We start from the raw sequence: 112,753 nt of genomic DNA on the forward strand, positions 1-112,753 counted from the left end.
CTCAACAGAACCGTGGTCGAGGCGCTGCACGATGCCGGAGTCGATGCCCTGCCAGTTCATCCCCTGAGCTGTGTGGTTCTGAGGGATGGCAGGATTCATCTCATGAGCACAGAAGTGATCACAGAGATGCTCACGCGCAGCGTGGTCCCTGTGCTTCACGGCGATGTCGCGATGGATGTCTCCAGGGGTGCTGGCATAGTCTCCGGAGACCAGCTCGTCGCATATCTTGCGAGAACTCTGGGAGCCGGGATGGTTGCGATGGGCACTGATGTGGATGGCGTCATGATCAACGGCAGGGTTCTCAGCTGCATAACACCTGAGAGCATGCAATTCATTGAATCTCATCTTCTGCCTGCCAAAGGAATTGATGTGACAGGAGGCATGCACGGGAAGCTCAGTGAGCTTGTGGAGCTTGCTGCGATCGGTATAGACTCCAGGATCTTCAACGCCGGCGTGTCCGGAAATGTCAGACGCGCTCTGTCCGGAGAGAAGCTCGGCACGCTGATCACAGGTAGAGAGCATGGAGACGGTCCGCAGGAAGCTTGAGCATATAGACATATGTCTGAAAAAGCAGGTGGTATCGAGATACAGACCATTTGATGATCTGATCCTGCTGCACAGGGCCCTGCCTGAGATCGATGAGTCTGATGTGAGCACAGAATGCACATTTCTCAACAGGAGGCTCTCTGCGCCGCTGATGATAAGCGCTATGACCGGTGGCCATCCGGATGCGAGGGAGATCAACGCGAACCTCGCCATCGCGGCTCAGGAGACCGGCATCGCGATCGGGGTGGGATCGCAGCGCGCTGCGCTTGAGCACCCCGATCTTGAGGAGACATTCTCGATCGTCAGAGAGCTTGCTCCCGATGTGCCTGTGGTGGGGAACATAGGGGCTGTTCAGCTGCACAGATACGGGCCTGAGGTCCTGGACAGGGTAGCGGAGATGGTGGATGCGGATGCAGTCGCCGTTCATCTGAACTTCCTCCAGGAGTCGGTCCAGCCTGAAGGTGAGATGCATGCAGCGGGAGTTCTCGATTCCCTGAGAGAGGCGAGATTCAGGCTGCCGATAATCGTCAAGGAGACCGGTTGCGGGATCTCCTTTGAGGACGCGAGGATCCTCGTAGATTCCGGTATCCGGATCATAGATGTTGCCGGCGCCGGAGGGACATCCTGGTCGATGGTCGAATCATACAGGGCGGAGCTGCGCGGTGATGCAGAGTCCAGCGAGATCGGCATGCTCTTCGCAGAATGGGGAATACCAACTCCAGTCTCGGTGATAGAGTGCTCACGCGCAGGCGCCCAGGTGATATCATCAGGAGGCGTGAGAAGCGGCATTGATGTGGCAAGGAGCATCGCACTTGGCGCGTTCATGGCCGGCGCAGCGCTTCCCCTGCTCGCTCCCGCGACGAGGGGCAGCTTGGATGTCGTCAGGGTTCTTCAGAGATTCGTGAGAGAGCTCAGGATATCGATGTTCCTCACCGGCTCGAGGAGTATCCAGGAGCTGGGCAGGATCCCTGTGATAATAACTGGAAGAACCCGGGAGATCCTGGAGCAGCGGGGCATCGATACAAAGATTTTTTCTTCAAAAAGGTAAAAGAGAGTGTTAGGATGAGCAGCATAGGAATAATGGCAGTCGGCGGATACGACGAGATCGGAAGAAACATGACTGCCATCAGAGTCGACAACGACATAATAATAATGGATATGGGAATCCGCCTGGACAGGGTCCAGATACACGAGGACACAGATGTGGAGTCTCTTCATTCCTCAGATCTCATAAGTATGGGCGCCATACCTGATGACAGCGTTCTGAACGGGGTTGCATCAAAGGTCAAGGCGATCGTTTGCACGCATGGACACCTGGATCACATAGGCGCGGTATCGAAGCTGGCACACAAATACCGGGCACCCATCATAGCCACGCCGTTCACAGCTGATCTCGTGAACCAGGAGATAAAAGCGGAGAGGATATTCAGAGTCAACAACGAGGTCATCAGCCTGAAGGCAGGGGAGAGGCATCAGGTTACTCCGGATATAGAGCTTGAGTTCATCAGGGTACAGCACAGCATAGTGGACTGTGTCTTCGCCGCGCTGCATACAAAACACGGAGCAATACTTTACGCAAACGACTTCAAGATCGACAGGAGCCCGACTCTTGGCGAGCCCCCGGATTTTCCCAGGCTCAGACAGCTCGGGCGCGAGGGTGTTCTGGCGCTGATAACGGAGACCACAAACGCAGGGGTCTCTGGGAAGACACCCTCAGAGCAGATCGCCAAGGACCTCGTCTGGGATGTTCTCATGGGAACAGAGGAGACGGAGTCGGGGATACTGGTGACAACCTTCTCATCGCATATAGCCAGGATAAAGGCCATAATAGAGGCAGCCCGCAAAATGGGCCGCAAGCCAATTCTTCTCGGAAGAAGCATGGAGAAGTACTGGGGAACTGCTGTGAGAACAGGGTATGCGGAGCGAGGGAACGGGCTGGCAGTGTGTGGCAGGCGGAAGGCTGTCGATAAAGCGCTGAAGAGGATGATGGTCGAGGGCAAGGACAAGTACCTGCCCATAATGACAGGCCATCAGGGTGAGCCAGGGGCCATACTGAGCAGGATTGCAAATGGGGAGACTGAGTTCAGGGTGGAATCGGGAGACAGGGTCATATTCAGTGCTGGTATAATACCACAGCCTCTCAACATGTCAAATCGCCACACGGTTGAGACGAAGCTGAAGATGAAGGGCGCGAGGATATACGATAATGTGCACGTCTCAGGGCATGCATGCAGAGAGGACCACTGGGAGCTGCTGCGCATGATTAACCCGGAGCATGTGATACCCAGCCACGGCAACCTCAACAGCCACGGCCAGTACCTCATGCTGGCTGAGGATACGGGCTACAAGCTGGGATACTCGATACATCTCCTGAGGAACGGGCAGGAGCTGCTCCTCGGGTGAGCTTAAAGAGGTCGAAGATCATGAAAACCTTGGAGGGAGGAGATCTGGAGGCTGAGCTGAGAAAGCGCGCTGATCTGATATCCAGAGCTATAGACGAGCTCCTGCCTGTCTCCAGACCTGAAGGGCTGTACGATGCAGCCAGGCACCTGCTGGGAGCTGGCGGAAAGCGGCTCAGACCATCGCTGCTTCTCGTGGCTGGAGAGTCTGTGGGGTGCGACGCTGCACGCCTGGTTCCGGCTGCTGTTGCAATAGAGCTGGTCCACAACTTCACGCTGATACATGATGACATAATGGATAACGCCTCTCTGAGGCGCGGCAAACCCGCGGTCCATGTGATATGGGGAACATCCGGGGCGATACTCGCAGGCGATACTCTCTACTCGAAGGCGTTCGAGATGCTCTCAAGGGTGGACGCGCCGCCTGAGAGGGTGCTTGCTGCCATGGATATGCTCGCGAGAACATGCACTTCGATATGCGAGGGACAGTGGCAGGACCTGGAGTTCGAGCGCGCGGAGATTGTGACTGAGAGCGAGTACCTGGAGATGATCGAGAAGAAGACGGGGGTGCTGTACGGCGCCTCTGCATGGATCGGTGCGACCCTGGCCGGAGCCCCGCCTGAGGTGGCAGCAGGCCTCGAGGAGTTCGGCAGGCTGACAGGCATGGGATTTCAGATACACGACGACATACTCGACCTGACCGTGCCAGAGGACGTCCTGGGCAAGAGGCTCGGTGGGGACATCCTCGAGGGAAAGAAGACTATGATAATAATAGATGCTCTCTCCAAGGGAGTCAGGCTCGAGATATTCGGGAAGGGCCAGGCCAGCCAGGATCAGCTCAAGGAGGCGATCTCGTCTCTGAGGAGATGCGGATCGATAGATTATGCCAGGAGAAGGGCAGAGGAGTTCGTCGAGAGGGGGAAGCGTGCGCTTGATGTTCTGGATGATTCTCCCGCGAAAAGGCTGCTTCTGGAGCTCGCGGATTACATGATATACAGGGGTTATTGAACTGGTTCAGGGGATTCCCTGGATTCCTCAGGCTGGAGCAGCCGCATGCACACTCATGCACTGGTGTGCGGACATGTGAAGACGGTGGGTGAGCCCTGAAACATTCGACTCTTCGTCTTCTCCACATGATCAAGGCAGCCTTGAGCGCAGGAAGTCCCCGACGCAGGAGGTGGACACGAGATGAACGTTCGCGAAATGAGTATGGATGAATGTGAGGATTTGCTCAGGAGATGCAGGTATGGCAGGCTGGCGCTCTCCTACGAGGACCGACCGTATGTGGTACCGATGTCATATGTCTATGTGGATGGCACTGTCATACTCCACTCCAGGCCATCCGGAAAGAAGATCGAGATCGCGAGGAGAAACAGCAACGTCTGCTTCGAGGTGGATGAGCTCGAGGGCCAGCGGTGGAGGAGCGTCATACTTTATGGGAAAGCTCAGCTCTCAGGATCACATGAGGCCAAGCGCAGGATGTTCGACGCCTTCATGAAGAGCGGGATCGGCGGGCATGGCGGGAAGATGTTCACCTGGGAGATGCTCGAGCGCATGGATATGTGCGTCTGGGAGATAAAGGCGTTTGAGATAACTGGAAGGGAAGGGATCTGGTAGGGGTATGGTGGGCTGGGCCGAGAAGTACAGGCCCAGAAGCCTTGATGGCATACTGGGCAATGCAAAGGCGGTGGCCGAGCTAAGGGCATGGGCCAGGGCCTGGGAGAAGGGCAGGCCTGAGGTAAAGTGCCTTATCCTGTATGGTCCTCCGGGAGTTGGGAAGACATCAGCGGCCCTCGCGCTGGCATCGGAGATGGACTGGGACTACATAGAGCTCAACGCCAGCGATCAGCGGACTGCGGAGATTATAAAGAGCGTTGCTGGACCCGCATCGCAGGTGAGCACATTCTCCGGCAGAAGGAGGCTTGTGATACTGGATGAGGCTGACAACCTGCACGGGACGTATGACCGGGGCGGGGCGGCAGCGATTCTGAAGGTGATAAGGGATGCGACGCAGCCTGTGGTTCTCATAGCAAACGAGTACTACGATATGGAGAAGCCACTCAGGGATGCGTGCAGGGGGGTTCAGTTCAGATCGATAAGAGCTCAGACCATAGCATCCCTTCTCAGAGAGATCTGCAGGAGCGAGGGGATCGAATGCGAGCCGGACGCGATAATGCATATAGCTGAGATGTCAGGTGGAGACCTGCGCAGCGCGATAAACGACCTCGAGGCGGCTGCAAGTGGTCTGAGGCACCTGCGATTGGAGGACGTCGCGACCTCCGAGAGGGACGTCAAGGCCTCGATATTCAAGGTTCTCGACTCGATATTCAGGGGAGAGAGCGCAAGGAGCGCGCTTGAGGCCACATACCAGCTGGATGAGAGCCCGGAGGATCTCATACACTGGATCGACGAGAATCTGCCTGTGGTGTACAGGGATCGCGATCTCGCAAGGGGATTCGAATGTTTATCCAGAGCGGACATCTTCCTGGGAAGGGTCAGGAAGCGGCAGAACTACACACTCTGGAGATACGCCACATTCCTGATGACAGGAGGGGTAAGAGCTGTCAGCTTGAATGTGCGGAGGGGATACACGCAGTTCAGGCCGCCAGGCCTCTGGAAACGGCTGGGTCAAACAAGAAAGGCGAGATCCGTGAGGGATTCAGCTGCCAGAAAGATAGCTGCGCACTGTCATGTCAGCACATCATACGCCAGATCTGAGCTCATGCACTTTGTTGGGGCTCTGCTGAACAGCAGGAAGACCGGAGTGGCTGTTGCAGCATCCCTCGGTCTGAACATAGAGGAGATCGCGCTCCTGACCGGAAGCTCTCCAGCTACAAAGAAGGTGCAGAGGCTCTTCGAGGAGGCGCAGAAGATGATCGAGGCAGAGCAGATCGCCATGATAGATCGCGGCCTGAAAGTCGAGAAGATCGAAAGGGAAGAGCAGGCTGCGAAGGACGTCTCCGGGAGCAAAGAGATCTCTCAGGAGAAGAGGCAGAGATCGCTCTTCGACTTCTAGGCGCACGGGATCCAGTCGACCCTGCTGGGCCTTCCGGATCTGTTGCTGAGGTCCACGTATTTCTTCACGGAGAACGCGCCAGTGAGATCCTCAACAGATCTGCTCAGCTCCACAGCGCGCTTGTCGTTTCTCTGACGGGTCGTCCAGGCAATTCGCCCGCTGCCTATGAACGTGGCGTCCATCCCTGCCTGAAGGCTCTCGTTACCGGCAGCTCCTGTGGTCCTGATCTCGGTGCTCCTGTGTATCAGCTCAGAGGCCGTGTACACCTCTGTGAGAGCCGATCCGGCATCGTAGTTTATGACGCATATCCTGTTGGACCATTTTCTGTTATAGGCGTCGCTGCCAAATGACACAGGGAAGTACTCGAACTCCGCGTCCTGTGTGAAGTTTATGGTGTTTCTTATGACATCGAGCTCGAACGCGCTCCTCTCATGGAACCTTCCGCTGCCTATGATCTTCTCTGCAAACTTCTGGCCCTGGGCACCGGCCGCAGTCTGCCCCAGCAGCTCGGTGTCGCGGTAGCCTGTGCCCAGGTTGAGGGCACCGTTGAACACGTAGTCTGCAGCACATGCAGTCCCGATCAGCATCACACACAGGGCAGCAGACCAGGCTATCCATCTGAAATCCAAATCTCTCCCTGCCCGTGGCTTTATTCGAGACCATAAAAAGGTGTCGAACCCGATCAGGGCTGCGGGCTGTGAGCGCGAGCTGATGATCGATCCGCGACCACTCAGCAGCGCAACAGACTGGAGGAGATGATGCTGCCTGTCAGGTTAAGGATACGCGACAGAGGAAGAGATGCTGTACAGATCAGGTGCGCTAAACGGTGTGCAGGATCGCCCTTGGATGTCAATATGTGATGAGAAAAGCGGGCGTGGAGGGATTCGAACCCCCGGCTTACAGCTTAGGAGGCTGCCGCCATATCCTTGCTAGCTGAACAGCTTCTAGGGAACAGGGCCACCGGCCAGTGCTCCTGGCTAGGCCACACGCCCGTACCGGTTACCCTACTGCCCATCTCGTATATCAAATTTTTCCCGCATCAGCAGGTCTATGGATTCCCGAAAGCTCTGACACTATACGCTCGGCATTGTACCGGATTTCCGATCGTGAGCCTGAATCACTGAATGCTGCTGTAATCGACTTCGGTGAGCTGATGCTCCATGAGTCTGGACGGATTGATCGCTGCGGATTTCAATGATATGCTCTTCCGGGTGGTTCGGCGAACCAGTAGAGTATTCCTATTAACCTCCTTTTCTGCGATCTGCCCATGTCGCTAAGTAATTTTATATATACTATTTTATATCAAAACAGGTTTTTAGGGATTCTCAGTAATCTCGCAGAAAGGTGTAGTGCCAGTCGACGTTGGTTCGAATGACTGAGTTTGCCTTTCCGATGATTCGAACACATGAGCCAAATGATGCGCGCACACGGCCCATGCCCGAGGCAAGTTTTATAACACATATTCATGCGAATATCTCACATGGTTTCCATTGCTGATCTTCTGCAGAAGGCTGAGGAGAAGTACCTCGCTGGGTCTTACGATGAGGCCATAGAGTACTATGACAGGGCGCTGGATATTGATCCTGGGAACACTGCGGCATGGTGTGGAAAGGGAATGGCCTGCTTCTGCCTTTCCCGCTATGAGGATGCTCTGGAGTGCTACACCAGAGCGATAGAGGTGGATCCGGAGTGCGTGCCGGCCTGGGAGAGCCGTGCAGAGGTGTTATTCATTCTGGGAAGATGCGATGAGGCCATCTGCTCCTACCAGGAGGCCATAGACAGGGATCCTGCATATGCGCTTGCATGGATCGAGAGGTGCATCGATTCCAGGCCTGATGATGCGGAGAGCTGGAGGCAGAAGGGCCTAGCGCTTCTCTCCATGGGGCGGTATGGGGAGGCGATAGAGGCCTACCGCATGGCTCTGGATATAGACCCCTCTGAGGCCAGGGACTGGTGCATTCTCGGGGAAACGCTCCAGACAATCGGGAGACACAGCGAGGCCCTGGAATGCTTTGAGAGGGCTCTTGAGCTCAGGCCATCTGATTCAGCATGCTGGACCAGGATGGGCGAGTCGCTGCACAGCACTGGCAGGTACGATGAAGCTCTGGACTGCTACGAAAAGGCGCTCAGGCTCGACCCTGGATCCGTCCAGGCCTGGCATGGAAGGGGTCTCGCTTACAGAGCCATGGGAATGGCATCAAAGGCGATAGAGGCATTCGACTCAGCCATATCACTTGATTCAGAGCATGCTCAATCCTGGTACGCGAAAGGCATCACCTTCAGGGCCATCGGTCTCTATGAGGATGCACTTGATTGCTTTAATCGCGTTCTCAGCATCGACCCTGATAATGCATCTGCACTGAAGAGCCGTGCATGGTCCCTCTACAACCTCGGCCGGTACGATGAGGCGCTCAGCGCATGCGAGGATGCGATATCTGTTAACCCATGGGACGAGGACGCCTGGTACAACAGAGGGATCGTGCTCAGGGCTCTGGGGCGGTACACTGAGAGCGACATCTCGTTCATAAGAGCCCGCGAGATCAGGGTCATGAATCTCTCAAAGAACCAAATGCGTGAATGAGATGATGGCAGTGAAATGCTTTTGGCCACGAACAGCTGAAATCAAAAACGCTCCCATTGGTCATCGGTTAAGGATTTATGTAAATATAGTGATCATGAAATTTGACAAATTGAGATCTCCCCATAGTGGAGAGTTTGATTCAAATCGACCGCCTGTGGACTTGAGTCCTGATAGCAGTACTGAGGCAAGATAAGACTATTATAGTATTACGCATAAGTTGATATAATATCACATGTCACATAAAATCATCTATGAAGTATGACATATCCAGTAGATTTTAAATGGATTTACATGAAGTGGCGCAAAGAACTATAAGTCCAATTCTACAGATGTCGATCTTAACCGATGACGCATGAAAACGCTCCGAGTTCAGGCCCTGAACTTGAGCGTCATATAGTATATCCCACCGTCGTTGACCTTCTCCACCTCGAACCCCATCTTCTCGAAAAGCCTGAAAACGCGATTGTTCTCTGCCAGAACCTCTGCTGTGAACCCGAGAAGGCCGCTCTTCCTCGCAAGCTGTGTCAGGTACGATAAAAGCTCGCCACCCACACCCTGGTTCTGGTAATCATCTCTGACAGCGAGCGCGATATCTGCGGTGTATTTATCTCTGTTGACCTCATACTGGCCTATGCCGATCACCACGTCCCTCTCCTTTCCGGCGAGCGTGGCGAGTATCACCATTTTGTTTGTGTAGTCGATCATGGTGAGCTTCTGTAGCAGATCTCTTGGGATCTCCCTTCTCATCGATATGAACCTCTGGTACCTGCTCTCCTCTGAGAGTGAATAGAAGAAGTCCTTCAGCAGTGGCTCATCGCTGATCCTCACAGGGCGCATCAGAATCTCCAGACCGGTTTTGGTGGTTCTGTGAACCTCGAGGTGCTCCGGATAGATTCCCTGCCAGTCCGGAAGAACGATCTGGTCCCTGTAGAGCATGTTCATCCGTTTCGCCTCTTCTATCAGCCACGCCCTGAACTTCGGATGCGCCACAGCTATCAGGGCCATCGCCCTCTCCCGCAGGTTTCTGCCATGAAGGTAAGCTATGCCGTGCTCTGTCACCACGTATCTGATATCACCTCTTGTCAGCGTCACACCAGCGCAGCTCCTCAGACATGGCACAATTCTGGACACGCTCCCGTCCTTTGCTGTGGATGGGAGGGCGAGAATGGTTTTGCCGCCCGGAGCCATGGCCGCACCCCTCATGAAGTCTGCCTGGCCGCCTATTCCGCTGTACAGTGTTCCTCCAAGAGACTCAGCTGTGGCCTGGCCTGTCAGGTCGATCTCGAGCGCGCTGTTTATCGCGACCATGTTTCTCTGTTTTGCTATGATCAGGGGATTGTTTGTGTAATCGATCTGCCTGAACTCTATATCCGGGTTCCCGTCGAGATACCTGTACGTCTCTCTTCTGGCCATGCAGAAAGTGGCTACGGTCTTCCCGGTATCGAGGGTTTTCATGCTGTTGTCGACAGCGCCGCTCTTCATGAGCTCAACGATGCCATCTGTGAGGAGCTCTGTGTGAACCCCTAGATGCTTTTTGTCGCGGAGGTTCGAAAGAACAGCATTTGGTATGCTTCCGTAGCCGACCTGTATCGTGGACCCGTCCTCCACGATTCTCGCAACATACTTTCCTATCTGCTGCGCAAGCTCAGTCGGCACGCTCTCCACATACTCCAGGAGCGGCTCCTCATGGTATACAACGTAATCAACATCCTCTATGTTGATGATGGTGTCCCCGTGTACATACGGCATCTGAGGATTGACCTGGACAGCAACGCTGGATGCGTTCTCGATCACAGCCTTTATTATGTCAACACTTATACCGAGGCTCATATCTCCGTTCTCGTCCGGCGGTGTGGTCTGTATGAGAGCCATATCGACATTTATCGTTCCATTTCTGAACAGCTCTGGAAGCGCTGATAAAAATATAGGGGTGTAGTCCGCGTCAGCGCGGTTGATCGGCTCGCGCGTGCTCTCCCCTATGAAGAATGAATCGAGGCGGAAGTTCAGCTTGAACTTCTCATCTGTGTATGGCGCGACACCCAGAGTCGAGACGTGGATGACCTCCGCGTCGAAGAACGCCGTGGGATACCTGCTTACGTAATCGATCAGAGAGCGCACAAGATGCTGCGGCTCTGCGCAGCCGGTGCCGATGAATATCCTGTCGCCGGGATGTATATTTCTGAATATGTTCCTCTCTGGAGCAAACCTATCCGGCCACCTGCTCCGCATCTCATCCAGCCCCATCATCGGAATGCCCCACTCTGCAAAGCCCAACAGCACAACCTGTCCTTTTAAAGTATATAATTCTGTCGTTGCTTGCAGAAAATGCACTGCAAAAAGAGAAAATGTAATGAAATATAATGATATTATGATTACGCTCCAGCTTCTGCGATCTGGCAGATCTGTTATGGTTTCAGAGAAGATCTCAAGCCAGTCCGATTGAGCTCAAAAGAGACCATCTTGGCTCTGCACAGTCCCTCTAAAAGTCATGGCTGATGACCTGTAGACCATCTCAAAAACAAACCGATTTGAGAGCCGATTTTGAGCTCGCTTCAGCCAACCGCGATCCTGCGGCGCACCATCTTGTACGCCTCCATTGTGATCAGTATTGTAAGAGCAAGCGCCAGAAGCCTGGCCCAGTGCTCTGGTGAGACGGGCCCGATATTCAGCACTCTGCTGAGCCAGGGACTGTACATGGCGATTATGTGGATCATCTGTGCTCCAAGAGTGCCAAAAAACAGAATGGGATTTCTCAACGGGCTCATGCTGAATGCGGAGCGCAGCTCAGATCTGCTGTTGAAGACCTGTATGTTTTCGAACAGCACCATGAGCAGCATGGTGCTGTTTCTCGCCTCATCCAGACTCGAGCCGGTGCTCAGCAGGTATCTGTAGAGCATGAATGCAATTCCACCCATGACAATGGATGAGAGCAGTATCCGCTCGATCATTATCCTGTTGAATATTCCCTCTCTCTGAGGCCTTGGCGGTCTCCTCATCTCATCCCCCTCAGCCGGCTCCAAGGCGAGGCCTATGTGCTGTATGCCGTTTGTCACAAGGTTTAGCCAGAGGAGCTGAACGGCCAGCAGTGGGAGGGGCACTGCTGCGAAGAGGGCGAGAAAGAAGAGCACAATCTCCGCAGCCCCTGTGGATACCAGGAGGAATATGACCTTGCGCACGTTGCTGTATGCGACCCTGCCCTCCTCCACGCCTGCGACGATCGATGCGAAGTTGTCGTCTGTTATGACAAGCTCTGCGCTCTCCTTTGCGATATCGGTCCCGCTCTTTCCCATGGCTACGCCAACGTGGGCGGCACGCATGGCAGGCGCATCGTTTGCGCCATCGCCTGTTACAGCAACAGTATGCCCCAGGCGCATGAGAGACTGGATTATGTCCAGCTTCTGTCTGGGCTCAACCCTTGCAAAGACCCTCGCCCTCCGAACAAGCTCGTCAAAGGCATCATTTCCGATAAGTTCCGCCTTTTTGAGCTCAGGACCGGTTATCACCTCCTCCATGCTCCGGGCCATCCCGAGCTCACGGGCGATGGCCAGCGCGGTGATCGGGTGGTCCCCGGTGACCATCGCAACCTGTATGCCAGCCTTTCTGCATCTGGCCACCGCTGGCTTTGCTTCTGGCCTCAGGGGATCGATCATCCCGATAAGTCCAAGGAATGTGAGACCTCTGAGCCGCTTATCTGAGAATTCATCATCGCTTTCAAGCGGACCATCTGCCACCGCAAGAACCCTGTAGCCGTTGTTCGCCATCTCAGATGCGCATCTCTCGATCGCATCTCTGTCCAGCGGAGCCTCGCCATCGATTGTGACCACCCTGTCGCACATATCCAGCAACGTCTCGGGAGCGCCCTTGACGAATGCAATAAGCCTCCCGTCCATCCTGTTCAGAGTGGCTGCGAACTTCCTCTCAGATGCAAATGGTATCTGTGCGACGAGGGGGTACTTCGGGGCGATGTCCGCCTGCCTGACACCCGCCTTGTGCGCCATGACGAGAAGTGCGACGTCGACGGTATCTCCGTGGTGGACCCAGCGACCATCGCGCATCCCGAAGAACGCCTCGTTGCAGAGAGCCGCTGCAGTAACAATTCTATTTATGAGAAACTCCTCATCCTCGGTGGGCTTTCCATGGGCTGTTCTGATCTCCCCCTCAGGAGATATGCCCTCCCCTGTCACCTCCATGTACCCATGGCCCGGTACCGCTATGAGCCGTGCCGTCAGCTCGTTCATCGTGAGTGTGCCGGTTTTGTCAGAGGCTATGAAGTCACAGGAGCCGAGGGTCTCCACGGCAATCATACGGCGCACGATGACGTTACGCCTAGCCATGCGATTGACTGCTACCGCAAGCACCACTGTTAGCGCCACAGGCAGACCCTCGGGAATCGCGGAGACCGCAAGGGCCACAGATTGAACGAAGACCTGCGCTGCATCCACACCCCTTCTGACCTCGATGGCGATTATCAGCATAACAGCGATCAGAACCGCCTTCGCTATATTGCCAGAGAACACCTCCATTCTTCTTGTCAAAGGCGGCTTCGCAGACTCCACATCTGTCAGGGATCCGGCCAGCCTTCCCAGCTCGGTATCTCTGCCGGTCGCCACCACCACGCCTCTGCCACGCCCGCGGGTCACTATGGTTCCGGCGAAGGCCATGTTGATGCGATCGCCCAGGGATGCGTTCCATTTCAGCACGGCAGAGGCATCTTTTGATACAGGGGTTGATTCTCCTGTTAGAAGGGACTCGTCCACCTCGAGCGCGTGCGTTTCAAGCAGTCTGAGATCTGCGGGCACCTTCATGCCCTCCTCGATGAGGACGATGTCTCCAGGCACGCAATCCTCTGCATCCACCTCGAAGCTCTCGCCCTCTCTGACAACACGTGCATACGTCCTGACCAGATCTCTGAGAGACTCGATGTTCCGCTCGGCTGAATACTCCTGGGCTGTTCCGATGATCGCGTTGATCAGCAGCACGGCGAGGATGAATATGGCATCTGTCATTTTCTCGAGTATGAACGAGACCGCAGCGGCTGCCAGCAGCACATAGATCAGGGGGCTCAGAAACTGACGCAGAAAAAGCATCTGTATGCTCGGAGGCTTCGCTCTCGGGAGCGTGTTCCTGCCGAAGCGCACGAGTCGCTCAGTTGCCTCCTCCCGGCTGAGACCGGTTACAGAGGTGTTCAGCTCATGAAGTACCTCATCTACATTTCTGGAATGCGGCTGCAGCTCTGCTATCTGAATAACCCCCACGATGCATCATGCAGGAGATCAAATTGGCAAGGGAAAGACGCCGAAAATTAATCGGCGATCCTGTGTGACAAAAGTGCCCGCAGGATATCAATATTTTGATGATCTGCTGATATTTAACGATTGTTCGCGTTTGCTCAATATGTTGAGCGTGCTTGAGTTACCGATCAAGTGAAGCTGCTATGGCAGAGTCGTTCATCCAGAGATCCGTCAAGAGGGCAATTTAGCTCAACGTATTGAGCATGTTCTCGGTTAAGGCTGTTTGATTCAAGAATAGATCAACAATTTTTATACAGGTGTCATCTTGAAATTATTCGCTGTTGCTATTGATGTTGATCTCATCAAGCAGCACAAATATGATAGCATCAAATTGTTAAATATTCATCGTATCATCTTGCACAGGAAACCTCCCGATGACCGGTGAGTCTCATGGAGTACGCAACCATTCAGCTGTTCGAGTTCGTTACTCAAATACCTCCTGAGGTTTACTTGCGACCCGGGCCCCATTCACGGCAGATGCTACCAAAAGATTAATACGTTAAAGATATCTGATGCTTGAGCAGTAGTCGACCGGCATGGTCCGCAACAGGGATGTCTTTTGGTGGAGAACGCATGCGGCACAATGGCGTTATCGCATTTGCGATCGCACTTGTTTGTTGATATCTGACGTGTAGGACCCTGCTGATTTGCTGTCGAGGGAACCCCATAATGTACAGAGGAGGAGATACGCCCACGGGCGTGCTGGGCAGCGAGCCCAGGCAGAACCCCAGCCATGTGCTGGAAAAGGAGGAAAAAAGGGGGATGCTTGCAGAACTGGAAGAGAAGAAGGCCAAGCTCAAACAGGAGTCGCTTATCTTCAAGGAGAAGCGCAGCCAGCTGAATGCAGAGGCCAGCAGGTGGGCTGCGAAAAGGAACGAGCTGAACAAGGAGACCAAGGAGCTCATAGAGAAGGCACAGGAGCTCAAGAAGCTTCGCGACGAGTACAACACCAAGGTCGCGGAGTCGAAAAAGCTTCGCGATGAGCTCAACGAGAAGACGAACCAGATCTACGCGAAGATCGACGAGATCCGGAAGAAGTACAACCTCTCTGGGGACAGATCGATCCGCGAGCTTCGCAGGGAGATAGACCATCTGGAGTTCAGACAGCAGACCGAGGTGCTCAGCCCGGATAAGGAGAAGCAGCTCGTCGAGAGGATCGCGATGCTCCACAACGAGTTCAAGCTCCGCAAGGAGCAGCTCGAGAAGAACGAGGAGCTGAAGAAGCTGCTTGAGGAGGCGCAGGCGCTGCGCGAGCAGGCCTCAAAGCATCACGAGGACGTCACCAGGTATGCTGAGCTGGCCCAGGAGTATCACGACAAGATGATTGCCACGTTCAAAGAGGCGGATCAGAAGAGGGCCGAGGCCGATGCTGCGCACCGCGAGTTCATAAAGGCTCAGGAGGCGGCGGATGAGCAGCACAGGGAGTTCATAAGGACACAGAGGGAGATCCGCGATTTTGATAAGATCATCATGGGCCTCAAGAAGAAGAGCCGCGATGCCAGAGAGGATCGCGCGAAGGAAGCCGCAAAGCGCGAGGCCGAGGAGATCCTGAATCAGTTCAAGAAAGGAGAGAAGCTGGATACGACAGCACTGCTGAGGCTCCAGCGCGCTGGCCTGGTATGAGCCGCGAGGCGGGATCTGCCCGCCCCTCCATGTTAATATTGCGCATCTCAGCGAATATCTCGTGGCACATGTGGTTGAATCGTTGGATAGGCAGGCTGTGGCACTCGAACCAGCGTCAACCGACACCACATCTTTCTGTGAGACTGCTGGTCCGCCCGGATTACCGGGATGAGCCAATCTCCTTATTGTTCCGGGTTTTCGGTGGTCTGTGAAGGACTTTTTCCGTTATTCCCCTGCCGATGCGCCAAATCAACTGGCTGAGCCCATCGCGCACATCTCTCTTATGTATTCAGCAACTTGAAGTGCATGCAGGCCCGTTGCTGAATGCACTCATTCGCGCGCCAGGCCTTCGACGCAGTCGAAGATAAGTCGAAACGAGCGCATGACTGATGCCTCTTCAAGTCATCAGATGGATAAGAGCGATCTCCCCACAAAATCTCTCTGCATGCTGTTCTATATCGATGTGACCCTTTCCGCCATTTTCTTGTGGTGCATGAAGAGCCTTATCCCCCATTCTCTGGCCCCCGGCCCCGTGCATATCAGGTCTTGGCCGATATCATAGCCACCATTGAGCCGGAAGAGGCCGAGGGAGAGCGATGAGTCGATGACTGTAAATGCAGCTCTGACATCAGCATCCAGCCTGTACAGCTCGAAGTTCTCTTTTTTGAGAAGATTCTCAAGTATATCCCTGTAATCTCTCGCGACGATCTCCACGATAGGAGCTGTGAGAACAAGCTCCACGTGCGCCCCGTTCTTCACGGCAGTGTCTATCGCCGTCGGATACTCCGGGATTATGATGGGCGATACGCCATATATGCTCCTCGAAGAGATGAGCTGTGAGACAAATATCTGCTGCGTCCTGAGTATCGCAGCCGGATCTCCGCTGACTATTTCACCATCCCTCAGAAGGCCTATGTCCACAAGAAGATCATCGGGAATTGCGCTGATGTCATGTGTCATCCAGAAATCCTTGTAGTTCTCGAGCACGACCATCGCGCTCAGAAGCCTGCTCAGCATCAAAGCCTGAATGCGACCCAGGTTTGTGAGCCTGTATCCCCGGTGGGTCCTTACAACTATACCGCCCTCGATCATCTCCTTGATCGCATGCAGTATCGTCGATGCCCTGGATCCCAGCGATCTCTCGAGATCCCCCGCGGTCAGCTCACCATCCCTGAGCGAGAGGAGGACCTTGGTTCGTATCGCAGATCTGGTAAAGCTCTTGAGCAGATCCTCTGCAAGATCGAAGTCGTCGCATACTGTCATGCCTAACCCCTTAGAATATCTAGACAGGGTTTGGAATCAATGTATTAATATGTAGCCCGCATTTCAAAAGTCCGCGGGCTTCTCGCACACATGTATGTATCTCGTCAGGCTCCGGTGGACCCTGTCGCTGTGGCGCTCAACTATTCGAAACCCACTGGATCTCAGCAGATCCTCCGCAGGGCTGTCTGTGACGACCACGGCACGCCTTCCAGCTTTGAGAACCCTGTGCATCTCCTCGAAGCTCCTCGAGAGCATCTCATCTTTTGATCTCGCTTTTATCACCGCGGATCTTCCATATGGCGTATCGGTGACCACGGCATCAACTGAGGAATTTTTAAATGGTAGAGACCTCGCATCTCCGAGTATCAGATCCGCCTCCAGCCCATCCAGGTTTGCCCTGGCACCCCTGTTCAGTTTCTCCTGCACATCCACGCCCGCGCCCCTGATGCCCACGAGGCAGGCCTCGACCAGAATCCCGGCGGTTCCGGAGAACGGATCCAGCAGCAGCTCTCCAGGTCTGACCATTGCTATGTTGACAAGAGCCCTCGCCATTCTCGGCATCAGAACTCCAGGATAGAAGAACGGCTTAAGATGGGGTCTGCGCCTCTCAAATCCACCCCTGTCAGGCCTTGCGATCTCGTATCCGAACACAACCTTGTTGCGGGATACGATCGCGCGAATATCCATCTCCGGATTCTCGAGATCTGCTCTGTAGCCCATTGCGTGGAGCACCCTTCCAGCCATGCGCTCGAGATCGTGGCTCTTGACCCCCTCTCCGAGACGGCTGGCCCTGACTCTGTAGCTCAGCCTTGGGAGATCAAGCGAGCGGAGCGCATGCTCGATGCCCTCAGGACTCGCATCGCATACCTTGAGGACCTCAAGGATCCTGTGGGTCATCGCAAGCCTGCGCTCCAGGATTCTGTGATCGAGACCATCAGCATCCACAAGCAGACAGCGCTCTGTTCCGGCCACCTCTCTGAAGGATGCAGCATGGATTCTGAGGAGCGAAAGCGCCTCGCTCCTCGGCACCGTCGGATGCTCTCCGGAGAGCTCGAATGCGTAGAGCTTTGACATCTATGTCAGATATTTGTTCACATTCCTGTAATCGAACGATTCGTCATCCAGAACGTTCTCCAGGAAGTTGAAGAGAGCTCTTCTGACATTATAGGAGAGCAGCGGGTACCAGGTGGGGCTGGCCACGACAACAGCTCTGAACGCGAAGAACGGCGCTATGACATCGAGAACCTCCTCATCTCCGGTTCTCTCCAGGTACCTCTCGAAGAAGATCTCGAACAGATCCATGAGACCACCTGCCAGACGCATCTCCTTCTGAACCGAGTAAAATATGTAGTTCATCGACATCGCGCTCAGGTCGTCCGCGGCCTCGCCCCACTCACCCCTGCTCCTGTCAAGCACAGAGAAATCGCTGCCCTCCCTGAACATCACATTCCACGGATGGAAATCGCCGTGGACCTGGCAGAGCCTGTGGGTCATTGACCTCAGCTTCCATCGCCACTCCACACACCGCTTCTCGATCTCGCAGAGCTCGCCGCGCTCGAGGAACTCAGGCGCATCCGGATAATCATCAAGAATGCCCATGATACCCTCTCCATGGCCGATCGTGTCCCTGATCCTGCGCCTGTAGAGCGGCGGGCAGCTGTGCTTCACGCTGTGTATCTCAGCAAGATACTCCGCGAGCGCAGCAGCTCTCGCTCTGTCAAGCTCTGTAGCCCCGCTCTCCTTGACCCGCTCGAGATCGAAGAAGTACTCCCTCCCCTCGATCCTCTCCATCACAAGGAAGAACTCCTGTGCATCGCCGCAGGATCTTATATCCCCGGAGGGTGTGAAGTACCCGACATCTATCGATCTCACATGCTTTGGTAGCTTGTTGAATGCAGAATGCTGCCAGAGCATTACCTGTGCCCTGTCTGAGAAATGATCGTGCCCAAAGCCGTGCTGCACCCGCATGGTCGAGAGAACAAGATACTCCTTCCTGCCATCGAGAAAATACTCGATCAGCAGCGGGCTGCCGTAACCAAAGCCCTTCACGTCCCCTGTGGTCGGGATGGTCTCACCCATCTTTCTTATGGATGTGAGCCTGGCACCATCCCCGAATATGCTCTTCAGGTATCTCTCAATGCTATCCCTGCTTATGTCCATGTTCACGTCCCCATCTGCCAGCTGTGCAGGTACCTGTCCTGCTCTGGAGTCAGCCTCTCGATCTCTATCCCCATCGCCTTCAGCTTGAGCTCTGCCACCCTCCTGTCTATATCGACCGGGACGGGATAGACCTTTCTATCAAGCCTCCTGCCGTTCTCGACGATGTATCTCACCGAGAGTGCCTGATTTGCGAACGACATGTCCATGACCTCCGGAGGATGCCCATATGCAGCGGCCAGGTTGATCAGCCTGCCCTCGGCCAGCAGGTATATCCTGCGCCCATCGCTCATCACATACTCCTTTACATTGTGCTGGATCTCCTCAGTGGAGACTGCCATGCTCTCCAGTCCAGGGATATCTATCTCAACATTGAAGTGCCCGCTGTTTGCCAGTATTGCCTGATCTTTCATGAGCTCGAAGTGCTCCCTTCTTATCACATTTATGTCGCCTGTGAGCGTCACGAAGAGATCCCCCAGCGGCGCGGCGGATCGCATCGACATCACCCTGTATCCGTCCATTGCAGCCTCGAGCGCTTTTCTCGGCTCGGTCTCCACAACGATCACGTTCGCTCCCATGCCCTTAGCACGCATCGCAAACCCCCTTCCGCACCAGCCGTAGCCTGCGACGACCACAGTCTTTCCAGCGAAGAGAAAGTTCGTCGCGTTCATTATCCCGTGCACCGTTGACTGCCCCGTGCCGTATCTGTTGTCGAACATCATCTTCGTCTCTGCGTCGTTCACAGCTATCACAGGATAGGCCAGAGCACCGTCATCGGCCATTGCTCTGAGCCTCATCACCCCTGTTGTGGTCTCCTCACACCCTCCAAGGATATCGGGAAGAAGCTCGCGGTGGCTTTTGTGCACCACCGCTATGGTGTCTGCACCATCATCAAGCGTCACATTGGGGCGGAGCTCAAGGGCGCGCTCTATGCACTCATAGTACTCACTCTCGTTCTCGCCGCGGAATGCGTAAACGTGTATGCCGCGGGCTGCGAGAGCAGCTGCAACATCATCCTGGGTGCTCAGCGGGTTCGATCCTGTGAGAGCGATCTCGGCGCCACCTGAGCGCAGCGTCTCTATCAGGTTGGCGGTCTCCACTGTCACATGTAGACATGCGACTATCCTTATGCCCTCAAGGGGCCTCTCCCGCTCGAACTCCTCCTTTATGAGCTGGAGCACCGGCATGTGCCTTCTCGCCCACTCGATCCTTCTCTCACCGGCATCCGCAAGCCCTGGATCCTTTACAATGCTCTTCTCCAATCTTTCACCCATCTCCTGAAGGTGATCTGGCCTAAATGTTTTATCTATCGACTCCGGCCAATGCGCAGTATCTGCTTTCTCAGCTGGTTGGGTGGTGGAGTTCTGTAGCTGCAGTATCAGGAACCGGCGTCTCCAGATATCACATGCGCTGCTATCAGGCAGTGCGCACGCAGCATCTGCTGCGCTGCACGACTCTCATGCCAAGTGTTATATCACTGCAGCTTTCATCCGGGTATTATCATGACGTTTGACATATTTCCCGCGGTGGACCTGCGCGGCGGAAGATGTGTCCAGCTCGTCCAGGGCGTGCCTGGCAGCGAGGTCGTCTCGCTGGACGATCCTCTGGGTCAGGCGGTCAGATGGGTGGAGATGGGCGCGGATCACCTGCACATCATAGATCTTGACGGCGCGATAGAGGGCGTCAGGCAGAACGCGCCTGTACTCAAAAGAATTGTAAAAGAGCTCGATGTTTTTGTGCAGGTCGGCGGTGGGATACGAAGCCGCTCAGATGTTGCAGAGGTCCTGGACACAGGTGTGGATCGCGTCATACTGGGCACGATGGCGCTCAGGGATCCTCCAGTCGTTATGCGTCTCTCGGATGAGTACGGCCCGGATCGAATCATGGTGGCGCTGGATGTGAGGAATGGTCATGTCACATCAGAGGGCTGGCAGAAAACACTTGAGTTCAGTGCGGTTGAGCTCGGCACAGTCTTCGAGAGATTCGGGGCGGGCTCGATACTCTTCACGAACATAGATACAGAGGGTCAGCAGCGCGGTGTGGATCCTGAACCTACAAGGGAGATGGTCGAGGCCGTGAGCATACCGGTCATAGCAGCAGGGGGTGTCAGCTCTATCCAGGACCTGAAACTTCTGCGAGGTGCGGGCGCGGCGGGCGCTGTTATAGGAACCGCAATATACACCGGCATGCTCGATCTGAGAGAAGCACTTGATTTTGCAAAAACGCTCTGAGGTGCGTCCATGGAGCTGGGAGACAGAGTGGCTGTGATAAAGGGAGATATGAGATACGAGGGGATACTGATGCCCTCGCGCAGCGATCATGTCGTCATAAAGCTCAGCAACGGCTACAACATCGGGCTCATTCCTGACAGGATGGAGGTTCTCGAAAAGGCGCAGAAGCAGGAGAAGCTGCCTGAGCAGATACGGATGCGCGGGGATCTGCCCCTGGTCTCGATTATTTCAACGGGCGGCACAATAGCCAGCAAGGTCGATTACAGGACCGGAGCTGTGACGAGCCAGTTCTCTGCTGAGGAGATAATCTCCGCAATACCGGAGCTTGGGGAGATCGCACGGTACCGTGCAAGGGTTCTCTACACGATACTCAGCGAGAACATGCGCGCGGAGTACTGGATCGCGCTCGCAAGGGCCGTCGCCGAGGAGATAAGGAACGGCGCGGCTGGAGTTGTGATAACACATGGCACGGATACCATGACGTACACCGCAGCTGCACTATCATTCATGCTCAGAACGCCTGTGCCTGTGGTGCTTGTCGGCTCGCAGAGGAGCTCGGACAGGCCAAGCAGCGATGCGGCGATGAACGCGATCTGCGCCTCAACTGTCGCGGTGAGCGATATCGCAGAGGTCTGCGTCGTCATGCACGGGAGCACCAGCGATGATTACTGTTTAATCCACAGGGGCACCAGGGTCCGGAAGATGCACACCTCCAGGAGGGATGCATTCCAGTCAGTCAACCACCCGCCGATCGGCAGGGTCGATTACTCAACAAGAAGGATAGAGACATTCTCAGATTACAGAAAGCGTGGTGAGTGTGAACTCCAGGTGCTCGACAGGCTCGAGCCCAGATGCGCCCTGATAAAGTACTTCCCAGGCGCTGATCCGGGGATGTTTGATCACCTCATAGAGTCAGGATATAGGGGTATCGTCATCGAGGGCACAGGGCTGGGGCATGTCGCATCGGACTGGATACCCTCAATCAAAAAAGCCACAGAAAATGGCATACCCGTGGTTGTTGCGTCCCAGTGCCTCAGGGGGAGGATATGCGACAGGGTCTACGACACAGGCAGGGACATGCTGGCTGCAGGCGCAATTGAGGCGGAGGACATGCTCCCTGAGGTGGCGCTGGTCAAGCTCATGTGGGTCCTCGCGAACACCTCTGGCATTGATGAGGCTGGGGAGATGATGTCAAGGCCCCTGGCAGGGGAGATATCCGGATCCACGCCGATGGGCGTGTGATCACAATCGGATTGCAGGCAACAGACAGAAGCGACACAGGTATCCAGCTCTCCTCTCGCGTTGCTCTGACCCCATGCTTCAAATGGGCAGCACGGGCGTGCTGCCCCTTGATTCTCATCCTCTCTCATCTTCTCCTGTAAGCCTTGCAGCTCTCCATGAACCTCTCCACAGGGAATGAGGCGAAGTGCGCGTGAAGGTATCCGCCGAGGGTCATGTTCTCTACCAGGCCGTCCATGCCGTTTGCAATTCCCTGGCCGCGCCTGAGCCTGTATGCGAGCTTTGCATCCCTGTCGCACTCCATTCTCGAATAATGGAACTCGTGCCCCCTTATCACGCTGCCCTCTGGAGCCACCGGATTATATCTGACGACGTCCGCCTCAACATAGCCCAGGGCTTGGAGGCGTCCGGTCATCACCGTCGAGGCTGGCAGGACCCCGGCCATTCTGTAGCTCCTCTCATCAAGAACGAGATGCTCTCCGAGATACATGAGCCCTCCACACTCTCCGTAGATCGGCATGCCATCAGATGCAGCCGCTCTGATCTGCTGGATGCACCTCCCGGACTCGAGCGACGCCGCATGGAGCTCGGGATACCCTCCGCCTATGTAGATGCCATCAGCATCAGGAAGTGCGTCCCGAATGGGGCTGAACGGTATTATTTCTGCCCCGGCGTACCTCAGCCGGTCGATGTTGTCCTGGTAGTAGAAGCAGAAGGCCTCATCGAGGGCGATCGCGATGCGCACACCGCTTTCTTCTCTCTCTCCGATCTCCGGCTCCGGCACAGCGATCGGGAGCGTGCATGCATCGAGCAGCTCATCCAGTAGGACGTTCTCCTCAACGAGATCTGCAAGCGCATTCACATCATGATCGATCTCGAAACCCATTGCCAGACCGAGGTGCCTGCTAGGAAGCGATATGCTCTTCCTCCTTGGAAGCGCTCCGAATATCCTGAAATTTATGGATTCTCTGAGCGCTTTCAGATGGCGCTCGCTGCCGACCTGGTTCAGTATGACCCCGGCGATATTCACAGCAGGATCAAAGGAACGGAAGCCGTGTATCAGGGCAGCTGCAGATCTGGACATGCCATGGACGTTCACCACAAGCACTGCTGGTATGCCGAGAACCTTTGCCACATGTGCAGTGCTGGCTTCGTCGGTACCACCGATCCCATCGTGGAGCCCCATGACCCCCTCGACCACCGCCACATCCGCACCTCGTATCGCAGAGAGGAACGATCGCCTCACGCCATCTGTGCCCATCATGAAGGTATCCAGGTTGCGGGAGTGCCGGCCGCATATCGCCGTGTGATGCGTCGGGTCTATGAAATCAGGCCCGACCTTGAAGGGCTGCACGATCAGTCCTCTTCTCCTCAGAGCGGCCATCAGGCCCAGCGTGACAGTTGTTTTACCAACCCCGCTGTGTGTCCCTGCGATTATAAATGCCGGCATCATGATCACATCTCTGGATTCATCGGATGAAAAAACCTCCTGCCATGGGGTTTTGAGCATGAACAGCCGAAGGAGGTGCTCAGTCGACATCCTCCAGGGAGCATGAGTCAGCAGATGTGAATATACGATCCAGCACTGAATTGTGGACGGAAGGGCAGGGTTTGTGCATCACCTGAAGTTTGCGTCACTGCGCCAGAGTGACACTTACTGAAAAAAGCTTAAATCAAAAATAGTAAGATTTTACTCCAATAGCTTTATTACTATATCTGACCGAAATAAATGGTGGTGGTTTAATGGAACAGGAACTCATGAGAATTGGTGTCTCTCTTCCGGAGAAGCTGCTGAGCCGCTTCGATGAGATAATCACCCAGAGGGGATACTCCTCGAGGTCAGAGGGGATCAGGGACGCGATAAGGAACTACATTATTCACTATGAGTGGATGAGCGATGTCGAGGGCGAGAGGGTGGGCGTGATAACCATAGTCTACTCCCACCATCAGCGCGGCCTGGTGGACAACCTGACGGATATACAGCATGAGTTTGGAAACATCATAAACTCAACACTCCACGTCCACCTGGACAAGGACAACTGCCTTGAGGTGGTGATCCTCCGTGGCGAGGGGAAGGATGTGAGAAGGGCGGCGGAGAGGATGATGGCGCTGAAGGGCGTCAAGCATGTGAAGCTCACCACAACCTCTGTGGGCGCGGAGCTATGAGGGAGATACTCCCCGGCCTTTACATTCTCAGGAAGGATCGACTGGCAACCCGCTCGCCATCTCCGGAGTCCCTCTACGGCGAGCATATCGTTGACGGCCTTAGAGTCTGGGATCCGCGGAGATCGAAGCTGGCCTCCCTTCTTTTGAGGCATCCATGCCTGGAGGGGGTGGTGCCATCCGGAAAGGTGCTGTATCTCGGCGCTGCGAACGGCGCCACAGTCAGCTACCTCAGCGATATTCTCACAGATGGACTGATCTACGCGGTCGAGATATCTCCGAGGGCGATGAGGGATCTGCTGCTTCTGGCGGAGAGGCGGGGGAACATAATACCTGTACTCGGTGATGCAGCGCGCCCTGAGACTTACCGCAGGATGGTCGAGCCCGTGGATCTCATATACCAGGATGTGGCGCAGCGGAACCAGGCAGAGATCGCATCGAGAAACGCAGCGATATACCTGAAGCCAGACGGGCTCATGGTGGTCATGATAAAGGCGATGTCCATCGACTCAACTGCGAGGGCCGCTGATATATTCGATGAGGAGGTAAAGCGCCTCAGGGGTGTGGAGGTCCTGAGAAGGGTGGACCTGCGACACCACAGGGATCACATCGCAGTCATCGCGAGAAAGCTCAGATGACGCCTCGGATCCAGTCCACGATCATCTCAGGTATTAGTCTGATATAGCCCACATACGGTATCCTGTATCTCGCGACGCCTATAACCCACTCCTTCCGCACAGGTGTCAGATAGCTTATCCCATCTGTCACATACGATGTGTTGCCCTGGCTGTAAATGACGAGGCCAGTCTCCCTGTCCACGAGGATTCCATCAGCCGTCTCCCTGAACCGCTCTGGGTGCTCTCTGATGTATGAGTAGTTCGGCACCCCCAGTATCCTTCCTGCCATCTGGTCGATGACCTCGTTGTGATCGCCCTTCGTTATGTACCCCGCGAATGGCGCTGGTGGACCGCCCTCCCACATGGGCTCGCCCTTCTCCACCCACCTCATCGCCCTGTGTATTATGGGCGTGGCCTTATCGCCACCGCTCCCGATACCCAGGATGCCAGGAATGATATCCAGCACCCCCAGCTTCTTCTTGCCATACGGGCGATAGAGTATGACATCCCCCGGATTGTTGAACGATCTGTACCCCTTCGCCTCACCCTCCTCCCATGTGATCACATCAGTTCTGGATATGCCCTGCACGATGATGATATCCCCGATGTTCATGTTCGGAACCATGCTTCCGGACTCCACTGCGACCATCGGGGTCCAGAGGCCGAGGAGCGCCTGGGAGACCAGGGAGACGCCGCCGACCACGACGACAACAAATATGATGTCCCGGACAAAGGACGGAAGACCTGCCAGCGTATTCGATAGCTTCATCGGGAGATTTATCTGGTGGAGGGTGTTATACGGCTTTCGATGCTTGAGATCGTCCAGATGTTCGCTGAGAGGGGATACCAGCTCACACCTGAGGCCCTCGAGATACTCTTGAAAAAAGACACAGGATCTATCGACCATCTGATAGGCAGTCTAGACGCCAGCACCGTAGTGGTCAGCGCTGAGCATGTGCTCTCACTCCTGGATGAGGCGAGCGGCAAGGCAGCTGGGAATGCAAAATCAGAAAAGGTTGAGGAATCTTCAGCGTCGAGCTGTGCGCCCGCGCAGAGGGGCCCCGGCGTCGAGGTCGAGGTGCTGAGGGAGATCACAGGAAGATCGACCTGTCTGGGGAACTACTCCGACTTTGTGAAGTACTTCCGGGATAGATACGCGAAGATCCACGATCTTCTGAGCAAGCGTATGAGTTCCCGCCCCATCGAAAGCCTGGGCACGCAGACCGCGGGGCGCGAGGTCTCTGTTATCGGCATGATAATGGACATAAGAAGCACCTCTCGAGCCAGAGTCGTGGAGCTCGAGGATCCCACAGGCATGGTGACAGTGCTCTTCGCCAGGGAATCACCTGCATACGAGGACTCAATGCTTCTCGTCACGGACGAGGTCGTGGGCATCACCGGAACATCAGATGGAAAAGGAAGGATATTCGCGAAGTCGATCGTCTGGCCTGATCTCCAGGCTCAGCCCCAGCCACTGTCAGCAGCATCCGGCGGAGCTCTCTTTCTATCAGACCTCCATGTGGGGAGCAGGAAGTTTCTGAGGGAGACCTGGAATCGCTTCGTCTCCTGGATATCCGGGGAGGATCCGACCGGGCTGAGCTCGAATGTTGGCTGTATCGTGATCGCCGGAGACATCGTCGATGGGATTGGGGTATACCCGGGGCAGGAGGATGAGCTCGAGATAAAGGACATCTACGAGCAGTACCAGCTGGCCGCGGATCTGATCTCAGAGATCCCCTCCGGGATAAAGATCGTGATATCCCCCGGGAACCACGATATCGTGAGGCAGGCCGAGCCGCAGCCAGCGCTGCCGAAGGAGATACAGTCGCTTTTTTCCGGCAACGTGATGTTCGTCGGGAACCCATCCTGGATAACGATCTCCTCCCGGACGGTGCTGATCTACCATGGGAGATCGATTGACGACTTCGTGCTCAAGGTTCCGGGTCTCTCATACAGAGAGCCCGAGCTCGCGATGGTTGAGATGCTCCGGCGGAGGCATCTCTGCCCGATATACGGAAACAGGGTCTCTGTCGCTCCAGAGGTCGAGGACCATTACGTGATAGACAGGCCGCCTGCGATACTCCACTGCGGGCACGTGCATGTTGTGGGAATAACGAGGTACAAGGGTGTGACGGTGATCAACAGTGGCACGTGGCAGGGACAGACAGAGTTCCAGAAGAAGATGAACATACAGCCCACTCCAGGGATAGTGCCGCACGTCGACCTATCGACGATGAAGGTCAGGAAGCTGAGGTTCACATGAGGAGCCTCTGCCCGTTTTGGCAGGGCAGGAAAGGATGCGCTGGTAGACGGATCTGTGCGGCAGAAGGCACTCATGACCAAGGCTCGCCCATGTGGATGCTCCTGTCATATTTTTGAGAATTCCTGTTAACCTCCTGTTCGGGATCTCTGAATGCTGCTGCATGCGTTTATCAGAGAAGCTTTATACCAAAAGGCCGGATTTTAGGAATCATCTTTTGTACCGCTCTTTATTCAGCAATCTGGAGGTCATAAGGGAGGTTGCTGAATGCACTCATCACCTTGCCATCGACTGCGTCGAAGATAAGTCGAAACGAGCGCACAGCATGACTTCTGCCTCTTCGGGCAATTATCAGATGATAAGAGCGTTTTGTACAAACCACCTGCAAACAACCAGCTCGCAGGTGGGAGGAAGGATGGGCCGGCAGAGGAGGCGGGTGGGAGGAGCATCGTGTTCCAGCCGTACCGTGGAGATCACCGGCGCATCATCTCGATGGGTATCGCCCCGGAGTGCACAGCGGTCGCAACGAGCACCCCCTGAACGCCGATCTCTTCGAGAGCATGAATATCGCTCAGGTCCCGGATACCTCCGCCAGCCAGAACAGGATGATCGCTCGAGGATACGGCGCGGCTCAGGAACTCGATGTCTGTACCCGCTGAGGTCCCGACCCTGTCCAGCTCAAGAATTATGATGCCAAGAACGTCGAGATCGTTGATCTCCTTTATGAGCTCCAGTGGATCCAGATCACCGCTCTGCGATATGACCCTTCTGTGCTTCATGTCCACACTCACAACTATCTCGCGGAGATCTGATGCATCTGAGATCAGATCCAGCGATGCGGTCTCAGTCCCCAGTACAGGTGCTGCAGATTCTGGAAGCAGATCAAGTTCGGAGATGCTGGAGATGCCGATGTCTGCCATGGTGGCGGATCTCGAAGATATGCTCTCGATTATATTGAGATTATCTCCGCTGCCGGAGAGCCTGTTCAGATCCGCGATGTAAACCTCCTTCGGGGCGATGGCGTCCAAGATCTCAACTGGATCCGATGTCGATACCACCCTGCTGAATGTATTTATGGGCTGATATAGAGACCTCTCCCCGCGTACCGCATGGACCACCTCACCGTTAAATATGTCCATCACGAAGATCCAACGCATCCTTATCCTCTCGGGAACTGATGAATATGAGGCTGTTGGTAAGTCCAATCAATCTGGAAGAGGCGATGGCTGCCCTGGAAGGCGGCGCAGACATAATCGATGTCAAGAATCCAAGGGAGGGCTCACTCGGGGCGAACTTTCCTTGGGCGATCAGGTCTGTGGTGGAGCTGGTCGCAGGGAGGGCGCCTGTCAGCGCCACAATAGGGGATCTCCCGTTCAAGCCGGGAACCGCGAGCCTAGCCGCTCTGGGCGCGGCAGTATCAGGCGCCGATTACATCAAGGCAGGCCTGCTGGGCGTGAGGGAGCCTGAGGAGGCGATCGAGCTTCTGAGGCCGATCGTGAGGTCCGTAAGGGATTTCGATTCGCGAAGGAAGATCGTCGCAGCAGCGTACTCAGATTTCAGGAGGGCGGGCTCGCTGCCTCCGCTGGCTCTTCCGGAGGTGGCTGCTGAATGCGGAGCTGATGTTGTCATGGTTGATACCGCCGTAAAGGATGGGAGATCCACGCTGGAGTTCATGACTGTGGATGAGCTGAAGCGGTTTGTCGAATCAGCCCACGATCTGGGGCTCGAGGCTGCTCTGGCCGGAAGCCTCGGGATGAAAGAGCTCGGGGCGATCAGATCCATATCCCCTGACATACTCGGGGTGAGGGGGGCTGTCTGCGGCGGCGACAGGAACAGCAGGATACGCGCGGAGCTCGTGGTAGCGCTGAAGAGTTCTATAGAGCGCATCTGAGGGTATGCATGCGAGAATTACAGAAGCTATATGGTGTCCCCGGCGCATGGGATTGCACATGAAAAGAAGGCCCATGTGGCGGAATCATCGGAGAAGCGAGCCCTGGCAACCTCATCCAGATGCAATCGACTTTGCCTTTCGCTCCTTTGTATTCAGCAACTTGAAAGATATGCGGACCAGTTGCTGAATGCTCTCATTCGCTTGCCATGCCATCGACTGCGTCGAAGATAAGTCGAAACGAGGCATAGCATAACTGGCGCCTCTTGGGCAAGTTATCAGATGGATAAGAGCGTTGCCTCTTTTCTGTGAGGTTATCGATCCGCCGAATCAGGGGGTTAGCAGAAAAGAAAAAGAAACGTCAGGGGATCAGCTCAGCGTCCTGGGCACGTCCTTCTTGCCCTGTATCTTCCCCGACGGCATGGATCCTGCGGGCGAGTAAGCGTCGAAGTATCCTGCAGCAGACCTGCCTCCGCCTCCGATCTGGTTAAACCTTGCGCTGTAGAACTCCACGTTTGGATACGTCACGATGTTCAGAGTGAGCATGTTATCAACAATCGCGCCATTTGCAGTGGCGATCGCATTCGAGCCCCTGACAGTGCCAGCACCGAAGACCACAGTGCCGATCTGGGCAAGGTTCAGGTTGACAGTGCCGACCATCTTCTCATCCAGAGTCCTGAGCTCGAACGACCAGTTCCCCCTGAGATCGATGCTTGTGTACGCTGTTGCGCTGCCGGTGGCGCCGCCAGTCTTCGCCAGGTACTCAGCCGTATGCTCTGGGCTCACTATGTTCATCCATCCGAGCCCCTCGCCCAGTGAATCATTATACTGCGTTGGTGTCGATTCGTACCTCTGCGCACCAGCATCCATCGCCATGAGGGCGATGATCAGAATAACAGCATAACAAAACCTCATTTCAGATCCTCCTTTTCAAAGTGAAAACTTCTGAAAGTACCATCCTTCATCTGGCATGAGCAGCGATGTCTGAACCAGCTGTATCTGCTCATCCTACTCCAGATCTTCTTAAGAGAGCTATCTATGACATTGCCGAAGCTGATCGGCATGTATGCGCATGGCATGACATCGCCGGATGGATCAACATGCATCCATCGCCTTCCCGCGAAGCATCCGAACATCTCCGGGGATAAAAGGTACGGCAGGGCTGTCACCCTCGGCCCCTCTGGACTCATGTTCTTCCTCATGTGAAACTCGGCCAGACGGTCGATATCGCTGGAGGAGAGGACCTCGTCAGCGTGATCCCTCCACCGCCCCACTGCCACTATCTCGTACAGCGAGAGTTCGTTTGCTCCGAGATCACATGCCAGGGAGTATGCGTCCTCGAGCTGGTCTATATTGTATGGTGAGACCACCATGAAGAGATCCACCAGAAGTCCGGCGCTCAGAGCGTTCTGGACTCCGGAGATGGCATCTCTGAACGCCCCTTTTCTTCCCCGGAAACGATCGTGCTGCTCCTCCACGGGGCTGTCTATGCTCACCCTGACAGCGTAAAGGCCGCTTCTCTTGAGCTCCATCGCAAGACCCTCACTCAGAGCATATCCGCTGGTGAAGCAGGTTGCAATCGCCCTGTCGTCGACGCCTGCGACCAGCTCCGGCAGATCCTGCCTCAGCATCGGCTCTCCGCCGTCGAAGGTGACGAGATACGTTCCGAGATCCAGGGACTCGGAGATGACCCTTTTAACAACATCCCCCTCCAGAACATCCCCGCTTCGCGAGGGGGCTGAGCAGTGGATGCAGCTGTTAGGGCAGCCACGGAAGACCGAGATTGAGAGCTGATCCGGGACCCTTCTGTGCATGAGATGTATCAGCTGAGCGGATATCATCCTGTCGAATGCTCTGCTGGGCACTGGCGGGATCCATGTGGAGAAGATCAGCCTGTCACCGGAGCTGATCGGCTTCTCGTTCTCGAATATCCTGTTGATCTTTTTAACGACCGGCTTCGCAACTGGGGCGAGAGCACCAGTCGCATTGAGCCTGATGCCATCATCCAGATCTACGGTTAATTTCAGAAGAGGGGATTCGGTAAGCTGCATCTCTTCACCATGCTCTCTGTCATGCTCTCCAGTATCGTGAGAAGCCGCTCCTTCATCTCCGGATCGCCACCTGCGCTGCGCAGTGATGCTCTGGCATTGCCTGTATGCTCTCTCACCGCATCAACACACATCCTCAGGGTCTCCTCTGGTCCGGAGCGCAGGCCGTGGATCCTGGGCAGGGTCATCGACTTCTTCGTGGACCTCTTTCCCTGATCGATACCGATGAGTTCCTCGAGATCATCCACTATCTGGTAGGCAAGCCCGAGCTCGAGGCCGTACCTCTCGTACAGGATCTGGTCCTCACGATCCGCGCCTGCAATCATGCAACCGAGCCTGGCAGATGCCGCGAAAAGGGATGCTGTTTTCTTTGTTATGCACTGGTAGTACTCATGCGGAGATGCTATCCTCGATAGATCTATGATCTCTCCCTCTGCCATATCCATGCACGCCTTTGAGAAGAGCCTGATTGCGGGCTCGCCGTACGAGGAGATCAGTCCTATCGACATCGATATCAGATAGTCACCACAGAGCAGCGAGGCCTCCATGCCGAATTTCCTGAGCGCGCTTGGGGCTCCACGCCTCTCCACCCCGCAGTCGAGGATGTCGTCATGTATCAGGGATGCCGCGTGTGCGAGCTCCACCGCCAGCGCAGCATCGAGCGCATCTCGTGGATCGCATCCGAATGCCTCTGATGAGAAAAGAAGTATCAGGGGGCGAACCCTCTTGCCAGGAGACATGAGCACGTACTCGATCACCTCGCCAACGTGCAGCCCGCGGGACTCATGCACCAGCGACCTCAGGCCGTCCTCGATGAGCCCGTGCTCTTCCCAGTTCGCAAACATCCAGGCACTCTCTGCGGGGAGGATATTTAGCTTTTGCGTGAATCGTCCTCTGACCAATCAAGCCGCCGCATCTATATAAAAATCAGAGAAATGTTTGTTGCTGAAATGCATGTAGTTCTCGTTCACATGCCATGATGCCGGAGTGTTTGTGATCTGGATGCTCCAGAGGCCGCTAGAAACAGCGTGCCCATTAGTATTCCGCATAAGTTGATATGATATCGCATGTCACATAAAATCATCTATGAAGTACGACATATCCAGTAGCTTTTAAACAGATTTACATGAAGTGATGCAAAGGACTATAATCCGGTATGGCTGGCAGTCTGTCCATCAGGAGTATGTGAGGATCCACAAATGGTCGCTCTCATGTGTTTGCAACATATGGATCGCGCAATTTGGTTGCTGAACGCACTTCATTGGTCATCGGTTAAGGATTTTCTGTAAATATATTGACCATGAAATTTGACAAATTGTGATCACGCCAGATTGGAGAGTCTGATTCAAATCGACCACCTGTGGACTTGAGTCCTGATAGCAGTACTGATGCGGGATAAGACTATTAAGTCCAATTCTACACATGTCGATCTTAACCGATGACGCATGGAACGCACTTATTCATTCACCAAGAATGCACAGGAGGACCGGTGCTTCTACGGGAAAGTTATCATATGGATAAAGCGCGCAAATGGTTACTATATGCTCAGTTCAACCTCCAGATTGTGTAGTTGAGGAATGCTGCAAAGCTCACCCACAGGATATAGGGTACAAGAAGAACGCCAGCCTTTCGTGATATCTCGAAGAATGCTCTCATCGTTACTATTATCGATAGCCAGAGTGCAGCTATGACCACAAGCGCATATAATGGTGACCGCAGGCCGAAGAATGCTCCGGACCACATGATGTTCAGAAGAAGCTGAAGGCAGAAGGGTATAAGGGCGCCTTTCAGTCTTTCTGCTGCTGGCTTCGAGTCCAGTATCAGGAACAGCGATATGCCCATAAGCGTGTAGAGCACCACCCAGACCACGCCTATGAACCATCCGGGCGGGGTGTAGGACGGCTTGACAAGTGTCGGATACCATGTGGTGACTGATATATCCGTGAAGTACGATCCGACGACACCCGCTAGCTGGCAGATTGTTATGCACAGAACGAGCAAGACGATTCTATCTCTCATGAAGCCACCAATTTATCTTAAATCATTTGGCTTGGATTGGCCGACGTATATCGCCGTTGCTGGAGTGTGCACGTCATGCACGTACACGATCTGAATGGCGCACAATATACACGTCAGCAACACCCGCACCAGATCTGACGAATGGTCTGGATTCAATCCTCCTCAAGCCTGCACAGCTGGCAGCTGTGATGCCACTTGGGCTCAACCTGTACCTTAACGGGGTTGCTCATGCTGTGCACACCGGCTTTCACATCCTGAATGATCCTGCGCACCTCGTCCTTGTTGCGTGATGCGATCCTTCCTACCTCTGTGCCCACAATGCCATGATGCCCCTCTGTCCTCTCGATCCTCACCACAGAATACTCCTGAGCCTCCTCACTGTCACCATCTCCGAGATACAGGAGATCGTCGTGGTAGAATCCGTAGCAAAGGGGCCATGTGTGCTCTGTCATCGCCTTCACAAGCTCATCCTCGCTCTCCAGCTCCATGTAGGAGAATATGCGGTCTGGGTGTTTCATCTTATGAACCTCCACCTTGATCTGACCATCGATGCGAGCTTTGGGTTCTTGAAACCCATGTATATCTCAGGATCTGTCGTGAACCCTATGAATGGATCGACAGAGCCCTCCTCCATATTGGCCACCCATATCTGCACTCCCTTCTCATCGAGAAGGCCCGCATGCTCCTGGTAGAACGCCATGAACGGCTCTAGGCTCTCCTCATGAGGCACAATTGCGGCCATGCTGTCGTAAAGCTCGGAGGCGAGGATGCACTCCTCCACATCGAGCATGCCGATTCTTGGATAAATGAGAACCTCCAGCCGATCCTCCCCCTTCATGAAAGACAGCCTGCCTGAACCTCTGCGGGATAGCGAGTACCCGGCCCGACCGAGGAAGTCTGCTGTCAGGTCCTCCAGGTTGGAGCGAACGAGCTCCAGCAGCTCATCCCTTGATCTTTTAAATGTCTCGTATGCCCTCTCGAAGTCCGGCCGGTCGTACTTCCCGGATAGCGGGAAGTGAAATATCCTTCCGTGGATCACTATGAAGCTGTCCAGCTTCGGTGTGTCTTGAAATACCGGATGCCCGCTCATTATGCTGGAGAATATCCCAGGCGCCGGTCTTTCCCCAACCATTCTCCTCAGAATATCCATCTCAGCATCGCTCAGGCGCGCCTCGCGAACCGCCTGGTAGATCCGGTGAAGGAGCTCGCATCTCGCGATGATTCCCCTCTCTTTCAGGAGGCTGTTTATCCTCTCCCCTATAAGCCCTATCTTGTCTGTCATGATCTCATGAAGGCTCCTTTATCGATTTCTTCCCTTTTGCGCATGTGACCTGCTGGATACCCTGCAGGAGGGCGGATTATGCTGTATCCGAGATGCCACCGCCGGTCTGGATTTCCTGCATCGCAGCGAGCTCCGCCCTCAGCTCTCCCATCTTCGCCACTCTCTCTGCGAATGCATTGTGCCTGTGTATGCTCTCCTCGTTTATCTGCTTCAGCGTGACGACCGCATCATCTGGAAGTTCTACGAAGGTTGCGACGACCCTCTGTGCCATCTCCCTGACGCAGTCCTCCACAAACATCGGGTTCATGTGCGCTCTTGATACGACAAGAGCCTCATCAGGGCGCTTCAGCAGGCCGTAGACCTTCGAGGACATCGACTCCTCTATGATTCTTATTATGCGATCTATGGAGACACATTTTCTGTCGCTGACCTCTATCGATATGCTCCCGCGGCCCCGCTGGTTATGCGTGGCCACCGGCACCCTCTCAAGAAAGCCCTCGATCGCATCCACATTCAGCCCCAGGTTGAGGAGATCCCGGCGCATCTGCTCCCTCACTATCTCCTGGGCGCAGGGGCATGCTGTTGTTCCGATGACCTCAGCGCCGACGAGCTTTTTGATGTGTGGATTGGGGCTGGTCGTGGCCCTCGCCTCCGCGAAGATGTCAACCACCTCCTGGCAGTTCACCTTCGTGGCAGGGGTCTGTCTCTTCACTATGTACTCGCTCTTCATCTTCACCTCAGCCCTCGTCGCATACTCATGCCGCTCGAGGAGACGGAGAGCGATCTTGCCGCAGAGCTCCTCTATCTCATAAACCGGCCTCGAGATCTCCTCCTCGAGAACCTCGTCGATGGCCTCGGTGTTCCTCGATAGGTTCGCACCCTTCCTGCTTGATGGCAGATCCACAAATACCTCGAAGTTCGATATGAGAACAATCGGCCTCTCGCCGCTCCTTTCGACCTTCACGAGCTTCTTCACTCCAGTCACCCCAACCCTTGTGAGGGTGATCGGGTACGCGGGGTGACAGGCCTGGACATCCGGCAATCTCTCCAACTCACTCCACCCTACTCATCATCCAGGCCGAGCTCATCCATCAGCAGCAGTAGCCTGTCGACCTCCTCAAGAAGCTCATCGAGCATCTCCGAGATCCGGCAGTCCCTTTCGTTTATGCCATCAAGAATGGACTCAAGCTCGGCCCGAACACTCTCATCATAGCCTGTGAGCATCAGCTCACGAAGCTGCCTCTCGATATAGTCTGGATCATGCATGTGGCTGTCCTCACAGTAAAACCTGTGCCAAAGATATTTGAGCCTTTTCTGATGGGTTAAATGAGAATTCCTAAGAACCAGCTTTTTTGATATAAAACAGCATCTATACAATTACTTATCGACATGGGCGAATCGTGAAAAGGGGGTTAATAGGAATACTCAAATGAATGCCCCAAGATCGCAGGCTCTGCATTCGATCAATCAAATCCAGAAACGAAGCTCCTGATGCAGTATCTCAGATCCTGATGGTAACCTCCCTCGAGGAGAGCGAACCTGCGCCCATCGCACCTCTCCTCAGATGCGTCTCTTATGAGGGAACCGATCTTCCTGTAGTCATCCATATCGAGCATGCCGCCCCAGTCAAGGCGGTACGTGTCGAATCCAGCTGATACGCATATGATGTCGTACTCATGGGATTCGAGCGCATTCTCCACCTGCTCGATGTATCCGATGCTATCGAGCTTCAGGTAATCGAAGTTAACGTCCATGGCGCCGATGTTGACGACGCTCACATCCGGATCCCATCGAAATACGCTCACAGTGCCGTCGCCGAAATGCAGGTCGATGTCCAGTATCAGAACCTTATGGACATGCTGCCTGATGGCCCTCACAGCTATGGCCATGTTGTTGAAGAAGCACATGCCCCATGAATGGTCAGAGGATGCATGATGCCCTGGCGGGCGGATCAGCCCGAAGGCCGGCTCTCTCAGGGAAATCCTCGCGGTTGCAACAGCACCACCTGCTGCAAGAGCCGCGGCCTCGTAGAGGCCTCTCATCGCGACTCGCTCGATATGCCCCGCGGTATGTACCGCAGCGATCTCCTCGCGGCTCGCCGGAGCTGGCTCGAAAAACTCGTACCCTGAGAGTTCCTGAGCTGCGAGCCTGACCCTGTCAGGATTCTCAACCGGATTTGTGGGGTACCGTTCCTCAAAGCCCCTGCTGTATACAACGATCATCTAATCTTCCGTCTCTGTCAGCCGGGTGCTCACACCACTGGGATCAACAGCATACTCCACATAGGAACGCCGGTGAATGCCGGTTGCTGAAAGTCCGCGATGCTGATCCAGGACACAGGCTGTATGCTCTTGAAAACATCTGGATTCTCGCTCAGGCGCAGGGGAGCGTCAGCGGTGGATTCTCACCGACCTCTATCTCCTCACGTATATTGACCTCGCCTATGTAGAGGCCGCCCATGAGCATGTTTGTTGTCCTGTCTGTTTTGTTGACGAACCTCGCCCCTATCCTGGCAGTGCCGTGGAGATATGAGTTGATCTGGTAGAGCGAGACATTCTCGCTCTGATATATGGTGGTGTCCTTGACGAGATCCCTTATGGAGGAGTAGCTCTCTGAGACCACGCTGCCGATATCGTAGTTCTTTGCGCAGAGCGCGTTCTTCAGATCGCTCTCAGATGGTCCCTCTGAGTACGGATGGTACTCGAAGTAACCCCATTCGTTGAAGTACATCTCGCTCTCGTCAGATGTGTTGCTGCTCCAGAAGTCGATCGTCTGCCTTCTTGAGACAGTACCGCTCCCCCGAGTCCCAACAACCAGCTTCTGCCCCTTGAACCCGTAGTCAGTCTCGTATATCTTTGTCTCGTCCATATAGCCGTTGACAAACAGATACGAGTGCTGGGTCAGGGTGCGGTTGCCTCCACCGGATGCGGGGCCCACACTGAGGCATATCAGGACCAGCATGAGCACTGAAACCACGGCAGTGAGACGCTTCATGACAGAAACCTCTTTCAGATCTCGTTGGAGTGACATGCGATCCACAGCATCTCCTCGATCTGAAGGAATAGATACTTTGCGGTCCGCTTCATATCCATATATGTTGAACCGAAATTGATTTATGTGGACTCGCCAAAGCAGTGCTGGTGCGGAGAGGCCGCACTGGGGGTCATATGTTGAAGCCATACAGCTTGATGGCGGTTCTGCTGATGCTCTCGCTCTCAGCGATGGGGGCAGAGCATTCTGTCGGCACTGGAAAGGACGACTGGTGGATATCGTATCCTGATGATAATACAAATGCAGGCGGCTCCGTGAATCATCCAGCGTGGGTTCTGAATGCGCTGAAAGAGGGGCCGGTTCTGATCTTCGTCCATCTGAACTGTGATTACTGTGCACCACAGAAGGAGGCGGTTGATAAGGTGATGCAGGATTACTCCGGAGATGTGACGCTCTTTGATCTGGCCGGAGATTCTGATGTGCGGGCTGCTGATGCCATTGTCTACGATCCGGATGGCGGAAAGGCCCTTGTGCCGCTCACAGTGGTGGTCACCCTCGTGAATGATGATGGCGATGTGAGGGTTGGATGGCACAGCTCTGAGGATATCACCGGGGAGGACTGGATCAGATCTTACCTGGACGACGCTATCGCTCTGTACGATGAGAACAGAGACGGCTGGGCTGGAGCTTGATGCGTTCGATCCTTCATTTTTTGGCGGTCCTGCTGATCTGCTCTCCATCTGTTGCGTGGGCTGCATCGGGGAGCACAGAGGGGCCATCTATTCTCTACATCACAAACATAGAGAGCCCGATATGCAGGGAGTGCGAGGAGGTCCTCTCCGCACAGACCGCTGAGATCGCAAGGCTCGCGGCAGAGCACCCTGATGCTGATATCAAAACGATAAACATACGGAAGAATCCATACTCAGCGAACGGCAGCTCTCTCGCCCTCTCATGGTGGGGGGTGAATGTGACATGGCCCTGGACAGAGGACTTCCAGCCGTATCCTGCCGCGGGACGGTACAGGGACTACTGGTCCTCTGGCACGGGCTTCTCGAACCCGACGATAATAATATTGAATTCCGATGGTGATGTGGTCAGGGTCTATCGCGTGTACCAGATAGGGAGGGGGCTGATCGACGGCATCCAGAGCTCCGAGAAGCTCTACGCTGATCTGATGAACGCTGATGAAAACAGCCCGGGCTGGCTTTCTGCCTCAAGCGCGGGGACCTCTGCCCTCGGCATGTTCGCGCTCGGGATAATGACATCGCTCTCTCCATGCTCTGTGGCTCTTCTTGCAGCTCTCTTCTCCTACATAGTATCGAGAAGGAGGCGTGATGAGGGTGCAGATGATTACAGAGAGGGCCTCGCAATAGGGCTGTCGTTCACAATCGGCATGGCAGCGGTGTTTTTTGTGATCGGTCTCTTCGTATCCCAGCTCGGCATCTTCATGCGCAGCTCCAGGTTCTTCGATCTCGCTGCTGGCATGCTGCTGATCATTCTTGGGGTGAACAGCATCACCCCTCTGGGCGAGTTTGTGGGCTCGATCTTCAGATTCAGGAGATCTGGAAAGAGCTACCTCGAGCGCGTGATCAACGTGTCCTTAAAGATATTCGAGCGGTCTTCGACCCTTGGCGCGTTCTTCCTCGGAGCATTCTTCTCTCTTGGCTGGGCTCCATGCGCGATATCGCTTGTGTTTCCAGTGATAATCTGGCTCGTCTCACAGGACGTCTCGCCACTGGGTGGGGGTGTAATGCTCTTTGTATTCGGACTCGGACACGGGGTGCCTGTGATACCGATGGCAGCGCTCTCGCGGTCTGCTGCGGCCAGGATAGCAGACAGATACATATCAGCAGGCAGCTACATCACAAAGATCTTCGGGATTCTTGTTGTGCTCCTCGGAGTGCTGTTCGCAGCAAGATACTTCGGCTATGCGCTGTGGTGATATTGCTGCATCCTGGAAAGAAACCCATGTGTTAAAATTGCGCCCGCATGGCAGGGAAACGTGAATGCACCCTCCCATTTTGCCTCAAATCTCCGGATCGTTATCCGTGGCATCCCTGCGGGCGATCATGTAACGCGCTCAGTGCAGACATCCCGGATTACCGCAGCGAGCTTCTCGACTGATGCTCCGAGACCGCCCTGGCGATCCGGATGAACTCATCGACACCCAGATCCTCAGGTCTCGCATCGAGGATCGCGGGATCGAGATCAAGCATCACATCCTCTGCGATACCTATTGACGCCAGCGCGTTCTTGACCTTCTTTCTTCTCTTGGTGAAGAGATCCCTGCTTATCGAGGAGAACATGGATTCGTCAACCGGCTCCCTGTCGGCCCGCGGCCGGAGCCTCACAACAGATGAGCTGACATGCGGCATGGGCCGGAATGCTGATCTGGGCACGGTCTCAAGGATCTCGACATTAGCGTAGTATGAGACATTCACGCTCAGCCTGCCGTAGTCCCTGGAGCCGGGAGAGGCGAGCATCCTGTCCACAAACTCCCTCTGGTACATCAGCACCATGAGATCGAAGGGGCTTCTGAGCAGCCTCAGCGTTATCTTTGTCGAGATCTGATAAGGAAGGTTCGATACGACCTTGTTGTACTCAGGCAGATCCACGCGGAGCGCATCGCCCTGGATCACCTCAACGTTTGGGAACCTCTCCTCCACATAGCGGGCAAGATCAGGATCAGCCTCTATTGCGTAAACCCTGCCCGCCCTGGCGGCCAGGAACTCTGTCAGGCTTCCCCTGCCGGGGCCTATCTCCAGCACCCTGTCGGATGGTGAGATCTCAGCGTAACCGGCTATCCTCTCCGCGATCCCTCTGTCCACCAGAAAATGCTGTCCTGCCTTCATCCCGCCTCCCGTGTGAGCAGTCTATGCCTCGCCTGTATTTCACGGCCTTCTGCGGGCCTCGACAGGCTTTTGTTCCTTCGGCTCAGCTGTGAACACCCTGTACTTGATCCGGTCGTCCATGAGCTCCTCCTCAATGCGCTTCGCGATGAGCTTCTCAGGGTTGTGCAGACCCTTCACCCTCTCAGAAAGGTCCTTGAAGCTCCTGAAAGGGCCTTTCTTACGCTCGTTTAGTATTGCCCACATCAGCTTCTTCCCTATGCCCGGGAGCAGCTCGAGACCGTGCATTCTTGTTGTGATCGGTCCAGCCTCGTTGAAGTACCTGATGAACCTCTCCTCGTTATCTAGCACTATCTTCTGTATCTCATACCCCAGCTCGAGCTTGGCGCTGTTTGTGAGATCGCTGTAGCTGATCCTCCTGTTCACACGCTCGATGACGTCGCGTGCTGTCAGGTTCACGCGCTGCCCGACCGTCGGGACGACCCCCTCCTTTGGGGTCATCTCCATCAGAACGAAATTTCCCTCGCCCACTGCCTGAACAAGCGGACGCTTCTGGTAGCTTGTTATGGCCTCCGATACGTGCCCGTAGGGGAGGTAGTCGAGTATCCGGGCTACTGTTTCCCTCTTTGGAGGCCTGACATCGGGCAAGAGAGACTTACCCCCTGCGCACCATATCGAGAATCGCGTCCAGCTCTTCCTCTGTCAGCGAGAACTTCTCCTTAGCGTAGATCGCCCTGAGCTCGTCCCTGGTCACAGGCCTGAGGTCCGCTATCTTCACAGCTATCTCGGGGGTAACCTTCTCAAGAGCCAGGAGAGCTTCCACGAGCCGCCTGCTCTCCTCAGGCGTGCCGTGGGAGAACAGCTCTGCATGGCGCATGGCCCGCCTGAGCTCGTATCCGAGCTCCTCGGGCTCGCCCGCCCTTCTCTCCCTTATCTCATTGAGAAGCGCATTCACCTCTGCTATCGTGAGCAGTTCCTCTTTCAGAACGTTCTTTACTATCATCTTCTACTTCTGAGCAGCAAGGTGCTCGGGTAAGGCTATAACGATCTTCTTTGCGTTCTGATCCGGGACCTCCAGCACGTAAGCTCTCCCTCTCCTGCCCACCACAGTTCCGGTCCTGCCATGAAACTTCGGGTGCGGCACTCCTTTGTGTATGCTGGGATCTATTATTATGTGAACCTTCTCACCAACGGCGAAATCCTGTATCGCCCTGACCACAGGAGAGATCCCCCTCTCCCTGACGCTCTTCTTGAGCTTGTCCCTGGTGTTCTTACGAAATCCGTGTGACTTGGGCATCGGACACTCCACCTACATCTATTACATCCAGCTCCACGACCCTGGCGTCTGACCCTAGAAGCTCCGCAAGGCTGGGCCTCGTCCTGCCACCGTCCCCTGATATCAGCTCCTTAACGTAGAGGCCGCTGTCGCAGCGGACGGTTATTTTTGCCATCTGGCCGTTCAGCTCTTCCAGCCCGGCGCTGTACACCGCCCTCCTGCGGACCTTATCCGCCCTTCTGTGAGAGACGCGAGTTGGCGTACGCTGTTCTACAAAACCTACCAATTTGGACAGGGCGGATTTAAGCTTTTCTTCATCCACATGCGCGGAGATCTCCACAACGGCCTCATAGGTCTTCTCGAACCTCTCGTTCTTGACGGTCTCGACCATGGACTTATCGACGAAAATGAGATCGCTGACCTCGACCTTGCCGCTGCACCGTCTGTTTATCTCGTCTCTGAGCGCGTTCAGATCCAGGTCTCTTTTGCGTGGGCGCACGACCTCGACCACAAATGGCCTGCCGCTGCCGAGCATCCTGGCATCAATATCCTCTCTTCCAGCTCCATGAAACACAGTGTCCTCAGCATCTGCGGCCTCCACAACCGGCCCTCTTATGAGCTCATCCACAGACTCCTGGTACATTCGCCCTGTGTTGCCGCACCTCTCACAGCCCTTCCCGCCGCAGACCCTGCAGGGCCATCTCGTCTGCGGAAATCCGCGCTGTAGTTTCCTGTAACGTCCGTATATGTAAAGCGGCTGGATCTGGATCTCTATGTGCCCGTCTGAGAGGTGAATATGGACGACAACCTCAGGATTGCTGAGATCGGGCTGCTTCCCGCTCTTCAATGCTATGAGCTTCCCAACCTCGCGGTTGATCTCCGACTTCATGGGCTCTGCGTGTTTTGAACAGCCATCAGCGAGCAGAAGCTCCTCATTCTCAGCAAGAATGCCGCTCATGAACGTGCCGACCAGAAACCGGCTGCACTCTATTCCGCTGAGAGCCTCCACAGCTCTGTCTGCGAGCTCCTCCAGGCGCTCTGGATGCATCTGCCCCAGGCAGACCCAGCATGTCTCATCCACACCCTCGACCCCGAGCCTGAGCCTTGCCTGCCTGCAGGACGGGGCGAGCGCGCGCAGCACCTCCGCCTCCTCAGAATCGCAGAGGTCTGCGCTCATCGCCATGACAGTTTTTATCGAGCGCCCGCGCTCGCTGTTTGTCATGCCTGTACCCAGCATGGCGAACTGCCTGCCGAAGCAGCTGTCGCATATCGGTCCGAGCCGGAGGATCCTCATGGCGGTCGAGATGATCTCAGATGCAATGCAGATATCATTTTGATTTTCAGAGGGCATAACACCATCTTTTGATTGGAGAAGTTCTGTAAACGCTGAGGGTGAGATTCGAACTCACGCGGTGCGATGCACCACTGGTTAGCCTGTTCCTTACGGAACCTCAAGACCAGCGCCGTAGGCCACTTGGCTACCTCAGCCCATCACATTTTCCGGGCAAGAGGGTATTAATATCTACCGCTTATACATCCGTCCATGCTAATCCGCAGTGCATCCCTCATTCGAAACGGGTCTCTGCTGAAGAACATCGACATTCTCATCGATGGGAACCGCATCTCCGAGGTTGGAAGGGATTTGAGGCCGAATGATGATGAAGTCATAGATGCGAGAAACATGCTCGCAGTTCCGGGCCTGGTGAACAGCCACACGCATCTGGCCATGACGCTTCTAAGGGGCTATGCCGATGACATGGAGCTCATCCCCTGGCTCCGTGATAAGATCTGGCCGCTGGAGGCGAGGCTCAGGCCATCTGATATCCGCGCAGGGGTCAGGCTGGGCTGTCTGGAGCTGATAAGGTTCGGTGTGACGTGCTACAATGACATGTACTACTTCATGGATGAGACGGCTGCTGTCACCAGGGAGATGGGGATCAGGGGTGTGCTCTCAGGTGTGCTCTTCGATATGCGGCCGGAGCTCATCAATGATGTCGAGCCATTCATAAAAAAATGGAGAGATGACGATCTCATAAAGCCGGCTGTGGGCCCGCATGCTGTCTACACATGTTCAGAGGAGACGCTTCTCAGGGCAAAGGATATCGCGGAGAGGTATGATGTCAAGATCCACATCCACCTCTCAGAGACCAGGGATGAGGTCGATACATTTGTGAACCAGCGGCACATGAGCCCTGTGGAGTATCTTGAAAACCTTGGGTTTCTCAGCGAGAGAGTGGTGGCAGCGCACTGCGTGTGGCTGACGCCGAGGGACATCAGGATCCTTGCGGAGAGGCATGTGAACGTCGCCCACTGCCCGATAAGCAATCTCAAGCTCGCATCAGGCATCGCTCCGGTCGCGACCCTCATGGAGCAGGGGGTGAACGTCTGCCTGGGAACGGATGGAGCTTCGAGCAACAACAACCTGGACATCTTCGAGGAGATGAAGGTTGCAGCCGTGGTCCAGAAGTGCTCTGTCGGGCGTTCAGCGATACTTCCGGCTGATGCTGTCTGGCGGATGGCCACAGAGAATGCATACAAGGCATTCTCCCTTGATATGGGTATAAGGAGAGGGGCCCTCGCGGATCTCGCCCTAATCAACATGAGAAGACCATGGTTCACACCCGAGACATCGATGATCTCACATCTGGTCTACAGCATGCCTGGCGAGGCGAGCTACACGATATGCAACGGAAGGGTGCTCATGAGGGATGGCGTGATCGAGGGAGAGGATAAGATACTGGAGGAGGCGCAGCGCTGCTACGAGAGGCTGATCTCAGAGGAATAGGTGCGTTTTCACAACCTTGGGTAGCGGAACTCCGGTCTTCAGGCCGGAGTGGTTGAGACCAGCAATGCAGCCGCCAGGCAGGCAGATCAGTGGTTTGAGATCACGGCCAGGATTGCAATGCCAGGCCGCAACGCAGAGCACCATTAGCTGTCATCGCTCTCATCCATCTGATGACTTGAAGAGGCACCGGTCATGCTATGCGTTCTGGCGCGCGAATGAGTGCATTCAGCAACCGGCCTCCATGTCCTTCAAGTTGTTGAATACATAAGAGCGACTGTTTTTGTGGGAATACCATCAGTGTGCCCATCGATGCTCCCTGGAAATGCGTGCTTCCTGCAATGGAGGTGTCCGAATAACGAAGTGTGCTCATAATAGAGAATTCCTAAGAACCAGTTTTTTTTTTTGATATAAAACAGCATCTATACAATTACTTAGCGACATGGGCAAATCGTGAAAAGGGGGTTAATAGGAATACTCAATAATAGCATCCACAAGCCTCGAATATCTGGCTCAGAACTCTTATTCGGACAGGTCACTGCAATAAAGTTAAAATAAACGAATGCTCAGACCATCCACTGCCGGATATCCGGCCTGTGGTGGGATCGGATGATATGATGCAAGGACCACAGCGGACGTGACATAAAATAAAAGGATGCTTCACGCGTTCGCGCCATGACCTTGCTGATCGATCCCTGCCCAGCGGGGACGTCCCTATGACACGCCCAGTCTTGATATCTTCATCTTGAAATCTTCTTGTGGCAGAACCACCAGTCGTAGCAGTCGTACATCTTGAGCCGCTCCTTTGCGCTCTTCTCATCTGTTGGCGGCGGTATTATGACCTCATCGCCTATGAGCTCGTTGTTCGGCCAGTTCGCCGGCGTTGCCACCTTGTTCTTATCCACAACCTGCAGAGCCTCCACGACCCTGAGGATCTCGTCTATGTTCCTGCCGACCTCCTGGGGATAGTAGAGTATCAGTCTTATTGTTCCGCTCGGGTCAACTATGAACACAGCCCTCACAGTGTTTGATCCCTTCTCCGGATGGATCATGCCGAGCAGATCCGCAACCTCTCCTGTGTCCGCTATGATCGGGAACTTTATCTCAACCCCCATCTTCTCCCGGATCCACTCGGTCCACTTCATGTGGGCGAAGACCTGATCGACTGAGAGGCCTATGAGCTCGCAGTTGAGCTTCTTGAACTCCTCCCTCCGCTTCTGGAACGCTATGAACTCAGTGGTGCATACGGGCGTAAAGTCTGCAGGATGGCTGAAGAGAACAAACCACCTGCCTGCGAGATCATCCGGCAGAGTCATCTGACCATGCGTGGTCCTCACCACCATTCTTGGAAGCCTGTCCCCCAGGAGAGGCATCCCCAAATCAACCTCAGTTGTGCACATACAAGATCCCCCATCCCAAACTTCTGGACTGCTGCTCACGCCGCCACAGTTGCAGCCTCGTGGCGCATGATGTGTGCTGCTTCTGCCACCATCGACAGTTACGCTGTGCAGAACACTGTTTTCGATTCAAAACAGCCAGCGACCCTGAGGTCCTGGCAGCCAGAGGCACTGCAATATTGCGATTGCTTGTGCAGTTTTGAGTCACCTTCACCCATGAGCACGCCGGTAATTCCCACGGCTGTGTGAATGGCCACAGGTTGCAGCTGCAATCTGATCTTTTATTCAGTAATCTGCTATAAACCTTGTGAGCCGTTTCAGCATGTTCCAGCTGTGGTCAGGCGTTCTGATGCCCGGTCAGAAAATGTGAGATCATGATCTCGCAAATACGGCTCTATTTAGGTTTCAGCTTTCCCTCCTCTTCGAGCTGCCTCTTCACCTTCGCCCAGATGTGCTCCCGCTTGTAGATCTCCCTGACACCCTTTATATCCGGGAACCGCCTCTCCCATGCAGAGATTGGCGCAGGTATTGCAGCCAACAATGCATCGATTTGGCCTTGCAACCACAGGCCCATCCTCTGTCCAGTCGTAGACGTTCATGCCGCAGTTCATGCATATCCCGCACTTCACGCACTTTTCGCGATCTATTGTGGGATGCCATGTTATCTTCTCCCTCGGATAGCCAACCAGCCATGCCATGCTTTCACCAAATTCGCATCAATATTTTTAGATTTAAAGATTTCGAGAAGCAAAGAGCATTAATTTTTACAAATAAAATTTTTCATTTGCAAAGACATGCTCTTTTAAAAAACAGCTTGTCCAATAACCGATCACATGGGGCTTGGATAACATTGTTAATGATAACAGTGTGAATTTATACGTTATATAATTTCAGAATTGCAAAGATTTAAATCGAAAAAGATTGATTCATAAAATTGTGGCTGCAAGCCACACATGGCAGCAATTCTGGTGCTGTCTGGAGGGATGTGATATGAATGGAAGATTCTGGCAGGTATACAGGCCAGTGATCGTACTTCTGATTGTCATAATGGCTCTTGCGATATGGTCATACCTTTCCGGAGGGGACCGGCTGAGCGGCGTGCCGCTGCTGACTCCTCTGAGAGGCTTATTGCTGATCGTGGTCGGCCTGGCAGCCGGTTTCCTCGGCGGATTGATCGGAACAGGCGGATGCAGCATCATGCTCCCGGTGATACACTTCTGGATGGGCTATCCAGCACCCATCGCGATCGGCACGACGATCTTTGCGGTTATCTTCACTGCCACCTCCGGAGGGTACGGACACCTCATCCGGAAAAATCTGGATAAAAGAGCAACTCTATGGCTTGCCGGCGGCGGCATTCTTGGCGTGATCTTCGGCTCATGGCTCTTCACCATTCTTGTCGAGCACATAGATCTCCTGCAGCTGATTCTGGGTCTGGCGTTTCTGCTGCCCGCGATCAGGATGATCTACGAGGGCATCGGTCGCTCAAAGCCGAAGCAGGAGGGCAATACAATCCCAGGCGGAAGCGGCGGCTTCGCGGTCTTCGGATTTGCGATTGGCGTTCTGACCGGAATAGTGGGACTTGGCGGTGGATATGCACTCGTTCCGGGGCTGATCTACCTCTTCGGCGCACCTGTCTACATCACCATGGGAACATCTCTGGCAGTCATGATACCGATGGCAGTTGTTGCAGGCGGCATAAAGCTCGCCCAAGGGTTTGTCGCGCTGACCACGGCACTCATCCTCGCAGCCGGAACAATCGTGGGCGCACAGATCGGAGCCGCTGTGATAAAGAGGTTCAGGCCCAATACGCTCAAGCTGATATTCGGCATATACTTCCTGTACGTATCGCTGAAGTTCATAGCAGCGTACTTCGGAATAGCGATATGGTAAGAGACGTTGAAAAACTGAAAAAGAGCAGTCCGCCCTGTGCGGGCGGATTCCGGATTAACCGAAGAGCGCGCCGAGACCCTCGATGCCGCTCTCCTCGGCCTCTTCCTTCTTCTCCTCTTCCTCTGCCTTGGCTGCAGGCTTCTTGGCCTCGGTCTCTGCGGCAGCTGCAGCCGGGGCCGCAGCCGCTACCGGCATGGCGGTCGCCTGGGAGAGTATCTTGTCGATATCAACGCCCTCAAGCGCTGAGACCAGAGCCTTGATCCTGACCTCATCAGGCGCCACACCAGCTGCCTCTAGGACCTTCTTTATGCCATCATCGCTTACTTCCTTACCTGAACTATGTAGTAACAGTGCTGCATATATGTATTCCATTAAACTCACCTTTCTCTAACCAAACAGAGAACCCAGCCCCGCGGCTGCGTCCTCCTCTTCCTTCTTCTCCTCTACCTCTTCAACAACCTCTTCGACCTGCTTCTGCTCCGGCGCGCTCTTGCCTGCGGACATCAGACCTGCAATCGCCTGAGCATTGGCATGTGCCTTCATTATGACAAGATCCATCATGCCGGGTACGGGAATACCGCGCTCGGCCACCAGATACCTCGCCCTGGATGCTGCACGCTGAACGATCGGAGCCACGGTCTGGGGCGTCACATAGGCCACCTCGACTGCGAAGGCAAGCGCCTTTCCAGCAGCCTCAGATATATCCCTCAGAACTGCCTCCGTATCCACCGCCAGATCCTCTGCGGCGAAAACCAGCCTGTCGCTGTAAGCAGCCCGGAGCTCCAGTCCCACGAGCTTCGGATAGATCTCCATGAGCTGGAGGACTTCTGCCACCTTGGGAGTTATCACATCGCCCTTCCTCGCGAGCACAACCCTCTGGTTTATCACGACCTTGCCACCTTTTATGGCGGCCGGTATTCCAGCGCTCTGGAGCTTTCCGACCATCGGTCCCGGTGAGAATGATGTCTCGCCGCTCTCGACCACTATATCCATGGGCGCGACAGCACCGGCCTTTATGGGCATCGGTCGCTTCTCTGCGTCCAGCATCTTCTTGAGCGCAAACGGATTCGCATCGGAGAATATCAGGGCGGTCTGGTCCTCGATGTAATCCGCAAGCGGCCTGATGGACTCATCAGAATTCAGTATGGCCCTCCGGGCAATGTTGTTGTTGACAACCCTCACCTCAGAGAGAGGCCTCAGGATACTTCGAATCCTCTGAAACTCACTTGCCGGAAGCTCGCGTATACCCGCAACGCCTACAACGCGACTGCTCCTTATGCGCTCTACCAGCTCGTCAACCTCTTTCACCTTCCATTCAGGCACGCGAGCGACATGGCGAACATCTGCTGACATCTAGATCACCCTCACCGCCGGACCCATCGTGGTCTTTACATATACTGACTTCAGGTTGTGACGACCATCCTTCAGGGTCTGCTCCAGCTTTGTGATTACAGACTCTATGTTCTCTGCAAGCTGCCTGGCGTCCATGTCTCTCCTGCCCACGGCTATGTGGAATGTCGGCCTGTCTCTGGATCTTATCCTGACGATGTTCTTGAGCCTCGTGACCATCTGGGCGACATCTGCATTGGGCGGAAGTGGCGTGGGCATCTTTCCTCTCTTGCCGAGAATGGGTCCGAGGGTCTTGCCGATGACCGGCATGAACTGCGTCTCGGCTATGAAGAAATCGTATTCATCTGCCAGCTTTCTCGCGTTCTTCCTGTTCTCCCCCAGCAGCTTCAGCTCCTCCGGAGGTATCACGTAGTCGGCGCCAGCGCCCTTCGCCTTGAGCGCAGTATCGCCAGCTGCGAAAACCGCGATTCTGTTTGGCCTTCCACGCCCGTGCGGTAGTATAACTTCAGTATCGATCCTGTTGCCGGGCTGTGTCAGATCTATGTTATGGAGATTTATGGCAAGATCGACGCTCTCCTTGAATCCCCTGGGCGGGGCCTCAGAGATCGCCTTTTTGACTGCCTCTTCAATATTCTCTTTCATTCAGATCATCCGTAGTCCACGACTTTTGGTCTTCTACGGCTCCAAAGATCGCAATCTAGGACTTCGCCTCAAAGAGGTGGTCGTAACTGCCAGACGCGAGCGCCTGCTGCACTTCTTTTGAGGTCATGCCATCTATCTTTACCCCCAAAGAGCCACAGGTTCCCACGATCTCTCTGACCGCGCTCTTCAGGTTCTTCGAGAGAAGGTTCCTTCTCTTTATCTCTGCGATCTTTATCACCTGATCCATCGATATGTTACCAGCAAAGCTCTTCTTGTCACCGCTGCCCTTCTCGATCCCGGCCTCCTTCAGTATGAGCGCCGAGGTTGGAGGCGTGCCGACCTCTATCTCGAACTCGGTCCTGCTCTTCACCTTTATCTTCACAGGAACCTGCATGCCGTTCAGATCTTTGGTCAGCTCGTTTATCTTGGCGACAACAGCTGCTACATTGACACCGAGAGGTCCAAGCGCCGGGCCAAGGGGTGGTCCAGCAGTTGCCTTGCCACCTGATACCAGCGCCTCGACGACATTAGCCAATATTGTTCACCTCTGAGCCTCTTCTTTGCTAAGGACTCTCACGTGATCTCCTCTGACCGTTATGGGTATGGGCACCATGGCCTCGAAGAGCTCCACGGTTATCTCCTCTTTGGCCGAGTCGACCCGCTTCACCCTGGCCATCTCGCCCTTGAACGGCCCGGAGATCAGCTCCACAATGGCGCCCTCGCTTATGCCAACGACCGCAGGCTTTGGCGTCAGGAAGTGCTCTATCTCTGCGAAGCTGGATGCGCCTTTTATAACAGAGCGCGCATGTGGAACCCCCTGGATAGCCTGCTCCACTATCTCTGGGGCCGAAGCCTCCACCAATACGTAGCCCTTCAGCACATCAGGAACGAGTATTGCCCGTATGTCCAGCTTATCCTTCCTCGCTATCTGGGCGACCAGATTCGCAACGGCTCGCTCCTGATTTGCTGTTGTCTTGACTACGTATATGCTGGTCTCGGACATCCTCAGTCTAGAGGATAAACCATATATAAAAAGGTTTGTGACTGCTTGCTGGGTCGAATAATTGAGACCTATAAGGCCAATCACTATCGATTTCTACTACAATTGGAATTTGTATGAATTGTGTCTCTGCTATCAGATTCTCAAACATTACAGTCCTTTGCGTCACTTCATGTAAAAGCATTTAAAATCTACTGGATATGTCATACTTCACAGATGATTTTATGTAACATGTAATATTATATCAATTTATGCAAAATATTATAATCAACACTGCATGACTGCTTTGAGCACTCCCGAGGGTCCAGATTCAGCAGATCCGGGGCTTCATGAGCCCAGATCGTATCTCCAGTATGCGCATAGCTTATATCCCATAGGATCTTCGCATACCTCAAAATCTGTTTGGATCCCAGGCGTAAGGAGGTCGCAGAGTTGGAGGAAGACCAGAGCGTGCTCGACCAGTTCGTCCCGTTCTGCCCAAAATGCGGGAACGAGTGCCTGCCCAAGGAGCTGAGAAGGGCTCTCGATGCCCATAGCTGGAAGAAGATAATCGTTGAAACTATATACTACTGCCCCAGATGTGATAACTACTGGAGTGAAGGTCTGGTGGAAAAGGGCTATAAATGATCTATCTATACTATACAGATATGTTCATGGGCTACAGCTTCGGCCCTGAACACCCGCTGCAGCCAGCGCGGATCATGCTCACCTACAGGATGATCGAGGAGTATGGGTTCTTTCTCGGATACGATACAGAAGTTCAGGAGCCATACTACGCGAGCGAGAGCGACCTCCTCATGGTCCACGATCCAGGGTACATCCAGGCGGTGAAGGATGAGCGACCGGATCCAGCGCTTGGCCTGGATGAGCCAGATACCCCGATTTTCCCGGGCATCTACGATGCCAGCGCGCTGATCGCCGGAGCCAGCATCGAGGCCGCGAAGCGTGTTGCATCAGAGCCCTGTGTGGCGTTCAACCTCGCCGGCGGTCTCCATCACGCGTTTCCGGCCAGAGCAGCAGGATTCTGCGTTTTCAACGATTGCGCTCTCGGAATTCGCACACTGAGGAAGCGCTTTGACAGGGTTCTCTACATAGATATCGATGCTCATCACGGCGATGGTGTGCAGTACATCTTCTATGAGGATCCATCAGTACTGACTATATCCATCCACGAGTCTGGAAAGTACCTCTTTCCCGGAACTGGATTCGTGGACGAGATCGGCAGCGGCGATGGGTATGGGTACTCCGCGAACATACCGATGCCGCTGAATGCGGATGATGAATGCTACAGGTACGCCTTCGAGTCTGTCATCCCCGCGCTGTTCAGATGGTTCAAACCTGATGCTGTCGTCGCGCAGCTCGGCGTCGATACGCATTATGCAGATCCCCTTGCGAGCCTCGATCTGACGCTTGAAGGCTACGGCTATCTCGTTCGGAGGATAAAGGAGCTCACAGATGAGTATGCGGCCGGCAGGATGCTCGCCCTGGGCGGAGGCGGCTACAACCTGGAGGTCGTGCCGCTTGCATGGACGCTGGCATTCCAGATCCTGAGGGGAAAGGAGATGCCGGAGGAGCTCCCGAAGTGGTGGGTTGATGCGATAATGAGAATGATCGGGCGGCCCCCCCTCTCTCTTCCAGATCGGCCCAGGGAGAAGAGAGATGTCCCAAGGGAGCTGATCGAGACAGTGGCGAACCTGAAGAGAAGGCTGACGATCATACACGGCGATATATTCTGAGCGTGAGGCCTGTTGATGATTGCAGTGGAGGGCCCGGTCAGGGTGAACACAGACGGGGTCTTCTACAATCCCAGAATGAGGACGAACCGGGATATCTGCGTCGCGATGGCCTCAGAACTTGGAATAAAGGAGTACCTGGATGCGTTCTCTGCCAGCGGCATACGTGGCATCAGGGTGAGAAAGGAGGCCGGCGTCGGGCGTGTCGTGATGAACGATATCAGCCCTTCAGCATGCCAGCGTGTCAGGGAGAACCTTGCCCTGAATGATATCTCAGACTGTGAGGTGACCTGCGAGAGCGCCAGTGCTCTCATGAGCAGGAGACGGTTCGAGGCGATCGATCTCGATCCGTTCGGCTCCCCAGCGCAGTTCCTAGCCCCTGCTGCATCCTCCGCAAGATCGTATCTCTTCATAACGGCCACGGATACCGCTCCACTCTGCGGGGCGCATCTCCGGAGCGGCATTAGAAAATATCTTGCTGTCCCTCTGAATACCGAGTACCACAGGGAGATGGGCGTGCGGATCCTGATGGGAGCTGTGATACGGGAGATGGCGAGGGCTGACAGGCGGGGAATACCCCTGCTCTCGTATGCCACGGAGCACTATGTTCGCCTGCATCTGCGAATAAAAAAAGGTGCACTTGAGGCCGATGAGGCCCTCGAGTCCATGGGATATGTCGAGCACTGCTTCAGCTGTGGAGGCTGGAGTTTGAGGATGGGCATGGGCTGCAGATCCTCAGGCACGTGCAGCTTCTGTGGGGGAAGGACCTGCACTGCAGGTCCTCTCTGGCTCGGCCCGCTTCACGATAAAGATCTCCTCAGAGCAGCTCTCAAAAGACTTGATCCTGAGAGCAGGGCCCACAGATTAGTATTACTATGCTCTGAGGAGGTTGACGTACCGTTCTACTATGATCATCATAAGATATGCAGGAGGCTGAGAATCACACCATCGAAGGTCGAGTCCGTCATATCCGATCTGCGGGAGCATGGCTACAGGGCTTCCAGGACGCACTTCACGGGAGTCGGTATAAAGACCGATGCTCCTTTGAGGGATCTGGTTTCTCTGCTGGCATGATGGGATGTTTGAGAATACAGCATCAGATCTTTCCTGGCAATCGACCAGATCCAATCCGTAAACCACGAAATCTGGCAGGAAGATCTTCAGCCCATAATTGAGAACCTAAAAGTTAATAAGGAAGAAGGTATATGATAATGATAACTGTAATGCTTCGAGAGCATTGCAGGCAGATGTACATGTGGCACGAGGTCGCGTTTAATTACCCCCTTCATTGCTACTCCCTTTCGCATCTCGTGCCATCCCTTCTTCTTACAGAGGTTATATGCGTCTGCTGATCTACTTCGTGCTTGGTGGGGTCATAACAGCGCTCGTTGTTCATCTTGGCAGCTCAGGTCGCGGGACGCTTTCAGCGTTTATCGCCACGTTTCCCGTGCTCACGGCCCTCACATTCATACTGATATCCATGGAGGGAAGCAGTGCTGATCTCTGTGAGTATGCGAGAGGCCTTCTGCTTTTCACGCCCGCGTGGATCGCCTATGTGCTGACGGTGATGATCGCCTTTGAACGCATCGGCGTCTGGCTATCAATAGCCCTGGGCATGGTGGTATACGCGGTTGCGTCGTGGATTCTGAGAGCCATCGTTCTGCGCTAATATTTATACTATTATTATATTTTGTTACTATTATCTTTTCGTCACCCTACTATCATCATTAATACCAACTTTCTTTCTCAGAAAAGAATAAATATCATGTATATGCAGCCTCTAGCCCATGAGGGTTGCTCTTGTCGGTGGTACCGGGGATATCGGTAATGGTTTTGCCGTTCGCTGGGCCCCCCATTATGAGGTGATCATCGGGTCCAGAAAGGTGGAGCGTGCCCAGGAGAGCGCAGCTGAGCTCAGAAGGTACATGATATCACTGGGTATCGATACGGTGATGCATGGAACTGATAACGCAAACGCCATCAGGGACTCGGACGTCGTCGTTCTCTGTGTTCCTCCAGAGAGCCTGAGCATGGTGACATCTGACCTGAGAGACTGCTACTCAGACCAGATCGTGATATCGCCTGTCGTCCCCATGGCCCGCACGAACCACTTCGAGTACAGGCCGCCTCCAGAGGGATGTGCAGCGTTTCTTGTAAAGAGATCCCTGCCGGAGAGCGTGAGGGTGGTCTCTGCGTTTCACACGATACCTGCGAGTTCTCTCATGGATGCGGAGAAGATCCTCAGGTTCGATGTGCCGATATGCGGTGACGATAAGGATGCAAAGGATGTTGTGGCCGAGATGTGCAGAAAGATTCGCGATCTAAGGCCGCTTGATGCCGGCCCCCTGAGCGTATCGCATCAGGTCGAGGGGCTGACGCCGCTTCTGCTGAACATCGCGCGCCTGAACAAAATGCGCCGCGTCGGCGTACAGTTCGTCCAGGAGTAGTAAAAGCAGCAGGCGCATCCGCGGGTTTCAGCTCGGCCACAGGATTCTTGGCGATCTCCATCCATCTACGCAAGGTGGCGGCGCCTCCTGTGATCTCTTCAGGCTGGTTTTCTTGCGGATATCCTCAAGCTGCACACAGAGCTGGAGAGATCGGCTTTGTCGATGCTCGCGGGCAGGCACTCAGCCGGGAATGGCGACTCTCCGAGGATCGATACGTCCTCAAATCCAGCGGATCGTATCGCATCGATGTACTCCTCCACACTCACCGCGCCTGCCAGGCATCCTATGTAGGCTTCCCTGGATCTTCTCACCGACTCTGGAATCTCTCCTTTCAGGAGGACATCTGATACGATCATTCTTCCTCCCGGCTTCAGTACCCTGAAGGCCTCCCTGAAGGCCCTGCGCTTATCCGGAACAAGGTTTATGACGCAGTTGGATATGACGACATCGACGTAGCTGTCAGCAACCGGCAGGTTCTCCAGCTCTCCCTGCCTGAAGTCCACGTTTTTGTATCCTCCCTGTCGCGCGTTTTCCCTTGCCCGTTCCACCATCTCGCTGGTCATGTCCACCCCTATGACCATCCCCTCGGGACCAACGGCTCTCGCCGCCAGGAAGCAGTCGAAGCCAGCGCCGGATCCCATATCGAGCACGTATTCGCCCCTCTTCAGGGACGCTATGGCCAGAGGGTTCCCGCAGCCGAGGCCCAGGTTCGATTCCGGCGGCGCAGAGAGCATATCCTCATCTGTATATCCGATTCTCCTGCTTATCTCGGCTGCAGATCCTGTTCCGCAGCATGAGCCAGAGCAGCATGATGCCTGCTTCGCGATACGGGAGTATTCATCCCTCACAGCCCTCTTGATCTCTATTTCTCCGAGCATGTCAACCATCTTCAGCACCACTTTTGGAGCGTGCACATAACCACGGAAAGTGGCAATACATTCCGTTGAAGGTATTGGGATATAAGCACACTGTGTCTCAGAATGGCATGCATCTGTCGAGCCCTTTGAGACCGGCTCTACATGCATCATCCTCAGGTATCATGGGATGTCATCTCCCCGGATGGAAATCCTGGCCAGCAAGGCTTTTATCTCCAGTTATCCGCTTCTAACAGCCATGAGAGATTATGCCATGATCGTCCCATGCCTCGATGTCAAGGTCGTGGATGGGGTTCCCTCGGTTGTCAAGGGCGTGAAGTTCGTGGACCTGAAGCGCCAGGGCGACCCGGTTGATTTCGCACGCCGCTACCAGGAGCAGGGCGCTGATGAGCTTGTTTTTCTGGACATCACCGCATCCCATGAGGGGAGAAGGACAATGGTGGATGTCGCCAGGAGGGTTGCGGATGCTGTTGACATCCCCTTCACTGTGGGAGGCGGGATCAGCAGCATTCAGGGCATAAAGGAGATACTCGATGCTGGCGCGGATAGGGTTGGGATCAACACAGCCGCGGTCAGGGATCCGGATCTGGTCAGGAGCGCAGCCCGGGCATTCGGTCAGGAGAGGATCACGGTCGCAGTTGACGCCAGGCGGAACACTGAGATCCCACCAGGAGTGAACGTCTACGAGCTGGAGGACGGCAGCCGCGCATGGTTCGAGGTTGTGATCTACGGAGGGAGGGAGCCAACCGGCATTGATGCCATAGAGTGGTGCAGGAGGGTGGAGAGGCTTGGAGCCGGCGAGATACTCCCCACCAGCATGGACCGGGACGGCACGAACATCGGCTACGATCTGCCGCTCACGAAGGCGATATGTGATGCGGTTGACATTCCGGTCACAGCCAGTGGTGGAGCCTCCACGCCCCAGCACATACTTGAGGCATTCACTGTAGGAGGCGCAGACAAGGCTCTCGCAGCAGGCATGTTCCACCGCGGAGAGTACACAGTCGGGCAGGTCAAGGAGTATCTGAGAGCGAATGGACTACGTGTAAGGTTATGAATGCAAATCTGTCGTCCATTTGATGACCGGCACGAAAATGCACCCCTCCCATGCGCTCCTGGAGATCGAATCGCTGCTTCTCCATATCCCCCACGTTGCCAGCCACATAAGAGCGCATCGAAATATGCTGGTCGTGGGATCGAGCATCTGACTAAGGCGCCAGAAATAACAGGAGTTATTGAGGAGAGGTCGTGGCGCATACTCCTGCCTTCAGGCCGGAGTATGCCACAAAAACGTATTTGCTCGATATCGTTCGTGAGCGCACTTGAGATACTGATCAAGCGAAGCCGCTATAATCAGGCATAGTTGTTCATCCAGAAATCTGCCAAGAGGGCAATTTACCTCAACTATTGAGCATCTTCGCAAAAACTCCATCATCATCTTGAAAATCGTCCCCGAAAAATATTCAAAAGTATATGACCATCAGCAAAAAAACAGAGGCTGCGTGGTTCACAGAACCAGCAAACTCCTTGTACAAAAGCTGAAGGTTTTCAGACCTTGTGGCCAATCGCGAAGCGGCGCATCACACGGTCGATCTGTATCCTTACCTGATCCCCAACCTGGGTATCCGGGACAAAGATAACGAAGCCTTCAACCCTTGCGATACCGTCCCCTTCACGGGCGATATCCTCGATCTTCACGCTGTACTCGCTGCCAACAGCCACCGGGGCAGAAGGAGCAGAGCCACGAGAAAATCCTTCCTCACTTCTAAACAATTCTTCACCGTCCTTAGCGAAAAACTACACAGAGTTTTTGCGCATTCATAACTCTGAAATACTGGTATTAAAACCTTTTGCCCGCATGCTGCGATCTGGATGTCATAATCTCTTAAGAATAAGTGCCGGGGGCGGGATTCGAGCCCGCGACTTCCAGATGACCCAGGCGCCTGTGGCTTACCCTATGAGTCTGGCGCCCTAACCAGCTAGGCCACCCCGGCCCGGAGAGAGCCCTCGTCGAGATCTTACATAAGGTTTGTGCTCAAAGATTGACGTAAAAGGATCTCAGCACACGATCTCAGGTATCTGACAGCCTGCGGGATGGCTGGGAGACTCTGCAGATATCAGTGGCACCGCATGGCTGGTCGCCGGGTTCTCAGCGGTTCGGGCAGATCTCCTGGGATAATTATTTCTCGATCGACTCAGAGCATCACTTGATGGAGCTTAGCATCTCTGGATCTGTCAGCGATACCCTCTCAGGAAGGACAGTGGCTCTGGGCGTCACAGGGAGCATCGCGGCCGTGAGGGCTGTCGATCTGGTGCGCGACCTGATCAGACGCGGCGCGGATGTGCACTGTGTGATGTCAGAGGCGGCGCAGAGGATACTGCATCCGCAGGCGCTTGAATACGCCAGTGGCAACCCGGTCATCACGGAGATAACCGGCCGCGTCGAGCATGTGGAGCTTTGCGGGATTGAGGGGCGCGCGGATATGCTTCTGATAGCCCCTGCCACAGCGAACACGATAGGAAAGATCGCATGCGGCATAGACGATACGCCGGTCACGACCTTCGCGACCACCGCGATAGGAAGCGGAAAGCCGGTAGCTGTTGTGCCTGCGATGCACGAGGCCATGTACCGTCACCCTGCAGTTGTCGAAAATCTGAACAGGCTGAGATCAATGGGAGTCGTGTGCATAGATCCCAGGATCGAGGAGTCGAAGGCGAAGATCGCGGAAAATGCGAGGATCGTCGCCGAGGTCGAGCGGATTCTGGGGCCGGGAGATCTCAGATCTAGGCGCATTCTCGTGACTAGCGGTGCAACTGCTGAGAGCATCGATCCGATCAGGATAATAACAAACCGCGCCTCAGGAAGGACCGGCGTGGAGATAGCGCGTGAGGCATACAGGCGCGGCGCGGAGGTGACTGTGGTTCACAGGGCCAGGCTGGGGCTGCCCTTTAAGGAGGTACACGTCGAGAGCGCTCAGGATATGCTCGACGCTGTTATGAAAGAGCTCTCCACAGGGTACGACGCCCTTATAGGCGCAGCAGCCGTCGGGGACTTCACCGTGGATGCGGAGCAGAGAAAGATCAAATCAAATGATGAGATCGTCCTGAGGCTCAGGCCTGCCCCGAAGATACTGAGATCTGTACGCTCAGCGCATCCGGATCTCACGATCATAGGGTTCAAGGCCGAGACGTTCGTGAGCGATGAGGATCTGATCAGAAGCGCCCGCGAATCCATGGATGCATCGCGCCTGAATCTCGTGATCGCAAACGATGTGGGTGCAGGCGGGATGGGAACCGACGATAACAGGGTTCTGATTGTAAGAGAGGATGGCTCTCATGCAGAGGTCTCAGGGAAGAAGAGCATAATAGCGAGAAGTGTGATCGATGAGCTTGTGAGGATCATGAATGAGAGAGATCGTGGATGGAGGGAAGCGCGAAAACCGCAGTGAGCGAGATCACCAGGAGAATGTCGCTGACTCGGCGAGGGCCACGGTCCCAGGGCATGTGACCGGATTCTTCGCAGCAAGGCGCGAGGATGATCCTCTTGCGTCCGGCTCCATAGGCTGCGGGTTCACCCTCGGGCTCCTCGCAAGGACCACTGTCAGCGCAGCAGATTCAACCCAGATAATCATCAACGGGCATCCATCTGATGCGCCAGTGAGCAGACACGTTGTTGAATCGCTGGCCCCGTCGCCTGTCAGGGTCGAGACAGAGCTGGATATGATCATGGGCGCTGGATTCGGGGCGAGCGGCGCGGGAGCACTGGGCTGTGCATACGCGCTGAACCAGCTCTTCGAGCTGGGGCTGACGTCAAACCAGGTCGCCTCGGTCGCGCATCGCGCTGAGGTCCTGAGCGGCACAGGCCTCGGGGATGTCATAGCGCAGAACACCGGGGGTCTCGTCATCCGCATAGCGCATGGCGCTCCGGGCCGGGGCGTGGTCGACAGGATTCCGGTTCCGGGAACAAAGGTCTACGCGGTTGTGAGGGGGCCGATCCCAACCAGGGAGGTGCTCATGGATGCGAGCGTGATGAAACGGATCAACGATGCTGGTGAGAGGGCTGTGAAAGAGATCCTCCGCAGGCCGACTCTTGGGGAGTTCATGCGTCTTTCGAGGGGATTCACATGTGAGATAGAGCTGGCGAGCTCATGGGCGCTGGATGCCATGGAGGCAGTTGAATCTGCAGGTGGAATGGCGAGCATGATAATGCTTGGCGACTCTGTTTTCGCAGTGGGGGGAGAGGAGTGCAGGGAGGCGCTTCAGCATTTCGGAGATGTGATCGAGACAGAGATCGTTCATAGGGGGCCTCTGCTTGACTGAGATACCGAAATCGCATCCCAGATACACATCACTCATGACGCGCGAGAGGATAGCTGAGGGCGTGAGGAATGGGATAACAAGCGTCCAGGGTCTGATTGCACAGGGCAGGGGCGAGGCGTTCGATTACATCCTCGGCGAGAGGACGATGATCTCCGCGGATCGGGCAACACTCGCAGCAGCGGCAGCTCTTCTGATCGCGAAGAGGCCGGCGATCAGCGTGAATGGGAATGTCGCAGCTCTTGTCCCGGGAGAGATGGTGGAGCTTGCATCTCTCCTGAATGCACCCCTCGAGGTGAACCTCTTTCACAGGAGTGAGGAGAGGGTGAGGAGGATCGCAGATCTCCTCAGATCGCACGGCGCGCGCCTGGTGCTCGGAGAGAATCCCGACTGCAGGATACCGGGACTGGAGCACAGCCGCGCGCTGGCAACGAGAGGCGGCATATACGATGCGGATGCTGTGCTGATACCCCTTGAGGACGGTGACAGGTGCGAGGCGCTTGTGGGGATGGGGAAGACTGTGATAGCTGTGGACCTCAACCCCCTCTCGAGGACATCGATGAGGGCCAGCATCACGATCGTGGATAACATAACAAGAGCTGTGCCGAATCTTACAAGAAAGATAAGCTCGCTCTCGGGCTCCACCACAGAGTATCTCCAGGCTGTGCTGATGGATTACAGCAACAGGGACACATTGAGGGATGCTCTGCTCGAGATGCGGGAGTATATCACTGCAAGAATGAATGAGCTGGATGGTGCACAGGGATCAGCCGGCAAGCGGATCTGAGAGAGTCCACGAGCAGGTCACGCTCTCGATGAGTGAATATGCTGTCAGAAATCTGCGTGCACCGGCACAAGGATGATCTCGCAGGGTCGCATGCCTCTGAACTCAGTGATGCGATTACGCGGCCCCAAAAGGTCGCTGCTGTATCCCTGGACGCCCGCAAACAATATCTCTGAGATCATCTTGAGATCACATCATGGATAGAAAGCAGCTGGAGATAATAACAAGCACCGGCATGGTTCTGGCGCTGATAGCCATGTTGCTTGCGATACAGCTTGTGCTCCCTGAGAATCTCAGGCCAACCGGTTTCGTCGGGGCCATGGCTCTTTACATAATTCTGATGTCGCTCATCGGACTCCGGCTTGCCGGTGCATGCCAGCAGATCTAAATATAATAATAATCATCACATCCTTGAGGGTTTGAGATGGTGAAGTTCCTTGAAAGACTGATGGGCAGGCCTGCCACAGATGAGTATGTGGAGGTGGACCTGGGCCAGTTCGAGGATGAGCCTGAGAGGCCCAGGGCGTATCTCAGAGTGGCCGAGCTCACGTCTCTCGATGTGCTGCCGGAGATAAAGCAGGAGATACGATCCCGCAATATACTGCTGGTTGATATAGCGCCCATGAAGAGGGACAAGGCATCTCTGGACAGGGCGATAGGCGAGCTGAGGAAGATCGTCGAGGATATGGCTGGAGATATAGCCGGAGTTGGCGACGACCTGGTCGTCGTAGTTCCGAGTGGCATAAGGATCGACAGGGAGAAGGTTGTGGGAGGAAGAGATTGAAGCTCAAGACGAAGGCTAGCTGCCCTATGTGCGGGGCGACGATGGAGTTCAACTGGGAGACGACAGAGCTGCCATACTTCGGGGATGCTCTGATCATCGCAGGTGTATGCGAGTGCGGCTTCAGGCACAGCGATACGATGCTCCTGAGCCAGCGCGAGCCGTACAGGCACACTCTTGTTGTTCGGGAGCTCGATGACCTGAACGCCAGGGTTCTCAGATCCTCCAGCGGCACGATCCACATACCTGAGATCGGCGTGGACATCGAGCCAGGATATGCATCTGAGGCTTACATAACAAATATCGAGGGGGTTCTCGTCAGGGTGAAGGGCATAGTCGAGTTCGCAACGAACGCGGCAAGACAGGCCAGGGATATGGAGAGGACCGCAAAGGGCGAGGAGATCCTCTCGAAGATAGAGATGGCGCTAAGGGGCGAGTTCAGCCTCACGGTGATCCTTGAGGATCCGTTCGGAAACAGCGCAATAATATCGGATCACGTTGTGGCAACACCTCTGTCCATAGAGGAGGCCAGCACTCTGAAGACGGGCATGATAGTTCTCGATCTCTCCGAGTGAGCATGCTGATACTCAGTGGCGGTACCGGCACACCAAAGCTGCTTCGCGGCCTTGCAAGGGTCCTGGATCCTGAGGAGATCACGGTCGTTGTCAACACAGCCGAGGACCTCTGGGTCTCCGGAAACCTGGTCTCCCCCGACCTGGATACTGTCATCTACACGCTCGCGGGTTTGATCGATGAAGAGAGATGGTGGGGCATCAGGGGGGACAGCTTCATCACGCATACCCGTCTGAGAGAACTGGGTGTGAGGGAGAGGCTCGCAATAGGCGATGCCGACAGGGCATTTCATATCCTCAGATCCGATGTCATTCGCAGAGGGGGCACGCTCAGCGATGCCACTGAGGTGATGAGAGAAGCGTTGGGGATCAGGTCAGGGGTATTCCCGATGAGTGATGACAGTGTATCCACAATCATAAAAACACCACTGGGCGAGATGCACTTTCAGGAGTTCTGGGTAGAGAGGCGGGGGGAGCCTGAGGTCCTGGGCGTTCGCTTTGATGGCATCGATGGTGCGAGACCAAGCAGTGGATTCCTCGAGGCCCTCAGAAAAGAGGAGACTGTCATAATCGGACCCAGCAACCCGGTGACAAGCATCGGCCCGATCCTCTCGCTGAAGGGCGTGAGGGATGCGGTCAGGGAGAAGACGACAGTGGCGGTGAGCCCCCTCAATGGCGACAGGCCTTTCAGCGGGCCTGCGGCCAGGTTCATGAGGGCTGTGGGGGTTGAGCCAGACGATGAGGGTGTCATCTCGATTCTGGGAGAGGTGGATCACTTCATGGTATCGAGGAGCAGCAGCTATCCAGGAAGATGCATACGCACTGACATACGCATCGATAGCATGGAGGACAGCATAAGGCTCGCGAAGGAGATAGTGAGGCTCGCAGGATGAGTGCGTCATTCCATCTCAGAGGTTCATGTCGGTCTCAGCACATGTCCGTGCGCGAAACAAATCTTTCGGGAGCAACCGCAGGTCTGCGAATGGTGAGGACCTGCAGGGATCCCTCGCATGAGAAGGAGAGCACATGTTCATAGGCGTCGACCACGGGACGAGAGCGATAAGGTTTGCGAACCATCATGGTGAAGGCATCGCAATACCCAGATCCGAGGCCGGATCCCTCAGGCCGGAGGAGATACTGAAAAGGATTGAGGATCATTTTCGCGGATCTTTCGATCTCGTGGCTCTCTGCTACTCGATGGGCGACGGCATAACGCGCATAACCAGAATACAGGATGCTGAGAACAGGGGGCTCGCAAGGCTCAGCGGCGCTGGGATCGAGGTGGGTGGCGGGAGCAGGGTGTACGAGGCGATGGCGATCTCCGGCTGGCCGGTGGTCCTGCTCCCGGGCATACACAGGGGCTCCAAAATAGACGCCAGGATGAAGGTCTTTTCACATGGAGCAAGCCCTGAGAAGGTCGGTCTCGGGTACTATGTGGTGCGCAGGGGTGTGGAGAATGCTGTGATAGCGGACGCGAGCTCCAACACCGTCACGATCGGCATAAACGATGGGAGGATCGCCGGCGCGATAGATGCACCGATATTCGCCCCAGGGCTGCTTCAGGGGCCGCTGGATGTCGATGCGATAAGAGCTGTTGATGATGGGATGATGACAGCGAATGAGGCATTCTCGCATGGCGGCATCCTAAGAAAAATGAATCTACCGGAGTGTAACGATCTCGCGCTGGAGACCCTGGCGCTCTTCGCAGCTATGGAGATGAGCGCGATGTCTGTTCTTCTCAGAGACCTCGGCGCTGTATCCCCGGATATGTTTCTTGCAGGAGACCCTGCCGCGCGCATCGCCGGGCGTGTCTCTGAGCTTCTGGGCATCGATGTCATCCCTCTGCCATCACTTGCTTCGGCCACTGGCTGCGCCTGGATCGCAGAGGATATATCCTCAGGGATGAGATCCATAATGGGGATAGATGTCGATGAACGTGTTTTCAGACACCATGAGATACGATGAGTGGCATGAGGTCCTTAAAGAGCTCGAGGATATGGCAAGGTCCTCTGAGAGCAGCGTGACGGCGCACTCCCTGCTGCACAGGGTGGAAGCGCTTGCAGAACGTGAGGACGTGCCGCCTGAGCTTGAGGGCAGGCTGGACATGCTTCTGATGGAGCTGACCGAGGCCGCAAGGGATGCATGCACAAACACGAAGTGCCCGCATTACGGAAAAAGATGCAGGATGCGGTAACCGGGCCGTACGGCGTTCATCCCCACCGCTGAAGATGGCGGGCCCAAGGTTTGCTTTTCCATGTATCCTGTAAATACAGACGCGGGCTGAAAATCCCGCGGGATTTGAGTTACAGGGTCTACCTGACACCTGACCGGCTGTCGGACCACTTGTTCGATATCCATGGCAGCGCAACGACCAGGACTCCGAATATCACCACAACAAGCACATGATCCATGATGCTCATCGATGTCACCTCCCGAGAGACAGAGCTGTACACCCTGCGATCCACTAGAACTTAAACCTTTTGACATGATTGACAACTTCTTCAGAGATTGTTTAGCATAGCAAAGACGATCTATCATTATTAATAATGATTTTGATAACCATCCGCTGGACAGCCTGCTGGCTCACATCCTCTGGCGGGATGTTCTGCGGGCTCTGCACAAGGGGGATTTCAGCGATCAGACAGCCCTCAATCGACCCTTGCCACATCCGATATCTCGTCCCCTGGCTTTACGTCCATGATCTTCACGCCCTGTGTTGCCCTTCCCTGCACCCTCACATCAGATGCGGCTATTCTGATCATAACACCCTCCTTTGTGGTCACCAGGAGACCGTCGTCGTCGGACACAGTTATCGCGGCCACCACATCCCCTCTTCGCGCATCTATGTTCTTGACCCCCTTGCCGCCGCGCCTCTGGAGCGGATACTCTCTCAGGTCCGTCCTCTTTCCGTATCCCTGAGTGGTTATGGTGAAGAGCGTCTCTCCCTCTTTTACCACATCCATGGAGATCAGCTCATCCCCCTCGGAGAGGTTAATCGCCTTCACCCCCATCGATCCCCTCCCGCTCGCTCGCACATCTCTCTCGTGGAACCTTATCGCCTTTCCCTTCTTTGTGGCGACGATCAGCTCCCTCGAGCCGTCTGTGAGCCTGGCGGCCACAAGAGAGTCGCCGCGGAGGTTGACTGCCTTGATCCCGCCCCTTCTTGGATTGCTGAACGCCCTTATTGGGGTCTTCACGATGCTGCCCATGCGCGTAGCGAGCACGATGTAACCCTCGGTGCTGAAGCTCTCAACGGGTATCGCCTCGGTGATCCTCTCGTTCTCCTCCAGCTGCAGCAGGCTCGCTATCGATCTGCCTCTGGATACCTTGGATGCCATGGGTATCTCATAGACCCTGAGCCAGTGCGCCTTACCCCTGTCTGTGAAGATCAGAAGGTAATCCAGCGTCGATGCTGTGAATATGTCTGTGACGAAATCCTCGCTCTTAGTCTCGGCCCCGATGCTGCCCTTTCCCCCTCTCCTCTGCATTCTGTACACAGATAGAGGCTGGCGTTTGATGTAGCCGTTGTTTGTTATTATCACCGCTACCTCTTCCTCCTGGATGAGATCCTCGGGCCTCACGGACTCCACAGACTCCACTATCTCGGTCCTTCTGTCATCGCCGTAGCTCTCAGCGAGCTCTCTCAGTTCATTCTTGATGATATCGAGTACCTCAGCCCTGCTTGCGAGTATTCCCTTCAATTTTGCGATTGTTGCCTCCAGCTCTCTGGCCTCTGATGCGATCTTCTCCTGCTCAAGGCCTGTGAGCCTCTGCAGCCTCATATCCAGAATTGCCCTTGCCTGCTCCTCGCTGAGCCCGAACCGCTCCATGAGCAGATCCCTGGCCTCTGAAGGGGAGGGCGAGCCCCTGATCAGTGCTATGACATCATCTATGTTCCTGAGGGCTATCAGAATTCCCGCGAGTATGTGCGCTCTTTTCTCCGCCTGGTCGAGCTCGAAGCGGGTCCTTCTCTCGATCACCTCAGCCCTGTAGTTGATGTAGTGCTCCAGGGTCTCCTTCAGCGTCAGGGTCCTGGGCTGGCCGTCGACGAGGACGAGGTTGATTATGCCGTATGTTGTCTCGAGCTGTGTGTGCTTGTGAAGCTGATTGAGCACGACCTGGGGATTCGCGCCATGCTTCAGCTCCACGACCAGCCTTATCCCCTCCCGATCAGACTCATCCCTGATCTCCGAGATCCCATCCACCCTTCCCGTCTTGACGAGCTCCGCAATGTCCTCCACGACCTTGGCCTTGTTGACCTGATATGGGAGCTCTGTGAATACTATCCTGGAGCCCCTTCGCCCCTCCTCTATCTCGGATCTGGCTCTGATCGTTATCGTGCCTCTTCCTGTGGCATAAGCGCTCTCTATGCCGCTTTTTCCCACTATGTATCCTCCGGTGGGAAAATCCGGGCCCCGGATGAAGTTCATAAGATCTGCCACAGAGGCATCGGGGTTCTCGATCAGATGGATCAGCGCATATACAACCTCCCGGAGGTTGTGGGGCGGTATGTTCGTCGCCATTCCAACAGCGATTCCTGTGGATCCGTTGACGAGCAGGTTGGGAAGCCGGGATGGCAGCACCGTCGGCTCCTTCATAGAGCCATCGTAGTTGGGCACGAAATCCACGGTGTCCTTCTCGATATCCGCGAGCATCTCGCCCGCGATTCTCGAGAGCCGGACCTCTGTGTATCTCATCGCAGCAGGCGGATCTCCGTCGACTGAGCCGAAGTTTCCCTGGCCATCGATCAGGGTGTAGCGCATCGAGAAGTCCTGGGCCATCCTGACCATGGTGTCGTAGATCGCTGCGTCTCCATGCGGGTGGTACTTACCCATGACATCGCCGACGATGCGGGCGGACTTCTTGTAGGGCTGGTCGAATGTCACGCCCTGCTCGTACATGGCGTAGAGGATGCGTCTGTGTACAGGCTTCAGGCCATCCCTGACATCGGGAAGCGCCCGCCCGACGATCACGCTCATCGCGTAATCTATGTAGGAGGATTTCATCTCCTCTGTTACATCGACGTCTATCTCTGCCATTCGATCACACGTCCAGGTTTCGCACTTCTCTCGCGTGCGTCTCTATGAAGATCCTTCTCGGTTCAACCTGCTCTCCCATCAGTATGGAGAAGATCTCATCAGCCTCGACAGCATCCTTCAGCGTCACCCTGAGAAGAGTTCTCTTCTCCGGATCCATTGTGGTCTCCCAGAGCTGCTCCGGGTTCATCTCGCCCAGACCCTTGTACCTCTGGACCACAGCCTTTCCATCTTCCAGGAGCTTCGCAAGCTCCTCATCCGAGTATGCATACCTTACGCTCTTCCCCCTTCTGACCTGATACAGCGGCGGCTGGGCGATGTACACATAACCTGCCTCTATCAGGGGCTGCATGTATCTGTAAAAGAATGTGAGCAGGAGGGTGCGTATGTGTGAGCCATCCACATCAGCATCCGTCATGATGATTATCTTGTGGTATCTTGCCTTTTTTATATCGAAATCATCGCCTATTCCGGTGCCGAGAGCTGTTATGAGGTTCCTGATCTCCTCGTTCTTGAGCATCTTGTCGAGCCTTGCGCGCTCAACGTTCAGTATCTTGCCCCGGAGGGGCAGAACTGCCTGGAAGTGTCTGTTCCTGCCCTGCTTCGCAGAACCGCCTGCTGACTCTCCCTCGACGATGTAAAGCTCGCTCTTGGCGGGATCGCTCTCCACGCAGTCTGCGAGCTTTCCTGGGAGTCCTGATGATGTCAGCGCGGTCTTACGCCGCGTCAGCTCTTTTGCCTTCCTGGCTGCCTCGCGGGCGCGCATCGCCTCTGTCGCCTTCTCGACTATCGCCTCTGCAATCTGCGGATTCAGCTCGAAGTACTCCATCAGGCCCTCAGAGACGAGGGATTCGACGAGGCCGCGAACCGTGCTGTTCCCCAGCCTGGTCTTTGTCTGGCCCTCGAACTGCGGATCGGGAAGCCGGACGCTGACCACAGCGACCAGCCCCTCCCTCAGGTCGTCCCCTGTGAGCTTTGCCTCCCCCTTCAGAAGCTTCTTCTCCCTGGCGAAATCGTTTACAGTCTTTGTCAGCGCTGCCCTGAATCCGGAGAGATGCGTTCCTCCTTCCCGGGTGTTGATGTTGTTCGCGAAGGTGAACACAGACTCGTTGTAGCTCGTGTTGTACTGCATCGCCACCTCCACCGATACACCATCCCTCACCCTGGAGAAGTAGATCGGGTTCGGGTGCAGCACCTCCCTGGATTTGTTCAGGTACTGGACAAAGGAGACTATGCCACCGTCATACTGGAACGTTTTGCTCCTGCCGGATCTCTCATCTGCTATGCTGATCCTGAGACCTCTGTTCAGAAATGCGAGCTCTCTCATGCGCGATGAGAGAACATCAAAGCTGAAATCCGTGACCTCGAAAATCTCGGGATCAGGCTTGAACCTCACTGTGGTTCCGGTATTCTCAGAGACACCTGTGACCTGGAGATCTGATACAGGCCTGCCGCGCTCGTATCTCTGTCTGTAAACCCTTCCATCCCGGCTGACCTCAACCTCGAGCCACTCTGAGAGGGCGTTGACGACGGAAACCCCGACGCCATGCAGCCCGCCGGAGACCTGATAGGTATCGTGGTCGAACTTTCCGCCAGCGTGGAGCACGGTCATGACTATCTCCAAAGCAGGCCTGTTGTACTGCGGATGGATGTCTACAGGAATTCCACGACCGTCATCCTTCACCGAGACAGAGCCGTCTCCATGGATGACTACGGATATCTCCTTGCAGTAACCGGCCATCGCCTCGTCAACGCTGTTGTCGACCACCTCGTAAACAAGGTGATGAAGGCCCAGCGCATCTGTGGAGCCTATGTACATTGAGGGCCTGTGCCTCACGGCTTCCAGGCCCTCCATCACCTTGATATGACTGGCATCATATGTCGTATCGTTCAAAACCGCCGAATCCCCCTGAAAGCTGAACCAGAGCCTCTATGGGCTTCTACAATAAGTATCTAATCCCGGACGGGAGTAGCTTGCCTGGTAGGTACCGCTCATGAAAACAGCCATCTCTAAGGGGCATCGGCTTCAGGAGCGAACTTTGTTCCGTAGTAGATTATGCCCCTCTCCCCCTCCTTTCCGAGTATCCTGAAAACAGGCCTGACCCGCATGCCTATTTTCATGCTCTCAGGCGAGCAAACGACCTGTCCTGTGAGCTTGGGTCCCTCGTCAAGCTGGATAATCGCGAGGTTGTACGGAGTGAGCCTCTCGAAGTCCTCTGTCGCGCTGTATATTGTCGTGTATGTGATCACAGTGCCGGTCCCCCTGAACCTGTAATCCTCCATCTGGCCCGTCCTCCTGCAGTTAGGGCAGAGGGTCCTTGGGGGGAAGTAGTACTCACCGCAGCTCTTGCAGTGCGTTCCTATCAGGTTGTACCTCTGGGGTATGCACCTCCAGAACCTCGGAGCATTTGTCGTCGTGGTATCACCTCGAGAGTATGTGAACCAGTGCGGTTCCTCCGGAGCCGCCGACGTTGTGCGTCAGGCCGACCTCAGCATCATCCACCTGACGCCTGCCAGCCTCGCCTCTCAGCTGGAGCACGATCTCGTACGCCTGCTTTATGCCCGTGGCGCCCACAGGATGGCCGCATGCCTTCAACCCGCCGGATGTGTTGACTGCAATATCCCCTCCAATGGAGGTTCTCCCCTCCTCTGTTGCCTTCCCCCCTTCTCCCTTCGGGAAGAAACCGAGATCCTCGATGGCCAGGATCTCTCCTATGGTGAAGCAGTCGTGGACCTCTGCCACATTGATGTCCTGAGGGTTTAACCGCGCCTGAGCGAATGCCTTCTTCGCTGCGTAGACCGTCGCGTCCAGCGTTGTTATGTCTCTCCGGTCGTGGAGCGCGAGGCTGTCGCTCGCCTGCGCGCTTGCCAGGATCCTGATGGGCGTGTCGCAGTATCTGGATGCGATATCTGAGGGCGCGAGAACAACCGCAGCCGCTCCGTCAGTTATCGGCGAGCAGTCCAGGACCCTGAGAGGATCGGCGACCAGCGGGGAGTTTATGACATCGTCCACTTTTATCTCCGTATGGTACTGAGCAATCGGATTCATGTGGCCGTGGTGGTGGTTCTTCACAGCCACCTGCGCGAGCTGCTCTCTCGTCGTGCCGTATATTCGCATGTGAAGCCTTGCGATCATCGCATAAAGCGCCGGAAATGTCGCGCCGAAGAAGCACTCCCACTCCCTGTCTGCAGCTGCTGCAAGAGCATCCGCAGCTATGCCACTTGATACATCGGTCATCTTCTCAACGCCGGCTGCTATGACTATGTCCGCATAGCCGCTGGCGACCGCCAGGAACGCCTCGCGGAGTGCAAGGCCGCCGGATGCGCATGCCGCCTCGACCCTGGTCGATGGTATGTGCAGCCGCGAGAGGCCTGCATAGTCCGCTATCAGAGCGCCTATGTGCTCCTGCTCCACGAACCTGCCGCCGCTCATGTTTCCAACGTAGAGAGCGTCTATGGCCTCGCCTGTGACACCAGCGTCCTCTATCGCGGCTATGCCTGTTTCCACGACCAGATCGCGCAGTGAGCTGTCCCAGCGCTCACCGAACCGCGTGCAACCGACCCCGATGATTGATACAGCCCTCATAGTCTGAGCTTCCCCTTGTGCTTCGCGTATCTCGCGTAGTCGATGTACTCCGCTATTGCTATGTAATCCCTCACGCTCGGGGCTCGATCCCTGATATCGTTTATCCTCTCAGTGACCCTGATGCTGAATGCATCGCTCCCCGCGCCGGATCCGAAGCTGGTGACGAATATGCTCTCACCTGGTTTCGCCTGGTCGAGTGTCGCTGCCAGGCCGATCAGCGTCGAGCCGGAGTAGGTGTTTCCTATGAGCGGCACCACAAGCCCTGGAGCGATCTGCTCCTTTGTGAATCCGAGCTTTGCCGCGACCCTTACCGGGAACTTTCCGTTGGGCTGGTGGAAGACAGCATAATCGTAATCCTCCGGTCTTCTCCCCAGCATCTCCATGAGCCCCCTGGCGGCAGAGGTCACGTGCTTGAAGTATGCCGGCTCCCCTGTAAACCTCCCGCCGTGCTCTGGATACGGCATGCCCTCCCTGCGCCAGAAATCCGGGGTATCGGTGGTGAATGAGTATGTGCCCTCTATCTCCGCGATGAGATCCCCGGCACCCACAACATATGCTGCCCCACCCGCAGCTGCAGTGTACTCCAGAGCATCACCCGGGGCGCCCTGGCTCACGTCTGCGCCTATGGCCAGCCCCAGGTCGATCATGCCTGACCTGACCAGACCCAGGCATGCCTGGATGGCCGCGGTGCCTGCCTTGCAGGCGAACTCCATATCAGCAACGGTATGAGAATGAGAGCATCCGATCGCCTCGCCGACGATGGTGCCGGTCGGCTTCACAGCATATGGGTGGCTTTCGGAGCCTGTGTAGATGGCGCCTATCCTGCGTGGATCGATATTCGCCCTGGATACCGCATTTCTGGCGGCCTCAACAGCGATGGTGGCGGTATCTTCGTCCAGGTCGGGAACCGCCTTCTCGTAGACGTTGAGTCCCCGCGCGACATCCTCCACCTCTCCCCAGACCCTGGCAATCTCATCGACCTTTATCCTGTACCTCGGAATGTAAACACCGTAGCTGACTATACCGACGCCCAAGTGATCCCCTCTCATATCCTGCTCAGGCTGCTGGATAGCTCCTCTGGCGATAGCAGCGTGGTAAGAAGGGGTATGTTCTCCACCCTTGCGATCTTCACAGCTACCGGATCCACGCGCTCAGCCTCTATGCCCTGGAGTATGACCGCGCCTGGTTTCAGGTTTGACACCCGTATCGCGACCAGCGGCGATCTCCCCCTTGTGACACCTGTGAATATAAGCGCTCTGGCAGTGCTTCGGCCGTAGATCTTGTAGAACTGCTCGGGCAGAAGCTCCAGTATCGCCTTTATGCTATCGATTATCGTGTAGCCGTTGATCTGCACATCCGTGCTCCCGCATATAAGCGTCGCATCTATCTCTGCCATGAACTCCGCAAGCGTGACCGGCCTGGCATACTCGCAGACAGAGCATATCGCGCTCAGTCCGACCATGTCGCCGAACATGCTCTCGTATGCGCGCAGCACATTGCATCCTCTCAGCTCATCAATCTTGAGAAGCGCATCGATGATCTTGCTGACTATCAGTATGCCTGGTGATCGTCGTCTTCCGCTCTCGTAATCGCTTATCACGCTCGGTGATATGCCCAGGTAGTTCGAGAGCTCTGTCTGGCTTATCCCGAAGTTCCGGCGCCACTTTCTGAGGGTCTCGCCAGGGTTCTGGGAAAGCGTGATCTCGCCGGCGATCTTCTCGGCCAGCAAGCCCCTGATGTTTGAGAACTCCCCCTCAGAATTCATGCCAGTTAACTCGAGCAACTAGAATATAAAGATGGCGAAATGTCGTTCGTCATTTAACGAAAGTGGGAGGGGACATAAAAGAGAGATGCGCCGACCGGGATTCGAACCCGGGTTGTAGGCTTTCTTCGGGATGCTTGGAAGGCCCAAGTCATAACCGCTAGACCATCGGCGCGCCCGCCATTCTGTCTCATGCCAGACTTTTAATGCTTTCGATTGAGCACGCCCGGATTGCCTGGTCCCACTGGTTGCTTCCTGCGCTTACAGAATTCCCAGTGACGCGCTCTTCCAGGCACCTCTGGTCACTCGCGTGGAGAATTCGGCATGCGCTTTACACAGGCACTCCCATCCGGTTCAGGTGTTTGCGTATCGCGTCAGCGAGCATGTTCTCGGGATCGATGAGCTCGTACCTGACAGAGGTCGATGGTTTGTTTATGCTCATCACGCGGCGCAGGTCGACCGGCGTGGCGATGACCACTGCGTCACAGTCGCATCTGTTTATGCTCTCCTCGAGCTCTTTCATCTGCTCCGGGTAATAGCCGAGCGCGGGAAGGGCATCCTTGATGTGACCGTACCTCTCGAGCGTCTCACGGATACTTCCGACGGCGAACGGCCTGGGATCCACGATCTCCGATGCGCCGCAGATCTCCGCTGCGATCCTGCCGGCCCCTGATGGCATCCCTCCATGTGTCAGCGTGGGGCCGTCCTCGATCACGAGAACCCTCCTGCCCTTTATGAGATCCGGGTCCTGGACGCTTATGGCAGAGGCTGCTCTGAGCACCCTGGCCCTGGGGTTGAGCCGTGCAGCGTTGCTCTCTATGGATGCAGCAGCATCCTCAGGAGCTGTGTTCACCTTGTTTATCACGATGATATCAGCGCATCTGAAGTTGACGCTTCCAGGGTGGTATGTGAGCTCGTGCCCGGGGCGCATCGCGTCCGCCACAGTGATCCAGAGGTCAGGTTTTACAAAAGGAAGATCGTTGTTTCCGCCATCCCAGACTATGATATCTGCTTCTCTCTCAGCCGCCCTGAGAACCATCTCGCAGTCAACGCCAGAATAAACAGCTGTGCCCATCCTGATATGAGACTCGAACTCCTCGCGCTCCTCTATCGTCATGCCGGCTGAATCCAGCTCGTCGAGAGATGAGTACCTCCTGACCGCTTCTTCCAGCAGATCTCTGTACGGCATGGGGTGGCGGATCACCACAGGGTTCAGGCCAGAAGATCTCAGCTGATTTACGATGTACCTGGCGGTCTGGCTCTTTCCTGCACCCGTCCTCACCGCACAGACGGCAACAACCGGTTTTGATGAGCGGAGCATCGTCCTCTGGCCCACAAGCTCAAAATCCGCGCCGCAGGAGAGCACCCTGGCTGCGATCTCCATGACCTCCTGGTTGCTCAGATCGCTGTATGCGAGAACGCATCTATCGACGTCCATCTCTCCGATCAGCCTCTCGAGATCGCTCTCAGGGAAGATGGGTATTCCATCAGGATACAGTGGACCCGCGAGTTCAGATGGATACAGGCGAAATGCGATGTTCGGTATCTGGGCGGCCGTGAACGCCACAACCAGATGCTCAGGATCGGAGCGGTATAGCACATTGAAGTTATGGAAGTCCCGCCCTGCAGCCCCCAGGATCAGGACCCTCTCTCTGGGCATGATTTTTCTTGGGATGAACCACGGCAATAACTTTTTCCAGGAGGATCATTATGATCACAAGGTGATCCGGCATGATGGAACTGCTGAGGAGCAGAAGGAGCATAAGGAGGTATAAGGCGAAGGATATCGAGCCTGAGAAGATTGAGATCTTAAAGGAAGCCGCTCTGAGATCTCCGACATCCCGTGGAATAAACCCGTGGAGGTTCTTTTTCATAAGAGACAGGAAGAAGCTTGAGGAGCTATCGCGCGCAAAGGAAAGCGGTTCATCGTTTCTCAAAGACGCGCGTCTGGGGGTCGTCGTCTGCGCTGAAGAGAGTGAATCTGATGTTTGGATAGAGGACTGCTCGATAGCATCCATAATCATGCAGCTCACAGCTCACAGCCTCGGGCTGGGATCCTGCTGGATCCAGATAAGGAACAGGATGCACAGTGCAAACAGGACCTCTGAGGAGTACGTCAGGGAGGTTCTTGGTCTTCCAGGAGATCTCCGTGTGGAGTCGATCATCGCCTTCGGCTACCCGGATGAGGTCAAGCCGCCTCTGCCAGCGGAAGAGCTGGAGTATGGGAAGATAACATCCGACTGAAAAGACTGTCAGAAACGAGGACGGATGCAGACAAGATTGGGGGCGTGCTCATATCACTGGGCCCAGAGGTATGCGACCCTGTAGCGCATGTGGCGTTGTGTCACTGCACCTGGTATTCAGATGGCCACACCTCATCTCAGATACCTTGATATATCGGTTGCTGCTGGTTGTGTAAGGCAATGAATATAATCGTACACTCCATCTGGCTGATGCTGCCTGCATATGTCCCCAACAACTTCGCAGCGCTTTTCGGTGGTGGCACGCCTCTCGATCTGGGGATGAGCCTTCCCGATGGGCACCGTGTGTTTGGAAATGGAAAGACGATTCGTGGAACGATCGCCGGGGTCGCTGGGGGAATTATCGCAGGAGTGCTCCAGAACAGCATCGCCGGAGTCCTAGGGCTTCCAGGCTTCGGTGATGGGATGGAGATGTTTCTTGTTTTATTTGGACTCTCAGCTGGATCCATGCTAGGCGATCTTGCAGCCAGCTTCATCAAGCGACGCCTGGGCATGGAGCGCGGAGCATCGTTCTTTCTTGTTGATCAGCTCGACTTTGTCATGGGCGCATGGGCCCTGACATTTCTGCTCGCCCCAGAGTGGTTCAACGCACAGTTCACCTCACCTGTCATAATCCTCGTTCTTCTGATAACCCCCGTTCTGCATCGCCTCGCAAATGTGATAGGCTACATGGTCGGGGCGAAGAAGGAGCCATGGTGAGATCAAAAGATTGAATACATATCATGTTTCTCTGATCCTCAGGAGGTGAGATTGTGGCCGAGTACATGCGGGGTTTTGAGCAGAAGACCGTCCCACCCATGGGCGAGGATTCCGGAAAGATGGCATATCTCCCGCTGATAGCCATCCTGGGGTTTGGCGTTTTCTCCCTGATAGTCGCATATATGGTCAAGATGCTGGCCTCCTGAGACCGGCATCTTTCATATTCTCCCTTTCGTTAAAAGCGAATGTTTTGGGTCGCTATTAAAACAACCAGAAATCTTTGATCATCTCCTTCATAAACCATTATGCCATCCACTGTCAGTGGTGCAGCCACACAACCAGCAGGCGCACAAAATAAAATTTATGGTAATATGAATCTTAATTCTGATATGCAGCAATGGTTTTTGTTCGCGAAACCTTTATAAGCCTGGCTAAAGGATAAGACAGCGTTATTGGCCAAATTTATCATAATGATTTGGCGAAAATGAATAGGAGGAGGAAAAATGGACGCATTGAGCATGGGGCTCGTCGCTGCTATGGGGGCCCTTGCGACCGTTGCTGGAGCCAGTGAGGATATCGAGTCTGATGTGGGCTCACAGAGCAATCCAAACTCACAGGTCCAGCTTGCTGCTCAGGTCGGAAACCCCCACAGGATATACAATAAGGCGATCTCAGGCGAGCCACCGGCGAACGCCCTTTGGGCTACAACCGCTGCTGTTGTGGCTTACACGCTGATAACAAAGTTCGCAATGCCTGCGCTCTTCGCAATAGCCATAGGCGCGTCGGTTGCAGCGCTCTTCAACGGAGTCTTCTCAACCAGTGCCTACTTCGGCAGGAACGCAAGCCAGCGGAGGTTCAACCAGTGGATATATCTGGATATAGTGCGTTACACAACGACATCGATAATGGCACATGCATGGATAACCGCTTTCTGCATAACATGTATTGCATACATACAGACTCAGATTTTGACACCGCACCATCCGTTCCCGATGCCTGTTATTGCTCTGATATGGGGATTGACCGTTGGTGCGATCGGCTCTTCTGTTGGTGATATTCATTACGGAGGCGAGCGTGAGTTCCAGTGGAGGCTCTTCGGTCAGGGTCTCAACACGATGCTCTCAGGCCAGATTGTGAGAAAGGCCGAGGCGGGATTGAGGAACTCCATAGACAACGCATGGTTCTGCACCAAGCTTGGAGGGCCTCTCACAGGTCTCGGATTTGGCCTGACGGTCTTCCTGGACAACTGGCGCACCACGGTCTTCGACCCGGTGACGCAGGCTGGTCTGGCCATTGGTATGGGTCTCTTCTTCGTGATACTTATGAACCTCTACAACTTCTACGTTGAGACCTCGATAAGAAAGAAGTACGGCCCGTATCCAGGGTACAAGGGGGATATCGCAGCATGAACTTTGATGCTTTAACCATTGTGTACATTCTGGAGATCATAGTGGGTGGACTGCTGGTCGGCGTGGGCGTTCACTTCGTGCCGGTAGGCGGCGCGCCTGCGGCCATGGCACAGGCCACAGGAATCGGCACGGGCACGGTTCAGCTGGCAGCCGGCTCCGGGCTTACAGGACTGCTGGCTGCTGGTCTCATGATGTCGGTCACAGATAACATCTGGCCAATCCTTGCATCAGGCGCGGTCGGGGCAATGATAATGATAGATGCCACGATGATGACCGGCGGCTGGATATATGCTTACGCGGTTGGCGCCCCGTTCGCATCGGCCAAGGTCAACTACGATCCCATCACCGGATACTCGCAGCCTCCATATGTCGCCCCGGGCACTGTCGGGCAGGGGATTCCCACAGTCTGCTACGTGAGCGGCACAATCGGCGCCTTCATGGGCGGTCTCGGTGGCGCGCTGATCTACTACCCGCTGATGATGACAAACCACAACCCATCTCTGAGCGCTCTCTTCGCGATCGGCATATTCCTGGTGAATGCTGTTCTGGCGTCGTGGAACATCCAGGGAACGATCGAGGGGTTCCACGATCCGAAGTTCAAGAGATGGCCGAAGGCGTTCAGATCATGCCTTGTCGCAACCCTGATTCTGGCGCTCGTGGCTGTTACAATAACAGGAGGTGCATGAGATGACAGTAGCAGGAGGAGCACCAACTGCACCTGCAGCGATAACCCCTGAGAAGCTCAGGATCTATGGGCTTGGAGGAGCACTTGTCGGGATATACCTTGCTGCTGTGCTCAACAGTGTCCTGGGAACAGACATATTCTCGATTCTAGCTGCAGCAGGAGCTGTGGCAGCTGCGGTAACCGGGGCGAATGCGGTCCGGAGGGTCTGCGGCTACGGTATCGGTACCGGTGTCCCATCGATAGGGATGCTGGCGCTGGGTATGGGCATAGTCGGAGCGTCGTTCGGTCTCTCGACCGCGCAGCAGCTGGGAGTATCGATGGCAGGTGTCATCATAGCGCTGGTCTATGCGATGGTCTTCGGTTACATCGTGGGTGCGATCGCAAACAGGGTCATGGGCTTCAACATACCAATAATGGAGGAGGGTCTCACCGATCTCTCAGGTGCAGGCGCCATGGCCATCATCGGCTGGTCCTATGCGATCTCCGGATCGCTGGGGTATGCAGACATGGTGACGAAGGTGTTCAACACCGGATACCTTGCGATAGTATTCATCTGCGGCGGTCTTGCGATTCTGCATCCGTTCAACGCGAACCTTGGGCCGGACGAGAAGCAGGACAGGACGCTGGTGAACGGGCTGATGGTCGGCTCTCTGGCTGTCGTCGCTGTCGGTCTGTGTTCCCTGGCAACGCTCAGCACCACTGCAGCAATCATAACCATTGTGATCGGTGCGGCCGCGTGGTACTACTTCTACGTATGGTACTACAGGCTGGTCAAGAGAGATGCTGCGGCTGTTGTTGGAACAGGCCTGCTGCCGCCGAGCGCGCTATGAGGAGGCACAAAGATGGGATTCGTCAGAATATCTCCAGAACTGGGGCTGCTCTTCGATCCACTTAAGGGAGTTGTCGCGGAGCAGAGGGAGGATGTGGTTCTGTACACATTCGATCCGGTTATGGACAGGATTGAGAGGCTTGATGCGATCGCAGACGACCTGATGAACCAGCTGGTCCCGGATAATGAGCTGCTGGAGTCTTACAAGAACAGAGGAAAGACCTCTCTCATAGGCGGCCTTTACACCAACATCTGGGTCGGCTTCATCATAGGTCTGGTGATCTCATTCGTCGTGCTGATCGGCATGGTCTTCAGCGATCCGGCGAAGCTTGAGATGCTCAGAAAGGCTATGGGAGGTGCGTGATTATGGTGCTAAAGAAGAAACCCGCTGAGCCCTGGCCTGTGATCACCGGCGAGTATGAGGTCGGCAACCCGGAGAGCCCTGTGGCTGTTGTGACCTGCGGCTCTCACCTCAAGAACTCTGAGCTGATAGCAGCTGGTGCAGCTCTGGCCGGGCCGTGCAAGACCGAGAACATAGGCATAGAGAAGATGGTCGCCAACGTGATCTCCAACCCGAATATCAGATACCTGCTGATCACAGGTATGGAGGTCAAGGGTCACATCACAGGGCAGGCGATAGAGGCGTTCACTGCAAACGGAATAGACAAGGAGGGCAGGATCGTCGGGGCCAAGGGCGCAATTCCGTTCATCCAGAACCTGACGCCTGAGGCGATAGAGCGGTGGAGGCAGCAGATCACCACGATCAACATGATCGACACAGAGGATATGGGTGCCATCACCGCGAAGATAAAGGAACTCGTCGCCAAAGATCCCGGCGCATTGGATGTCGAGCCGATGATCGTCGAGATCAAGGAGGCTGGCGCCGAGGAGGGTGAGGGCGGTCTCAGGCCGATGGCCGCGGAGGTCGTGGAGGTTCGTTCGAGGATCCGGGCCATGGATATGGCCGTGACGAACAACGGCCTGCTCAATAAATTCCAGGCTGGAGTTTATGTGGGCAAGATAGAGGGGATCGCGCTTGGAATGACCCTGACCCTGGCCATATTCGGGCTTATACTCAAGATGGTAGGAGGGAGCTGAGAATGGCAGAGGAAATAGCATACGGACAGGGAACTCCGGCTGTTATAGAGCCTGCAATGCCCCTCTTCGATCAGATCGTGGACGACATCAAGTACAAGGCGCAGCTCCTGGCCAGGGAGACTAAGCTGAGCTCTGGCGTCATTGCGGCGACCCCGCAGGGATTTGCGATCGGCTTCTTCCTCGCCGTGGCCATGATGCTGGGCCCCTTCCTGCTAGTGGGGGTGTGAGTTGTGGCGGATGAGGCAAAGGATACAAAGCCCGTCGTCCCTGTTGCAGTGGTCGATCGCGACCAGTACAGGGAGATAATGGCGCGTCTCGATAAGATCGAGGAGAAGATCGAGTTCTACTCGGCTGAGAAGTTCCTGAGAGCCGGAAAGTCCGTGGGCAGGGATCTGGGCGTTGCCTACGGCGTGTGTGCTGGACTGATAATAATATTGGCGTACATACTGTTCATGTATGCCGGCAACTGGGTGAAGGTGATTTGAATGTTCAGGTTCGATAGAAAGCAGGAGGTCTTCGACTTCGGCAAGTTCAAGATCGGGGGTCAGCCTGGCGAGTACCCGACTTGCTGCATCGGCACTATGTTCTATGCCAGGCACAAGATAGTATCCGATCCGGAGCATGGGGTGTTCGATAAGAACGCTGCTGAGAAGCTCTGGAACCAGCAGGTTGAGATGAGCGAGATCACAGGGAACACCTGCATGAACCAGATCGTGGCAGAGACGAACGAGGCTATGCAGAAGGAGATCGACTGGTTCGTGGAGATCTCCGACTACCCGTTCCTCATCGATTCCTCTGCTCCAGAGGTCCGCGCCTTCGGGGTCAAGTACGCCACCGAGATCGGGGTCGCGGACAGGGCGGTGCACAACTCCATCAACGCCTCGATAACGGATGAGGAGCTGCAGGCGCTCAAGGAGAGCGATCTTGACGCAGCGATTGTCTTGGCGTTCAACGCGATGGAGAAGGGAACCAAGGGGAAGATGGATATACTCACGAAGGCCGCAGGCGGCGCAAAGAAGGGGATGCTCGAGTACGCTAAGGACTGCGGCATAACGAGGATTCTCATAGACACAGCGGCGATGCCGCTGGGCGCTGGCTCAGGAGCCACATACAGAGCATGCATCGCTGTCAAGGCGATGCTGGGCCTGCCGGTCGGCGGAGGCTTCCACAACGCTGCGTCCGCATGGGACTGGATGAAGAAGTGGAAGAAGACCCACAAGGAGGCATTCGCTCCTGTGGATATCGGCTCGAACCTCGTCGCCGGAATCGTGGGCGCAGACTTCTACCTCTACGGCCCGATCGAGAACGCGCCGATGATATTCCCGGCTGCTGCGATGGTCGACATCATGAAGGCCGAGTCGATCCAGGAGCTCGGCCTCGAGGTGCTGGATCCGAACCATCCGATAAAGAAGACCCTGTAGGGCGTTTCTCCGCCCTGCTCTTATTTTCATTCCAGGAGTCCTGTTTTGCCCAGAGTCTACGTCTCTCTGTCCTTTGACAGGGTTCGCTTCAAATGCCAGCGCTGTGGCGCGTGCTGCCACCACCGCAGGCCGTCTGAGTTTTCAGAGCTGATACCTCCAGAGCTGGTGCAGAGGTTCGTCGAGCGCTCGAACCTCATACATCTGAATGAGGATGAGATCTCCAGGATATCGAGAATTTATGGTCTCAGGCCTGAGGAGTTTGTGGATACACTCTATCCCTATGATGGGAGGGCCGTCAGGATATCGGATGATGGTTCTGGGGTGGTGCTGGATATACCTGTACTTAAATCCAAGCCGGATACGACCTGCGTCTTTTACGACAATGGCTGCAGGATATACCCGCACAGGCCCAGGGCGTGCAGGCTCTTTCCCTTTCGCATATCTGAGCGTGAGATCGCGGGGGATGTGGTTCTCAGCATAGATTACAATCCAGGCTGCCCCGGTATCGGAAAGGGGGATTATGCTGATACGAGAAAAATACGGGAGCTGGCGGTGGAGATCTTCTCAAAACGCATGAACGCTATCACCCGCGAGACAAAGGAGCTCATCGCATCGGGATCCATCAAGCCTGGTATGGTGGTGTACAGAACCATGCCCGGTGGACCCCGAACCAGGTGATCGGTTGCCTGATCTATGGATGCATCGCATATGCATGTTCGGTGGATGCATCGCATATGTATTTTCGTCGATCTTTTTTAGAATTTTGAGGCGTTTCGATCAACTCAGTAACCCTGAAATAGAACGCACTTCAAAAAACGTAGATTTTATAAAGGAGAAGATTTACTACAGTGAGAATATCTGAGCGGATATGTGGGGAGATCCGCAAAGTGGGGATTCATCTTGTCCATGATCATGCTTCTCTGTGTAAAGGAGGTATTACGTGGTGGATGAGGCCGGAGCCTTGTGTGCCATCGCAGGCTTTCTGGATGGTGATGTTGGGGATCACAGGGTGATTGAGCGGATCGCGCTGGAGGCTGATGGGCCGCTGGCATCGCTGGCAAGAGCTGTGCAGTCCTCAGATATATCCAGGGCACTGTCACATCTGGATGATCTCGCAGAGCAGTATTCGGCATCCACAGATTGCAGCATCTGGTTCTCTCTGGGCACAATATCACACCGTCTCGGTTCGCTTGAACGGGCGGTGAGCCATCTCTCAAGAGCTCTGGAGCTCGCATCCGGAGCATATGAGGTCAGAATTCTCTCCCGACTCGGGTCGATCTATGCGGATGTTGAGGACTGGGATCGGGCGATCTCTCTATACAGGGATGCTCTCGCGCGGGTGGAGCGCGGGGATCCGGATCGCGCTGGCATTCTCATAAAACTCTCAAGAGCATGCAGAGAGGCTAGAAGATGGGATGAGGCACTGCAGTGCAGCTCTGATGCGATAGATCTCCTCAGATCATCAGGAGACAGAAGCTCCGTCGCGAGGGCGATCATGGAGGAGGCCGAGATCCGGAGGGAGATGGGGGATTTATCATCTGCTGAGGAGCTCTACAGGACGTGCCTTGAGGAGTTCGAGCGGCTGGGGGAGATTCCGTTCGTGTGCAGGTCTCTGGAGATGCTGGGTCGCATATCTCAGCTCAGAGGCGAATCCAGGAGAGCTGAGGACCTTTTCGATATGGCCATGCACAGGTACGAGCACTGCCATGAGATAGAGGGAGCATCGAGGACTGCACTTCTTCTGGGAGATCTGCATGCGATCGAGGGGAGGTTTTCCAGCGCGGAGGAGTGCTACCTGAAGGCGCTGGAGGGCTTTCGAGAGGTATCAGATCGCGAGAGCGTGGCGAACACACTGCTGAGCCTCGCCAGGCTCTACGGGTCCATGGGCGAGTGGAGGGGAGCTGTCGAGCGCTATCGCGAGGCTCTTGATATCCTGCAGTCTGAGCAGTCACAGGATCTCGCAAGGGCTCTAAGAGAGATGGGGACTGCATGCTACAGATTGAGAGATTATGAGATGGCGCAGAATTATTTCATGAAGTCTCTCGAGCTCAGCGAGGCCCTCGGGGAGAGGGACGGCATGGCTGCATCGCACACAGGCATGGGTCACATGCTCTCAGACCTTGGCGATTGGGATGGCGCTGTAGAGCACTATGAGAGGGGTGCCGAGCTCCTGCGTGAGATGGGAGATCTCAGGGGTGCTGCAGCATGCACATCAAACATAGCGAGCGTGTACCAGATGATGGGGGATCTGGAGAAGGCGCTGGATATCTATCACGATGCTCTTCAGATCCAGGAGCGGCTTGGCGATATGCAGGGCGCATCGAAGACCCTGAACAACATGGGTCTCGTCTACCAGCACATGGGCGAGATCGAGGCTGCTGAGAGAAACTACATGCGCTGCCTGGAGCTGAAGGAGCAGCTCGGGGATGTCCACGGCGCTGCGAACACGCACATCAACCTCGCGACCCTTTACGAGATCCAGAGGCGCTGGGATGATGCCATAGCCCATTATCAGGATGCTCTGGAGACGTTCGAGGCGATCGGCGATCGCAGGGGCATGGCTGCGGTTATGAACAACCTCGGAAATGTGTACGAGGAGAAGGGGGACATCCTGCAGGCGATAAAGAGCTACAGGATGAGCATGGAGCTCGATGGTGGAGATGCAAGCATCGCGAAGATATCATGGAATCTTGGGGGGCTCTACCAGAGGATCGGGGATGCTGAGAGCGCGGAGAAGTGCTACAGGGCCAGCCTGGAAGCCTTCCAGAGCATTGGAGATGAGAGGGGTGCGGCCTATGCTCTCATGGGCCTCGGCAGCATCGCGCTGGAGCGTGGCCTTTGGGACGATGCGCTGGACTGTTTTAAGAGGTGTGTCGATCTCAGGCTTGATACGCCAGAGGCCCTGAGGGTGCTTGGAAGCATCGCATCTGTTTATGAGAGAAAGGGCATGTGGCAGGAGGCCCTTGCAGAGTACAGGAAGGTGCTTGAGAGGTTCAGGGGGATGGGAGATTCTCTCGGTGTTGCAGCGGTTCTGAGCACAATCGGCAACCTCCTGGCGGAGCAGGGGCACTGGGATGATGCCCTTGAGCACTACAGTGAGAGCCTTGAGATATTCGAGAGGCTCGGCGACGGCTACAGCACAGCGGTCACCACAAACAACATGGCAAATGTGCTTTACAGGCGGGGAGACTGGGACAGGGCTCTGAGCATGTACACAAAAGCGATGGAGCACTTCCAGCGGGTTGGGGACATGCAGAGCCATGGAGCCACGCTGAGCAACGTCGCGAGCATACACTACAGGAGGGGCGAGTGGGAGAGGGCGATAGAGCTCTACCACAAAAGCCTCGAGATATTCGAGGGGCTCGACGATTCGAGGGCATCCTCGATGGTGCTCAACAACCTCGGGCTCCTCTACCACAGGAGGGGCGAGTGGTCGCTGGCAGTGGACCACTTCAGGCTGGCAGTGGAGTACGCGATGCGTGCCGGAGACCGTGAGGCTGCCACGGAGTTCCAGGCCAACATAGACATGGTGAGATCATGCCGCGGAGAGGCATCTGTCGACATCGAGGGGTATCTCAAAAAGCTGGAGGAGCTCGAGAAGGCAGAGGACGTTGAGGCGGCTGCAGAGATGCACGGGATACTGGCAAATGCATATGCTGACATCTTCCGCTGGGAAGAGGCGCTGGATCATTACCAGAAGAGCCTGGAGCTCTTCGAGCGCACCGGCGACAGGTACAGCGCTGCGGAGACGATGTTCAACATGGCTCTGATCTACAGGGATCGGGGTGAGTGGTCGATCGCCGAGGACCTCCTCTCGAGGAGCATGAGCGAGTTCAGAGCGCTGAAGGCATCGCCATGCTACAGCATGTCGCGCCTCAACCTGGGGCTTTTGAAGGAGATCAGAGGAGCAGATCCTGAGGAGGATATACTATCCGCGATCACCACGTTTGAGAGCATAGGCGCGATTCCGGATCTCTGCGAGGCATATCTCGCGATGGCCAGGGTGAAGCTGAACAGAGGGGAGATGAGCGAGGCGCGCTTCTACCTCTCTGAGGCTGAGACGCTCATACTGAAGACAGGTTACGATTCCATGAGGATCAGGCTTTACATCGAGTGGGGCGATTTTTATCTATCACAAACGCCCGCCGAGGCCAGGAGCTGCTACAGCAAGGCCCTTGCGCTTGCTAGAAAGATGGGGCTCACCAGGGATGAGGGTGCAGCGCTTCGGAGCCTCGGTGCTGCGTCTCTGAACGCCGGAGATTATGATGATGCAGAGGAGCACCTCCAGAAAGCCCTCGAGCTCTTCAAATCCATCAACTCCATGTACGATCTCCTCTCCACATATGCGCTTATTGCGACGCTGTACTTCAACAGAAAGGATCACGCCAGGGCGGAGGAGACAGCTCTGCTCCTTGAGAGACAGGCCAGGAGGCTCGGCTACAGGGATCTGCAGGTCAAGGCGCTGGAGGTGATGGCTGGCTGTGAGCTGGCGACCTCAAGGACAGATGCAGCTGTGAGCACCTACCTGGAGGCGCTTAACATAGCGCAGTCGGATGGGGTATCGAAGAGGCTGCTATCAGAGCTGACCAGGAACATAGTCAGCAGCCTCCAGGAGATACTTAGGGAGAGGGCGAATCTCTCTGATATGTCTGCAATAAAAACGGTCGAGTGCCTGCTCGAGGCGCTCCGTGCGGGTCTGACGTGCAGGGTGGATTTCGCAGACGATATCGTGCTCGGAGGCGCATAGATCGAGTGCCTCCTGCAATCCCCCGGCATCCTGTAACTTCACCCACTCTGACTCAGTCAGCTCTTCGGTCGGCATGATCCCCCTCGACCTTCCATATCGCCTTCTTTATCACGCCGAGAAGGGTGTTCGCCTCCCGCTCTGTCAGCTCAGCCCTTCCGAATATCCGGCGGAGCATCAGCACCACGTAGCGGATCTTGTGCTCTGGATAGTTGATGATCCTGAGGAGATGATCTGTGCTCTCGTATATCCTTTCCAGCATATCTCTGGCAGCCAGTCTGACCTCGAGCGTTGAATCGACCTGGCCGAGTTCGTAGAGGATCACGGTTGCTGCATGCGATAAATTCATAACTGGGTAATCGTCGCTCGTTGGTATTGACACAAGCACATCACAGGCCATCAGCTCGTCATTTGTCAGCCCCCAGTCCTCCCTCCCCAGCAGGAGGGCCACGGTCCCGTCCTTGTCCCTCAACCGCTCCGCGAGCTCTGATGGTGTGAGAAAGGGTACGCGGAGATGGAGTCTCAGATGATGGTGATCTCTGCCAAGACGCTTCCCGGTTGTGCCCACCACGAGGCTGGCACCCTCCAGGGCATCCTCAAGACGGTCCACACTTCTGGCGGACTGGAGGATATCCTTTGCATGCGCTGCCATGGCCATGCAAAACGAGCCGAGCTCGCATGGCCTGACGAGAACGAGGTCGCTGAAGCCGAAGTTCTTCATAGACCTCGCCACTGCGCCCACGTTCCCTTCGTACCTGGGCTCTACGAGCACCACCCTCAGCTTCATCCGCAGTTGCGGGTTCGTTTGAGCTCTTAAATCTAACTCATCCCTTTGAGACCCCGAGGGGTATCATCTGTGCGACCTTCTTCGCAAGCCCCAGCGCATGCACGACCTCGACCACCTCATGGCTGGGCTTGTAGACCTCTGGCGCCTCCTCTGCGAGCACAGCAGGCTCCGTCGCCATCACCTTGATCCCCTCTCGCTGGAGGCTTGCCCTAACATCAGATCCCCTGTAGGTCTTCTTCGCCTGGCTCCTGCTCATTATCCGGCCGGAGCCATGGCATGCGCTGCCGAACGTGAGCTCCAGCGCCCTGTCCTGGCCACAGAGGACATACGAGGGGGTTCCCATGCTACCCGGGATCAGCAGGGGCTGTCCGACGTCTCTGTAGTCCTGGGGCACCTCTCTTCTGGAGGGGCCGAACGACCTGGTTGCACCCTTCCTGTGGACGTACAGCCTTTCGAGCTTTCCATCAACCATGTGCTCCTCTATCTTGGCGACGTTGTGCGCCACGTCGTAGACGAGAGGCATCTCCACATCACCGAAGTATTTCGCGAAGACCTCCCTGGTCCAGTGTGCTATGATCTGCCGGTTCGCCCAGGCGTAATTCGCTGCTGCAGCCATCGCCCCGAAGTAGTTCGTCGCCTCCGGAGTTCCTATGGGCGCGCATGCGAGCTGCTTGTCCGGCAGGTCGATATTGTACTTCCTCACAGCCCTTGACAGGACCTCAAGATGATCTGTGCATATCTGATGTCCCGCGCCCCTCGACCCGCAGTGTATCATGACAGTCACCTGATTCTTGAAGAGTCCGAAGCGCCTGGCGATGCGCTCATCATACACCTCTCCCACATACTGGACCTCGAGGAAGTGATTGCCGCTGCCGAGCGTACCGAACTGTGGCCTTCCGCGCTTTCTGGCCTTAGTGCTGACCTGGTTCGGGTCAGCACCCTTCAGGCAACCATTCTCCTCGCAGTGCTCCAGATCCTCATCAGTGCCGTAGCCCTGCTCCACAGCCCATCTCGCCCCGGTGACGAACGCCTCTGTGAGCTCGCTGTCTGACACATGGAGCCTGCTTGTGGCACCAACTCCCGATGGGATCTCCTTGAAAAGGGATTCGATTAGATCAGAGATCACGGGCCTGACCTCATCAACAGTCAGGTCTGTGCGCAGGAGGCGCACGCCGCAGTTGATATCGAACCCAACACCGCCCGGGCTTATCACTCCGCCGTCCTCCCGGAATGCTGCGACGCCGCCTATCGGAAATCCGTATCCGAGGTGCGCATCCGGCATGGCCATGGAGTACTTCACTATCCCCGGCAGGGTGGCCACGTTTGCGACCTGCTCTATAGTTCCGGGCTCCACCATCTCCAGGAGAGACTCGGAGATGAATATCCTGCCCGGGACACGCATTCCATCCTTGTAGCCTATCGGCAGCTCGTAAATATTCTCATCTACCTTATTGAGCATGTGATCACCTCTCAAACATCGAGCACAACCTGCATCATCCAGGGACTGTTGGAATCTCCAGGTCTCACCTCAAACTGGTGGAGTGTGACTGCCTTGATCTCGGTCTCGAATGAGTGCCTCCTCCTGTCTATATGCTCGCCACGGGCCCTGGCATTCAATCTCCACATATCATTATGGCTCAGAGATATATCAAAATCTCTGAAGACCGCCATCTCCGCGCTGAACAGGAAGAGAAGCTCGGAGAGCCATCTGTACGCGAGGCTCTCCAGATCCTCGGCCTCCAGCTCAACCTCCCATACCCTCTCAGGTTTGATTGTGGCAGTATCCATCATGACGCTGAACATCGCCAGGGCCGCGTTTCTCAGCATCTCCTCCGGGCTGGACCCATAGGCTCTGAACTTGACATCAGCTGTGTGCTCCAGAAACTCGTATTGCATTTATCTCTGCCTCCAAAGAACCGGGGTCTGTCTCGTGCCCCTCAAATATCCTCCAGTCCCCTCGATAGGCCGGCAGCCCTTGCAAGCCGCAGGGCCTCACGGTACTCACTCAGCGTTATGCGCCTCGAGAGCTCTGTGTATTGATCTGCCCTGTACTCGGGCCTGTACTGGTCCATGATGTTGATGTACGTGTTCTTTGAGAGCTCTGATATGAACCTCACAACCTCCTCTGTGCCAGCCAGGTTGTTCGGGAGGACCAGATGGCGCACGAGCAGGCCTCTCACTGCGATCCCGTTCTCGATGACCAGATCTCCTACCTGCCGGTGCATCTCCCTTATCGCAGCCTTCATGACCTCCACATATCCGGGTGCATTGGAGTATCTGATTGCCATCTCGTCAGAGCCGTATTTTGCGTCAGGCATGTATATGTCTATGATCCCATCCAGAAGGCGGAGCGTCTCCACGGAATCATACCCTCCGCTGTTGTAAACCAGAGGTATGCTCAGGCCCATCTCGCATGCGATGACCAGAGCCTCGAGTATCTGTGGCACAACATGCGTCGGCGTGACAAGATTGACGTTATGACATCCCGTCAGCTGGAGATGCATCATTATGCCGGCGAGGCGTTCTGCGGTGACCTCAACCCCCATATCGAGCTGGCTTATCTCGTAGTTCTGACAGAAGACGCATGCGAGGTTGCAGCCGGCGAAGAATATGGTTCCAGAGCCGTGGTATCCGACAAGCGGCGGTTCCTCTCCGTAGTGTGGACCCGCGCTGCTCACCTTCGCCAGGCGGCCTGTCCTGCAGAACCCCAGCTCTCCATCAGCCCGATTAACCCCACATCTCCTGGGGCATATATCGCAGTGCTCGAGCCTGCGAATCGCCTCCTCCGCCCTGGACTGAAGCTCCTCGGGAGGCATGCGATTGTAGACTGCCACGTGTATCACTTATTTCAGTGTGGAAATATTCGGCGATCAAGCTTTCGGTGTTGCTGTGATCTGATGGGCTCGATGACATTTGTCAGATGCAAAAGGACCGCGCTGGAGCTTCATGCACATCGCCACTTTCAGGGCCTGCTGGTGAGATGAATTCTCCAAAGGTTTTAATGTCTGTCATGTATACGCGGGAATCATGAATATCTCCCGTCGTCTCTTCAAGCCAAAACCAAGGATAGCTGAAAGCCCGCCGGTGAAGCTGCTGGATCTCAGGAGCAAGCCGTACTACCTGGTGGCATCTGTGGAGGTGGGAAATACAACGACAAAATCGATACTCACAGCCACTGATATGGACACAGGCAAGACTCAGATAGTCAACAAGACCGTCCGCATGACCAGGGATGTGAGGCCGCCCAAGCCCGGCGAGGAGATATTCGGCAGGACCATATGTGGCACGCCACTCACAAAGGAATCGATCGCAGAGCTCGTCAGGGACACCCTGCTCGAGAGCCATCGTGCAGCCGGCCTTATGATCGAGAGGGATCTGAACTTCGTTGTGAGGTCCACAGGTGTTGTCGCCGAGTTTGACTCACCTGATGAGGTTGGCATATTCATCCAGGCGCTTGCGCAGGGATGTCTCGATGCTGGCGTTCCTCCACGGCTGATGACCCCTGCGATGTCCATACACAACATCCCTGAGAGGTTCCGCAGGTACTCGCTAATAGAGAAGATAGTCTTCAACGGGCCTGTGGCATCGGTCTGGCCGCCGATGGGAGCGACTGGTGTCGAGATCGTGGCAAACGAGATGGAGGGCGAGCTCGCGACCGCCGGGATAAAGCAGGGTGCAAAGTGGACGGATGTCGACTTCAGGAACCCGTGTCTTGCGATGGACTTCGGCACGACCCTGGATGGAAGGATAACCAGCGAGGAGATTCCCTACGCCAGGACGATAGGAAACTTCTGCGGCATTGCAGGGGCCATACCTGATGCTGTGGTCAGGGGAACGGGTCTTGTCGACGCGACCACAGGCACAGCGCTCGATCTCTTTAAAGATAAGAACTCAGGCGTGAACAAGAAGGCAAGGCTCTATGCCGAGGAGATCGATCACCACATAAAAGTGGAGCGCGTGCCTGCTGGAATGAAGCGTTACGGCTATGTCCCCCTCGATGCAGCGGCAGCGCAGAAGCTTGGAGTCGTGCTGATAGGCTGCGACTGCGGCGAGAACGGCTCGAAGCTCGATAGGCTCTCTGAGATCGGTGGAGAGATCTACAGGAGAGATGGTCTGAAGGTGCTATCTGCAACACTCGACCTGGTGAGCGCCAGGGTCGCCAGGAGGCTCGTCGAGGTTGCGATCGAGGAGGGGCTTGTCACAAAGAGGACTGCGATAGGCGTCACGGGGAGAGCCGGAATATCGGGGAACAAGCCGGAGCTCATCCTCGAGGAGATCGGCAGGCTGGGTCTGTATGATGAGCCTGAGAAGAACATCGTTTTTGTTGATGACGGGCTCGCACGCGGCGCCGCTGTCATGGCGAGATGCATGAACTCCATGGGCACACCCAAGAACCCGATGGGTGGGGTCAGGGGAGGAAGGTGCATACTCAAGGAGAGGATTGAGTATGAGAAGAGCAAGCTCCCGACGGCAGGCATACCTCAGGCCGATAAGAGGTATGTGGTCAGCGATTATGTTGCAGAGGGTCACCTGAGAAGATGAGGCTCAAGCTTAGAGAGGGCTCGGAGGTACCGGTATCTGTGATCTCGATGGATTCGCGCGAGAGGTACCTGTGGATATCCATGGAGAGGATACCGGAGGATCGGTTCCCGCCGTGTATGAGGAACATGCTCCACAGAGCATCTGAGGAGGGCAGCAACAGGGCCGGAGCTGTTCTCGCCTCATTTCTCGGCCAGGCAGGCTGGAGCGAGGGTGATGCCCTGAAGCTCTGGAAGATCTTCGCTGAGAGGACCGGCCTGAGTGAATCTCTTTTCAGGAAGTGGTTCGCCAGGATGAACTGCCCCTCGTGCCGCACGATAAAGAGCGAGGCCAGGGGATACCCGGATCTGGGGCTACAGGGATTGAGCTACTGCGAGCCCGACGAGCGATGCAGAGATATATCCTGGCCTGTCGCATACTCTCTCGACGATCCAGACTGGGGCTGGCTCAAACCCCTGGGCAGGAAGAACAGGGTGCGCGTCTACAACTGGATCACGGCCCGCGAGGAGGAGCTGGAGGTATCGGATGATCTGAGGGGTGAGATCGAGAAGATCCTCGCAGAGATCGGATCCGAGCAGCAGATATTCGTGACCAAGACCAGGGAGGGTGGGAGGCTCAGAATCAGGTTTCTCGTGAGGGACTCGGAGCTGAGAAAGAGCGTCCTCTCAGACCTTCTCTGAAGACGATTCCCTGAAAAGGTTTATCTTCTAGGAGCGCTTTTGCCAACCACGCCTGGGATGTGACCTGCAGGTTGAACCAGGCTGAGGTGAACGGATTGAGGTCTTTCTACGGATACATAAAAGATGCCTGGAACTCTCCCGCGAAGAGCTATGTTGGAAGGCTCAGAGCGCAGAGGATGATAGCCTGGCGGCGTGAGATGAGCGTTCAGAGGATCGAGCGGCCGACGAGGCTCGACAGGGCCAGGGCGCTTGGATACAAGGCGAAGCAAGGCATAGTGCTGGCCAGGGTGAGGGTGAGAAGAGGCGCCCTCCGGAAGTCCAGGTACGTCAGGAACAGAAGGACGAAGCACATGGCCATGCACAGGCAGAACCCGGGAAAGAGCCTCCAGCGGATCGCGGAGGAGAGGGCATCCAGGCGCTTCAGAAACATGGAGGTCCTTAACTCGTACTGGGTTGGGCAGGACGGCAGACACAAGTGGTTTGAGGTGATACTTGTAGACCCGAACCACCCGGCAATTAAGAGCGACAGAGATCTCAGCTGGATCTGCGGCGGCTCTCACAGAGGCAGGGCCGAGAGGGGCAAGACCAGCGCAGGCAAGAAGGGACGCGGTCTCCGCAGGAAGGGCTTCGGGACAGAGAAGACCCGCCCCAGCATAAGGGCTCATGACGGTAGGGGTAAGTGATCCACAGAGTTCACTTCAGAGCGTTCGTGTCGGTAACCGAGGATGAGGAGAGGGTCAGGAGAGCCCTTTCGATCTTCGTCCCCCTCGATCACATCAGGTCAACCAGGGCCAGTGGTTACTACGGGAACCCGATAACCATTCTGGAGGCAGAGCTGCGTAGGAAGGAGGGGCTGGAGTTCATTCACATGCTCAGAGAGCAGCTCTCCGCGGGTGAGCTCTCCCGGCTGCGCAGGGAGATCCCTGAGAGAGTTGATGAAGACTGCAAGCTGCATCTCCGTCTGGATAAGCAGGCCGCGTACAGGGGGATGGTCAGGCTCTCTGAGGCCGGGGACGCGATAGATGTGTCGGTGCATGTTGCAACATATCCCTCCAGGTATGAGGAGGCTGTGAGGCTGCTCAGGGAGATCATTTAAGGGGAGCCTCCATGTACTATGAGCCAAGGGTTCATGTGATGCCCCAGGGTTCATCATCTCCCAGCAGGATGGCAATTGTTGCCCGGAGGTTGGGGTTCAGTGGCATAATCGTGATGGGCATCAACGGATCCGGAGACCTCCAGGGGCTGGATGCTGCATACAGGATAGGCGGCATAAGCGTAGCCAGAGGGGTCGAGGTCGCATCAAAGGATCCGAGGAGCCTGAAGGGGAGGATCTCCTCTCTGAGGGATCGCTATCCGTTTCTCGCAGTTCATGCGACCAGCGAGCCCGTGCTTCGAGAGGCCCTTGACGATCCCAGGGTGGATCTGGTTTTGAATGCCGGATTCAGGCTGACAGTCCCAGAGGCCAGATCTGCCAGGAGGAATCAGGTGGCTCTCGCCATCGATCTCCAGCCGATGATCCGGCTCAGGGGGGTATCTAGGTCGAGATGGCTGGATCTGCAGAGGTACAACGTGCGGGTTGCAAGGAAGTTTGGGATTCCGCTTGTTATAACAGCTAGCCCGAGATCACATCTGGATCTGAGAGCGCCGAGGGATATGATAGCAATGGCTCATATACTTGGGATCACCAGGGAGGAGGCCATTGATGCGCTCCGGCTGCCAGGCAGGATCCTTGAGATGAACCAGCGGAGGTGGGCATCTCCCGGGGTGGAGGTGCTTGAGACAGGTCGAAATGAGGAGCGTGGGATCTGATTGAGGAGCAGACTGCCGGTGATGCGGGACAGGCGGCGTTATTTGGTCTTCGAGCTTGAGTCCGAGGGGCATCTCGATGCCAGGGATGTCTCGATCGAGATTCAGTCCTCCTACCTGAGCCTCTTCGGGGATTCAGGAGGCGCCAGCCCCAGGCTAATATCTTTCGACGGGCGCTTTGGCATAGTGAGGTGCAGAAATGGTCATGTGGAGGAGCTGAGAGCATCTCTTGCAACCATTCATGCAATCGCAGGATTCCGGGCTGCGATACGGATCCGTGGCGTCTCCGGGACGATCAAAACCGCCACAGAAAAGTATATACCGCAATCTAGCATAAAACCGGAGGAGCATCGGAGAAGAGTAGACCTAAAGGGAATTTCTGGAGTGATTGTGAGCACCCGCGGTCATGAGATCGATGTATCTCCGGATGACCATATAGAGGGTCTGGATACCAGATATCTGGGTCTTACATATTTTGACTTGGAAGGAGGATGTGATTATGCAGATGGCACCTCAGATGGGGTATGACCGGGCGATCACAGTGTTCAGCCCGGACGGCCGGCTCTTTCAGGTTGAGTACGCGAGAGAGGCGGTCAGGCGAGGCACGACAGCGGTGGGCATAAAGGCCACGGATGGGGTCGCGGTTCTTGTTGATAAGAGAATAACGAGCAGGCTCATGGAGCCGGAGTCGATAGAGAAGATTTTCCAGATAGACACTCACATAGGTGCTGCAACATCCGGGCTTGTTGCGGATGCCAGGATACTGGTTGACAGGGCGAGGGTCGAGTGTCAGATAAACAGGCTGATCTACGATGAGAGAATCGGCGTTGAGGCACTCTCGAAGAAGATATGCGACTTCAAGCAGACCTACACCCAGTACGGCGGTGTCAGGCCATTTGGAACAGCTCTCCTCATAATAGGGGCTGAGGATAACAGGGTGAGGCTCTTCGAGACGGATCCCAGCGGTGCGCTCCTCGAGTACAAGGCAACAGGGATAGGGGCTGGCAGAGCAGCCGTCATGGAGGTCTTCGAGGCGAAGTACCGTGAGGATATGAACATGAGGGAGGCCATTCTCCTCGGGCTTGAGGCCCTCTACAGGGCATCAGAGGGGAAGCTCGACGCCTCGACGACGGAGATAGGGGTTATAATGCTGGAGGACAAGAAGTTCCGCAAGCTCGAGGAGTCTGAGGTCGCTGAGTACATCGAGATGCTGAAATCACAGCTCGGAGGCGAGGCCTAGGATGGTAAAGCTCGATGAGGCTGTTCCCGCGAGGCTGAAGAGCCACGGCGCGGTCTTCGAGGTTCTTGTGGATCCCGATGGAGCCCTTGCGATGCGCCGCGGGGAGGATGTCAGAATAGAGGACATACTCGCGGTCGAGGATGTCTTCGAGAACGCGAGCAGAGGGGATAGAAGCGCTGAGGAGGACCTCCTCAAGGCTTTCGGCACAACAGATCCTCTCGCAATAGCGGAGATCATCATAAAGAAGGGCGAGATCAGCCTCACGGCAGAGCAGCGCCGGAGGGTCATAGAGTCTAAGAAGCGGCAGGTAATCGAGCTGATCGCGAGGAATGCGATAAACCCGCAGACCAGGACACCACATCCTCCATCGAGGATCGAGCAGGCGATGGCAGAGGCAAAGGTTCACATCGATCCGACGAAGTCCCTCGAGGAGCTTGTCGCGATAACGATGAAGGCCATACGCCCCATAATCCCCATAAGGTTCGAGGAGGTTGAGGTCGCGGTGAAGGTTCCTGCGAGCTATGCCGCGAAGTCTTACGGTGAGATATCAACCTTCGGCAAGCTCGTGAGGGAGGCATGGCAGAACGACGGCTCCTGGATCGGGGTTATCAGGATCCCTGCAGGGATGCAGACGGAGTTCTACTCTCTCGTGAACAGGCTCACAAAGGGTGATGCGGAGACCAAGCTGCTGAAGCACTGAGGATCTTGTGATGGACCGCAAAATCGTGATACCCGGGGATCTGCTCTCTGAGGACACAAGGAGAGCGGGTGAAGGCACATACGTGAGGAACGGCAAGGTGTACTCTCTTCTCTACGGGATTGCCAGCTTCAGGGACAGGATCAGCGTGATCCCCCTTGCAGGCAAGTATATCCCTGCGGTCGGGGATAACGTGATCGGAGTCGTCAAGGACATAACATTCTCGAACTGGATTCTGGATATCAACTCACCCTACGACGGTCTCCTTCACATCTCCGAGTTTCCAAAGAAGATAGATGTCGAGGATATGTCAAAGTATCTTCGCATAGGCAGCTCGGTCATGGCCAGGGTGAAGGATGTCGATCCCGCGATGAAGGTGGAGCTGACCCTGAACGACAGGAGGCTTGGCGTCATCAAGACGGGGAGGGTCGTGGAGATAAGCCACACCAGGGTTCCGAGGCTCATAGGAAAGGGCGGTTCGATGATAAGCATGCTCAAGAAGGAGCTGAACTGCAACATATTCGTCGGGCAGAACGGCAGGATATGGGTCAGCGGGAACGAGGAGGATATGGACCTGGCCTTGAAGACCATACTCCTGATCGAGAGGGAGGCCCACACGAACGGCCTCACAGACAGGATTGTTGAGTACATTAAGGATGCGAGAAGGGCCAGAGGATGATTATATGGATGAGAGGGTATTCATAAAGGATGGAATTCGTCTTGACGGCAGACGCTTCGATGAGCTCCGGCCCATAAAGATGGAGGTTGGCGTGCTCAAAAGAGCCGATGGCTCATGCTACATGGAGATGGGTGATAACAAGGTCATAGCTGCTGTGTACGGACCGCGGGAGGTCCATCCCAGGCATCTCCAGGAGGTCAACAGGGCCATAATAAGGTACAGATACAACATGGCCTCCTTCTCCGTGGAGGAGCGGAGGAGGCCCGGACCAGACAGAAGAAGCTACGAGCTCTCGAAGGTCAGCCGTGAGGCCCTGGAGCCTGTGATACTGACATCATACTTTCCGAAGTCTGTTATAGACATATTCGTGGAGGTGCTTCAGGCGGATGCCGGAACCAGGACAGCAGGTATAAATGCTGCATCCGTCGCGCTTGCAGACGCTGGCATTCCAATGAGGAGCCTAGTGTCATCATGCGCAGCCGGAAAGGTTGATGGCCAGATAGTCCTGGATCCCATGAAGGATGAGGACAACTTCGGCCAGGCGGACATGCCGATAGCAATAACGCCCACTGGCGAGATCACGCTCCTTCAGATGGACGGGATGATGACCAGGGATGAGTTCCGCCAGGCAATAGAGCTCGCTAAGAGGGGTTGCCAGGAGATCTACAGGATCCAGAGAAAGGTGCTCATAGACAGATACAGCCAGTTCGAGGACCTTCAGGATGAGGGGAGCAGAAGATGAGCAGCGTGATATCTGAGATAAGAAAGGACTATCTGTACAACCTGCTGCTGCGCGGCGAGCGTGCGGATGGAAGATCCTTCACCCAGTACAGGCCTATAGAGATCGAGAGGAATATAATAAAAAAGGCTGAGGGCAGCGCTCTTGTCAGGCTCGGAAAAACCCAGGTCATGGTCGGGATCAAGATACAGCCCGGGGAGCCGTTCCCGGACGCTCCGAACCGCGGTGTGATAGTGACGAACGCGGAGCTTGTCCCGCTGGCATCTCCAATATTCGAGCCGGGTCCGCCGAACGAGTACGGAATAGAGCTCGCGCGTGTCGTTGACAGGGGGGTTCGCGAGTCGGGCGCTGTGGACCTGGACGCGCTCTGCATCGTTCCCGGGGAGAAGGTCTGGGTGATATTCATAGACATACACATACTGGACGACTGCGGAAACATCATGGACGCATCCAGCCTTGGCGCCATCGCAGCTCTTCTCGGAGCCACGGTGCCGGCGAGCAGGTTCGGTCTGGGTGATGACTTCCAGCTTCCGGTCAGGGATATACCCATTGCCACGACAGCCGTCGAGTTCGGGGATGTGGTGCTCTTCGATCCGGACATAGACGAGGAGGCCATAGCCGATGCCAAGCTCACCGTGATAACAAAGGCAGACGGCACGATATGCGGGATGCAGAAGAGCGGCCCTGGAATGCTCTCAGAGGAGCAGGTGTACCGCATTGTTGATATAGCATGTGAGAATGCTAGGGAGATCCGAGAGAAGTTTCTGGAATGATGCATTATGGTCAAGCAGTTCAAGAAGGGAAGGAAGACCAGATCCGCGGCCAGGTTTGGGCCAAGGTATGGAAGGAAGGTCAGAAAGCTTGTAGCCGATATCGAGGAGAAGAGCAGGGCCAGGTATGACTGCCCGAGGTGCAACAGGACCAGGATCAGGAGGGTCAGCACCGCGATATGGCAGTGCTCCAAGTGCGGCTACGAGTTCGCAGGTGGTGCGTACCTTCCAGTGACGTCAGCCGGGAGATCTGTTGTGAGATCGATGATCAAGAGGTCGATGGAGACGGAGTAGATGGCCTACAAGTGTGCCAGGTGCAAGAGGACTGTGGAAGTTGATTATGAGTACGCTGGCGTGAGATGCCCCTACTGCGGCCACAGAATACTTATGAAGGAACGGCCCACCACCGTAAAGCGAATGAAGGCGATCTGATGGCATGAGGGGCCGTGCAGAGATCGTCTTTGAGCTCCCGGATCCAGAGCTGGTATTCCGTGCACTGGAGCCGGAGCTTGATGACGAACTCCATCGTGGGAAGGTGGCGATCCGCGCCGTGGATAATGGAATGGTGCTGATTGTCGAGGGTGATGATGTGGTCTCCCTGAGAGCGGCCCTGAACACCTGGCTGCGGCTTGTCAGGATATGTGTGGAGATGGTTGAGATATGAGCGGAGAGTTACCCCCTCAGGTGCAGAATCAGCTTGCTCAGCTGCAGCAGCTGCAGCAGCAGGCGCAGGCACTGGTTGCGCAGAAGAGCCAGATAGAGCTCCTCAAGAAGGAGGCGGAGGCTGCGATCAAGGAGCTGGACAAGTCTCCGGATGATGTGGTGGTCTACAAGAATGTCGGAGAGCTTATGCTCAGATCCGACAAGGCGACGCTGATGACAGAGCTGAAGGAGAGGGTGGATCTCCTCGATCTCCGCCTGAAGACAGTTGCCAAGCAGGAGGAGCGGATACAGTCGAGGTTCAATCAGCTTCAGGACCAGCTGAGGCAGTCGCTTGGCCAGATGCCGCCAAGGGGCGGATGAAACCGAATGGACCCGTGGCTTAGCCAGGATATAGCACCGGGCTTCTAACCCGGGGGTCGCGGGTTCGAGTCCCGCCGGGTCCGTCATATTCACGGTGATGCTATGTGTGAGCTGTCGGTCTACATGGTTGCCGGTGGCAAAAAGGAGCTGGTAATGGACAGCGTGGTCAGGATCGTTGTCATGGATGGCAGGATCCTCTTCGAGGGCATACTTGGCGGATCGAAGGAGGTCGATGGGAAGCTCAAGGAGATCAACATACTGTCGCAGGAGGTCCTGATAGAGGCCTGACCGCCCAGAGCGTCTGGGTGAGCTCATCCTGCGTTTCGCTCTTATGTATTCAGCAACTTGAAGGACATGCAGGCCGGTTGCTGAATGCACTCATTTCCCCATCACGAGCGCATAGCTTGAATGGTACCTCTTCGGACAAGTTATCAGATGGATAAGAGCGTTGCGTTTTATCCCATTGAATGCGATCTGTCAGTCTGTTTCTCAGGCGTATTCACATCGCTGAAGCCCTCACTGGACCGCAATGTATGCGGGGCTCGGCATGAATGGCAGACATCGGGGCGCAAACTCCTGAGGCGGGGGTGGTCGCCAGTTCGATCGATCAACTGGCCGATGAGCTGCGATCCCAGCGATTCCCGTTACTGTTTATCTCGAAGTCCCGCATCCGGATGGCAATTTCTTTATAAAAGCTCGGATCAGACCTCAGATCATGATCGAGCTCAGGAGCGATCCTTATGTCCTCAAGCCGAGGCTGGCTCCCCCAACGGAGAGCGATTTCAGGGTGCACCTGAACATCGGATGGTGCAGGGGTGTTCTCTTCAATGTCGTCGCCCTGAAGAACTCCGTGGCGATAGTGGAGTACGATGCCATCCTCTGGTCAGAGGACTCGGTTATGTTCGTGGAGTACAAGGACTCTGTGGCAGCATACAAGAGCCTCTCAGCAAGAAGAATACAGCAGATGGACAGCCTGGCGAAGAACATCGCGAGGGGACTGGGGTACAGGAGATACTGCTTCGTCATCGTCGTGAAGGATCTGCAGGAGATCACATCGAGGGGTGGCGTCGATGTCATTCCGCTGTACATGCTTGGAAGCTACGAGCCAGCTTTTGTATCGACATACAGCGAGCTCGATTACCTGGAGAAGCTCATGGCAAAGTACACACGTGAGGAGAAGCCAGAGTTCGTTAAGGAGCTCGATAAGCTGAGAAGGATGATAGAGACCGGTCTGGCGTGAGATCATTCTGAAAGCCTCATGGTAGCATGAGAATCTGGACCGTGCCGGCAAAGTGGATACACCGGCGGAGACCGTGTGGAATAATGAATCATGGGAGCATGAGAATCTGGACCGTGCCGGCAAAGAGGATGTCACCATGAAAGGATACGCCACTGCATACGGCGCAGCAACTGTGCTGAATGCCATCGCGAACTGGAAGGGCTCTGCGTTCGGAATATCGCTCAGAACATCCGCAGAGGTTGTGCTTGATGATTCTGAGAGGGTGGTGGGTGATGCATCGGGTGTTGACACAACGCTCATAGTCAGATGCGTTGAGCGCGTGCTGAATCACTTCGGACTCGATTATGGCGGCGTTGTCAGGACCAGGAGCGAGATACCGGTTGCAAGCGGCCTGAAGTCGAGCAGCGCTGCTGCGAACGCCGCGGTGCTCGCCACTCTGGATGCGCTGGGCGAGGAGATCGATATGATAGATGCTGTGCGGATCGGGGTCGAGGCAGCACTCGAGGCAGGTGTCACGGTGACCGGCGCGTTCGATGACGCGTGCGCCTCAATGCTCGGCGGTGTTGTGGTGACAGACAACCTGGAGAAAGCCCTCTTAAAAAGAGATGCGCTGCACTCAGATGTGATTCTACTAATTCCAGATGAGCGGTTCTTCTCACGGGATGTCGATGTGGAGCGGTGCCGGCTCTTCTCCCGGGTTGCGGATGCTGTTTTTGATATGGCGATGGAGGGAGATTATGCAGCAGCCATGACCCTGAACGGGCTTCTGTACTGCACAGCGCTTCGCAGATCTCCCGAGCCTGTGGTCCTCGCGCTCAGGGCGGGCGCTGCGGGAGCGACGCTATCCGGCACCGGACCCGCGTACGCTGCACTTGTTGATGAGGTCTCAGGAGATGATGTTGCTGCGGCATGGTCATCGCTCGGCGGAAGGATCATAAGGACAGCGGTTGAGAACAGAAGCGCCAGGATGGGTCAGGCAGATCTCTTCCAGGAGGGGATATGATGGGCTTGGTTGAGCATCGCATGGAGGTTCAGAAGATAGACGAGGAGATCCTGAGGCTGATACAGAAGCGCATGGCTCTTGCAGAGGAGATATACAGGGATAAGGCTGCGCTCGGTCTCTCGATATCCGATCCGGACCAGGAGGCTCTGGTGCTCGGCAGAGCTGTGGATATGGCCACAGAGCTCGGTCTCGATCCGGGAAGCATAAAGAGCATATTCAGAATACTCATCGATATGAGCCTGCAGAGGCAGCACGGCCTCCGTGGCGAGGACAACCTGCCCTGAGATGGATATCATCTCAAAGTGCATCAGCAATCGATGATGACTCTGCCAGCAGCTGCGACCCTTCGAAGCTGGGTGGTTTGGGTCTCGAATTGATGAGGACTGATTGAAACTGGCGATGGCAGGAAAATCCCCCCTCAGGGGACCCCCTCAAATCTCCTGACCAGCTCTTCCTTGATCCTCTTTATCGCCTCGACAGCAGGACCGCCCACGTCTATGGGTGCCTTTCCTTGAAGATCAGCATCTATCAGATTCCTGTCGAATGGTATGGTTCCGAGAACAGGTATGCCCATCTCCTCGAGCTTCTCCTTCACTATTCCAGGATCGTCGGTTTTGTTGATCACAGCCAGCAGGTTTGTTATTCCTATGTTCTCGCCAAGTCGTTTGATCCGCTCCACGGTCTCTATGGATCGCAGGCCTGGCTCGACGACCACTATCATCGCATCAACGCCTCTCGCAGTGCCCCTGCCGAGGTGCTCTATGCCTGCCTCCATGTCAAGTATCACGACATCCTTCTCCCTGGAGATGACATGCCTGAGAAGCGCCTTCAGGAATGCGCTCGCAGGGCACATGCATCCGCTTCCGCCAGTCTCCAGGGTGCCCATGACCGCGAACCTCACCCCGTCCGGACCTGTGCATCCGCATCTGTCTATCACATCATCCACCTTTGGGTTCATGCGATACATGCCCATCGGCATGCTGGCCCTCTCCTCGATGAGTTCCTTGTACTCCGTTATCGGCCTCGGATTCTCCTTTATGCCGAGGGCGGATCCGAGGTTCATGTCAGGGTCTGCATCTATCGCAAGAACCCTGTAGCCATCACGGGCGAACAGACGCGCCAGCGTTCCAGCAAGAGTTGTCTTGCCAACACCACCCTTTCCTGAGACTGCGAGCTTTATTGCGACGACCCCCAGAGTCTGAGTTTATATCCACGTAAAGGATAGAGGTATATATCGTTTGCACCGGGGGGAGCGAGCTGGTCGAGAAGATAAGAAAGAGGGATGGGAGAACAGTCGATTTCGATCCCTCCAGGATATCCAGGGCGATATCCAAGGCATTCGATGCGCTGGGCATCGTGGACGAAAGAACACCTGTGGAGCTCGCCGGAAGGGTTGTGAGCATAGTGGATGAACGCTTCAGGGATAAAATACCGTCCGTGGAGGATGTCCAGGACATCGTCGAGGAGGTTCTGATCGATGCGGGATACGCCCAGGTCGCCAAGGCGTACATACTCTACAGGCAGAAACGATCAGATATAAGAGAGGCGAAGCACTATCTGGGCGTTTCAGATGATCTCAAGCTGAGCGTCAACGCGGTCGAGGTTCTGAAGAAGAGGTATCTCAGAAGGGATGAGCTTGGGAATGTCATCGAGACCCCTGGGGAGATGTTCGAGCGGGTCGCATCCGCGGTATCCGCTGTGGAGAGGCGCTACGGTGGAGATGCTGATGATGCCAAAAAGAAGTTCCTCTCGATGATGAGATCTCTCAGCTTCCTCCCGAACTCCCCGACGCTGATGAATGCGGGCCTTCCCCTCGGCCAGCTCTCGGCGTGCTTTGTGGTTCCTGTGGAGGACTCAATCTCGGGGATATTCGACGCCCTGAAGTACATGGCTCTGATACATCAGAGTGGGGGCGGGACGGGCTTCAGCTTCTCCAGGCTCCGCCCGAAGGGGGATGTTGTGAGAAGCACCGGAGGTGTTGCGAGCGGCCCCGTGTCATTCATGCGCATATTCGATGCAGCCACAGAGGTCATAAAACAGGGCGGGAGGAGAAGGGGCGCGAACATGGGTGTTTTGAGGGTGGATCATCCGGATGTGACTGAGTTCATCGCATGCAAGGATCGCGGCGGCATGGAGAACTTCAACATCTCAGTGGCGATAACGGATGATTTCATGCGCAGGTGTGAGAGCGACGGATCGATTGAGCTGATAAACCCCAGGACTGGAGAAGCCACCGGTGAGATGAACGCCAGGGATCTGATGGTCATGATGGCGACGTACGCATGGCGCCGTGGAGATCCTGGGGTGATATTCATAGACAGGATAAATGCGCTGCACCCTCTCCCCGGGGTCATAGAGGCGACGAATCCCTGTGGAGAGCAGCCGCTCCTGCCATTCGAGTCGTGCAACCTGGGTTCTGTGAACCTGAGCAGGATGGTGGAGAGAGGGGAGATCTGCTGGGATAGACTTGAGGAGACCGTCAGGCTTGGTGTCAGATTTCTTGACGATGTCATAGACGCGAACAGGTTCCCTCTGAAGCAGATAGAGGAGGCAACCCTGCGCACGAGAAAGATCGGCCTCGGGGTCATGGGTTTCGCCGAGATGTTGATTCAGCTAGGTGTATCGTACGCATCCCAGGACGCCCTCAGGATCGCAGAGGAGCTGATGGCGTTTGTCACAAGAACAGCGCGCGAAGAGTCATGCGCCCTGGGACATGAGAGGGGTTCGTTCCCGCTCTTCGAGGAGTCCTCTCTGAAGGACTGGGATGCGATGAGGAACGCAACCGTGACCACAATCGCCCCCACAGGCACGATAAGCATCATCGCCGGCACCTCCTCTGGCATAGAGCCGCTCTTTGCTGTATCTTTTGTCAGGCATGTCCTCGAGGGGGCGAGGCTTATAGAGAGCTCGCCGCTCTTCGAGAGGATGGCAGCCGAGAGGGGCATAATGACCCCGGCACTGAGAGCAGAGGTCGCGCGCAGGGGATCGATACAGGAGATTCCGGGGATCCCGGATGATATGAAGGAGCTGTTCCTCACAGCACTGGACATAAATCCGGAGCAGCACGTCAGGATCCAGGCTGCGTTTCAGAAGCACACAGACAATGCGGTCTCGAAGACCGTGAACCTCCCGGAAAAAGCGTCTGTGAGCGATGTCATCAGGGTCTACAGTCTCGCGTACAGGCTGGGCTGCAAGGGGATTACCGTATACAGATACGGCTCAAGAGAGCAGGTCCTCTACCTTGGCGAGCCAGACGCCCTCGCGAACGGCTGCAGGTTCTGCGGTGGATGATTGCATAGCTCCCGGCCGGCAACTGGAATCAAGTCTCAGAAAGCTTGAGCCGTTTGCCGGATCAGGCGGACCATGGGCATGCTGTAAAAGGTATGAGTAGCACATGGGTTTATCAGCATCAACGAATCCCTAGATGTCTCATGAGCTCCTCTGTGCTCAGTGTGTTTATCACATCAGATGGCTCCAGCCATCCCCTGCGTGCGACCGTGACCCCGTAGCGCATGAATTCGAGCTGCTCAGGCGAATGCGCGTCTGTGCTGATCGCCATTTTCACCCCGAGTTCTTTCGCGCGCCTCGCCCATTCATCACTGAGATCTAACCTCTCAGGATAGGCGTTTATCTCCATGATCGTGCCGGTCTTGGCAGCCGTCTCCAGTATGAGCTCCATGTCGACCTGGTACGGCTCCCTCCTCCCTATGATCCGCCCTGTTGGATGCGCTATTATGTCGACATGCTCGTTCTCCATCGCGGCCACGAGCCTGCTGTTGATCTCGCGCTCCCTCTGGCTCTGCGCCATGTGGATCGCAGCCACCACCACATCACATCTCTCCAGGATATCATCTGTGTAGTCCAGGCTCCCGTCCGCCCTTATGTCCACCTCTGTGCCGGCGAGTATCCTGAACCCATCGAGCCTCTCGTTCATCCTGGATATCGCATCCACTTTCTCCAGCAGTCTTTCATCGGACAGCCCCCCCGCTATCCCGACGCTCGGCGAGTGGTCTGTGATTGCCACGTACTCATACCCCAGCGATCTCGCATGAGCGACCAGATCCTCAATGGATCCGATACCATCAGACCATGTGCTGTGCACATGGAGATCGCCCTTCATGCTCGAGAGTTCCACAAGATCGGGAAGATGACTGGCCAGCGCTGCCTCGATCTCGCCGCGATCCTCCCTCAGCTCAGGGGGTATGTACTGCATGCCAAGCGCCTTGTACACATCCTCCTCGCGATCAAAGAAGAGCTCCTCGCCTGTATCCAGCCTTTTGAGGGAGTACTCCGAGAGGGAGTAGCCGCGCTGCAGTGCTATGCTGCGCAACTTAACGTTGTGCTCCTTAGAGCCTGTGAAGTACTGGAGCAGTGTTCCGTATGATCTCGGCTCAACGATCCTGAGATCGACCTGAACAGTCCCCTCGACGATGATGCTTGCCTTCGTCGGCCCCTGGCCGAGGATCTCGTCGACCATCGGCATGCGAACGAACGCGGCTATGGATTCTGAGGGCCGGGAGGATGTCGCCAGGATGTCTATATCCCCAACGGTCTCCTTCCCCCTCCGGAAGCTACCGGCGACGGTGATGTTGCTCAGCCCCTCAATACCCTCCAGGTGTCTCATGATTCTCTCCACAATGCGTGCAGCTGCGCTGAGCGGTATGCGTGTGGAGCGCCTCCTGTACCGCTCTATCGCCTTCAGTATGTTTGCCTCCTTCGTCGGTCCCATGCCGGGAAGCCTTCGGATTCTGTGCTGCCGCGCAGCAGCCTCGAGCTCGTCGATTGTTGAGATGTTGAGCTTCTCGTGGAGGAGCGCAACCGTCTTGGGTCCCACGCCCTGCAGCTGGAGCAGCTCCTTCATTCCCTGCGGGATGGTGGAGACAAGCTCATCATACGCTTTTATGTGGCCTGTCGTTAGGTACTCTGAGATCTTCTCTGCTATCGCCTTCCCAACTCCGGGTATCCTGTCGAGCTCTCCGCGCCTCCATACCTCCTCGATGTCCTCTTTAAGAGACTCAATGGCCCTCGCTGCTTTGCTGTACGCTATGACCTTGAAGCGGTTCTCTCCCCTGATCTCCAGCAGCTCCCCCATCTCATAGAGTATGGCCGCGATCTCCTTGTTTCTCACGTGATTAAATTGTGCAAGCTGGTATAACAAACTTGGCCATGTGTGCGGCCGCATGAGAGATCTGTGATTATACAGATCCACGCTGAGTTACAACTCCATAACAGTGCAGGTTCTCATTGAGATGCTCTTTGACCCTCGAATTGCCTGGAATCTCAGGAGCACAGCTTCAAAACAGATCATCTCAGCTTGTCAAGCGCTGAGCATGATGGATATCCGCCCTGCAACTGTACTGGCGTTATCATCACGTTGGACGTCGCGACAGCGCTCCCGCCCCTGCCCATGTTGATCGCTATGACTGTGATCTTGTCAAGAGAGATGTCCATGTAGTTTATCCTGGGCGCGCTCTCAGCGATCTCGCCGTCGTATGAGAGATCCCTCTCCATATTCGAGTTCAGAGCAACGAGATCTCCTGTGCTGGAAGGCGCGAGCCTGGCGAAAGACGCACTTGGTATCTCAGGGATATCTGTCTGCATTAAACTCAGGTTGCTGGATTTGCGGAGAAAATCCTGATGGAACGCCCGTACATCCTCTATGGAGAGACCCTGCACGCTCTCCTGGGCAGATGCATTTGCAAGAAAAATCAGTGCAACACCCGTCAGCAAAATCATAATGCTGACGGGCGATTGCATCTCGTTCATCTCCTCCTGCTACTCCCCTGCTCACTTCTGCTGTGTTGTTATTGTGACTGTGTTAGTGGCTCTGCTGCCGGCACCAGCGCCAAGGGCTATCTGCTGTGGAAGTCCGATCCTCTCGAGGTTGACGGTTGTTGGTGCGGTATTTCCAAGATTACAGCAGGCGTTTGCATCCTGGTTCTTGGTCACCGTCTTTGAGTTCGCTGCAACCGCGCCGAATGCCGCAACAGCCACATCCGGGCCTGCTGCGGAGTAGATGTCATCGTAGTTGTAGTTCTGTCCTGGAATGACCGGGAAAGCAAAGCCAGCGCCGCCCGCGGAGTAGACTCCATTGGCAGCTATGAACGCTGTCTGAGATGTGCCCATCCCAGCCATCGGGGCAAAGTCCTGGGCCATGGCAGTGGTCAACAGCGCCAGTGTCACAGCCAGCAATATCGCTCCTTTCATGTTTTTTTCACCACCCATACATCCTTTAGATGTAAGAGTTAATCTACTTGGAATTATTTATATTTTTTGGTAACTTTCTTAAGTCACGGTTATATATTCTAACAAAGATATCAAATGAATCTAACCGCATGCCGGTAATTAAATCTGATGGATAATAAATGCACTGGTCGTATGACAGTGCAGAGTCTCCCAAAAATGATCCAGGTCTCGACACCAGACATCGTATACTATCATAATATAATATTCAAAACTGAATAGCAAAGCTAACTCTGTTTGTTGAGAGAAACCCTTCGCGCAGCTAAAAGCCGCAAACCTGTGGAGGTAATGCTGTCAGTTACCCTTCAGTGCTACCCATCCATCGTTGCACTTTGTGCTCATGGGGTATAAACTTTCCGAAAATGATGATGAACACCGCAGGTGGTCTACCTTTGTTGAGTTGATCCGATGGGGTTGGCTCCCTGAATGTGTTTATTTTGAAAGATATCGACATCGAAATCGATATCCAGTGGTCTGTTAGTTTTTTGACGTCTCATTGTTTGGTTGATGGCTATGAATCGCCTGCAGTTATTTCTTTTGCGCTTATCCACACATCACAGGTAGATTACCACACCGTAAGAGCACAGAGAATCCGCACGCTCTTATCCATATGATAACTTACCCATAGAAGTGCTGGTTCTGCTATGCATCCCTGGTGAATGAATAAGTGCGTTCAGCAATCACATTGTACGACCCACAAGTTGCCAAGCACATAAGAGCGAATACGCATGCTGTCTGTTTAGTAAAGCCGCCGATGGGATTCGAACCCATGAACTGCTGATATCCCGGAGCCTGAGGCTCATACGAATCAGCCGCTCTAACCGGGCTAAGCCACGGCGGCACAGGATGGTGTTGAGGAAGATCCTGATTTAAGCGTTGCGATCGTGAGAATGACTGCTTACATCACAATGTGCTTCCCGGACCACATACTCATCCGGATGCCAGTGTATTTCAGATGCATGCGGCCTGTTGGGGTCATGTGGCGTGTCAGCCGTCAGACAGCTCGTTCAGTAATTCGAGCCAGTGACCATGGCCCGGCTTATAGTATTCCGCATAAGTTACTATAATATAGAATATCACATAAAATCGTCTATGAAGTATGACATATCCAGTAGCTTTTAAATGGGTTTACATGGAGTGACGCAAAGAACTATAATCTCTGCAGACCACGCCGCAGACCGGGAGCTCTGCCAATTCAGGCGGTTGTCATTCATCTGGGACATACGAAGCGAGGATGGATTCAGGCCCTCCCCTCATCTCCAGTCTCGACCCTGTCCAGTATCGCCTTGAACTCTGGCCACAGCTCTATTGGTATGCGCACGCCGTTCTTCGACCATCCAGTATATCTCTCAGAGGTAAGGTACTCTCTGATATCCACACCCACAGATCCCCTGAACTCCGTCTTCCTGATCACAACCTCTGTGCTCTCATTCTTCCTGATCCTCCCGATCTCCTCCTCCACCACATTCACCTCCCAGACCCAGATCTCCGCTCCTGCTAAATACTTTGTGCGCCTAACAGAATGAGAAACCTGCGGGATGTGAGCATGGACAGAGCACTCTTCGAGATGGAGTACATAAAGTGGATACGGTCTGTTGCAGGGAAGGTCGGCAGCAGGATGGCATGCCTGTCAAAGCCTGAGCGGGATCGTCTTTTGAGCGAGTACAGGAGGCTTGAGGATCCTCTGGAGGTATTTCGCGAACTTTCCAGCATCGATCGTGTGAGGGGCCTGCAATGTGAGGATATGGAGAGGCACATATTTCTTGAGACGGATACGATCAACTTCTTCCCATCGCTTGGTGAAAGGAGCAACGCGCTCGACTTCTCGATCTCGATGAGCAGGCGCATGTACTACAGGGGTCTGTGGTTCTCGATGATATCTCTCAACAGGAGCTATGCAGAGAGGGCAACGGAGAAGATGCTTCTCTTCACACTGGAGCACGAGCTCGAGGTGGCAAGGATATTCGAGGATATAACAAGGGATTCAGGCTCGGAGATCAGGACGTACGATTCAGAGCGTATGGGAAGACTGAACATAACCCCCGAAGATCTGAGGGAGGACGAGAGGCTTTTTCTGGAGCTGATCGAGACGCAGCCCCTCCTGCCCAGACCGTACTCGGAGATGGCTCTTCTTCTCTACCTTGAGGAGAACTTCTCGCTCCTTAGGGGCTTCGGTACGCCAAGCACGACTGCAGATGAGGAGGCGTTCGGCGCAGGCCTCTACGAGGAGTTCATCGGCTGGAAGGGTTTCACACAGGACAGCTACAGGATATTCGTCTCTGAGATAAGGAGCAAGATAAGAGACGCGTATGCAGGCTATGCCTGAGACCTGTTCGTGAAGTATTTATATAGTGTATGCTGTAGGGTGCATCATCGATACTCGAGGAGATCCAAAATTGCCAAAACCGGAAGTTAACATAGGCATGGTCGGCCATGTGGACCATGGGAAGACCACACTGGTCAGGGCACTGTCCGGCGTATGGACCGATCAGCACAGCGAGGAGATAAAGAGAGGCATATCGATAAGGCTTGGCTATGCCGATGCTACCTTCAGAAAGTGTCCTAACTGCCCGGCACCCGACTGCTACACGGTGGACGAGGTGTGCAAGCACTGTGGATCCCCTACCACAGTTCTGAGAACAGTCTCCTTTGTGGACTCCCCAGGGCACGAGACTCTCATGGCCACAATGCTCTGCGGGGCTGCGATAATGGATGGGGCTGTCCTGGTGATAGCCGCCAACGAGCCATGCCCCCAGCCCCAGACGAAAGAGCATCTCATGGCCCTGAACATAACAGGGATCGACAGGATAGTCATAGTGCAGAACAAGATAGATCTCATCTCGAAGGAGGAGGTGCTAGAGCACTACAGGCAGATAAAGGCATTTGTAAAGGGCACTGTTGCTGAGAACGCCCCTGTGGTGCCGATATCGGCTCAGCAGAACATAAACATAGATATGGTGATCCAGGCGATAGAGGAGGTCATCCCCACCCCGTCCAGGGACACCAAGAAGCCGCCGTTGCTCAAGATAGCGAGATCGTTCGATGTCAATCGCCCTGGTACATCGGTCGAGAGCCTGGTTGGCGGAGTGGTCGGCGGCTCCCTGAGCCAGGGCGTGCTTCGGAAGGGCGACAAGCTGGAAATAGTCCCTGGCAGGCTCGTTGAGGCAGAGGGCAAGAAGCAGTGGGTTCCGATACAGACCAAGGTGACGAACCTGAGGGCGGGCGGTGAGGACGTCGCAGAGGTCACCCCGGGAGGTCTGATCGGCGTCGGAACAAATCTCGACCCCTCGATAACGAAGAGCGATAATCTGGTTGGGCAGGTCGCAGGCGCTCCTGGGAAGCTTCCCCCAGTGTGGCAGAGCTTCGTCATGGACATGAAGCTCCTGGAGAGGGTGGTTGGATCCACTGAGGAGGCCGCTGTTGAGCCGATACACACAAGCGAGCCGCTGATGCTCAACGTGGGCACAGCTACGACTGTGGGGGTTGTCACGAGCGCGAGGGAGAGCGGCCAGGTCCAGGTGCAGCTCAAGAGGCCGGTCTGCGCGGAGGTGGGGGACAGGGTCGCGGTCAGCAGGCGCATCGGGGCCAGATGGCGTCTGATCGGTGTTGGAACCATAGTCTCCTAGAGGTAGAGGGTGCTTGAAGGTCCTCCTGGATACAAACGCGCTGATGATGCCGGAGCAGTTCGGAGTCGATATATTCTCTGAGCTCGAGAGGCTGGGGTACTTCGAGTACCTTGTACCGACAGCTGTGATCAGGGAGCTCAGGGCAATCTCAAGGCTTGGAGACAGGGGAAAAGACAGACGCGCTGCAAGCGTCGCGCTCGGCCTCCTGTCCAGATGCAGAATTCTCGATGCAGATGGTGATGCAGATGACGTCCTGGAGAAGCTCGCATCCGAGACAGGAGCTGCCGTTCTCACGGGAGATAAGGAGCTCAGGAAAAGGTTATCTAAGAGAGGCATCACGGTTATCTACCTGCGCCAGAGCCAGTACCTCGAGATCGATGCGCAGGGGAGGTTCTGATGTACAGAAGGATGAAGCTTGAGGGTGTGGTGAGGATACCCCCTGAGGATATGGGCAAACCCTTGAACGACGCGGTGGAGATGGCCCTCCGGACCAAGTACGAGGCAAGGGTCGACAGGACGCTGGGCGCCATTGTGGCCATCCTCGGCGTTGACAGCATAGGAGAGGGTCGCATAATAGCTGGCGACGGCGCTGTGTATTACGATGCCGTGTTCGATGCGATAGTCTTCAAGCCCGAGATGCAGGAGGTCGTGGAGGGGGAGGTCGTAGAGATAGTCAAGTTCGGCGCGTTCGTGAGCATAGGGCCGTTCGACGGTCTGCTCCACGTGAGCCAGATAACAGATGAGTACATGGCATACGATGAGAAGAACGCGAGGCTTGTGAGCAAGGACACAAACAAGTTCCTGGCCGAGGGAGACAGGGTTCGCGCGAGGATAATTGCTGTGAGTCTGAACGAGAAAGATCCCAGGGGAAGCAAGATCGGGCTCACAATGCGCCAGACAGGCCTGGGGAAGATCGAGTGGCTCGAGGCCCTGCGGCGCGGGGAGACCCAGGAGGCAAAGGAGCCTGTGAAGAAGACCGAGAGCGCTGAGCAGAAGGCGGAGGCTGAATGACCGAGCAGGCATGTCGTGAGTGCCACAGGATCGTTGAGGGGCTGGTGTGCCCAATCTGCGGATCGTCCTCGCTGAGCAAGGACTGGGCCGGATATGTGGTGGTCATAGATCCGAAGGGCTCTGAGGTTGCTGCAAAGCTGGGCATAACGCTGCCCGGAAGATATGCTCTGAAGGTGCGATAGCTTGAGAGTTCTTTTACTTCCTGAGGAGATGCGCGATGAGCTGAAGGAGCCGCTTGGCATCCTCTACCGATGTCACGGGGTCGAGTGCGTCGAGAGGATGGCAGAGCATCTGAGAGGTGCGAAGAGGCTTATCGCGGTTGGGGATATAACCACATTCTACATCCTCAAGGCATCCTTAATGCCGGACCTGATGATAGTCGATCACAAGACCAAGAGGTCTCCTGTCGAGGACAGCATCAAGCGGAGGCATCTCGAGGGAAGCTACAGGGTTGTGACGGTCGAGAATCCGCCCGGGACCCTCACGGATGAGCTTCTGGGCGCGGTCCGCGAATCTCTGAACGGATGCACACCCACAGAGATCATAGTCGATGGCGAGGAGGACCTGGCGGCCCTGCCCGCGATACTCTACGCGCCAGTTGGATCTGCTGTCGTCTACGGCCAGCCGTCTGTTGGAAGTGTTCTTGTCATGGTCACACCTGAGAAGAAGAGTGAGATCGAAGGCATTCTTAAAAGAATGATAGTTAAAGAAAAGGTTTAAGAGATGTGGAGGAAGGTGATCCGATTATGGATATAGAGATCTTGAGCGAGCGCGAGAATCCGCTGCTGAAGAGGCGGGAGATCGTGCTGAGGGTTGTTCACAGTG

Annotated in this window: 123 protein-coding genes, 6 tRNA genes and 1 pseudogene (2 of these 130 only partly in view); 74 read left to right on the plus strand and 56 right to left on the minus strand. The window is 55.4% G+C overall.

Going from position 1 to position 112,753, the window contains the following annotated elements; genetic code table 11:
* The 6 genes from QHG98_02165 to QHG98_02190 all read left to right on the plus strand — a co-directional run.
* Nucleotides 1-546, plus strand: partial view of an isopentenyl phosphate kinase gene (locus QHG98_02165; protein MDH7596537.1) — the 3' portion only. It extends 228 nt beyond the left edge of the window; only the last 546 of its 774 coding nucleotides appear in the window; its start codon lies beyond the left edge, outside the window; the stop codon is at nt 544-546.
* The gene (gene fni / locus QHG98_02170; protein ID MDH7596538.1) at nt 521-1,594 is read left to right on the plus strand and encodes a type 2 isopentenyl-diphosphate Delta-isomerase; all 1,074 of its coding nucleotides are present in this window, start codon (nt 521-523) and stop codon (nt 1,592-1,594) included. The genes QHG98_02165 and fni overlap by 26 nt, the downstream gene beginning before the upstream one ends.
* 14 nt (nt 1,595-1,608) lie before the next feature.
* On the plus strand, nt 1,609-2,949 hold the full coding sequence (locus QHG98_02175) for an RNase J family beta-CASP ribonuclease (protein MDH7596539.1): 1,341 nt from the start codon (nt 1,609-1,611) through the stop codon (nt 2,947-2,949).
* A 20-nt stretch (nt 2,950-2,969) separates the two neighbouring features.
* Nucleotides 2,970-3,953, plus strand: a complete 984-nt coding sequence (locus QHG98_02180) for a polyprenyl synthetase family protein (protein MDH7596540.1) — start codon at nt 2,970-2,972, stop codon at nt 3,951-3,953.
* A 180-nt stretch (nt 3,954-4,133) separates the two neighbouring features.
* Nucleotides 4,134-4,562, plus strand: a complete 429-nt coding sequence (locus QHG98_02185; protein MDH7596541.1) for a pyridoxamine 5'-phosphate oxidase family protein — start codon at nt 4,134-4,136, stop codon at nt 4,560-4,562.
* Between the two features lie 4 nt (nt 4,563-4,566).
* Nucleotides 4,567-5,961 (plus strand): replication factor C large subunit, encoded by a 1,395-nt coding sequence (locus tag QHG98_02190; GenBank protein ID MDH7596542.1) that lies wholly within the window; start codon nt 4,567-4,569, stop codon nt 5,959-5,961.
* Here the strand turns inward: QHG98_02190 and QHG98_02195 are convergent.
* A complete protein-coding gene (locus QHG98_02195; protein ID MDH7596543.1) occupies nt 5,958-6,590 on the minus strand; it encodes a hypothetical protein in 633 nt (210 codons plus the stop codon). The genes QHG98_02190 and QHG98_02195 overlap by 4 nt on opposite strands.
* A gap of 240 nt (nt 6,591-6,830) precedes the next feature.
* Nucleotides 6,831-6,953 (minus strand) — tRNA-Arg (locus tag QHG98_02200).
* A gap of 488 nt (nt 6,954-7,441) precedes the next feature.
* Between QHG98_02200 and QHG98_02205 the strand changes: the two genes are divergently transcribed.
* Nucleotides 7,442-8,542 carry a tetratricopeptide repeat protein gene (locus QHG98_02205; GenBank protein ID MDH7596544.1) on the plus strand — a complete coding sequence of 367 codons (1,101 nt, stop codon included), beginning with the start codon at nt 7,442-7,444 and terminating at the stop codon, nt 8,540-8,542.
* 369 nt (nt 8,543-8,911) lie between these two features.
* On the opposite strand, the gene QHG98_02210 is transcribed toward QHG98_02205, so the two are convergent.
* Entirely contained in the window at nt 8,912-10,789 is a 1,878-nt protein-coding gene (locus tag QHG98_02210; GenBank protein MDH7596545.1) for a GNAT family N-acetyltransferase, read from the minus strand.
* A 305-nt stretch (nt 10,790-11,094) separates the two neighbouring features.
* A complete protein-coding gene (locus QHG98_02215) occupies nt 11,095-13,797 on the minus strand; it encodes an HAD-IC family P-type ATPase (GenBank protein ID MDH7596546.1) in 2,703 nt (900 codons plus the stop codon).
* Nucleotides 13,798-14,502: 705 nt separating this feature from the next.
* Here QHG98_02215 and QHG98_02220 point away from each other — a divergent pair.
* Entirely contained in the window at nt 14,503-15,456 is a 954-nt protein-coding gene (locus QHG98_02220; protein ID MDH7596547.1) for a coiled-coil protein, read from the plus strand.
* Nucleotides 15,457-15,909: 453 nt separating this feature from the next.
* Here QHG98_02220 and QHG98_02225 read toward each other — a convergent pair whose 3' ends face one another.
* From QHG98_02225 to QHG98_02240, 4 genes are all read right to left on the minus strand, one after another.
* A complete protein-coding gene (locus tag QHG98_02225) occupies nt 15,910-16,719 on the minus strand; it encodes a winged helix-turn-helix domain-containing protein (protein MDH7596548.1) in 810 nt (269 codons plus the stop codon).
* Nucleotides 16,720-16,782: 63 nt separating this feature from the next.
* On the minus strand, nt 16,783-17,793 hold the full coding sequence (locus QHG98_02230) for a TRM11 family methyltransferase (protein ID MDH7596549.1): 1,011 nt from the start codon (nt 17,791-17,793) through the stop codon (nt 16,783-16,785).
* Nucleotides 17,794-18,879 (minus strand): phosphotransferase, encoded by a 1,086-nt coding sequence (locus tag QHG98_02235; protein ID MDH7596550.1) that lies wholly within the window; start codon nt 18,877-18,879, stop codon nt 17,794-17,796. It abuts the gene before it with no gap.
* A gap of 2 nt (nt 18,880-18,881) precedes the next feature.
* Nucleotides 18,882-20,150 carry an adenosylhomocysteinase gene (locus QHG98_02240; GenBank protein MDH7596551.1) on the minus strand — a complete coding sequence of 423 codons (1,269 nt, stop codon included), beginning with the start codon at nt 20,148-20,150 and terminating at the stop codon, nt 18,882-18,884.
* A 228-nt stretch (nt 20,151-20,378) separates the two neighbouring features.
* Here QHG98_02240 and hisA point away from each other — a divergent pair, with 228 nt between their 5' ends.
* Both hisA and gatD read left to right on the plus strand, forming a co-directional pair.
* The gene (gene hisA / locus QHG98_02245) at nt 20,379-21,107 is read left to right on the plus strand and encodes a 1-(5-phosphoribosyl)-5-[(5-phosphoribosylamino)methylideneamino]imidazole-4-carboxamide isomerase (GenBank protein MDH7596552.1); all 729 of its coding nucleotides are present in this window, start codon (nt 20,379-20,381) and stop codon (nt 21,105-21,107) included.
* A gap of 9 nt (nt 21,108-21,116) precedes the next feature.
* Nucleotides 21,117-22,349 (plus strand): Glu-tRNA(Gln) amidotransferase subunit GatD, encoded by a 1,233-nt coding sequence (gatD, locus tag QHG98_02250; GenBank protein ID MDH7596553.1) that lies wholly within the window; start codon nt 21,117-21,119, stop codon nt 22,347-22,349.
* A gap of 124 nt (nt 22,350-22,473) precedes the next feature.
* Here the strand turns inward: gatD and QHG98_02255 are convergent, their stop codons facing one another.
* Nucleotides 22,474-23,799 (minus strand): cobyrinate a,c-diamide synthase, encoded by a 1,326-nt coding sequence (locus QHG98_02255; GenBank protein MDH7596554.1) that lies wholly within the window; start codon nt 23,797-23,799, stop codon nt 22,474-22,476.
* 290 nt (nt 23,800-24,089) lie between these two features.
* Between QHG98_02255 and nikR the strand changes: the two genes are divergently transcribed.
* Nucleotides 24,090-24,512: a nickel-responsive transcriptional regulator NikR gene (gene nikR, locus QHG98_02260; protein MDH7596555.1), complete on the plus strand. Its 423-nt coding sequence runs from the start codon at nt 24,090-24,092 to the stop codon at nt 24,510-24,512.
* The gene (locus QHG98_02265) at nt 24,509-25,147 is read left to right on the plus strand and encodes a fibrillarin-like rRNA/tRNA 2'-O-methyltransferase (GenBank protein MDH7596556.1); all 639 of its coding nucleotides are present in this window, start codon (nt 24,509-24,511) and stop codon (nt 25,145-25,147) included. Before nikR ends, QHG98_02265 begins: the two co-directional genes overlap by 4 nt.
* Here QHG98_02265 and QHG98_02270 read toward each other — a convergent pair.
* Nucleotides 25,140-25,895: a S26 family signal peptidase gene (locus QHG98_02270; protein ID MDH7596557.1), complete on the minus strand. Its 756-nt coding sequence runs from the start codon at nt 25,893-25,895 to the stop codon at nt 25,140-25,142. The genes QHG98_02265 and QHG98_02270 overlap by 8 nt on opposite strands.
* Nucleotides 25,896-25,934: 39 nt before the next feature.
* Here QHG98_02270 and QHG98_02275 point away from each other — a divergent pair, with 39 nt between their 5' ends.
* A complete protein-coding gene (locus QHG98_02275; GenBank protein ID MDH7596558.1) occupies nt 25,935-27,389 on the plus strand; it encodes a DNA-directed DNA polymerase II small subunit in 1,455 nt (484 codons plus the stop codon).
* 470 nt (nt 27,390-27,859) lie between these two features.
* Here the strand turns inward: QHG98_02275 and QHG98_02280 are convergent, their stop codons facing one another.
* A complete protein-coding gene (locus tag QHG98_02280) occupies nt 27,860-28,543 on the minus strand; it encodes a HisA/HisF-related TIM barrel protein (GenBank protein ID MDH7596559.1) in 684 nt (227 codons plus the stop codon).
* Nucleotides 28,544-28,569: 26 nt separating this feature from the next.
* On the opposite strand from QHG98_02280, the gene QHG98_02285 reads away from it, so the two are divergent.
* Nucleotides 28,570-29,277, plus strand: a complete 708-nt coding sequence (locus QHG98_02285; GenBank protein MDH7596560.1) for a (5-formylfuran-3-yl)methyl phosphate synthase — start codon at nt 28,570-28,572, stop codon at nt 29,275-29,277.
* Nucleotides 29,278-29,643: 366 nt separating this feature from the next.
* Here QHG98_02285 and QHG98_02290 read toward each other — a convergent pair whose 3' ends face one another.
* The 10 genes from QHG98_02290 to QHG98_02335 all read right to left on the minus strand — a co-directional run bounded on the left by QHG98_02290 (nt 29,644) and on the right by QHG98_02335 (nt 37,617).
* The gene (locus tag QHG98_02290; protein MDH7596561.1) at nt 29,644-30,189 is read right to left on the minus strand and encodes a hypothetical protein; all 546 of its coding nucleotides are present in this window, start codon (nt 30,187-30,189) and stop codon (nt 29,644-29,646) included.
* Nucleotides 30,186-31,325 (minus strand): radical SAM protein, encoded by a 1,140-nt coding sequence (locus QHG98_02295; protein ID MDH7596562.1) that lies wholly within the window; start codon nt 31,323-31,325, stop codon nt 30,186-30,188. The genes QHG98_02290 and QHG98_02295 overlap by 4 nt, the downstream gene beginning before the upstream one ends.
* The gene (locus QHG98_02300; GenBank protein ID MDH7596563.1) at nt 31,298-32,167 is read right to left on the minus strand and encodes a polyprenyl synthetase family protein; all 870 of its coding nucleotides are present in this window, start codon (nt 32,165-32,167) and stop codon (nt 31,298-31,300) included. The genes QHG98_02295 and QHG98_02300 overlap by 28 nt, the downstream gene beginning before the upstream one ends.
* Nucleotides 32,168-32,867: 700 nt before the next feature.
* Entirely contained in the window at nt 32,868-33,341 is a 474-nt protein-coding gene (locus tag QHG98_02305) for a tryptophan-rich sensory protein (GenBank protein ID MDH7596564.1), read from the minus strand.
* 152 nt (nt 33,342-33,493) lie between these two features.
* Nucleotides 33,494-33,859: a hypothetical protein gene (locus QHG98_02310; protein ID MDH7596565.1), complete on the minus strand. Its 366-nt coding sequence runs from the start codon at nt 33,857-33,859 to the stop codon at nt 33,494-33,496.
* On the minus strand, nt 33,856-34,623 hold the full coding sequence (locus QHG98_02315) for a hypothetical protein (protein ID MDH7596566.1): 768 nt from the start codon (nt 34,621-34,623) through the stop codon (nt 33,856-33,858). The genes QHG98_02310 and QHG98_02315 overlap by 4 nt, the downstream gene beginning before the upstream one ends.
* Before the next feature lie 76 nt (nt 34,624-34,699).
* Nucleotides 34,700-35,674, minus strand: a complete 975-nt coding sequence (gene mptA / locus QHG98_02320) for a GTP cyclohydrolase MptA (protein MDH7596567.1) — start codon at nt 35,672-35,674, stop codon at nt 34,700-34,702.
* Between the two features lie 11 nt (nt 35,675-35,685).
* Nucleotides 35,686-35,889 (minus strand): hypothetical protein, encoded by a 204-nt coding sequence (locus QHG98_02325; GenBank protein ID MDH7596568.1) that lies wholly within the window; start codon nt 35,887-35,889, stop codon nt 35,686-35,688.
* Between the two features lie 197 nt (nt 35,890-36,086).
* Nucleotides 36,087-36,845 carry a histone deacetylase family protein gene (locus QHG98_02330; GenBank protein MDH7596569.1) on the minus strand — a complete coding sequence of 253 codons (759 nt, stop codon included), beginning with the start codon at nt 36,843-36,845 and terminating at the stop codon, nt 36,087-36,089.
* A 151-nt stretch (nt 36,846-36,996) separates the two neighbouring features.
* The gene (locus QHG98_02335; GenBank protein MDH7596570.1) at nt 36,997-37,617 is read right to left on the minus strand and encodes a hypothetical protein; all 621 of its coding nucleotides are present in this window, start codon (nt 37,615-37,617) and stop codon (nt 36,997-36,999) included.
* A gap of 173 nt (nt 37,618-37,790) precedes the next feature.
* Between QHG98_02335 and QHG98_02340 the strand changes: the two genes are divergently transcribed.
* On the plus strand, nt 37,791-38,306 hold the full coding sequence (locus QHG98_02340; protein ID MDH7596571.1) for a thioredoxin family protein: 516 nt from the start codon (nt 37,791-37,793) through the stop codon (nt 38,304-38,306).
* Nucleotides 38,307-38,326: 20 nt separating this feature from the next.
* Nucleotides 38,327-39,559 (plus strand): cytochrome c biogenesis CcdA family protein, encoded by a 1,233-nt coding sequence (locus QHG98_02345; protein ID MDH7596572.1) that lies wholly within the window; start codon nt 38,327-38,329, stop codon nt 39,557-39,559.
* A gap of 157 nt (nt 39,560-39,716) precedes the next feature.
* Here QHG98_02345 and rsmA read toward each other — a convergent pair whose 3' ends face one another.
* The 6 genes from rsmA to QHG98_02375 form a co-directional block, all read right to left on the minus strand.
* The gene (gene rsmA, locus QHG98_02350) at nt 39,717-40,469 is read right to left on the minus strand and encodes a 16S rRNA (adenine(1518)-N(6)/adenine(1519)-N(6))-dimethyltransferase RsmA (GenBank protein MDH7596573.1); all 753 of its coding nucleotides are present in this window, start codon (nt 40,467-40,469) and stop codon (nt 39,717-39,719) included.
* Nucleotides 40,470-40,508: 39 nt separating this feature from the next.
* The gene (locus QHG98_02355; protein ID MDH7596574.1) at nt 40,509-41,114 is read right to left on the minus strand and encodes a DUF655 domain-containing protein; all 606 of its coding nucleotides are present in this window, start codon (nt 41,112-41,114) and stop codon (nt 40,509-40,511) included.
* Between the two features lie 7 nt (nt 41,115-41,121).
* Entirely contained in the window at nt 41,122-41,469 is a 348-nt protein-coding gene (locus QHG98_02360) for an RNA polymerase Rpb4 family protein (GenBank protein ID MDH7596575.1), read from the minus strand.
* Nucleotides 41,470-41,472: 3 nt separating this feature from the next.
* The gene (locus QHG98_02365) at nt 41,473-41,763 is read right to left on the minus strand and encodes a 50S ribosomal protein L21e (GenBank protein ID MDH7596576.1); all 291 of its coding nucleotides are present in this window, start codon (nt 41,761-41,763) and stop codon (nt 41,473-41,475) included.
* Complete coding sequence (locus QHG98_02370) at nt 41,738-43,036, minus strand: tRNA pseudouridine(54/55) synthase Pus10 (protein ID MDH7596577.1); 1,299 nt, start codon at nt 43,034-43,036, stop codon at nt 41,738-41,740. Before QHG98_02370 ends, QHG98_02365 begins: the two co-directional genes overlap by 26 nt.
* Nucleotides 43,037-43,126: 90 nt before the next feature.
* Nucleotides 43,127-43,230 (minus strand) — tRNA-Ser (locus tag QHG98_02375).
* Nucleotides 43,231-43,285: 55 nt separating this feature from the next.
* Here QHG98_02375 and QHG98_02380 point away from each other — a divergent pair.
* Entirely contained in the window at nt 43,286-44,527 is a 1,242-nt protein-coding gene (locus QHG98_02380; protein MDH7596578.1) for an amidohydrolase, read from the plus strand.
* 737 nt (nt 44,528-45,264) lie between these two features.
* Here the strand turns inward: QHG98_02380 and QHG98_02385 are convergent.
* Together QHG98_02385 and QHG98_02390 are read right to left on the minus strand one after the other, a co-directional pair.
* Complete coding sequence (locus QHG98_02385; protein ID MDH7596579.1) at nt 45,265-45,924, minus strand: peroxiredoxin; 660 nt, start codon at nt 45,922-45,924, stop codon at nt 45,265-45,267.
* Nucleotides 45,925-46,315: 391 nt separating this feature from the next.
* Entirely contained in the window at nt 46,316-46,459 is a 144-nt protein-coding gene (locus QHG98_02390; protein ID MDH7596580.1) for a hypothetical protein, read from the minus strand.
* Nucleotides 46,460-46,911: 452 nt separating this feature from the next.
* On the opposite strand from QHG98_02390, the gene QHG98_02395 reads away from it, so the two are divergent.
* On the plus strand, nt 46,912-47,814 hold the full coding sequence (locus QHG98_02395; GenBank protein ID MDH7596581.1) for a sulfite exporter TauE/SafE family protein: 903 nt from the start codon (nt 46,912-46,914) through the stop codon (nt 47,812-47,814).
* Between the two features lie 54 nt (nt 47,815-47,868).
* On the opposite strand, the gene rpl12p is transcribed toward QHG98_02395, so the two are convergent.
* The 5 genes from rpl12p to QHG98_02420 are packed head-to-tail and all read right to left on the minus strand — an operon-like array spanning nt 47,869 to nt 50,809.
* The gene (gene rpl12p / locus QHG98_02400; GenBank protein MDH7596582.1) at nt 47,869-48,186 is read right to left on the minus strand and encodes a 50S ribosomal protein P1; all 318 of its coding nucleotides are present in this window, start codon (nt 48,184-48,186) and stop codon (nt 47,869-47,871) included.
* Between the two features lie 15 nt (nt 48,187-48,201).
* On the minus strand, nt 48,202-49,167 hold the full coding sequence (locus QHG98_02405) for a 50S ribosomal protein L10 (GenBank protein ID MDH7596583.1): 966 nt from the start codon (nt 49,165-49,167) through the stop codon (nt 48,202-48,204).
* On the minus strand, nt 49,168-49,806 hold the full coding sequence (locus tag QHG98_02410; GenBank protein MDH7596584.1) for a 50S ribosomal protein L1: 639 nt from the start codon (nt 49,804-49,806) through the stop codon (nt 49,168-49,170). It abuts the gene before it with no gap.
* A gap of 55 nt (nt 49,807-49,861) precedes the next feature.
* The gene (locus tag QHG98_02415) at nt 49,862-50,341 is read right to left on the minus strand and encodes a 50S ribosomal protein L11 (GenBank protein MDH7596585.1); all 480 of its coding nucleotides are present in this window, start codon (nt 50,339-50,341) and stop codon (nt 49,862-49,864) included.
* Nucleotides 50,342-50,347: 6 nt separating this feature from the next.
* Nucleotides 50,348-50,809, minus strand: a complete 462-nt coding sequence (locus QHG98_02420) for a transcription elongation factor Spt5 (protein MDH7596586.1) — start codon at nt 50,807-50,809, stop codon at nt 50,348-50,350.
* 429 nt (nt 50,810-51,238) lie between these two features.
* On the opposite strand from QHG98_02420, the gene QHG98_02425 reads away from it, so the two are divergent.
* The 5 genes from QHG98_02425 to npdG all read left to right on the plus strand — a co-directional run bounded on the left by QHG98_02425 (nt 51,239) and on the right by npdG (nt 54,986).
* Nucleotides 51,239-51,433 (plus strand): hypothetical protein, encoded by a 195-nt coding sequence (locus tag QHG98_02425; GenBank protein ID MDH7596587.1) that lies wholly within the window; start codon nt 51,239-51,241, stop codon nt 51,431-51,433.
* A 20-nt stretch (nt 51,434-51,453) separates the two neighbouring features.
* Nucleotides 51,454-52,542, plus strand: a complete 1,089-nt coding sequence (locus QHG98_02430; protein MDH7596588.1) for an acetoin utilization protein AcuC — start codon at nt 51,454-51,456, stop codon at nt 52,540-52,542.
* A gap of 15 nt (nt 52,543-52,557) precedes the next feature.
* The gene (locus QHG98_02435) at nt 52,558-53,613 is read left to right on the plus strand and encodes a tRNA (guanine(10)-N(2))-dimethyltransferase (protein MDH7596589.1); all 1,056 of its coding nucleotides are present in this window, start codon (nt 52,558-52,560) and stop codon (nt 53,611-53,613) included.
* 265 nt (nt 53,614-53,878) lie between these two features.
* The gene (locus QHG98_02440) at nt 53,879-54,208 is read left to right on the plus strand and encodes a hypothetical protein (GenBank protein ID MDH7596590.1); all 330 of its coding nucleotides are present in this window, start codon (nt 53,879-53,881) and stop codon (nt 54,206-54,208) included.
* A 118-nt stretch (nt 54,209-54,326) separates the two neighbouring features.
* Entirely contained in the window at nt 54,327-54,986 is a 660-nt protein-coding gene (npdG, locus tag QHG98_02445) for an NADPH-dependent F420 reductase (GenBank protein MDH7596591.1), read from the plus strand.
* 98 nt (nt 54,987-55,084) lie between these two features.
* Here the strand turns inward: npdG and arsM are convergent, their stop codons facing one another.
* On the minus strand, nt 55,085-55,900 hold the full coding sequence (arsM, locus tag QHG98_02450; GenBank protein ID MDH7596592.1) for an arsenite methyltransferase: 816 nt from the start codon (nt 55,898-55,900) through the stop codon (nt 55,085-55,087).
* A gap of 199 nt (nt 55,901-56,099) precedes the next feature.
* On the opposite strand from arsM, the gene hisF reads away from it, so the two are divergent.
* Nucleotides 56,100-56,918, plus strand: coding sequence for an imidazole glycerol phosphate synthase subunit HisF (gene hisF / locus QHG98_02455; protein ID MDH7596593.1), 819 nt, complete (start codon nt 56,100-56,102; stop codon nt 56,916-56,918).
* Nucleotides 56,919-57,409: 491 nt separating this feature from the next.
* On the opposite strand, the gene QHG98_02460 is transcribed toward hisF, so the two are convergent.
* The gene (locus QHG98_02460; GenBank protein ID MDH7596594.1) at nt 57,410-57,634 is read right to left on the minus strand and encodes a TRAM domain-containing protein; all 225 of its coding nucleotides are present in this window, start codon (nt 57,632-57,634) and stop codon (nt 57,410-57,412) included.
* A 123-nt stretch (nt 57,635-57,757) separates the two neighbouring features.
* Nucleotides 57,758-57,855, minus strand: a tRNA-Met gene (locus QHG98_02465).
* A 216-nt stretch (nt 57,856-58,071) separates the two neighbouring features.
* Between QHG98_02465 and coaBC the strand changes: the two genes are divergently transcribed.
* The 9 genes from coaBC to QHG98_02510 all read left to right on the plus strand — a co-directional run bounded on the left by coaBC (nt 58,072) and on the right by QHG98_02510 (nt 64,509).
* On the plus strand, nt 58,072-59,310 hold the full coding sequence (gene coaBC, locus QHG98_02470) for a bifunctional phosphopantothenoylcysteine decarboxylase/phosphopantothenate--cysteine ligase CoaBC (GenBank protein ID MDH7596595.1): 1,239 nt from the start codon (nt 58,072-58,074) through the stop codon (nt 59,308-59,310).
* Nucleotides 59,267-60,181: a pantoate kinase gene (locus tag QHG98_02475; GenBank protein MDH7596596.1), complete on the plus strand. Its 915-nt coding sequence runs from the start codon at nt 59,267-59,269 to the stop codon at nt 60,179-60,181. Before coaBC ends, QHG98_02475 begins: the two co-directional genes overlap by 44 nt.
* Complete coding sequence (locus tag QHG98_02480; protein MDH7596597.1) at nt 60,174-60,965, plus strand: 4-phosphopantoate--beta-alanine ligase; 792 nt, start codon at nt 60,174-60,176, stop codon at nt 60,963-60,965. Before QHG98_02475 ends, QHG98_02480 begins: the two co-directional genes overlap by 8 nt.
* 193 nt (nt 60,966-61,158) lie before the next feature.
* Entirely contained in the window at nt 61,159-61,350 is a 192-nt protein-coding gene (locus QHG98_02485) for a hypothetical protein (GenBank protein ID MDH7596598.1), read from the plus strand.
* A 36-nt stretch (nt 61,351-61,386) separates the two neighbouring features.
* Nucleotides 61,387-61,746: a cell division protein SepF gene (gene sepF / locus QHG98_02490; protein ID MDH7596599.1), complete on the plus strand. Its 360-nt coding sequence runs from the start codon at nt 61,387-61,389 to the stop codon at nt 61,744-61,746.
* Nucleotides 61,743-62,318 (plus strand): ZPR1 zinc finger domain-containing protein, encoded by a 576-nt coding sequence (locus QHG98_02495; protein ID MDH7596600.1) that lies wholly within the window; start codon nt 61,743-61,745, stop codon nt 62,316-62,318. The genes sepF and QHG98_02495 overlap by 4 nt, the downstream gene beginning before the upstream one ends.
* A 2-nt stretch (nt 62,319-62,320) precedes the next feature.
* Complete coding sequence (gene cofD, locus QHG98_02500) at nt 62,321-63,208, plus strand: 2-phospho-L-lactate transferase (GenBank protein MDH7596601.1); 888 nt, start codon at nt 62,321-62,323, stop codon at nt 63,206-63,208.
* 133 nt (nt 63,209-63,341) lie between these two features.
* On the plus strand, nt 63,342-64,280 hold the full coding sequence (locus tag QHG98_02505; protein MDH7596602.1) for a methanogenesis marker 12 protein: 939 nt from the start codon (nt 63,342-63,344) through the stop codon (nt 64,278-64,280).
* Entirely contained in the window at nt 64,267-64,509 is a 243-nt protein-coding gene (locus QHG98_02510; protein MDH7596603.1) for a hypothetical protein, read from the plus strand. The genes QHG98_02505 and QHG98_02510 overlap by 14 nt, the downstream gene beginning before the upstream one ends.
* A 454-nt stretch (nt 64,510-64,963) precedes the next feature.
* Here QHG98_02510 and gyrA read toward each other — a convergent pair whose 3' ends face one another.
* The 9 genes and pseudogenes from gyrA to QHG98_02555 form a co-directional block, all read right to left on the minus strand.
* Nucleotides 64,964-67,354 carry a DNA gyrase subunit A gene (gyrA, locus tag QHG98_02515; GenBank protein MDH7596604.1) on the minus strand — a complete coding sequence of 797 codons (2,391 nt, stop codon included), beginning with the start codon at nt 67,352-67,354 and terminating at the stop codon, nt 64,964-64,966.
* A 4-nt stretch (nt 67,355-67,358) separates the two neighbouring features.
* Nucleotides 67,359-69,245, minus strand: coding sequence for a DNA topoisomerase (ATP-hydrolyzing) subunit B (gene gyrB / locus QHG98_02520; GenBank protein ID MDH7596605.1), 1,887 nt, complete (start codon nt 69,243-69,245; stop codon nt 67,359-67,361).
* 116 nt (nt 69,246-69,361) lie between these two features.
* On the minus strand, nt 69,362-69,634 hold the full coding sequence (locus QHG98_02525; GenBank protein ID MDH7596606.1) for an OB-fold domain-containing protein: 273 nt from the start codon (nt 69,632-69,634) through the stop codon (nt 69,362-69,364).
* 18 nt (nt 69,635-69,652) lie between these two features.
* A pseudogene (locus tag QHG98_02530) lies at nt 69,653-69,736 on the minus strand (zinc ribbon domain-containing protein).
* A 37-nt stretch (nt 69,737-69,773) separates the two neighbouring features.
* Nucleotides 69,774-70,937, minus strand: coding sequence for a thiolase domain-containing protein (locus tag QHG98_02535; GenBank protein ID MDH7596607.1), 1,164 nt, complete (start codon nt 70,935-70,937; stop codon nt 69,774-69,776).
* Nucleotides 70,934-71,986: a hydroxymethylglutaryl-CoA synthase gene (locus QHG98_02540; protein MDH7596608.1), complete on the minus strand. Its 1,053-nt coding sequence runs from the start codon at nt 71,984-71,986 to the stop codon at nt 70,934-70,936. The genes QHG98_02535 and QHG98_02540 overlap by 4 nt, the downstream gene beginning before the upstream one ends.
* Nucleotides 71,983-72,702, minus strand: coding sequence for a helix-turn-helix domain-containing protein (locus tag QHG98_02545; protein ID MDH7596609.1), 720 nt, complete (start codon nt 72,700-72,702; stop codon nt 71,983-71,985). The genes QHG98_02540 and QHG98_02545 overlap by 4 nt, the downstream gene beginning before the upstream one ends.
* Nucleotides 72,703-72,788: 86 nt before the next feature.
* Nucleotides 72,789-72,874, minus strand: a tRNA-Gly gene (locus QHG98_02550).
* Nucleotides 72,875-73,030: 156 nt separating this feature from the next.
* Nucleotides 73,031-74,359 (minus strand): cyclic 2,3-diphosphoglycerate synthase, encoded by a 1,329-nt coding sequence (locus tag QHG98_02555; GenBank protein MDH7596610.1) that lies wholly within the window; start codon nt 74,357-74,359, stop codon nt 73,031-73,033.
* Nucleotides 74,360-74,430: 71 nt separating this feature from the next.
* Between QHG98_02555 and QHG98_02560 the strand changes: the two genes are divergently transcribed.
* The 13 genes from QHG98_02560 to QHG98_02620 all read left to right on the plus strand — a co-directional run bounded on the left by QHG98_02560 (nt 74,431) and on the right by QHG98_02620 (nt 85,848).
* Nucleotides 74,431-74,943 (plus strand): nitroreductase family protein, encoded by a 513-nt coding sequence (locus tag QHG98_02560; protein MDH7596611.1) that lies wholly within the window; start codon nt 74,431-74,433, stop codon nt 74,941-74,943.
* A gap of 179 nt (nt 74,944-75,122) precedes the next feature.
* Complete coding sequence (locus QHG98_02565; GenBank protein ID MDH7596612.1) at nt 75,123-75,659, plus strand: CDP-2,3-bis-(O-geranylgeranyl)-sn-glycerol synthase; 537 nt, start codon at nt 75,123-75,125, stop codon at nt 75,657-75,659.
* A 53-nt stretch (nt 75,660-75,712) separates the two neighbouring features.
* The gene (locus QHG98_02570) at nt 75,713-75,865 is read left to right on the plus strand and encodes a hypothetical protein (protein ID MDH7596613.1); all 153 of its coding nucleotides are present in this window, start codon (nt 75,713-75,715) and stop codon (nt 75,863-75,865) included.
* Nucleotides 75,866-76,162: 297 nt separating this feature from the next.
* Entirely contained in the window at nt 76,163-77,068 is a 906-nt protein-coding gene (mtrE, locus tag QHG98_02575; GenBank protein ID MDH7596614.1) for a tetrahydromethanopterin S-methyltransferase subunit E, read from the plus strand.
* Nucleotides 77,065-77,754, plus strand: coding sequence for a tetrahydromethanopterin S-methyltransferase subunit D (mtrD, locus tag QHG98_02580; protein MDH7596615.1), 690 nt, complete (start codon nt 77,065-77,067; stop codon nt 77,752-77,754). The genes mtrE and mtrD overlap by 4 nt, the downstream gene beginning before the upstream one ends.
* A gap of 1 nt (nt 77,755) precedes the next feature.
* On the plus strand, nt 77,756-78,583 hold the full coding sequence (mtrC, locus tag QHG98_02585) for a tetrahydromethanopterin S-methyltransferase subunit C (GenBank protein ID MDH7596616.1): 828 nt from the start codon (nt 77,756-77,758) through the stop codon (nt 78,581-78,583).
* A gap of 12 nt (nt 78,584-78,595) precedes the next feature.
* Nucleotides 78,596-78,946: a tetrahydromethanopterin S-methyltransferase subunit B gene (locus QHG98_02590; GenBank protein MDH7596617.1), complete on the plus strand. Its 351-nt coding sequence runs from the start codon at nt 78,596-78,598 to the stop codon at nt 78,944-78,946.
* 2 nt (nt 78,947-78,948) lie between these two features.
* Nucleotides 78,949-79,680, plus strand: coding sequence for a tetrahydromethanopterin S-methyltransferase subunit A (gene mtrA, locus QHG98_02595; GenBank protein MDH7596618.1), 732 nt, complete (start codon nt 78,949-78,951; stop codon nt 79,678-79,680).
* Between the two features lie 2 nt (nt 79,681-79,682).
* Nucleotides 79,683-79,907, plus strand: a complete 225-nt coding sequence (locus QHG98_02600; GenBank protein MDH7596619.1) for a tetrahydromethanopterin S-methyltransferase subunit F — start codon at nt 79,683-79,685, stop codon at nt 79,905-79,907.
* Nucleotides 79,908-79,910: 3 nt separating this feature from the next.
* Complete coding sequence (gene mtrG / locus QHG98_02605; protein MDH7596620.1) at nt 79,911-80,165, plus strand: tetrahydromethanopterin S-methyltransferase subunit G; 255 nt, start codon at nt 79,911-79,913, stop codon at nt 80,163-80,165.
* Nucleotides 80,166-81,101 (plus strand): tetrahydromethanopterin S-methyltransferase subunit H, encoded by a 936-nt coding sequence (mtrH, locus tag QHG98_02610; GenBank protein ID MDH7596621.1) that lies wholly within the window; start codon nt 80,166-80,168, stop codon nt 81,099-81,101.
* 45 nt (nt 81,102-81,146) lie between these two features.
* Nucleotides 81,147-81,779 carry a YkgJ family cysteine cluster protein gene (locus tag QHG98_02615; GenBank protein ID MDH7596622.1) on the plus strand — a complete coding sequence of 211 codons (633 nt, stop codon included), beginning with the start codon at nt 81,147-81,149 and terminating at the stop codon, nt 81,777-81,779.
* Between the two features lie 262 nt (nt 81,780-82,041).
* Nucleotides 82,042-85,848, plus strand: coding sequence for a tetratricopeptide repeat protein (locus QHG98_02620; GenBank protein MDH7596623.1), 3,807 nt, complete (start codon nt 82,042-82,044; stop codon nt 85,846-85,848).
* A 52-nt stretch (nt 85,849-85,900) separates the two neighbouring features.
* Here QHG98_02620 and QHG98_02625 read toward each other — a convergent pair whose 3' ends face one another.
* The 4 genes from QHG98_02625 to QHG98_02640 are packed head-to-tail and all read right to left on the minus strand — an operon-like array spanning nt 85,901 to nt 89,475.
* Entirely contained in the window at nt 85,901-86,632 is a 732-nt protein-coding gene (locus QHG98_02625) for an RNA methyltransferase (protein ID MDH7596624.1), read from the minus strand.
* A 37-nt stretch (nt 86,633-86,669) separates the two neighbouring features.
* Nucleotides 86,670-88,091, minus strand: a complete 1,422-nt coding sequence (locus tag QHG98_02630; protein ID MDH7596625.1) for an RtcB family protein — start codon at nt 88,089-88,091, stop codon at nt 86,670-86,672.
* A gap of 11 nt (nt 88,092-88,102) precedes the next feature.
* Entirely contained in the window at nt 88,103-88,528 is a 426-nt protein-coding gene (locus QHG98_02635) for an archease (GenBank protein MDH7596626.1), read from the minus strand.
* 41 nt (nt 88,529-88,569) lie between these two features.
* Nucleotides 88,570-89,475, minus strand: coding sequence for a radical SAM protein (locus tag QHG98_02640; protein ID MDH7596627.1), 906 nt, complete (start codon nt 89,473-89,475; stop codon nt 88,570-88,572).
* Nucleotides 89,476-89,659: 184 nt separating this feature from the next.
* Here QHG98_02640 and QHG98_02645 point away from each other — a divergent pair, with 184 nt between their 5' ends.
* The 20 genes from QHG98_02645 (at nt 89,660) to QHG98_02740 (ending at nt 101,332) form a co-directional block, all read left to right on the plus strand.
* On the plus strand, nt 89,660-91,174 hold the full coding sequence (locus tag QHG98_02645; protein MDH7596628.1) for a methanogenesis marker 14 protein: 1,515 nt from the start codon (nt 89,660-89,662) through the stop codon (nt 91,172-91,174).
* Nucleotides 91,171-91,851 (plus strand): hypothetical protein, encoded by a 681-nt coding sequence (locus QHG98_02650; protein MDH7596629.1) that lies wholly within the window; start codon nt 91,171-91,173, stop codon nt 91,849-91,851. The genes QHG98_02645 and QHG98_02650 overlap by 4 nt, the downstream gene beginning before the upstream one ends.
* A 71-nt stretch (nt 91,852-91,922) precedes the next feature.
* Nucleotides 91,923-92,534: a 50S ribosomal protein L15e gene (locus QHG98_02655; GenBank protein ID MDH7596630.1), complete on the plus strand. Its 612-nt coding sequence runs from the start codon at nt 91,923-91,925 to the stop codon at nt 92,532-92,534.
* Nucleotides 92,531-92,947, plus strand: coding sequence for an RNA-binding domain-containing protein (locus tag QHG98_02660; GenBank protein MDH7596631.1), 417 nt, complete (start codon nt 92,531-92,533; stop codon nt 92,945-92,947). The genes QHG98_02655 and QHG98_02660 overlap by 4 nt, the downstream gene beginning before the upstream one ends.
* Nucleotides 92,948-92,958: 11 nt before the next feature.
* Nucleotides 92,959-93,660, plus strand: coding sequence for an RNase P subunit p30 family protein (locus tag QHG98_02665; protein ID MDH7596632.1), 702 nt, complete (start codon nt 92,959-92,961; stop codon nt 93,658-93,660).
* Entirely contained in the window at nt 93,661-94,185 is a 525-nt protein-coding gene (locus QHG98_02670; protein ID MDH7596633.1) for an Rpp14/Pop5 family protein, read from the plus strand.
* A complete protein-coding gene (gene psmA / locus QHG98_02675; protein ID MDH7596634.1) occupies nt 94,163-94,897 on the plus strand; it encodes an archaeal proteasome endopeptidase complex subunit alpha in 735 nt (244 codons plus the stop codon). The genes QHG98_02670 and psmA overlap by 23 nt, the downstream gene beginning before the upstream one ends.
* 1 nt (nt 94,898) lies before the next feature.
* Complete coding sequence (locus tag QHG98_02680) at nt 94,899-95,597, plus strand: ribosome assembly factor SBDS (protein ID MDH7596635.1); 699 nt, start codon at nt 94,899-94,901, stop codon at nt 95,595-95,597.
* 10 nt (nt 95,598-95,607) lie between these two features.
* Nucleotides 95,608-96,273, plus strand: coding sequence for an exosome complex RNA-binding protein Rrp4 (gene rrp4 / locus QHG98_02685; protein ID MDH7596636.1), 666 nt, complete (start codon nt 95,608-95,610; stop codon nt 96,271-96,273).
* A gap of 4 nt (nt 96,274-96,277) precedes the next feature.
* A complete protein-coding gene (gene rrp41, locus QHG98_02690) occupies nt 96,278-97,015 on the plus strand; it encodes an exosome complex exonuclease Rrp41 (GenBank protein ID MDH7596637.1) in 738 nt (245 codons plus the stop codon).
* The gene (gene rrp42, locus QHG98_02695; protein ID MDH7596638.1) at nt 97,012-97,785 is read left to right on the plus strand and encodes an exosome complex protein Rrp42; all 774 of its coding nucleotides are present in this window, start codon (nt 97,012-97,014) and stop codon (nt 97,783-97,785) included. The genes rrp41 and rrp42 overlap by 4 nt, the downstream gene beginning before the upstream one ends.
* Before the next feature lie 6 nt (nt 97,786-97,791).
* The gene (locus QHG98_02700) at nt 97,792-98,076 is read left to right on the plus strand and encodes a 50S ribosomal protein L37ae (protein ID MDH7596639.1); all 285 of its coding nucleotides are present in this window, start codon (nt 97,792-97,794) and stop codon (nt 98,074-98,076) included.
* Nucleotides 98,077-98,214 (plus strand): DNA-directed RNA polymerase subunit P, encoded by a 138-nt coding sequence (locus QHG98_02705; GenBank protein ID MDH7596640.1) that lies wholly within the window; start codon nt 98,077-98,079, stop codon nt 98,212-98,214.
* Between the two features lie 4 nt (nt 98,215-98,218).
* Nucleotides 98,219-98,446, plus strand: coding sequence for a KEOPS complex subunit Pcc1 (locus QHG98_02710; GenBank protein ID MDH7596641.1), 228 nt, complete (start codon nt 98,219-98,221; stop codon nt 98,444-98,446).
* Nucleotides 98,443-98,805: a prefoldin subunit beta gene (locus QHG98_02715; GenBank protein ID MDH7596642.1), complete on the plus strand. Its 363-nt coding sequence runs from the start codon at nt 98,443-98,445 to the stop codon at nt 98,803-98,805. Before QHG98_02710 ends, QHG98_02715 begins: the two co-directional genes overlap by 4 nt.
* Before the next feature lie 8 nt (nt 98,806-98,813).
* A tRNA-Arg gene (locus QHG98_02720) sits at nt 98,814-98,888 on the plus strand.
* A gap of 19 nt (nt 98,889-98,907) precedes the next feature.
* Nucleotides 98,908-99,093 (plus strand): CooT family nickel-binding protein, encoded by a 186-nt coding sequence (locus QHG98_02725; GenBank protein MDH7596643.1) that lies wholly within the window; start codon nt 98,908-98,910, stop codon nt 99,091-99,093.
* A 427-nt stretch (nt 99,094-99,520) separates the two neighbouring features.
* Complete coding sequence (locus QHG98_02730; protein MDH7596644.1) at nt 99,521-100,045, plus strand: hypothetical protein; 525 nt, start codon at nt 99,521-99,523, stop codon at nt 100,043-100,045.
* Between the two features lie 136 nt (nt 100,046-100,181).
* Entirely contained in the window at nt 100,182-101,048 is an 867-nt protein-coding gene (locus tag QHG98_02735) for a shikimate kinase (protein ID MDH7596645.1), read from the plus strand.
* A complete protein-coding gene (locus QHG98_02740) occupies nt 101,045-101,332 on the plus strand; it encodes a chorismate mutase (GenBank protein ID MDH7596646.1) in 288 nt (95 codons plus the stop codon). Before QHG98_02735 ends, QHG98_02740 begins: the two co-directional genes overlap by 4 nt.
* Before the next feature lie 134 nt (nt 101,333-101,466).
* Here QHG98_02740 and QHG98_02745 read toward each other — a convergent pair whose 3' ends face one another.
* Nucleotides 101,467-102,228: a carbon monoxide dehydrogenase accessory protein CooC gene (locus QHG98_02745; GenBank protein ID MDH7596647.1), complete on the minus strand. Its 762-nt coding sequence runs from the start codon at nt 102,226-102,228 to the stop codon at nt 101,467-101,469.
* Between the two features lie 89 nt (nt 102,229-102,317).
* Between QHG98_02745 and QHG98_02750 the strand changes: the two genes are divergently transcribed.
* Entirely contained in the window at nt 102,318-104,339 is a 2,022-nt protein-coding gene (locus QHG98_02750) for an adenosylcobalamin-dependent ribonucleoside-diphosphate reductase (protein ID MDH7596648.1), read from the plus strand.
* Nucleotides 104,340-104,457: 118 nt separating this feature from the next.
* Here QHG98_02750 and polX read toward each other — a convergent pair whose 3' ends face one another.
* The 5 genes from polX to QHG98_02775 all read right to left on the minus strand — a co-directional run bounded on the left by polX (nt 104,458) and on the right by QHG98_02775 (nt 108,762).
* Nucleotides 104,458-106,176 carry a DNA polymerase/3'-5' exonuclease PolX gene (gene polX, locus QHG98_02755; GenBank protein ID MDH7596649.1) on the minus strand — a complete coding sequence of 573 codons (1,719 nt, stop codon included), beginning with the start codon at nt 106,174-106,176 and terminating at the stop codon, nt 104,458-104,460.
* Between the two features lie 176 nt (nt 106,177-106,352).
* Complete coding sequence (locus QHG98_02760; protein MDH7596650.1) at nt 106,353-106,814, minus strand: hypothetical protein; 462 nt, start codon at nt 106,812-106,814, stop codon at nt 106,353-106,355.
* A 21-nt stretch (nt 106,815-106,835) separates the two neighbouring features.
* Nucleotides 106,836-107,255, minus strand: coding sequence for a hypothetical protein (locus tag QHG98_02765; protein MDH7596651.1), 420 nt, complete (start codon nt 107,253-107,255; stop codon nt 106,836-106,838).
* Nucleotides 107,256-108,037: 782 nt separating this feature from the next.
* Nucleotides 108,038-108,132: transfer RNA gene (locus tag QHG98_02770), tRNA-Thr, on the minus strand.
* A gap of 399 nt (nt 108,133-108,531) precedes the next feature.
* The gene (locus QHG98_02775) at nt 108,532-108,762 is read right to left on the minus strand and encodes a PC4/YdbC family ssDNA-binding protein (GenBank protein MDH7596652.1); all 231 of its coding nucleotides are present in this window, start codon (nt 108,760-108,762) and stop codon (nt 108,532-108,534) included.
* 51 nt (nt 108,763-108,813) lie between these two features.
* On the opposite strand from QHG98_02775, the gene QHG98_02780 reads away from it, so the two are divergent.
* The 7 genes from QHG98_02780 to QHG98_02810 all read left to right on the plus strand — a co-directional run.
* Nucleotides 108,814-109,617 (plus strand): hypothetical protein, encoded by an 804-nt coding sequence (locus QHG98_02780; GenBank protein MDH7596653.1) that lies wholly within the window; start codon nt 108,814-108,816, stop codon nt 109,615-109,617.
* A gap of 70 nt (nt 109,618-109,687) precedes the next feature.
* The gene (locus QHG98_02785; GenBank protein MDH7596654.1) at nt 109,688-110,917 is read left to right on the plus strand and encodes a translation initiation factor IF-2 subunit gamma; all 1,230 of its coding nucleotides are present in this window, start codon (nt 109,688-109,690) and stop codon (nt 110,915-110,917) included.
* A gap of 13 nt (nt 110,918-110,930) precedes the next feature.
* Entirely contained in the window at nt 110,931-111,314 is a 384-nt protein-coding gene (locus QHG98_02790; protein ID MDH7596655.1) for a DNA-binding protein, read from the plus strand.
* Nucleotides 111,314-111,928 (plus strand): DNA-directed RNA polymerase, encoded by a 615-nt coding sequence (locus tag QHG98_02795; GenBank protein ID MDH7596656.1) that lies wholly within the window; start codon nt 111,314-111,316, stop codon nt 111,926-111,928. The genes QHG98_02790 and QHG98_02795 overlap by 1 nt, the downstream gene beginning before the upstream one ends.
* A complete protein-coding gene (spt4, locus tag QHG98_02800; GenBank protein ID MDH7596657.1) occupies nt 111,925-112,110 on the plus strand; it encodes a transcription elongation factor subunit Spt4 in 186 nt (61 codons plus the stop codon). The genes QHG98_02795 and spt4 overlap by 4 nt, the downstream gene beginning before the upstream one ends.
* 1 nt (nt 112,111) lies before the next feature.
* Nucleotides 112,112-112,648, plus strand: coding sequence for a GTP-dependent dephospho-CoA kinase family protein (locus QHG98_02805; GenBank protein ID MDH7596658.1), 537 nt, complete (start codon nt 112,112-112,114; stop codon nt 112,646-112,648).
* A gap of 26 nt (nt 112,649-112,674) precedes the next feature.
* Nucleotides 112,675-112,753 carry the 5' portion of a 30S ribosomal protein S24e gene (locus QHG98_02810; GenBank protein MDH7596659.1) on the plus strand. The gene runs 221 nt beyond the window's last position, so the window shows 79 of its 300 coding nt (coding positions 1-79); its start codon is at nt 112,675-112,677; its stop codon lies off the right edge, out of view.

This window comes from Methanothrix sp. (genome assembly GCA_029907715.1).
Classification (GTDB): Archaea; Halobacteriota; Methanosarcinia; order Methanotrichales; family Methanotrichaceae; genus Methanothrix_B.

Excerpts from the sequence above, each read along its gene's own strand:
- rrp42 (MDH7596638.1), top strand. The coding sequence starts at position 97,012 with ATGAGCAGCGTGATATCTGAGATAAGAAAGGACTATCTGTACAACCTG.
- QHG98_02760 (MDH7596650.1), bottom strand. The coding sequence starts at position 106,814 with ATGAACGAGATGCAATCGCCCGTCAGCATTATGATTTTGCTGACGGGT.
- QHG98_02680 (MDH7596635.1), top strand. The coding sequence starts at position 94,899 with ATGGTAAAGCTCGATGAGGCTGTTCCCGCGAGGCTGAAGAGCCACGGC.
- QHG98_02440 (MDH7596590.1), top strand. The coding sequence starts at position 53,879 with ATGCGTCTGCTGATCTACTTCGTGCTTGGTGGGGTCATAACAGCGCTC.
- sepF (MDH7596599.1), top strand. The coding sequence starts at position 61,387 with ATGGTGAAGTTCCTTGAAAGACTGATGGGCAGGCCTGCCACAGATGAG.
- QHG98_02235 (MDH7596550.1), bottom strand. The coding sequence starts at position 18,879 with ATGGACATAAGCAGGGATAGCATTGAGAGATACCTGAAGAGCATATTC.
- QHG98_02315 (MDH7596566.1), bottom strand. The coding sequence starts at position 34,623 with ATGACAGACAAGATAGGGCTTATAGGGGAGAGGATAAACAGCCTCCTG.
- QHG98_02725 (MDH7596643.1), top strand. The coding sequence starts at position 98,908 with ATGTGTGAGCTGTCGGTCTACATGGTTGCCGGTGGCAAAAAGGAGCTG.
- QHG98_02280 (MDH7596559.1), bottom strand. The coding sequence starts at position 28,543 with ATGCGTTGGATCTTCGTGATGGACATATTTAACGGTGAGGTGGTCCAT.
- QHG98_02735 (MDH7596645.1), top strand. The coding sequence starts at position 100,182 with ATGAAAGGATACGCCACTGCATACGGCGCAGCAACTGTGCTGAATGCC.
- QHG98_02730 (MDH7596644.1), top strand. The coding sequence starts at position 99,521 with ATGATCGAGCTCAGGAGCGATCCTTATGTCCTCAAGCCGAGGCTGGCT.
- mtrC (MDH7596616.1), top strand. The coding sequence starts at position 77,756 with ATGACAGTAGCAGGAGGAGCACCAACTGCACCTGCAGCGATAACCCCT.
- QHG98_02275 (MDH7596558.1), top strand. The coding sequence starts at position 25,935 with ATGCTTGAGATCGTCCAGATGTTCGCTGAGAGGGGATACCAGCTCACA.
- QHG98_02650 (MDH7596629.1), top strand. The coding sequence starts at position 91,171 with ATGAGGCTCAAGCTTAGAGAGGGCTCGGAGGTACCGGTATCTGTGATC.
- QHG98_02290 (MDH7596561.1), bottom strand. The coding sequence starts at position 30,189 with ATGAGGTTTTGTTATGCTGTTATTCTGATCATCGCCCTCATGGCGATG.
- QHG98_02395 (MDH7596581.1), top strand. The coding sequence starts at position 46,912 with ATGAATGGAAGATTCTGGCAGGTATACAGGCCAGTGATCGTACTTCTG.
- QHG98_02555 (MDH7596610.1), bottom strand. The coding sequence starts at position 74,359 with ATGCCCAGAGAGAGGGTCCTGATCCTGGGGGCTGCAGGGCGGGACTTC.
- QHG98_02715 (MDH7596642.1), top strand. The coding sequence starts at position 98,443 with ATGAGCGGAGAGTTACCCCCTCAGGTGCAGAATCAGCTTGCTCAGCTG.
- QHG98_02405 (MDH7596583.1), bottom strand. The coding sequence starts at position 49,167 with ATGTCAGCAGATGTTCGCCATGTCGCTCGCGTGCCTGAATGGAAGGTG.
- QHG98_02205 (MDH7596544.1), top strand. The coding sequence starts at position 7,442 with ATGGTTTCCATTGCTGATCTTCTGCAGAAGGCTGAGGAGAAGTACCTC.
- QHG98_02780 (MDH7596653.1), top strand. The coding sequence starts at position 108,814 with ATGAGAAACCTGCGGGATGTGAGCATGGACAGAGCACTCTTCGAGATG.
- QHG98_02705 (MDH7596640.1), top strand. The coding sequence starts at position 98,077 with ATGGCCTACAAGTGTGCCAGGTGCAAGAGGACTGTGGAAGTTGATTAT.
- QHG98_02525 (MDH7596606.1), bottom strand. The coding sequence starts at position 69,634 with ATGGAGGATTACAGGTTCAGGGGGACCGGCACTGTGATCACATACACG.
- QHG98_02475 (MDH7596596.1), top strand. The coding sequence starts at position 59,267 with ATGAGAGAGATCGTGGATGGAGGGAAGCGCGAAAACCGCAGTGAGCGA.
- QHG98_02325 (MDH7596568.1), bottom strand. The coding sequence starts at position 35,889 with ATGCATGATCCAGACTATATCGAGAGGCAGCTTCGTGAGCTGATGCTC.
- QHG98_02700 (MDH7596639.1), top strand. The coding sequence starts at position 97,792 with ATGGTCAAGCAGTTCAAGAAGGGAAGGAAGACCAGATCCGCGGCCAGG.
- psmA (MDH7596634.1), top strand. The coding sequence starts at position 94,163 with ATGGCACCTCAGATGGGGTATGACCGGGCGATCACAGTGTTCAGCCCG.
- fni (MDH7596538.1), top strand. The coding sequence starts at position 521 with ATGGAGACGGTCCGCAGGAAGCTTGAGCATATAGACATATGTCTGAAA.
- QHG98_02545 (MDH7596609.1), bottom strand. The coding sequence starts at position 72,702 with ATGAATTCTGAGGGGGAGTTCTCAAACATCAGGGGCTTGCTGGCCGAG.
- QHG98_02175 (MDH7596539.1), top strand. The coding sequence starts at position 1,609 with ATGAGCAGCATAGGAATAATGGCAGTCGGCGGATACGACGAGATCGGA.
- QHG98_02420 (MDH7596586.1), bottom strand. The coding sequence starts at position 50,809 with ATGTCCGAGACCAGCATATACGTAGTCAAGACAACAGCAAATCAGGAG.
- QHG98_02435 (MDH7596589.1), top strand. The coding sequence starts at position 52,558 with ATGATTGCAGTGGAGGGCCCGGTCAGGGTGAACACAGACGGGGTCTTC.
- QHG98_02535 (MDH7596607.1), bottom strand. The coding sequence starts at position 70,937 with ATGAGGGCTGTATCAATCATCGGGGTCGGTTGCACGCGGTTCGGTGAG.
- hisA (MDH7596552.1), top strand. The coding sequence starts at position 20,379 with ATGACGTTTGACATATTTCCCGCGGTGGACCTGCGCGGCGGAAGATGT.
- QHG98_02505 (MDH7596602.1), top strand. The coding sequence starts at position 63,342 with ATGTTCATAGGCGTCGACCACGGGACGAGAGCGATAAGGTTTGCGAAC.
- gyrA (MDH7596604.1), bottom strand. The coding sequence starts at position 67,354 with ATGGCAGAGATAGACGTCGATGTAACAGAGGAGATGAAATCCTCCTAC.
- QHG98_02645 (MDH7596628.1), top strand. The coding sequence starts at position 89,660 with ATGAATATCTCCCGTCGTCTCTTCAAGCCAAAACCAAGGATAGCTGAA.
- QHG98_02510 (MDH7596603.1), top strand. The coding sequence starts at position 64,267 with ATGAGATACGATGAGTGGCATGAGGTCCTTAAAGAGCTCGAGGATATG.
- rsmA (MDH7596573.1), bottom strand. The coding sequence starts at position 40,469 with ATGAAGGCAGGACAGCATTTTCTGGTGGACAGAGGGATCGCGGAGAGG.
- rpl12p (MDH7596582.1), bottom strand. The coding sequence starts at position 48,186 with ATGGAATACATATATGCAGCACTGTTACTACATAGTTCAGGTAAGGAA.
- QHG98_02210 (MDH7596545.1), bottom strand. The coding sequence starts at position 10,789 with ATGATGGGGCTGGATGAGATGCGGAGCAGGTGGCCGGATAGGTTTGCT.
- QHG98_02485 (MDH7596598.1), top strand. The coding sequence starts at position 61,159 with ATGGATAGAAAGCAGCTGGAGATAATAACAAGCACCGGCATGGTTCTG.
- QHG98_02540 (MDH7596608.1), bottom strand. The coding sequence starts at position 71,986 with ATGAGAGGGGATCACTTGGGCGTCGGTATAGTCAGCTACGGTGTTTAC.
- mtrD (MDH7596615.1), top strand. The coding sequence starts at position 77,065 with ATGAACTTTGATGCTTTAACCATTGTGTACATTCTGGAGATCATAGTG.
- QHG98_02180 (MDH7596540.1), top strand. The coding sequence starts at position 2,970 with ATGAAAACCTTGGAGGGAGGAGATCTGGAGGCTGAGCTGAGAAAGCGC.
- coaBC (MDH7596595.1), top strand. The coding sequence starts at position 58,072 with ATGGAGCTTAGCATCTCTGGATCTGTCAGCGATACCCTCTCAGGAAGG.
- QHG98_02665 (MDH7596632.1), top strand. The coding sequence starts at position 92,959 with ATGTACTATGAGCCAAGGGTTCATGTGATGCCCCAGGGTTCATCATCT.
- QHG98_02255 (MDH7596554.1), bottom strand. The coding sequence starts at position 23,799 with ATGATGCCGGCATTTATAATCGCAGGGACACACAGCGGGGTTGGTAAA.
- QHG98_02370 (MDH7596577.1), bottom strand. The coding sequence starts at position 43,036 with ATGAGGATCCTCCGGCTCGGACCGATATGCGACAGCTGCTTCGGCAGG.
- QHG98_02625 (MDH7596624.1), bottom strand. The coding sequence starts at position 86,632 with ATGAAGCTGAGGGTGGTGCTCGTAGAGCCCAGGTACGAAGGGAACGTG.
- QHG98_02765 (MDH7596651.1), bottom strand. The coding sequence starts at position 107,255 with ATGAAAGGAGCGATATTGCTGGCTGTGACACTGGCGCTGTTGACCACT.
- mtrH (MDH7596621.1), top strand. The coding sequence starts at position 80,166 with ATGTTCAGGTTCGATAGAAAGCAGGAGGTCTTCGACTTCGGCAAGTTC.
- QHG98_02635 (MDH7596626.1), bottom strand. The coding sequence starts at position 88,528 with ATGCAATACGAGTTTCTGGAGCACACAGCTGATGTCAAGTTCAGAGCC.
- QHG98_02740 (MDH7596646.1), top strand. The coding sequence starts at position 101,045 with ATGATGGGCTTGGTTGAGCATCGCATGGAGGTTCAGAAGATAGACGAG.
- QHG98_02340 (MDH7596571.1), top strand. The coding sequence starts at position 37,791 with ATGTTGAAGCCATACAGCTTGATGGCGGTTCTGCTGATGCTCTCGCTC.
- QHG98_02190 (MDH7596542.1), top strand. The coding sequence starts at position 4,567 with ATGGTGGGCTGGGCCGAGAAGTACAGGCCCAGAAGCCTTGATGGCATA.
- QHG98_02795 (MDH7596656.1), top strand. The coding sequence starts at position 111,314 with ATGTACAGAAGGATGAAGCTTGAGGGTGTGGTGAGGATACCCCCTGAG.
- QHG98_02240 (MDH7596551.1), bottom strand. The coding sequence starts at position 20,150 with ATGGGTGAAAGATTGGAGAAGAGCATTGTAAAGGATCCAGGGCTTGCG.
- QHG98_02590 (MDH7596617.1), top strand. The coding sequence starts at position 78,596 with ATGGGATTCGTCAGAATATCTCCAGAACTGGGGCTGCTCTTCGATCCA.
- QHG98_02380 (MDH7596578.1), top strand. The coding sequence starts at position 43,286 with ATGCTAATCCGCAGTGCATCCCTCATTCGAAACGGGTCTCTGCTGAAG.
- QHG98_02430 (MDH7596588.1), top strand. The coding sequence starts at position 51,454 with ATGTTCATGGGCTACAGCTTCGGCCCTGAACACCCGCTGCAGCCAGCG.
- cofD (MDH7596601.1), top strand. The coding sequence starts at position 62,321 with ATGCTGATACTCAGTGGCGGTACCGGCACACCAAAGCTGCTTCGCGGC.
- QHG98_02560 (MDH7596611.1), top strand. The coding sequence starts at position 74,431 with ATGATGGAACTGCTGAGGAGCAGAAGGAGCATAAGGAGGTATAAGGCG.
- rrp4 (MDH7596636.1), top strand. The coding sequence starts at position 95,608 with ATGGACCGCAAAATCGTGATACCCGGGGATCTGCTCTCTGAGGACACA.
- QHG98_02385 (MDH7596579.1), bottom strand. The coding sequence starts at position 45,924 with ATGTGCACAACTGAGGTTGATTTGGGGATGCCTCTCCTGGGGGACAGG.
- QHG98_02630 (MDH7596625.1), bottom strand. The coding sequence starts at position 88,091 with ATGCTCAATAAGGTAGATGAGAATATTTACGAGCTGCCGATAGGCTAC.
- QHG98_02285 (MDH7596560.1), top strand. The coding sequence starts at position 28,570 with ATGAGGCTGTTGGTAAGTCCAATCAATCTGGAAGAGGCGATGGCTGCC.
- QHG98_02335 (MDH7596570.1), bottom strand. The coding sequence starts at position 37,617 with ATGAAGCGTCTCACTGCCGTGGTTTCAGTGCTCATGCTGGTCCTGATA.
- QHG98_02710 (MDH7596641.1), top strand. The coding sequence starts at position 98,219 with ATGAGGGGCCGTGCAGAGATCGTCTTTGAGCTCCCGGATCCAGAGCTG.
- QHG98_02185 (MDH7596541.1), top strand. The coding sequence starts at position 4,134 with ATGAACGTTCGCGAAATGAGTATGGATGAATGTGAGGATTTGCTCAGG.
- QHG98_02265 (MDH7596556.1), top strand. The coding sequence starts at position 24,509 with ATGAGGGAGATACTCCCCGGCCTTTACATTCTCAGGAAGGATCGACTG.
- QHG98_02565 (MDH7596612.1), top strand. The coding sequence starts at position 75,123 with ATGAATATAATCGTACACTCCATCTGGCTGATGCTGCCTGCATATGTC.
- QHG98_02305 (MDH7596564.1), bottom strand. The coding sequence starts at position 33,341 with ATGAGAGATAGAATCGTCTTGCTCGTTCTGTGCATAACAATCTGCCAG.
- QHG98_02600 (MDH7596619.1), top strand. The coding sequence starts at position 79,683 with ATGGCAGAGGAAATAGCATACGGACAGGGAACTCCGGCTGTTATAGAG.
- hisF (MDH7596593.1), top strand. The coding sequence starts at position 56,100 with ATGAGAGATTATGCCATGATCGTCCCATGCCTCGATGTCAAGGTCGTG.
- mtrA (MDH7596618.1), top strand. The coding sequence starts at position 78,949 with ATGGTGCTAAAGAAGAAACCCGCTGAGCCCTGGCCTGTGATCACCGGC.
- QHG98_02365 (MDH7596576.1), bottom strand. The coding sequence starts at position 41,763 with ATGCCCAAGTCACACGGATTTCGTAAGAACACCAGGGACAAGCTCAAG.
- QHG98_02225 (MDH7596548.1), bottom strand. The coding sequence starts at position 16,719 with ATGACAGTATGCGACGACTTCGATCTTGCAGAGGATCTGCTCAAGAGC.
- QHG98_02360 (MDH7596575.1), bottom strand. The coding sequence starts at position 41,469 with ATGATAGTAAAGAACGTTCTGAAAGAGGAACTGCTCACGATAGCAGAG.
- nikR (MDH7596555.1), top strand. The coding sequence starts at position 24,090 with ATGGAACAGGAACTCATGAGAATTGGTGTCTCTCTTCCGGAGAAGCTG.
- QHG98_02230 (MDH7596549.1), bottom strand. The coding sequence starts at position 17,793 with ATGTCAAAGCTCTACGCATTCGAGCTCTCCGGAGAGCATCCGACGGTG.
- QHG98_02300 (MDH7596563.1), bottom strand. The coding sequence starts at position 32,167 with ATGTTTGCGAACTGGGAAGAGCACGGGCTCATCGAGGACGGCCTGAGG.
- QHG98_02220 (MDH7596547.1), top strand. The coding sequence starts at position 14,503 with ATGTACAGAGGAGGAGATACGCCCACGGGCGTGCTGGGCAGCGAGCCC.
- gatD (MDH7596553.1), top strand. The coding sequence starts at position 21,117 with ATGGAGCTGGGAGACAGAGTGGCTGTGATAAAGGGAGATATGAGATAC.
- QHG98_02330 (MDH7596569.1), bottom strand. The coding sequence starts at position 36,845 with ATGATCGTTGTATACAGCAGGGGCTTTGAGGAACGGTACCCCACAAAT.
- spt4 (MDH7596657.1), top strand. The coding sequence starts at position 111,925 with ATGACCGAGCAGGCATGTCGTGAGTGCCACAGGATCGTTGAGGGGCTG.
- rrp41 (MDH7596637.1), top strand. The coding sequence starts at position 96,278 with ATGGATGAGAGGGTATTCATAAAGGATGGAATTCGTCTTGACGGCAGA.
- QHG98_02410 (MDH7596584.1), bottom strand. The coding sequence starts at position 49,806 with ATGAAAGAGAATATTGAAGAGGCAGTCAAAAAGGCGATCTCTGAGGCC.
- QHG98_02310 (MDH7596565.1), bottom strand. The coding sequence starts at position 33,859 with ATGAAACACCCAGACCGCATATTCTCCTACATGGAGCTGGAGAGCGAG.
- npdG (MDH7596591.1), top strand. The coding sequence starts at position 54,327 with ATGAGGGTTGCTCTTGTCGGTGGTACCGGGGATATCGGTAATGGTTTT.
- mtrE (MDH7596614.1), top strand. The coding sequence starts at position 76,163 with ATGGACGCATTGAGCATGGGGCTCGTCGCTGCTATGGGGGCCCTTGCG.
- QHG98_02270 (MDH7596557.1), bottom strand. The coding sequence starts at position 25,895 with ATGAAGCTATCGAATACGCTGGCAGGTCTTCCGTCCTTTGTCCGGGAC.
- QHG98_02295 (MDH7596562.1), bottom strand. The coding sequence starts at position 31,325 with ATGCAGCTTACCGAATCCCCTCTTCTGAAATTAACCGTAGATCTGGAT.